Origin of the sequence: Amycolatopsis roodepoortensis (assembly GCF_024628825.1) — a bacterium.
Classification (GTDB): domain Bacteria; phylum Actinomycetota; class Actinomycetes; order Mycobacteriales; family Pseudonocardiaceae; genus Amycolatopsis; species Amycolatopsis roodepoortensis.
This window is the reverse complement of record NZ_CP102415.1, coordinates 2,663,449-2,778,791: the sequence shown is the minus strand read 5'-3', so window position 1 is coordinate 2,778,791 and position 115,343 is coordinate 2,663,449. Positions and strand designations below refer to the sequence as shown.

Annotated in this window: 101 protein-coding genes and 2 tRNA genes (1 of these 103 running past the window's edge); 66 read left to right on the top strand and 37 right to left on the bottom strand. The window is 69.7% G+C overall.

All coding sequences use genetic code 11. From position 1 onward, the window contains the following. Positions 1-51: 51 nt before the first annotated feature. Positions 52-408, bottom strand: coding sequence for a GntR family transcriptional regulator (locus NQK81_RS12945; protein WP_257488372.1), 357 nt, complete (start codon positions 406-408; stop codon positions 52-54). An 87-nt stretch (positions 409-495) separates the two neighbouring features. Between NQK81_RS12945 and NQK81_RS12940 the strand changes: the two genes are divergently transcribed. The 9 genes from NQK81_RS12940 to mobF all read left to right on the top strand — a co-directional run bounded on the left by NQK81_RS12940 (position 496) and on the right by mobF (position 12,525). Next, positions 496-864 (top strand): helix-turn-helix domain-containing protein, encoded by a 369-nt coding sequence (locus NQK81_RS12940; protein ID WP_257488371.1) that lies wholly within the window; start codon positions 496-498, stop codon positions 862-864. Continuing rightward, a complete protein-coding gene (locus NQK81_RS12935; protein ID WP_257488370.1) occupies positions 864-2,951 on the top strand; it encodes a type IV secretory system conjugative DNA transfer family protein in 2,088 nt (695 codons plus the stop codon). Before NQK81_RS12940 ends, NQK81_RS12935 begins: the two co-directional genes overlap by 1 nt. Beyond that, positions 2,948-3,232 carry a hypothetical protein gene (locus NQK81_RS12930; protein WP_257488369.1) on the top strand — a complete coding sequence of 95 codons (285 nt, stop codon included), beginning with the start codon at positions 2,948-2,950 and terminating at the stop codon, positions 3,230-3,232. The genes NQK81_RS12935 and NQK81_RS12930 overlap by 4 nt, the downstream gene beginning before the upstream one ends. Next, positions 3,229-3,597, top strand: coding sequence for an SsgA family sporulation/cell division regulator (locus NQK81_RS12925; RefSeq protein ID WP_257488368.1), 369 nt, complete (start codon positions 3,229-3,231; stop codon positions 3,595-3,597). Before NQK81_RS12930 ends, NQK81_RS12925 begins: the two co-directional genes overlap by 4 nt. Continuing rightward, positions 3,597-3,803: a hypothetical protein gene (locus NQK81_RS12920; protein ID WP_257488367.1), complete on the top strand. Its 207-nt coding sequence runs from the start codon at positions 3,597-3,599 to the stop codon at positions 3,801-3,803. The genes NQK81_RS12925 and NQK81_RS12920 overlap by 1 nt, the downstream gene beginning before the upstream one ends. Continuing rightward, complete coding sequence (locus NQK81_RS12915) at positions 3,800-4,531, top strand: DUF4913 domain-containing protein (protein WP_257488366.1); 732 nt, start codon at positions 3,800-3,802, stop codon at positions 4,529-4,531. Before NQK81_RS12920 ends, NQK81_RS12915 begins: the two co-directional genes overlap by 4 nt. After that, a complete protein-coding gene (locus tag NQK81_RS12910; protein WP_257488365.1) occupies positions 4,528-6,897 on the top strand; it encodes a hypothetical protein in 2,370 nt (789 codons plus the stop codon). Before NQK81_RS12915 ends, NQK81_RS12910 begins: the two co-directional genes overlap by 4 nt. Continuing rightward, positions 6,894-7,847 carry a hypothetical protein gene (locus NQK81_RS12905; protein ID WP_257488364.1) on the top strand — a complete coding sequence of 318 codons (954 nt, stop codon included), beginning with the start codon at positions 6,894-6,896 and terminating at the stop codon, positions 7,845-7,847. Before NQK81_RS12910 ends, NQK81_RS12905 begins: the two co-directional genes overlap by 4 nt. 220 nt (positions 7,848-8,067) lie before the next feature. Further along, on the top strand, positions 8,068-12,525 hold the full coding sequence (gene mobF / locus NQK81_RS12900) for a MobF family relaxase (protein ID WP_257488363.1): 4,458 nt from the start codon (positions 8,068-8,070) through the stop codon (positions 12,523-12,525). 5 nt (positions 12,526-12,530) lie between these two features. On the opposite strand, the gene NQK81_RS12895 is transcribed toward mobF, so the two are convergent. Beyond that, entirely contained in the window at positions 12,531-12,947 is a 417-nt protein-coding gene (locus tag NQK81_RS12895; RefSeq protein ID WP_257488362.1) for a hypothetical protein, read from the bottom strand. A 388-nt stretch (positions 12,948-13,335) separates the two neighbouring features. On the opposite strand from NQK81_RS12895, the gene NQK81_RS12890 reads away from it, so the two are divergent. The 8 genes from NQK81_RS12890 (at position 13,336) to NQK81_RS12855 (ending at position 18,979) form a co-directional block, all read left to right on the top strand. After that, positions 13,336-13,599, top strand: coding sequence for a hypothetical protein (locus NQK81_RS12890; RefSeq protein WP_257488361.1), 264 nt, complete (start codon positions 13,336-13,338; stop codon positions 13,597-13,599). 62 nt (positions 13,600-13,661) lie between these two features. Next, complete coding sequence (locus NQK81_RS12885; RefSeq protein WP_257488360.1) at positions 13,662-13,886, top strand: hypothetical protein; 225 nt, start codon at positions 13,662-13,664, stop codon at positions 13,884-13,886. An 8-nt stretch (positions 13,887-13,894) separates the two neighbouring features. After that, a complete protein-coding gene (locus NQK81_RS12880; protein ID WP_257488359.1) occupies positions 13,895-14,296 on the top strand; it encodes a hypothetical protein in 402 nt (133 codons plus the stop codon). A gap of 47 nt (positions 14,297-14,343) precedes the next feature. Continuing rightward, positions 14,344-14,730, top strand: coding sequence for a hypothetical protein (locus NQK81_RS12875; protein ID WP_257488358.1), 387 nt, complete (start codon positions 14,344-14,346; stop codon positions 14,728-14,730). Between the two features lie 38 nt (positions 14,731-14,768). After that, entirely contained in the window at positions 14,769-15,005 is a 237-nt protein-coding gene (locus NQK81_RS12870; RefSeq protein WP_257488357.1) for a hypothetical protein, read from the top strand. Beyond that, entirely contained in the window at positions 15,002-15,643 is a 642-nt protein-coding gene (locus NQK81_RS12865; protein ID WP_257488356.1) for a hypothetical protein, read from the top strand. The genes NQK81_RS12870 and NQK81_RS12865 overlap by 4 nt, the downstream gene beginning before the upstream one ends. 95 nt (positions 15,644-15,738) lie before the next feature. Further along, entirely contained in the window at positions 15,739-16,725 is a 987-nt protein-coding gene (locus NQK81_RS12860) for a DNA cytosine methyltransferase (RefSeq protein WP_257488355.1), read from the top strand. 256 nt (positions 16,726-16,981) lie between these two features. Beyond that, entirely contained in the window at positions 16,982-18,979 is a 1,998-nt protein-coding gene (locus NQK81_RS12855) for a hypothetical protein (RefSeq protein ID WP_257488354.1), read from the top strand. Positions 18,980-19,054: 75 nt separating this feature from the next. On the opposite strand, the gene NQK81_RS12850 is transcribed toward NQK81_RS12855, so the two are convergent. Continuing rightward, positions 19,055-19,204 carry a hypothetical protein gene (locus NQK81_RS12850; RefSeq protein WP_257488353.1) on the bottom strand — a complete coding sequence of 50 codons (150 nt, stop codon included), beginning with the start codon at positions 19,202-19,204 and terminating at the stop codon, positions 19,055-19,057. A gap of 95 nt (positions 19,205-19,299) precedes the next feature. On the opposite strand from NQK81_RS12850, the gene NQK81_RS12845 reads away from it, so the two are divergent. Then, entirely contained in the window at positions 19,300-19,563 is a 264-nt protein-coding gene (locus NQK81_RS12845; RefSeq protein ID WP_257488352.1) for a hypothetical protein, read from the top strand. Here the strand turns inward: NQK81_RS12845 and NQK81_RS12840 are convergent, their stop codons facing one another. Then, positions 19,564-19,737: an eL34 family ribosomal protein gene (locus tag NQK81_RS12840; RefSeq protein WP_257488351.1), complete on the bottom strand. Its 174-nt coding sequence runs from the start codon at positions 19,735-19,737 to the stop codon at positions 19,564-19,566. Positions 19,738-19,847: 110 nt separating this feature from the next. After that, positions 19,848-20,144: a hypothetical protein gene (locus NQK81_RS12835; protein WP_257488350.1), complete on the bottom strand. Its 297-nt coding sequence runs from the start codon at positions 20,142-20,144 to the stop codon at positions 19,848-19,850. A gap of 110 nt (positions 20,145-20,254) precedes the next feature. Here NQK81_RS12835 and NQK81_RS12830 point away from each other — a divergent pair, with 110 nt between their 5' ends. The 3 genes from NQK81_RS12830 (at position 20,255) to NQK81_RS12820 (ending at position 22,777) form a co-directional block, all read left to right on the top strand. Further along, positions 20,255-20,803, top strand: a complete 549-nt coding sequence (locus NQK81_RS12830; RefSeq protein ID WP_257488349.1) for a hypothetical protein — start codon at positions 20,255-20,257, stop codon at positions 20,801-20,803. A gap of 316 nt (positions 20,804-21,119) precedes the next feature. Continuing rightward, complete coding sequence (locus NQK81_RS12825) at positions 21,120-21,326, top strand: excisionase family DNA-binding protein (RefSeq protein WP_257488348.1); 207 nt, start codon at positions 21,120-21,122, stop codon at positions 21,324-21,326. A 2-nt stretch (positions 21,327-21,328) separates the two neighbouring features. Then, the gene (locus NQK81_RS12820) at positions 21,329-22,777 is read left to right on the top strand and encodes a tyrosine-type recombinase/integrase (protein WP_257488347.1); all 1,449 of its coding nucleotides are present in this window, start codon (positions 21,329-21,331) and stop codon (positions 22,775-22,777) included. Positions 22,778-22,876: 99 nt separating this feature from the next. On the opposite strand, the gene NQK81_RS12815 is transcribed toward NQK81_RS12820, so the two are convergent. Next, positions 22,877-22,950: transfer RNA gene (locus NQK81_RS12815), tRNA-Pro, on the bottom strand. A gap of 84 nt (positions 22,951-23,034) precedes the next feature. On the opposite strand from NQK81_RS12815, the gene NQK81_RS12810 reads away from it, so the two are divergent. Further along, a tRNA-Gly gene (locus NQK81_RS12810) sits at positions 23,035-23,108 on the top strand. 218 nt (positions 23,109-23,326) lie between these two features. On the opposite strand, the gene NQK81_RS12805 is transcribed toward NQK81_RS12810, so the two are convergent. Further along, positions 23,327-28,006 (bottom strand): HAMP domain-containing protein, encoded by a 4,680-nt coding sequence (locus tag NQK81_RS12805; RefSeq protein WP_371878864.1) that lies wholly within the window; start codon positions 28,004-28,006, stop codon positions 23,327-23,329. Between the two features lie 130 nt (positions 28,007-28,136). Between NQK81_RS12805 and NQK81_RS12800 the strand changes: the two genes are divergently transcribed. Beyond that, on the top strand, positions 28,137-29,714 hold the full coding sequence (locus NQK81_RS12800; RefSeq protein WP_257488345.1) for a SpoIIE family protein phosphatase: 1,578 nt from the start codon (positions 28,137-28,139) through the stop codon (positions 29,712-29,714). On the opposite strand, the gene NQK81_RS12795 is transcribed toward NQK81_RS12800, so the two are convergent. Continuing rightward, a complete protein-coding gene (locus tag NQK81_RS12795) occupies positions 29,697-30,704 on the bottom strand; it encodes a DNA topoisomerase IB (RefSeq protein WP_257488344.1) in 1,008 nt (335 codons plus the stop codon). The two genes, NQK81_RS12800 and NQK81_RS12795, sit on opposite strands and share 18 nt — an antisense overlap. A gap of 98 nt (positions 30,705-30,802) precedes the next feature. On the opposite strand from NQK81_RS12795, the gene NQK81_RS12790 reads away from it, so the two are divergent. Both NQK81_RS12790 and NQK81_RS12785 read left to right on the top strand, forming a co-directional pair. Further along, positions 30,803-31,345: a type 1 glutamine amidotransferase domain-containing protein gene (locus NQK81_RS12790; protein WP_257488343.1), complete on the top strand. Its 543-nt coding sequence runs from the start codon at positions 30,803-30,805 to the stop codon at positions 31,343-31,345. Positions 31,346-31,403: 58 nt separating this feature from the next. Continuing rightward, the gene (locus tag NQK81_RS12785; protein WP_192745884.1) at positions 31,404-31,580 is read left to right on the top strand and encodes a hypothetical protein; all 177 of its coding nucleotides are present in this window, start codon (positions 31,404-31,406) and stop codon (positions 31,578-31,580) included. Here the strand turns inward: NQK81_RS12785 and NQK81_RS12780 are convergent. Then, positions 31,573-31,962, bottom strand: coding sequence for a hypothetical protein (locus NQK81_RS12780; RefSeq protein WP_257488342.1), 390 nt, complete (start codon positions 31,960-31,962; stop codon positions 31,573-31,575). The two genes, NQK81_RS12785 and NQK81_RS12780, sit on opposite strands and share 8 nt — an antisense overlap. Before the next feature lie 49 nt (positions 31,963-32,011). Beyond that, positions 32,012-33,331, bottom strand: a complete 1,320-nt coding sequence (locus NQK81_RS12775) for a serine/threonine-protein kinase (protein WP_257488341.1) — start codon at positions 33,329-33,331, stop codon at positions 32,012-32,014. A gap of 144 nt (positions 33,332-33,475) precedes the next feature. On the opposite strand from NQK81_RS12775, the gene NQK81_RS12770 reads away from it, so the two are divergent. Together NQK81_RS12770 and NQK81_RS12765 are read left to right on the top strand one after the other, a co-directional pair. Continuing rightward, positions 33,476-34,573, top strand: coding sequence for a WD40/YVTN/BNR-like repeat-containing protein (locus NQK81_RS12770; protein WP_257488340.1), 1,098 nt, complete (start codon positions 33,476-33,478; stop codon positions 34,571-34,573). Positions 34,574-34,712: 139 nt separating this feature from the next. Beyond that, positions 34,713-35,543, top strand: a complete 831-nt coding sequence (locus NQK81_RS12765) for an SAM-dependent methyltransferase (RefSeq protein WP_257488339.1) — start codon at positions 34,713-34,715, stop codon at positions 35,541-35,543. Positions 35,544-35,762: 219 nt separating this feature from the next. Here NQK81_RS12765 and NQK81_RS12760 read toward each other — a convergent pair whose 3' ends face one another. The 3 genes from NQK81_RS12760 to NQK81_RS12750 form a co-directional block, all read right to left on the bottom strand. Continuing rightward, the gene (locus NQK81_RS12760) at positions 35,763-37,646 is read right to left on the bottom strand and encodes a M48 family metallopeptidase (protein WP_257488338.1); all 1,884 of its coding nucleotides are present in this window, start codon (positions 37,644-37,646) and stop codon (positions 35,763-35,765) included. Positions 37,647-37,816: 170 nt separating this feature from the next. Continuing rightward, complete coding sequence (locus tag NQK81_RS12755; RefSeq protein WP_306856038.1) at positions 37,817-38,650, bottom strand: aldo/keto reductase; 834 nt, start codon at positions 38,648-38,650, stop codon at positions 37,817-37,819. Positions 38,651-38,678: 28 nt separating this feature from the next. Next, on the bottom strand, positions 38,679-39,860 hold the full coding sequence (locus NQK81_RS12750) for an MFS transporter (protein ID WP_257488336.1): 1,182 nt from the start codon (positions 39,858-39,860) through the stop codon (positions 38,679-38,681). 143 nt (positions 39,861-40,003) lie between these two features. Here NQK81_RS12750 and NQK81_RS12745 point away from each other — a divergent pair, with 143 nt between their 5' ends. From NQK81_RS12745 to NQK81_RS12730, 4 genes are read left to right on the top strand one after another with little or no spacing between them, the layout of a single operon-like run. Beyond that, entirely contained in the window at positions 40,004-40,456 is a 453-nt protein-coding gene (locus NQK81_RS12745; protein ID WP_257488335.1) for a MarR family winged helix-turn-helix transcriptional regulator, read from the top strand. Positions 40,457-40,505: 49 nt separating this feature from the next. Continuing rightward, entirely contained in the window at positions 40,506-41,963 is a 1,458-nt protein-coding gene (locus NQK81_RS12740; protein ID WP_257488334.1) for an amidohydrolase, read from the top strand. A gap of 39 nt (positions 41,964-42,002) precedes the next feature. Continuing rightward, entirely contained in the window at positions 42,003-42,407 is a 405-nt protein-coding gene (locus tag NQK81_RS12735) for a hypothetical protein (protein WP_126729782.1), read from the top strand. 43 nt (positions 42,408-42,450) lie between these two features. Continuing rightward, positions 42,451-42,915 (top strand): DUF2127 domain-containing protein, encoded by a 465-nt coding sequence (locus tag NQK81_RS12730; protein WP_257488333.1) that lies wholly within the window; start codon positions 42,451-42,453, stop codon positions 42,913-42,915. Between the two features lie 9 nt (positions 42,916-42,924). On the opposite strand, the gene NQK81_RS12725 is transcribed toward NQK81_RS12730, so the two are convergent. The 7 genes from NQK81_RS12725 to NQK81_RS12695 all read right to left on the bottom strand — a co-directional run bounded on the left by NQK81_RS12725 (position 42,925) and on the right by NQK81_RS12695 (position 53,553). Beyond that, positions 42,925-43,623, bottom strand: a complete 699-nt coding sequence (locus tag NQK81_RS12725; protein WP_257488332.1) for a PP2C family protein-serine/threonine phosphatase — start codon at positions 43,621-43,623, stop codon at positions 42,925-42,927. Positions 43,624-43,846: 223 nt separating this feature from the next. Further along, positions 43,847-44,668, bottom strand: coding sequence for a hypothetical protein (locus NQK81_RS12720; protein WP_257488331.1), 822 nt, complete (start codon positions 44,666-44,668; stop codon positions 43,847-43,849). A gap of 43 nt (positions 44,669-44,711) precedes the next feature. Continuing rightward, entirely contained in the window at positions 44,712-46,562 is a 1,851-nt protein-coding gene (locus tag NQK81_RS12715) for a glycosyltransferase family 39 protein (protein ID WP_257488330.1), read from the bottom strand. 4 nt (positions 46,563-46,566) lie between these two features. Then, a complete protein-coding gene (locus NQK81_RS12710) occupies positions 46,567-47,814 on the bottom strand; it encodes a bifunctional glycosyltransferase family 2/GtrA family protein (protein WP_257488329.1) in 1,248 nt (415 codons plus the stop codon). Positions 47,815-47,888: 74 nt separating this feature from the next. Continuing rightward, positions 47,889-49,736 (bottom strand): ArnT family glycosyltransferase, encoded by a 1,848-nt coding sequence (locus NQK81_RS12705; RefSeq protein ID WP_257488328.1) that lies wholly within the window; start codon positions 49,734-49,736, stop codon positions 47,889-47,891. 4 nt (positions 49,737-49,740) lie between these two features. Next, positions 49,741-51,273 (bottom strand): sensor histidine kinase, encoded by a 1,533-nt coding sequence (locus tag NQK81_RS12700; RefSeq protein ID WP_257488327.1) that lies wholly within the window; start codon positions 51,271-51,273, stop codon positions 49,741-49,743. Between the two features lie 267 nt (positions 51,274-51,540). After that, positions 51,541-53,553 carry a fatty acid desaturase gene (locus tag NQK81_RS12695; protein WP_257488326.1) on the bottom strand — a complete coding sequence of 671 codons (2,013 nt, stop codon included), beginning with the start codon at positions 53,551-53,553 and terminating at the stop codon, positions 51,541-51,543. A 464-nt stretch (positions 53,554-54,017) separates the two neighbouring features. Here NQK81_RS12695 and tig point away from each other — a divergent pair, with 464 nt between their 5' ends. From tig to NQK81_RS12665, 6 genes are all read left to right on the top strand, one after another. Then, the gene (gene tig / locus NQK81_RS12690) at positions 54,018-55,388 is read left to right on the top strand and encodes a trigger factor (RefSeq protein WP_125676316.1); all 1,371 of its coding nucleotides are present in this window, start codon (positions 54,018-54,020) and stop codon (positions 55,386-55,388) included. Between the two features lie 172 nt (positions 55,389-55,560). Next, positions 55,561-56,163, top strand: coding sequence for a ClpP family protease (locus NQK81_RS12685; protein ID WP_016332353.1), 603 nt, complete (start codon positions 55,561-55,563; stop codon positions 56,161-56,163). A 27-nt stretch (positions 56,164-56,190) separates the two neighbouring features. Beyond that, positions 56,191-56,862 (top strand): ATP-dependent Clp protease proteolytic subunit, encoded by a 672-nt coding sequence (locus NQK81_RS12680; RefSeq protein ID WP_005158392.1) that lies wholly within the window; start codon positions 56,191-56,193, stop codon positions 56,860-56,862. A gap of 218 nt (positions 56,863-57,080) precedes the next feature. Next, positions 57,081-58,376 (top strand): ATP-dependent Clp protease ATP-binding subunit ClpX, encoded by a 1,296-nt coding sequence (gene clpX, locus NQK81_RS12675; RefSeq protein ID WP_257488325.1) that lies wholly within the window; start codon positions 57,081-57,083, stop codon positions 58,374-58,376. 104 nt (positions 58,377-58,480) lie between these two features. Continuing rightward, positions 58,481-58,861, top strand: coding sequence for a hypothetical protein (locus tag NQK81_RS12670; RefSeq protein ID WP_257488324.1), 381 nt, complete (start codon positions 58,481-58,483; stop codon positions 58,859-58,861). 75 nt (positions 58,862-58,936) lie between these two features. Further along, positions 58,937-59,857 (top strand): anti-sigma factor RsbA family regulatory protein, encoded by a 921-nt coding sequence (locus NQK81_RS12665; RefSeq protein ID WP_257488323.1) that lies wholly within the window; start codon positions 58,937-58,939, stop codon positions 59,855-59,857. A gap of 2 nt (positions 59,858-59,859) precedes the next feature. On the opposite strand, the gene NQK81_RS12660 is transcribed toward NQK81_RS12665, so the two are convergent. Both NQK81_RS12660 and NQK81_RS12655 read right to left on the bottom strand, forming a co-directional pair. Then, the gene (locus NQK81_RS12660; RefSeq protein ID WP_126729764.1) at positions 59,860-60,801 is read right to left on the bottom strand and encodes an alpha/beta hydrolase-fold protein; all 942 of its coding nucleotides are present in this window, start codon (positions 60,799-60,801) and stop codon (positions 59,860-59,862) included. A gap of 126 nt (positions 60,802-60,927) precedes the next feature. Beyond that, positions 60,928-61,626 (bottom strand): TetR/AcrR family transcriptional regulator, encoded by a 699-nt coding sequence (locus NQK81_RS12655; protein ID WP_257488322.1) that lies wholly within the window; start codon positions 61,624-61,626, stop codon positions 60,928-60,930. Positions 61,627-61,698: 72 nt separating this feature from the next. Between NQK81_RS12655 and NQK81_RS12650 the strand changes: the two genes are divergently transcribed. Next, positions 61,699-63,132, top strand: coding sequence for a carotenoid oxygenase family protein (locus NQK81_RS12650; protein WP_257488321.1), 1,434 nt, complete (start codon positions 61,699-61,701; stop codon positions 63,130-63,132). Positions 63,133-63,476: 344 nt separating this feature from the next. Here the strand turns inward: NQK81_RS12650 and fdhD are convergent, their stop codons facing one another. Further along, positions 63,477-64,310 (bottom strand): formate dehydrogenase accessory sulfurtransferase FdhD, encoded by an 834-nt coding sequence (gene fdhD / locus NQK81_RS12645; RefSeq protein ID WP_257488320.1) that lies wholly within the window; start codon positions 64,308-64,310, stop codon positions 63,477-63,479. A 101-nt stretch (positions 64,311-64,411) separates the two neighbouring features. On the opposite strand from fdhD, the gene NQK81_RS12640 reads away from it, so the two are divergent. From NQK81_RS12640 to NQK81_RS12625, 4 genes are read left to right on the top strand one after another with little or no spacing between them, the layout of a single operon-like run. Next, positions 64,412-65,773: an L-lactate MFS transporter gene (locus NQK81_RS12640; protein ID WP_257488319.1), complete on the top strand. Its 1,362-nt coding sequence runs from the start codon at positions 64,412-64,414 to the stop codon at positions 65,771-65,773. After that, positions 65,770-65,898 (top strand): MFS transporter small subunit, encoded by a 129-nt coding sequence (locus tag NQK81_RS12635; protein ID WP_255355414.1) that lies wholly within the window; start codon positions 65,770-65,772, stop codon positions 65,896-65,898. The genes NQK81_RS12640 and NQK81_RS12635 overlap by 4 nt, the downstream gene beginning before the upstream one ends. A 13-nt stretch (positions 65,899-65,911) precedes the next feature. Then, positions 65,912-66,655, top strand: coding sequence for an SDR family NAD(P)-dependent oxidoreductase (locus tag NQK81_RS12630; RefSeq protein ID WP_257488318.1), 744 nt, complete (start codon positions 65,912-65,914; stop codon positions 66,653-66,655). A gap of 48 nt (positions 66,656-66,703) precedes the next feature. Further along, on the top strand, positions 66,704-68,104 hold the full coding sequence (locus NQK81_RS12625) for an LCP family protein (protein ID WP_257488317.1): 1,401 nt from the start codon (positions 66,704-66,706) through the stop codon (positions 68,102-68,104). 3 nt (positions 68,105-68,107) lie between these two features. Here the strand turns inward: NQK81_RS12625 and NQK81_RS12620 are convergent, their stop codons facing one another. From NQK81_RS12620 to NQK81_RS12605, 4 genes are all read right to left on the bottom strand, one after another. Next, on the bottom strand, positions 68,108-68,992 hold the full coding sequence (locus NQK81_RS12620; protein ID WP_257488316.1) for a hypothetical protein: 885 nt from the start codon (positions 68,990-68,992) through the stop codon (positions 68,108-68,110). A gap of 80 nt (positions 68,993-69,072) precedes the next feature. Further along, a complete protein-coding gene (locus NQK81_RS12615) occupies positions 69,073-71,385 on the bottom strand; it encodes an FdhF/YdeP family oxidoreductase (RefSeq protein WP_257488315.1) in 2,313 nt (770 codons plus the stop codon). Positions 71,386-71,429: 44 nt separating this feature from the next. Continuing rightward, positions 71,430-71,753 carry a hypothetical protein gene (locus NQK81_RS12610; RefSeq protein WP_257488314.1) on the bottom strand — a complete coding sequence of 108 codons (324 nt, stop codon included), beginning with the start codon at positions 71,751-71,753 and terminating at the stop codon, positions 71,430-71,432. Positions 71,754-71,783: 30 nt separating this feature from the next. Then, positions 71,784-72,761 (bottom strand): hypothetical protein, encoded by a 978-nt coding sequence (locus NQK81_RS12605; RefSeq protein WP_257488313.1) that lies wholly within the window; start codon positions 72,759-72,761, stop codon positions 71,784-71,786. Positions 72,762-72,868: 107 nt separating this feature from the next. Here NQK81_RS12605 and NQK81_RS12600 point away from each other — a divergent pair, with 107 nt between their 5' ends. Next, on the top strand, positions 72,869-75,502 hold the full coding sequence (locus NQK81_RS12600) for a valine--tRNA ligase (protein ID WP_257488312.1): 2,634 nt from the start codon (positions 72,869-72,871) through the stop codon (positions 75,500-75,502). 51 nt (positions 75,503-75,553) lie between these two features. On the opposite strand, the gene NQK81_RS12595 is transcribed toward NQK81_RS12600, so the two are convergent. Together NQK81_RS12595 and NQK81_RS12590 are read right to left on the bottom strand one after the other, a co-directional pair. Continuing rightward, on the bottom strand, positions 75,554-76,429 hold the full coding sequence (locus NQK81_RS12595) for an SGNH/GDSL hydrolase family protein (RefSeq protein WP_257488311.1): 876 nt from the start codon (positions 76,427-76,429) through the stop codon (positions 75,554-75,556). A 107-nt stretch (positions 76,430-76,536) separates the two neighbouring features. After that, entirely contained in the window at positions 76,537-77,166 is a 630-nt protein-coding gene (locus NQK81_RS12590) for a class I SAM-dependent methyltransferase (RefSeq protein WP_257488310.1), read from the bottom strand. A gap of 69 nt (positions 77,167-77,235) precedes the next feature. Between NQK81_RS12590 and folC the strand changes: the two genes are divergently transcribed. Both folC and NQK81_RS12580 read left to right on the top strand, forming a co-directional pair. Then, positions 77,236-78,912, top strand: a complete 1,677-nt coding sequence (folC, locus tag NQK81_RS12585; protein WP_126729740.1) for a bifunctional tetrahydrofolate synthase/dihydrofolate synthase — start codon at positions 77,236-77,238, stop codon at positions 78,910-78,912. Continuing rightward, on the top strand, positions 78,909-79,307 hold the full coding sequence (locus NQK81_RS12580) for a DUF4233 domain-containing protein (protein ID WP_125694671.1): 399 nt from the start codon (positions 78,909-78,911) through the stop codon (positions 79,305-79,307). Before folC ends, NQK81_RS12580 begins: the two co-directional genes overlap by 4 nt. 206 nt (positions 79,308-79,513) lie before the next feature. Here NQK81_RS12580 and NQK81_RS12575 read toward each other — a convergent pair whose 3' ends face one another. Beyond that, entirely contained in the window at positions 79,514-81,898 is a 2,385-nt protein-coding gene (locus NQK81_RS12575; protein WP_257488309.1) for a penicillin acylase family protein, read from the bottom strand. Positions 81,899-82,056: 158 nt separating this feature from the next. Between NQK81_RS12575 and NQK81_RS12570 the strand changes: the two genes are divergently transcribed. Further along, a complete protein-coding gene (locus NQK81_RS12570; RefSeq protein WP_257488308.1) occupies positions 82,057-83,607 on the top strand; it encodes an alkaline phosphatase D family protein in 1,551 nt (516 codons plus the stop codon). Here NQK81_RS12570 and NQK81_RS12565 read toward each other — a convergent pair. Beyond that, entirely contained in the window at positions 83,561-84,454 is an 894-nt protein-coding gene (locus NQK81_RS12565; protein WP_257488307.1) for an NAD(P)-dependent oxidoreductase, read from the bottom strand. The two genes, NQK81_RS12570 and NQK81_RS12565, sit on opposite strands and share 47 nt — an antisense overlap. A gap of 112 nt (positions 84,455-84,566) precedes the next feature. On the opposite strand from NQK81_RS12565, the gene NQK81_RS12560 reads away from it, so the two are divergent. From NQK81_RS12560 to NQK81_RS12545, 4 genes are all read left to right on the top strand, one after another. After that, a complete protein-coding gene (locus NQK81_RS12560) occupies positions 84,567-84,914 on the top strand; it encodes a winged helix-turn-helix transcriptional regulator (protein WP_257488306.1) in 348 nt (115 codons plus the stop codon). Between the two features lie 64 nt (positions 84,915-84,978). Then, positions 84,979-85,389 carry a nucleoside-diphosphate kinase gene (gene ndk / locus NQK81_RS12555; protein ID WP_005158515.1) on the top strand — a complete coding sequence of 137 codons (411 nt, stop codon included), beginning with the start codon at positions 84,979-84,981 and terminating at the stop codon, positions 85,387-85,389. A gap of 55 nt (positions 85,390-85,444) precedes the next feature. Next, positions 85,445-86,188, top strand: a complete 744-nt coding sequence (locus NQK81_RS12550; RefSeq protein ID WP_257488305.1) for a maleylpyruvate isomerase family mycothiol-dependent enzyme — start codon at positions 85,445-85,447, stop codon at positions 86,186-86,188. Positions 86,189-86,315: 127 nt separating this feature from the next. After that, on the top strand, positions 86,316-89,660 hold the full coding sequence (locus tag NQK81_RS12545) for a phosphodiester glycosidase family protein (protein WP_257489747.1): 3,345 nt from the start codon (positions 86,316-86,318) through the stop codon (positions 89,658-89,660). Between the two features lie 251 nt (positions 89,661-89,911). On the opposite strand, the gene NQK81_RS12540 is transcribed toward NQK81_RS12545, so the two are convergent. Then, on the bottom strand, positions 89,912-90,922 hold the full coding sequence (locus tag NQK81_RS12540; protein WP_257488304.1) for a M14 family zinc carboxypeptidase: 1,011 nt from the start codon (positions 90,920-90,922) through the stop codon (positions 89,912-89,914). 118 nt (positions 90,923-91,040) lie between these two features. Here NQK81_RS12540 and NQK81_RS12535 point away from each other — a divergent pair, with 118 nt between their 5' ends. Genes NQK81_RS12535 through NQK81_RS12525 form a run of 3 tightly spaced genes read left to right on the top strand, consistent with a single transcriptional unit; the run spans position 91,041 to position 93,612 of the window. After that, on the top strand, positions 91,041-91,955 hold the full coding sequence (locus tag NQK81_RS12535) for an ABC transporter ATP-binding protein (RefSeq protein ID WP_046199923.1): 915 nt from the start codon (positions 91,041-91,043) through the stop codon (positions 91,953-91,955). After that, complete coding sequence (locus NQK81_RS12530) at positions 91,955-92,770, top strand: ABC transporter permease (RefSeq protein ID WP_257488303.1); 816 nt, start codon at positions 91,955-91,957, stop codon at positions 92,768-92,770. The genes NQK81_RS12535 and NQK81_RS12530 overlap by 1 nt, the downstream gene beginning before the upstream one ends. Next, complete coding sequence (locus NQK81_RS12525; RefSeq protein WP_257488302.1) at positions 92,770-93,612, top strand: ABC transporter permease; 843 nt, start codon at positions 92,770-92,772, stop codon at positions 93,610-93,612. Before NQK81_RS12530 ends, NQK81_RS12525 begins: the two co-directional genes overlap by 1 nt. Positions 93,613-93,616: 4 nt before the next feature. Here the strand turns inward: NQK81_RS12525 and NQK81_RS12520 are convergent, their stop codons facing one another. Continuing rightward, entirely contained in the window at positions 93,617-95,047 is a 1,431-nt protein-coding gene (locus NQK81_RS12520) for a S8 family peptidase (protein WP_257488301.1), read from the bottom strand. 525 nt (positions 95,048-95,572) lie between these two features. Between NQK81_RS12520 and NQK81_RS12515 the strand changes: the two genes are divergently transcribed. From NQK81_RS12515 to proB, 5 genes are all read left to right on the top strand, one after another. Then, a complete protein-coding gene (locus NQK81_RS12515; RefSeq protein ID WP_257488300.1) occupies positions 95,573-98,662 on the top strand; it encodes a translation initiation factor IF-2 N-terminal domain-containing protein in 3,090 nt (1,029 codons plus the stop codon). 166 nt (positions 98,663-98,828) lie between these two features. Continuing rightward, the gene (gene rplU / locus NQK81_RS12510) at positions 98,829-99,143 is read left to right on the top strand and encodes a 50S ribosomal protein L21 (RefSeq protein ID WP_005158538.1); all 315 of its coding nucleotides are present in this window, start codon (positions 98,829-98,831) and stop codon (positions 99,141-99,143) included. Between the two features lie 38 nt (positions 99,144-99,181). Continuing rightward, positions 99,182-99,439 carry a 50S ribosomal protein L27 gene (gene rpmA / locus NQK81_RS12505; RefSeq protein WP_007034782.1) on the top strand — a complete coding sequence of 86 codons (258 nt, stop codon included), beginning with the start codon at positions 99,182-99,184 and terminating at the stop codon, positions 99,437-99,439. Positions 99,440-99,550: 111 nt separating this feature from the next. After that, positions 99,551-101,014 (top strand): GTPase ObgE, encoded by a 1,464-nt coding sequence (obgE, locus tag NQK81_RS12500; protein ID WP_257488299.1) that lies wholly within the window; start codon positions 99,551-99,553, stop codon positions 101,012-101,014. Further along, positions 101,011-102,120, top strand: coding sequence for a glutamate 5-kinase (gene proB, locus NQK81_RS12495; protein ID WP_257488298.1), 1,110 nt, complete (start codon positions 101,011-101,013; stop codon positions 102,118-102,120). The genes obgE and proB overlap by 4 nt, the downstream gene beginning before the upstream one ends. Before the next feature lie 199 nt (positions 102,121-102,319). Here the strand turns inward: proB and NQK81_RS12490 are convergent, their stop codons facing one another. Further along, positions 102,320-102,955, bottom strand: a complete 636-nt coding sequence (locus NQK81_RS12490) for a TetR/AcrR family transcriptional regulator (protein WP_257488297.1) — start codon at positions 102,953-102,955, stop codon at positions 102,320-102,322. Positions 102,956-103,047: 92 nt separating this feature from the next. Between NQK81_RS12490 and NQK81_RS12485 the strand changes: the two genes are divergently transcribed. After that, on the top strand, positions 103,048-104,322 hold the full coding sequence (locus tag NQK81_RS12485; RefSeq protein ID WP_257488296.1) for an FAD-dependent oxidoreductase: 1,275 nt from the start codon (positions 103,048-103,050) through the stop codon (positions 104,320-104,322). Here NQK81_RS12485 and argS read toward each other — a convergent pair. The 3 genes from argS to NQK81_RS12470 form a co-directional block, all read right to left on the bottom strand. Continuing rightward, positions 104,317-106,041, bottom strand: a complete 1,725-nt coding sequence (gene argS / locus NQK81_RS12480) for an arginine--tRNA ligase (RefSeq protein WP_257488295.1) — start codon at positions 106,039-106,041, stop codon at positions 104,317-104,319. The two genes, NQK81_RS12485 and argS, sit on opposite strands and share 6 nt — an antisense overlap. Before the next feature lie 72 nt (positions 106,042-106,113). After that, positions 106,114-107,400 carry an MFS transporter gene (locus NQK81_RS12475; protein ID WP_257488294.1) on the bottom strand — a complete coding sequence of 429 codons (1,287 nt, stop codon included), beginning with the start codon at positions 107,398-107,400 and terminating at the stop codon, positions 106,114-106,116. Positions 107,401-107,491: 91 nt separating this feature from the next. Beyond that, entirely contained in the window at positions 107,492-109,597 is a 2,106-nt protein-coding gene (locus NQK81_RS12470; RefSeq protein WP_257488293.1) for a RecQ family ATP-dependent DNA helicase, read from the bottom strand. A 185-nt stretch (positions 109,598-109,782) separates the two neighbouring features. Between NQK81_RS12470 and nadD the strand changes: the two genes are divergently transcribed. From nadD to NQK81_RS12435, 7 genes are all read left to right on the top strand, one after another. Further along, entirely contained in the window at positions 109,783-110,358 is a 576-nt protein-coding gene (gene nadD, locus NQK81_RS12465; protein WP_034316286.1) for a nicotinate-nucleotide adenylyltransferase, read from the top strand. Between the two features lie 55 nt (positions 110,359-110,413). Then, the gene (rsfS, locus tag NQK81_RS12460) at positions 110,414-110,818 is read left to right on the top strand and encodes a ribosome silencing factor (protein WP_016332398.1); all 405 of its coding nucleotides are present in this window, start codon (positions 110,414-110,416) and stop codon (positions 110,816-110,818) included. After that, positions 110,815-111,429 carry a histidine phosphatase family protein gene (locus NQK81_RS12455; protein ID WP_126729709.1) on the top strand — a complete coding sequence of 205 codons (615 nt, stop codon included), beginning with the start codon at positions 110,815-110,817 and terminating at the stop codon, positions 111,427-111,429. The genes rsfS and NQK81_RS12455 overlap by 4 nt, the downstream gene beginning before the upstream one ends. A gap of 2 nt (positions 111,430-111,431) precedes the next feature. Next, positions 111,432-112,157: a diglucosylglycerate octanoyltransferase gene (gene octT / locus NQK81_RS12450; RefSeq protein WP_126729707.1), complete on the top strand. Its 726-nt coding sequence runs from the start codon at positions 111,432-111,434 to the stop codon at positions 112,155-112,157. Between the two features lie 10 nt (positions 112,158-112,167). After that, positions 112,168-113,013: a DegV family protein gene (locus NQK81_RS12445; protein ID WP_192745832.1), complete on the top strand. Its 846-nt coding sequence runs from the start codon at positions 112,168-112,170 to the stop codon at positions 113,011-113,013. 145 nt (positions 113,014-113,158) lie between these two features. Further along, the gene (locus NQK81_RS12440) at positions 113,159-113,881 is read left to right on the top strand and encodes a ComEA family DNA-binding protein (RefSeq protein ID WP_257488292.1); all 723 of its coding nucleotides are present in this window, start codon (positions 113,159-113,161) and stop codon (positions 113,879-113,881) included. Beyond that, on the top strand, positions 113,878-115,343 hold the 5' portion of the coding sequence (locus NQK81_RS12435; RefSeq protein WP_257488291.1) for a ComEC/Rec2 family competence protein. Its footprint extends 940 nt past the window's final position; only the first 1,466 of its 2,406 coding nucleotides appear in the window; its start codon is at positions 113,878-113,880; its stop codon lies beyond the right edge, outside the window. Before NQK81_RS12440 ends, NQK81_RS12435 begins: the two co-directional genes overlap by 4 nt.

Genomic DNA, 115,343 nt, shown 5'->3' with positions numbered 1-115,343 from the left:
GCTTGGGGCGACGCGGGTGACTCATGCGGTGCCAGCGAGATGAGTTCACGACTAGTCGACCCGAGCTTCGAGCCGCGCGAGGCGTTCCTTAACTCCCGCAAGCTCAGCGCGGAGTGCTTCGACCTGGTCGGCGATTCCCTCCGAAAGCGGAAGACTCGCGGGAGCGTCGTCTGCGCGTTCGCTGACGAACGACCCTTTTCCTTGGCGCGAGACGATGAAGCCGCCCACTCGCAACAACTCCAGGGACCGCTTAATCGTCTCGATGCCGACCTCGTATTGCTCTGCGAGGGCGCGCATGCTCGGCAGCTGATCGCCGGGCTTCAGATCGCCCAGTTGGATCTGGTCGCGGACCAGGGTTGCGATCCGGAGGTAAGCCGGGCGGGGGTCGCTGAGGTCATAGCCGTCCATGGCCCCGAGTCTACGGATAAAGCCAGCATAGCCGTCTTTGCTGGTACATCAGCCTTGCCTGTGCCAGCTAAGACGGCTAAGCTGGCTATGTTCTCAAGTTTCGCGGTACTCGCCGCGATTTCCGTGCAACAGAAGGAAACCCCGACCGGTGTTGGAGCACCGGCCGGGGCGCGCATCGAAACGTTGGGAGAAACGATGCAGGTGGAGCGTACTCGGATGTATCGGGTCCAAGCAGTCGCGCAGGCGTGTGACGTCTCGGCAGCAACGATCTACAGGGCAGTTGAGTCCGGCGCGCTACGCGCTAAGCGGATGGGCACCGGCAAAGGTGCGATCAGGATTTCAGGCGAAGCGATCGAGGAGTACCTCGCTGCCTGCGAGTCGGCCGCTGCGACGCGCGTTGTTCACCAGGACGACGACGCGAATGGGTTCGAGTTCGCGGCTGGGGGTGCGGCCTGATGCGCACGTTCGGGGCTCTTCTGACGGCGGTCGTGTTGATCGCGCTGGGCAATTTGTTGAGTGATTGGCATGTGAAGGCCGCTGTGGTGTGGCCGTGGTTCGTCGTCGCGGGTGTCGCGGCCGGCGTGTTCGGTCTGGCGGAGCTGGTGCGCGGGAACCCGGCACGGCTGGTGACGGTCGCGGCCGGGCTGACCGGTTTGTCGCTGTGGTTCGCGGGCTGGGTTCCCGAGGTGACGCCGGGCTACGACGTGTGGCCGTGGGGTCTGCTGCTGGGCGGGCCGGTGCTGGCGGTCGCGGCGTTCCTGGGTCTGCGGGGCCGGAACGGTTCGGCGGGGTTGATCGGGAAGTGGTCGCGTCGTTCGCGCCGGAATGGTGGTGTGGCGTCGCGGTGGCAGATCTGGCGGGTGGCGTCGAAGTCGGCGATGCGGCGGAAGGCGAAGGTGCTGAAGCCGGGTTTGAAGCGGGCGATGTGGTGGACCCGCCGCCAGGTGCCGGTGACCGAGTACGCCACGGCGGTGGCGCGGGTGGGGTTCCAGCGGATCTGGTCGCCGGTGGAGGACGTGACGTTGCGGCTGGGTGGGCCGCGGTCGGGGAAGACGGGGGAGCTGGCGTGCCGGATCCTCGACGCCCCCGGCGCGGTGATCGCCACCTCCACGCGGACGGACTTGATCGAGCTGACCGCGCAGCTGCGCGAGCAGCAGCACGGCCCGGTGTTCGTGTTCAACCCGTCGGGGTTGGGGAAGCTGGACTCGACGATCACGTTCGACCCACTGTCCGGGTGCGCGAACCCGGTGACCGCGACTCACCGCGCGAGCGATTTGCTGCCCGACGGGGGTAGTGACGAGCGGGAGCACTGGGTGTCGCAGGCCCGCCGCGCGCTGGCGGCCCTGATGCACGCCGCCGCCCTGGGCGAGCTGGACATGGTCGATGTGCAGTCGTGGGTCGCGGACCCGGACGGTTCGGCCGATGAGGTGCTGCGCTTGTTGCGCCGTTCGCCGGAACCGGCGTTCGAGACCACCGCCCGGCAGTTCCTGACCACGAACGACCGCACGAGGTCGTCGATCACGACCACGATCATGCCCGCTCTCGGGTGGCTGACCGACCCGACCGCGCGGGCCGCGGCCACCGGTGGCGCGTTCGACGTCGCCGAGCTGCTCGACCAGCGCGGCACCGTCTACATGCTCGGCGCCGAGGAGGGCCACACGGCGCCGCTGGTGGCGGCGCTGACCGCGCACATCGCCCGCGAGGCCCGCCGCATTGCCTCCGAATCCCCGGGCGGCAGGTTGGACCCAGCGTTGACGATGGTGCTGGACGAGGCGGCGCTGATCTGCCCGGTTCCTTTGGACAACTGGACTTCGGACATGGGTGGCCGCAATATCACCATCCACATCGGCGCCCAGTCCCGCGCGCAGCTGCGGAAGCGGTGGGGCGACACCGGGTGCTCGGCGATCCTGACGAACTCCTCGACGCTGCTGGTGCTGGCCAACCAGAAGGACCCGGACGACCTCCAGGCGTATTCGCTGCTGACCTGCGACCGGCAGGAGATGGTCGCCACCGAGGACAACGACGGCCGAGTGACCGGGCGGACGCCGCAGCGGGTGCCGGTGCTGTCGCCGGGGCAGATCTCCCAGCTTCCGGAGCTGCACGCGGTGATTATCCGGCGGGGTATGCCCGCCGCGATCGGGACACTCCAGATGGCGTGGAAGCGCCGCGACGTCAAGGCGATCGAGCGGCGCTGGCGCCACGCCGAGCTGATGATCCGCTGGGCCGACCGGCGCGAGTTGTGGCTGACCAAGGCCGGGGCGTTCGTCGACATGCTCGCCGACCGCGTCGAGCCGTGGGTCGCCCGTGCCCAGGACTGGGCCGCCGAGCGCCGTGCTGCCCGCGTCGAGGCGGTCGTGCCGCCGCAGGCCGCACACGAGGCCGGGGCCGTTCGGGTCGAGGCCGTGCGCCTGGACAACGAACCCGCCGCCGGCGACCGCACCGTCGATCCGCTCGCGGCGCTGGACGCCGAACTCGACGCCCACATCGCCGGGACGAGCGAGTTCCCGGGCGCCGATGAGCGCGGGGAGGGCCGGACGCGATGAACCCGAACCAGCCCTTCATGCCGGTCGACACGTTCCGGATCACGACCGTCATCGGCCAGCTGACCCGCGAGTTCGTCGAGCACTCCGGAGAGCAGACCCGCTTGGTGGCGGTGCTGGTGGAGATCACCGTGTGGCGCACCGTGCACGGCCAGACGGCGGGGCAGATCACCCGGTTCCTCGACGCCCACGTCGCCCCCGGCGTGCGCGAGGACTTCGTGGCCTGGGTGGTCTCCGAGACCGGCCGTCGCCTCGCACCGGTCCCGGGTGGGGGTGCGCGATGAAGGTGCACATGCCCGCCCTGGTCGACTCGACCCGGCTGCGCGTGGCCGTCGGGTACCGCGCCGACGAGCCGTTCGCGGTGACGCTGACGTTCCCGACCGAACCGGAGGCCCGGTGGGTCCTCGGACGGGAACTGCTGGACCTCGCCCTCAACACCGGTACCGCAGGGCTCGGTGACGCGCGACTCACCGCCCGCGGTGACCTGCTCGTGCTCGCCCTGTCCACACCGGACGGTGAGGGAACGGCGATCTTCCGCCGCGACGACCTCGCGACCTTCCTCTCCCTGACCTACCGCATGGTTCCGGCCGGTACCGAGGAAATCGACTGGTCGGCCGCCGCCAAGGTGTTCCCGGAGGTGACGTTCTGATGAGCGCCCCCACCGCGCCGCGCGTGTGGCTCGCCGCCGGCGTCGCCGACAAGCCCGCCCCGGCCGATCACCCGGTGGTCCGCGACGACCTGATGCACCTGTGGTTCCCCGGCGACGACGGGCTGTGGCACACCGCCGACGGCCGCCACCACGCCGCCTGGACCGAACTCCATGCCCGGTTCGACCTCGTGGAGGTCCCCCGATGAGCACGAACGAGAAGAAGGAGCCCGAGTTCGCGACCACGGCCGCCGTGGCTGGTCTGGCTCGTGAGGTTGAGGGCCTGCGCATGACGCTGGAGGCGGTGACGCCGCTGCCGGAGCAGGTGCAGACCTTGCACGAGCTGGTGGAGCCGTTGCCGGAGCAGGTGACGAAGCTGGCGAAGGTCGTCAAGGGCCTGGTAAAGCAGCTCAACGACGAGGAACCGGGGACGAAGACCCGGCCGTTGTCGTGGCTCGATCTGGCCGACGGCGAGGACGCCGACGGCGCCGACGAGGCGCAGACGGTCCTGACGGAGTTGTCGTTGTGGCTGACGCGGGTGTATCTGCGCTACCACGGCGCCGAGCTCCCGGAGTGCTGGTGGTGGCACCCCGACGTGGTCGAGGAACTCGTCAGCCTGATGCGGTCGTGGCTGGCCGCCTACGTCGACCGGGACGCCACCGTGGCCCGCGCCGCAGACTGGCACGACCGGTACCGGCCCGGTGTGGTGAAGCGGGTCAAGGCGGCGACGGCGAACTGTTCGCTGGAGAACCACCAGGACGGCGGCACCCTGTTCCTGCCCGGGCCGCGTGTCCCGTCCGGCACGGCGCTCGCGCCGATCGCCGCATGGTGGGGCACGGCCCGCACCGAGACCGCGCCGGAACCGGACGCCGACGTCATCGCCGACACTCGTGCGGCCGAGGCCGCGCGCCGCCGCGCCGGGGGTGCTCGGCGATGACCGAGTGGATGGATCAACTGACCCAGGCCGCGACCCGGCTGGCGGCGGAACGGCACCGCGATATCGCGTTCCTGCGCTCCACCGCCGCCGCCGGGGCCACCGACCCGGTGGTGCGGGCACGGTTGGAACGCGAAGCCGCCGAGGCCACCGCTCTCGCCGACGGCTACGCCGCCCGGGCCGCCGAGCTGGCCGTCGGCAACGAGCCGTGGGAAGAGGTGGAGATCGAGCAGCAGGTCGAGCAAGCTCGTGTGGCCGCGACGTATGACGTGCTCGACGGCCCTGGCGAGACCACGGAGCAGTTGCGGCAGCGGGAGATCGCCGACGCGACGATGCTCTCGTACCTGACTTGGCAGCAGGAAGGCGTTCCGCCGCAAGAGATCGCGCAGCGGCTGGAGCGGGTCTCGCCGATCGGCGCGAAGGCCGTCAGCGACTACGAGCAGCTTCTCGCCATCGGCTACGAGCCCGACGAGGCGCGGGCGATCGCCGCCGACACCGCCGCCCAGGACCCCATCCCCGCCGACGGCGCCGCCGAGGACGAGGCCGAAGTGGAGCTGTTCGAGCCGGACGTGCCCGACCCTGTCGCCGCCGAGGTCGAGCAGCTGGCGTTCGACCACAACGACCGGGTCGGGCGGGACGCGGCGGCGTTGTTCGAGAAGGCCCGCCGGGACGGGCGCAGCGAGGACGACGCCTCCGACGAGGTGCTGGGCACCTTCCCCGTCGAGGACGTCCCGGTCGCCGACACCGCGCTCGGTCACTACCTGGAATACCGCCGGGACGGGTTGGAACCGACCACCGCCGCCGAGCTTGCCGCCCTGGTCGCCGCCGACGAGCTGACCCCTTTCGAGTTCGGACGCGAGCCCACGGTGGACGACACCGACACCGACACCGACACCGACGCCGCCGGCGTCGACGATCCGGACGTGGTGGTGATCGACCCGGACGAGCTGATGCCCGCCGGGGAAGCGATGCGGAACTACTTCGTCGCCGAGGACGCGGTGGGCCGCTTCGCGCAGCTGCGCTCCGAGGGCTGGGACGACGACACTGCCGCGGCCCGCGCGGTCGAGGCCAGCCTCGACGAGACCGGACTCGCCGCCGCAGCGATCACCGGCTACCGCCGCCAGCTCGACACCGGCCAGGACCACGAGACGGCCCGCTTCACGGCGGTGAGCGACGCGGCCACCGCATTCACCTCACGTATCAGCGCCGAACAGGCCGAGCAGGTCCGCGCCGCGCTCACCCAGCCCGCTGACGCCACCGAGCACGCGGCGGTCCACGACACCGAAGAAGAGTCCACTGTGGACGACAACGAGCTGACGAACTCGGCCCAGGACGCCGGTTCGCGCGAGGACTACGACGACATTTTCTCCGAAGAGGCGTACGCCGAACGCGACACCACCGGCGCCGCTGGCACCGCCGACGAGGACGTCGAGTCGACGGACGCCGACACGGGCTTCTGGGCCGAGGTCGCGCAGCGCCGGGAAGCGCTCATCGCCGACGGCGTCGAGATGAACGAGGCCGCGGACCGGGCATGGCTGGACGTGTGCGGGGAACGCGGCATCGATCCCGCCTCGACGGTGTCGACTGCCCAGCCCGACGAGAGTCGCCTCGACCCCGCCGTAGGCGAGCGCGACGTCGACGACGCCGGGATCGCGTACATGGACCCGACCTCTCCTCTGCCCGAACGCGCCCCGGAGGCGGGTAGCTGGATCGCCCGCAACCTGACTTACCACGAGCAGGACGAGGCCGACGCGCGCGCCGAAGACCGGGAGGAGATGGAGCGCGCACGGGATGTGGTGCGGAGCCTGCCGGACGGGTCGATCACGGACGACGACCTCGCGCGGGTGGGAGTCACGGCCGAGCAGTACGACCGGCTCATGATCGAGGAGTGGAGCCCCGAGGCCGATCGCGCCCCGGAACCGGGCAGCTGGATTGACCGCAACTTCCCGGCCCAGGCCGCCGAATCTCCCGACGTCCCGATGTATGAACGGGACGCGGGCGACCGGTTGCAGGACTGGATCGAGGAACGCGAAGACGAGCTTGAGGCCGACGAGCGCGACGCCACCGAGCAGGTGCTGGACGACATTGACGACGTGCTCGCCGAGGAACGCGGCTACGCCCTGATTGAGAAGGAACGAGCCAGGCGCGAGAACGCGGCAAGCGATGCCGACACCGCCGAGAACGCCGAGCCGCCGTTGGCGGACCGGATCGCGGAATGCGAGCGAGCCGTCGAGGCGGTCGCAAACTTCGTGCCGCACCACGAGACCAGTGACGAGGACAGCGAGCGCGCCGAGCGGTGTGCCCGCTGGAACGCCGAGGACGCCGCCGCCGAGCAGGCGGTCGAGAAGACCGAGGGGTGGGGCCAGTGAGCGGGTCGGGAGGCAAGTGGGCGACGGCGGGGTTCTGGCTGCCTGGTTTGGTGGTGGCGATCTGTGCCGCGGTCGCGACCGCGCACGGCCTGTTCGAGGTCGTGGTGGCGTCGGGTGTGCTGGCGAGTATCGCGTGGACGTACCCGGTGATCACCGACGGTCTGGCGATCGTGGCGTACGTGGCGACCTCGCGGTTGTCCGGGGCGGGCCGCCGGTACGCGTGGGCAGTGGTGATCCTCGCGGCCGGGCTGTCCGGGTTGGCGCAGGCGATCTACTTCGTCGGAGGCTTCACCGCGCCCGTCCCGCCGGGGCCGAACGGTGAGCCGGGAGCGGCGGGGAATCCGCCGCCGGAGTTGCTGCGGTTCTGGGTGGGGGCGTGGCCGGCGATCGCGGCGGCGATCGTGGCGCACCTGCTGTTCATGCTCAGCGAGCTTCGCGCCATCCGGAAGGCGTCCAGCGCATCGGACGCGAGAACCGTTCCGGGCCCGGAGGCAGTCGCCGCGATCTTCCCCGGCGACTCGCAGCCGACGGCCGTCCAGGGGCGGCCCGTCCAGTCCGCCCGTCCGGAGCGCTCCGACGTCCAGTCGCCGTCTGTCCAATCCGGGCTTGTCCAGCCGAAGCCGTTGGACGCGCCTGCGTCGCCGGAGCGGTTTGAACGTCCAGTCCCGGAAGAGTCTTCCGTTCAGCCGGAGGCGTCCGTCGCGCGCGGCGCGGAGGAGCCGAAGCCGGAGCGTCCAGCCGTGACGCCGTCGTCGCCGAAGCGGGACCGCGCCTTGCACGAGGCCCGCAAGTACCAGGCGCTCCACGGCCACCTCCCGACCGTTGATCAGCTCTCCGAAACGGCCGAGGTGTCCCGAGGTACCGCCGGAACCGTCCTGAAGGAACTCCGGGAACAGCCCCACCACCTTCACGTCATCACGAATCTCAGCGCCACCAAGGCCAACTCATGATCAGCCACTCACCCAGCAGCACACAGCACCTCAGTAAGCCATCAACTCAGTCCAAGACACCCATCAGCCACTCACCCAGCAAGTACTCACCAACCAAGAAATCAGATGCACACCTATGCATCACGATCTGTCGGCCCGGTGCGCCCTGGCGGGCGCCCGGGAACACCACCACCGTTGTTGATCTTCAAAGCCCGTGTGTTGATCTTGAAAGGTGGCCGGGATGCTGACGTTGTCGAACGGATACTCGGTCTCCTACCTCACCGAGGAGGTTGCGAAAGGCCGCGAGAACTACTACACCGACGCCGTGGCGGAGGGCGAGCCGCCGGGGCGCTGGTACGGCGGCGGGGCGGAGAAGCTCGGCCTGACGGGGCTGGTCGACGAGCAGGACATGCAGGCGGTCTACGAGCAGTTCGTCGACCCGCGCGACGAGGCGTTCAAGGATCCAGCCCGGTGGGCGGAGGCGTCCACTCTCGGCCACACCGGCCGGAACTATCCAACGGCGGACGAGTTGTACGCGGCCGCGTTGGACAAGGAACCGGGCGCGACGGGTGAACGCCGCGAGGAATTGCGGCTGGAGGCGAACAAGGCCGCGCGGAAGAACGTGGCCTTTTTGGACGCCACGTTCAGCGTCCAGAAGTCGGTGACAGTGCTGCACACCGCGTTCGAGGCACAGCAGGTCCGGGCTGAACGGACGGCTGGACGACTGGACGACGCGCTCGCCGCCGCCATGGCGGCGGGCGCGTCCCCGGCCGAACTCGCCGAGATCGGCCGCCAGCGCGACGACGCCCGCACGGCGGCGGAGTCGTGGCGGGCGCACCGCGACGCGGTGGAGGACGCGATCTGGGCGGGGAACCGCGCGGCGCTGGACTACCTGTCCGAGCACGCCGGGTACTCGCGGGTCGGGCACCACGGCGGGGCCGCGGGCCGGTTCATCGACGCTCACGACTTCGTGGTCGCCAGCTTCTTTCAGCACGACTCGCGTAACCACGATCCGCAGCTGCACATCCACAACGCGATCCTCAACCGCGTCGAAGGCGCCGATGGGCAGTGGCGCACGCTGGACGGCCGCGCGCTGTACGCGCACCGGGGCGCCGCGGCGGCGGTGGGGGAGCGCACCACCGAGGAACACCTCGCGAAGGCGCTCGGGGTCCGGTTCGCCGCCCGCCCGGACGGGAAGTCCCGCGAGGTCGTCGGGATCGATCAGCAGGTGATGGACCTGTTCAGCTCGCGCCGCCGCGCGATCACGAAGAAGACCGCCAGCCTGGTCGAGGCGTTCGAGGCGCGGTTCGGGCGGGAGCCGAACTCGCTGGAGCTGGACCGCTTGCAGAGGCAGGCCACGTTCGCCACCCGGAAGGCGAAGTCGCACGACGGCGAGACCACCGAGGAACGCCTGGAACGTTGGGACCGCGAGCTGCGCGCCGAGGTCGCCGACGGTCTCGCCGGCGTCGCCCGCGACGTCCTCACCCTCGACCACGGCCCACGTGAAGCCGCCCAGTGGTCACCGGACGACGTGCTCAAGACCGCGCTGGCGGACGTGCAGTCCACCAAGTCCGGATGGACCGCCCCGGACCTGACCCGCGCGATCTCCGACGCGCTGCCGGATCACCTGGGCGACCTCGACGGCGCCCAGATCGCGCGGCTGCTGGACACCCTCACCGCTGAGGGCGTGAAGCTCGCGACCCCGCTCGCCACCGACCGCCCCGGCGTCGCCGTCCTGCCGGACGCGCTGAAGCTCGCGAACGGCGAATCCGCCTACGAGGCCCCGGGCCGCCGTCTCTACGCGACCCCGGAGCACGTGCACACCGAACGCGCGCTCGCCGCCGCCACCGCGCGCGGCGGCGCCCCGGCGCTGGACGTGTCCGACGTGGACGCCTTCATGTCCGCGCTTGCGGATCACGGAATGGTGCTCGGGGCGGACCAGGCCGCCGCGGTGCGCGGCGTGCTGACCTCCGGCGCTGCGGTCGAGTCGCTGGTCGGCCCGGCCGGGACCGGGAAGTCCTTTGTGGTCGGCGCGCTGGCGAAAGCGTGGCAGGACAACGCTTTGTGGGGCGGGCAGACTCGCCGCGTGGTCGGGTTGGCGTCCAGCCAGGTCGCCACCGACGTCCTCGCCGGCGAAGGACTCACCGCGCGCAACATCGCGCAGTGGCTGGGCGTGCAGGAGAAGCTCGCCGAGGGCTCGACCCACCCCGAACACGTCGAATGGAAGCTCAACCCCGGCGACATGGTCGTGGTCGACGAGTCCGCGATGGCCAACACCGCCGACCTCGCCCGCATCCACCGCCACGTCGAGCAGGCGGGGGCGAAGCTGCTGCTGACCGGTGACCACCGGCAGCTCGCCGCCGTTGGCGCCGGAGGCGGCATGGACCTGATGGCCACCGCCGGAGCCGCGTACGAGCTGACCGAGGTCCGCCGGTTCCAGGCCGAGTGGGAACGGTCGGCGTCGCTGCGGCTGCGCGACGGCGACGAGACCGTGCTGAGCGACTACCACAAGCACGGCCGGATCCTCGACGGCGGAACCCGCGAGCAAGCCGAGGCCACCGCCGGAAAGGCGTGGCTCGCCGACACCCTGGCGGGGAAGCACTCGATCCTGATCGTGGACACCAACGAGCAGGCCGCGCACCTGTCGGCCGAGCTCCGCAACGAACTCGTCCGGCTTGGCAAAGTCCAGGAAGCCGGTGTGCCGCTGGGGATGCAGGGCACCTACGCCGGCGTCGGGGACCTGGTCCAGGCCCGCCGCAACGGCTGGCACCTCACCGGGTTCGACGGCAACCCGGAGGCGCCGATCAACCGCAAGCAGTACCGCGTCCTCGACACCCGCGAGGACGGCGGACTGATCGTCGCCCGCGTCCTCGGACGCGAGGACGGCGTCGGCGAAGTGCTGGGGGAGCGGATCACGCTGCCCGGCGCCTACGTGTCCGAGCATGTGGCGCTCGGCTACGCCTCGACCGTCCACAGTGCCCAGGGTCTGACGGTCGACACCTCCCACGCAGTCGTCACCGAAGCGACCGGGCAGGAAGCCCTCTATGTCGGGCTCACCCGAGGTCGTGAGGGCAACACCGCGCACGTGACGACGCTGGCCGTCCCGGCCGACGCGACCGAAGGTGCGGCGTTGCAGGCGGTGAAACGGTCCCCGGCCGCGGTGCTGGCCGCCGCGTTCGACGGCACCGGCCCGCAACGCTCCGCACTCGCCGAGGCCACCGAAGCGGCGGCGGACAACGACGCCATCCGCACCCCTGCCGAACTCCTCGCCGACGCCACCGAGCTCGCCACCGCCGGTCGCACCCAGCGGTGGCTCGACGAGCTCGTCGAGGAAGGGAAGCTGACGGAGAACCAGCGGGCGCGGATCGCCGCCGAGGACGGCGGACCCACGCTCGCGCGGCTGCTGCGCCGCGCCGAACTCGCCGGGCACGACCCGCGCGAAGTCCTCGACCACGCCGTCACCACCCGGACCCTGTCCGGATCACGGCAGCTGACGAACGTGATCCACCACCGGATCACCGACACCGTCACCCTCGACCCCGTCGGCGACTCCTACGCCGACTGGCTGCCCAAGGTCGACGACCCCCAATGGGCAACCTATCTGCGCACGCTGGCCGACACCGCCGACCAGCGGCGTCGGCTGCTGGGTGACGAGCAGGCGAAGAAGCCCGAGCAGTGGGCGATCGAGGCGTTCGGACCCGTGCCTGAGACTGCGGATGAGCGGGACGCGTGGGTCGAGAAGGTCGGCATGGTCGCGGCACACCGCGAGCTGACCGGTCACGACGACCCGTCAACCGCCGTCGGAGCCGCGCCGAAGTCCGGGCAGATCGAGGCGTACGCGTCGTGGCGCTCGGCCTGGCGCGTCCTCGGGCGTCCGGAGTCCGGGCGGGACGAGCTGGAGATGTCCGACGGGCAGCTGCTGGTCCGGATGCGGGCGTGGGAGCGGGAGAAGGCGTGGGGGCCGGAGTTCGTCGGCCAGGAACTCGCCGGAACCCACCAGGCCCTCGACGCCCGCCGCCGGGACGCGGCCATGCGCCGCGCCGAAGCCGACGCTGCGGCCGACGAAGAAGAGCGGGAACGGATGCTCCAGGAAGCGGCCGAGGCCGACGCGCTCGCCGACACCCTCGCCGCCCGCGCGGCCGAGCTGGAAGGCGCCGACGAGGCGCGGGCGCTGTGGTACGCCCACACCGCCGAAACCCGCGCCGCGGCCGACCGCGCCAGCGCGGAAATCTCCGCCCGCAACCTCGACACCACCCCCGCGCCCCTGGTCACGGCCGACGAGTGGCTCGACGTCCACCACGAGCACATGGCCGCCGAGGACGTCCACCGCGAGGTCACCGCCGACCACGACCTCACCGACGTCGCCCAGCAGCGCGCCACCGACGTCGACACCGTCACCACTCCCGATGACGTCGAGGACGTGGTCGCAGAGATCGAGGTGGCCGACGTCCGCGAGGTCGCCGCGGTCGAAGACCCGGTCGCCGAGTCCGACGAGGTCCGGGTGCCCTCTGCCGAGGAGACCGCCGGAGCCGTCGAGCAGGCACAGCGCGCGCTGAAGGAGATCGCCGCCCGCCAAGCCGCCGAGGAACGGCACGCCGAAGAGGAAGCCCAGGCGGCGGAGCTGTACCGCCGCAACACCAGCGACGCCGCCGACGCGGCCGAGCTGGCCGACGCCGACGGCGCGGTGTACGTGGGATGAGCAGGTCAGCCCTGAGAGTGGGCGGGGACGTCGAGCGGCGGAACACCGCTACGGCGCCACGCCCACTCCAGGGTGGCCACGACCGCCGGGAGCCAGCCAGGGCGGCTTTCGAGATGCTGAGGGACTGGCCGGCGCCACAGCAGCCGCTCGGCAGCCTGGGTCTCGGCTTCGATGGTTTCCTCGTGTGCCAGCCCGAAACGCCGGGTGACTGGCGCGTCGGCGAGCCGGGGTTTCTGGTTGACACGGCGCACGGTGGCGCAGGCGAGCCAACGGCAGGTTTGCGCGACACCGAAGTACGCCCAGTTGGTCGGCTCGGCGTCGAGCGCGCGTTCGGCGGTGAGCCACAGGCGCGCGAACTCCACCACCGGCACCCGCACGTTGCCGCGGGGGATCCGGTCGAAGTCGCGTCCGGTCAGCTCCATGGAATCCATGGTGACACGCGCCCCCGACAGAAACCGTCCACCGACCGGGGCAATCCGCCGACGCACGGTCACCGCCACCGATAACCGCCCTCTGCGGCGGAACAAGGTCCGCGCAAGCGCGGCCTGTGTTTTTGAGCTTCGCAGCCCGGCTTAGCACGGCCCCAACCTCACGGTAAAGGGGCGCATTCCAAAAACTTTTCGAGCGCGAAAAGCGTGCGCTCAAAAACTTTTCGGCCTGACCCCTTGACCGCGAGCCTCTGGGGCCGCGCGGTGCGCCGAAAAGGGGCAGCGGCAGAGCCGACGCCCCGCCCTACGGGCAGCGAAGAAAGACCGGACCAGCAAGCACAACACAGGTTTCAGCACCCGTCCGCCAGAAGGGAAACCCGCAATGGATCTCACTACCGCGATCGACATGGTTCTCGCCCACGCGCGCGAAGAGGACCCCGAACAGGAACTGACCGACCGCGAAATCCTCGCCGAAGTCCGCGCCTTCGACCACGCCGAAATCGACAGCTGGATCGAGGACGAGGTCATGGAGCCCGGCGAACGCGAGGCCGCCTACCGCGCCGTGCTCGATGCCTCCGACGACGAGATCACCGCCAGCCGCACCGTCACCCGCACCGACACCGACGAGGACTCCGACTGCCTCTGAGCCCCGCCCGGATGCGGGGCCACCCCGGCCCCGCATCCCCCCACCACAGACAGGAGAAGGTCGTGGCAGCACAGGGGAAGAAGAAGACCAAAGACGAACTCGACGCCGAAGCGCTCGGGATGACCGTGGAGAAACTCCACGAACTCAAAAGCCAGGTCGGAGCCGCGAAGGGGCGCGGGAAGCGCCCGGCCGGGACCGCCGGCGCCGACACCAAACTCGCCAGCTGGGGCCAGGTCGAAGGCCAGGAAGAACTGTTCGCCTGCGAGCCGAACCAGGCCGCGTCATGAGCGCCAGCGTGGCCGAAACCGTTGCGGTGAAAGCAGCCCGCGACGACTGGGACCAGGTCCTGTCCGGCCGTGGGCACGCGATGACGTGGCGGCTCGGGCCGAACGCCCGCCGCCGAGGGCACGCCTACTTCTGGGAAGGCACCTGCACACACTGCGGAGCCGAGATCAGCGTCTCCGACGGAGCCACCTCCTGCGGCGGCGTCCGCGACGCCCGCCACGTCCCGTGCAGCGGACCGGGAACCGCCGTCCTCACCGAGATCGAAACCGCCCGCATCGACGACCTGATCACCGACGCCGTGACCGAGTACCGCGCCGCGCTCGAAGTCCACATGGGCTGCACACATTGGAGCTTCTACGTCCTCGCCGGAATCGCCACCTGCCTCGACTGCGGCCACCAATGGCACATCTGACGAACCCCACCATCCCGCCGAGCGCCGACCACAAAGGACTGAACGCCATGACCGAAACCCTGAACCAGGCAGCACTCTTCGCAGCCCTGTCCGTGCACATCAACGCCCACCCCGACCTTGCCGAGCTGGCCAGCGTCTCGAATTCGACGCTTCAGATTTCCGGTACCGAAGGGGTCACAGCGGCAATCGCGTGGGCGCACACCCTCGGCGGAGACAGCACGGTCACCCTGGGAGCCCACCCGCACGGGGACGTCGGGGTCAAGATCACCGGCACGATGGCTGGTCACCGCGTCACGGTCTTCACAGTCGAAGACGACCGGCTCCACGAGCTGCTCCCGCCTGATGTGGGACAGCCCTACTTCCAGCGCAAATGCACCCTCAGCCTGGCCGACCTCGAAACCCACTTGGACACCGCCGCGCCCGTCGAGTCCTGAGACCCCGTTTACCCCGGCCACGAAAGAGAGATCATCCGATGAGGATTCGCGTCGAGGGCACCGAAACCGAGATCGCCGCCGCAGTCGAACGCATCGCCACCGTGCTGGAGATCCAAGAGGCCAGCCGGTTCTACGCCAACCGCGGGGCCACCACGTTGGGCCGCGTGTACCTGACCGTCGCCACCCCGCCGGCCACCCCCGCCGTCCGGGCCGATGCCGAACGCACCGACCAGCAGCGTCAGCTGCCGGGCACGAGCCGGAAGGATCTCCGATGAGTACGTCCGCCTACCGCGAGGCCGCCTACGCCCCCGGAGTCTGGGCTCACCAGCTTGACTCCACCTCACCGTCCGTGCCGGTCGCCGTCATCGCGGACGAGATCACGGCGTTGACCTGTCGCACCGGCGTGCCGATGACCGCCTACGTGCGCACCACCGGCACCGCCGCGTGGCAGATCGTGCTGGTCCGCGACCCCAGCGTCACCCACGGAACCCCTGAACCACGCGAATGCGAACGCGCCGCGAAGAACCTCGCCGCCACCGGCCGGTGGCAGAGCAGAGGGCAGCTGGCCCGCGCGTCGGCCCTGGTCGCGATCGGACTCCGTGAGGGCTACGCCCCAGGCAACCAGCTCCACACCCTGGCCGAGTTCGAAACCCTGCACTTCCGCCACCTTCCCGTGTGGGTCGGCGGACCGGCTGAACTCATCTCCGCCCGCCCGCTGCCCGACGGCGGCGCGCGCACCTACCGCGAACCTGGCGTGCTGACCTTCACCGACCCGGAGAACCTGCCCGCGTTCGCCGCGATCGCCCACGACCTCGGCCAGCACCGGTTCGTCGTCCACGACTGGCTCGCCGGATGGACCGTCGCCTACAGCCGCACCGGCCAAGGCGCCTACCTCGACGCCGGCGAGGCATGACGGATGACACGCCAGGTGTACCCATCGACTGGAAACAGGATTCCGATGATCCATGATGGGCCGACGACACAGCGACAGCATGAGGGGACGCGCCGATGACCTCGACCGCGAGCGGGTTGGTGGTCGAAGGGTTCGCCGGCCCTGGAGGCTGGTCGGAAGGGCTGCGCCTGGCAGGCTTCCGCGGCGACTCTCTCGGGATCGAGCTGGATCCCGACGCCGCCGAAACCGCCACGGCAGCAGGTCACCGCCGGCTGATCGCCGATGTCGCCGCAGTGGATCTCGACCAGTTCGACGATGTCGACGGTGTCGTCCAGTCGCCGCCGTGCCCGCCGTGGTCCGCATCCGGAACGGGGCGTGGTCGGATCGATCAGGTCGAGGTCGCGGACAGGATGGCGGCCTTCGCGCAGGGCCGTGTTCCGGACAAGGTGGCGTGGGCGGACCCGCGGTCGCCGTTGACCGCCGAACCGCTCCGCTATGTCGCCAGGCTTCGTCCGCGGTGGGTGGCGCTGGAGCAGGTTCCCGCGGTCCTTCCGCTGTGGCAGCACGCCGCCGCGCTGCTGCGCGAACTCGGCTACCGCACATGGACCGGAGTCGTGGCCGCCGAACAGTACGGGGTCGCGCAGACTCGCCGGCGGGCGGTGCTGACCGCCCGCCTCGACGAGGGCGCGCTCGCACCCGGACCGCACAGCGTGAAGCCGGTGTCGATGGCCGACGTACTCGGCTGGGACGGCGCGGTGCTGGTCTCGAACTACGGCACCGGCGGCGACCCGAAACGCCGCGGCCGTCGACCGATGACCGGACCCGCTTTCACCATGACCGGCCGATGTGGACGGAACAAATGGGAATGGCCAGACGGGACCCGTCGGAACATGACGGTGGCCGAAGCCGGGCTACTGCAAGGCTTCCGCGCAGACTACCCATGGTCCGGCGGCTCGACCTCCCGGCAACTCCAGGTCGGCAACGCCGTCCCGCCGCCCTTGGCCGCCGCCGTTCTGAAGCCCCTGCTGCTCGCCGGCTCGAAGCCCTCCGAGACCTTCCCGGCAAACCCTGTGATGGGGGTCTCAGCGGCGGTGCTAAGCTGATCGACGACCGACCTGCTCGGGCTGTTGACGAACGGGAACCTGAAGGTCGACGTACGACTCGGAGTTCACGGAGTTTCCGCTCCACGGATTGCCGTCCTCGTGCCCGGCTGGTTCTCCTCTTCGCGGACAGACCTCGTGGTAGCTCAGTCGCCAGATAGGACCCACGCCACGCGTTGGAAGGGCCGCTGGGACGAGTCCTCTTCGGATCCGCCCACTGTCTGGGTGCCGTATCCAATCCAAAAAAGAGGACGTAATCATGGCTGACAGCCCCACCACGACGTACAACATCGGCGGCGAGGACATGCCGTTCCCCGACCTTGCCGACGGCCGGGCGATCAAGAACTCCGCCACCCGGTTCGAGAACGCATGGGGACTCCCCAACAAAGCCGCGTTCTGCCTGGCGACGGCGATGGTCGATCCGGCCCTGGACCGCAACCAGGTCGACGTGAAGCAGCCCTTCGGGCATCTCCAGGCGATCCAGACGCCGGACGGCAAGTTCCTGCTGGCGCACCGCACCACCGTGTGGACCCCGACGATCTCCGGTGACGGTGGCAACGGCCGGAGCCGCTACGAGATCCAGACCTACAACGGCGGCACGTATCGCCCCTGGCCGATCGGTCGGCACCACAAGCCCGCGATCATCGACTACCACCCCGCGTCGCTGAGCGACATGCTCGAAGCCGTCAAGCTCAGCGCGGCGACCATCCGGTCCCAGGACCTGATCACGCAGATCCGACGCAGCCCCCGCGGTGTGTGGAACCCGCCCGTCGTGGTCATCGCGCGGGCGTACGTGACCAACGACGACGGCTCCGTCGAGGAACGTTGGTTCCTTCACACGATCGACGGCAGCACCCGCGCCGAGGCGTGCCACGAGCTGACCGACACCGCCCCGGAGGCTCCGCTGCTCGGCAGCCTCGCCCCGCTCAACCACCTTCGGGACTCCTACGAGCGGATCACGAAGCGCTTCCACAGCGCCCCGATGGCGCGGAACACGCTCCACGCAGCCCGCGCCGCGACGATGCCGGCCCTCGTGGTCGTCGCGGTCGTGGAAGGCGACATGGTCACGCCGATCAAGCACGGGTTCCCGACCGTCATCAACGACTACGTCGAGTCCGTCCACGTGCAGCCCCGGCCCTTCACCGACGTCGCGCAGGCCAACGTCATCGGTGAACGGTTCGTGCTCAACCTCCGGGACGACGACCGCCTGGACGCCGACATGGCCGACTCGATCCTCGGGCGCACGCCCGAGATCGAAGGGAAGCCGTCCGTCCGCGCCGCGACCCTCGTGCACGCCGTCTGCGACGCCGACAACGAGCAGGTGGTTCGGGACTTCGTGATCACCGACGTGGGTAAGTACCTCACGAAGGTCAAGCGCGCCAAGCTCATCGGGCCTCTCGTCGTGCGGCAGTTCGACGAGGTCGCCCCGTCGGCCGAGCGTGCGCTGATGCGCGCTTTCACGCCGGAACTGCTGATCCAGACGGAGTGGGACATCAGCGGCGCGAAGAGCGCAGTCCTGCGCAGGAAGGGCATCGCCGAGGTCAACGCCGGCCGTTTCGACAGTCCGGTGCTCGCCGAGCTGATGGCCCGCGGTGGCCCGGCCCTCTGCGCCGCCGGTCTCCTCCTCGGCGACCAGGAGTCCACGGTCAGGGCCATCAGCTCGCTTCGCGGTAGCGTCGAGAAGGTCATCGAGGGACTCGCCAAGACCGTCGGTGGGGTCAACGTGCTCGCCGACGCGGTCGCCTGGGCCGATGGGGAGCAGACCTACCGGCCCAGGGTGTTCGACGTCGAGGGCGGGCTGAAGAAGAACGCCGATGGTGACGTGGTGCACTACACCGCCGTCTGGCACGACGGCAACATGGGCATCCGTGCGCTCGCCTTCACCGGCGGGAAGATCCAGTCGTCCTCGGACACTGCCGATGGCGAGGAGGAGACCCCGAGGAGCCCCGACGAGGCGTACCTCGCGAAGGAGCTGAAGCTGATCGAGGAACTCGGGCTGTCCACGACGCTCTTGCGGGACATGTTCGCCCTCAAGGACGAGCAGGGCCGCCCGGTCATGGCGCGGCTCGGTATGCGCAACGCCGAGGTCTACGAGACCTTCCCGAAGCAGCTGACCAAGCTCTACAACAAGTACGGCAAGGACGACGACCCCTTCGCGACCTTCCCCGAGGACGAGCTGCCGCTCGACGAGGATCCTGACGAGGACCAGGACGACGAGGACGAAGAGGAGTACGACCTCGACGAGGAGAACGTGTGATCCGGCACTGAGCGCGTCACTCGGGTTACGGTGTCCGCTGGGCAGAGTTCGAAGCTCGGCCCGGCGGACACGTGATCACTCGGAGAAATGCTCCACGATCAGGCTGACCAGCGGGATGACCGTGATCAGCAGCTTGATGTAGTGCAGGTGAAGCTGTTCGACCGTGCGCCGGCCAGGGCCGTTACCCCTGGTCCGGCGCTTCTTTCTTTTTCGTTGTTCGGGCAAGGACGCTTCTCCACGAGGAGACGCCTTCGCTCGGAAGGCGTGGGGGCGTCCCGGCGTAACCGGCTCACGTCGGGACAGGGGCTCGCTATCGGCTTGTGGCCAGCACTATCGCCAAGAACCAGGCATTGAAGGCGGGACTGAAGGACGCGCACGCGCCGGAATCGCCGCATCTGGGCGTGGCCTACGTGCGGGAAGACCACCCGAACCGGCCGCCGGAGGTGCCTTTGCAACCGGTCGAGCCGGTGCCGTGGCTGCTGGACGCGTTCCAGGTCGTCCACCTGGTCCAGGACGTCGAGGCCGGTTTCTACAGGTGGACAGTGGTCGACGAGATCTCCGTCGACAGCGCGCCGGCGAGCTGACTAGCCCTTCGCGGGCACGACCGTCGCGGCCTGCGTGGTGTGCTCGGTCCAGTAGTCGGCGGCGGCCTTCTTCATTTTGGCCAGGCAATCGGGACACAAGACTCCGCCCGGTCCCGACGGCTTTTTCCCGCACTTGAAGCAGGTCACGGTGGTCGAGTCGTTGTCGTCAGTCATGCCCGGATCGTAGGTCGGGCTACCGACAACCTCGACCCAGCGACCCACGCCCCGAGATCAGCACCACACGCCGCCCTTCGGCCCGCGAGCCAGCCGTCGGGACAAGAAGGTCAGGTGTCCCGAGGCCGGAGAGCCTCCGCGATGACCCACTGCTGGTGCCGTGTACCGCCCTGGTCAAGGTCGCCGATCGTGAAGACCACCCAGCCAACCCAATGCCCCGTCGTGGTCGCCCGCCACATGCCGAGAATCCCCGGGACCGTGGTCGTGAGGTCGAGGCCGTCCGTGACGACCGGCTCGCACTCGCCGACCTGGTAGACCCTGCTCAAGTCCACCCACACGGGACGGCCCGGTCGCACCATGTGCAGGTACCGAGGCCCCGGCGGCGCGGTGTCTCCAGTATCGAGCATGTGTTCGATTATGCATCGAACGCCGCAGGTCGCAGCCTCAAGGTGCTACCGGCCGCAGTGAACAGCGCGGAAGGCCCCACACGGTGCTTCTTCGAGCGTAGTCTCCTCTCGTGGAAGAGTTCCCGGATCCGGCTGGTCCGCCTTACCGCTATGAGTACCCTCTACCCGAACAGGCCAAGGCCGAGCATCGGCGGGCCGAGCAGCACTTCGGGCGGAAGCTCGACTTCTGGAGGAGCGTTCAGACGGCTCCTGCCCAGATATGTGTGTTACTCGCCGGAGTGTGGGCGGCCACTGAGGACGATTACCTGTCGGGGTCGGCGTTGGTCATCTTGCTTGTCGTCTGCGGCGTGCTGCAGCTTGCCCTGGGATACCGGGTCATGGTGTTGTCCAGCGCGAAGGACAAGCACTCGAATCTGCTGAAGGCCTACGGTGTTCTGGCCCCTGGCACCGAAAGAGCGGTGCTGGCCGCGGAGTCCAAGGACTTCGACAGGATGCACGAGGTCCTCGGCAAACCGCTTTCCCCCGAAGACGCACCACCTCAGCCGACACCGCGAAAACCTGACCAGACTCTCTACAGCGAGACGCCCGTGCACGGGAATCCGTACGGCGGGGTGATCCGGCTCAGCTCGCCTCGGCCGCGCCGTGAACTCGATCAATAAAGAGCGGCATCTGCGCCATCGGCTCAACCGAACCGCGACTCGACAAGCCCGGTCACATTTTCGACGCTGCTCCACGGCACCCTCCAACTCCACGCCAGCAGACAACAGGGGCTGTGAACATGGCATCAACATCGTCGTGCGGTCGCGGCAAGTCTCTTCCTGCCTGCGTCACCTGCAAATTGTGAAACAGGAGAGAATGCTGCGAAATAAGCGATAAATTGAACTGAATATTCCTCCGCTAAATCCAGGTGATTTGAAGTACGGTTGGTTTCATAGGGACCATGGCCACCGTGAACAGGTCACGAAAGGGAGGAAAGTGAGCTCACCTGAAAACGCGAAAGTGCCTCGGGAAATGCTGACCGTCGAGCAGGCGGCCGACCGACTCTCCGTCAGTCGTACAACCATGTTCGCGCTGCTCAGGAACGAAGTCGTACCAAGCGTGCTCGTCGGGCGTTACCGACGTATCCCGGCTGCCGAGTTGGCCACCTACGTCGAGAGCCTTTCTGCTCCGGAAGGTGACTGATCATGCCGCGCAAGAAGCGACTGGAGGGCACACGTGCACCCAATGGTGCCAGCAGCATCTACCTGGGAAAGGATGGAAAATGGCATGGTCGCGTCACCATGGGTGTGCTCGATAACGGAAAGCCGGACCGGCGACACGTCGAGCGGGCGACTGAGGCTGAGGTAGTCAGCAAGGTCCGCGAACTGGAGCGCCTACGCGACAGCGGCAAGGCGCCCAAAGCGGGGTCGCAGACCTGGACAGTCGAAAAGTGGCTGACCCATTGGGTCGAGACGATCGCGGCGCCATCCGTTCGCGAGAACACGCTGGCTGGCTATCGGACAGCGGTCTACAAACACCTCATTCCCGGGCTCGGTGCACATCGGCTCCGCAAGCTGGAGCCTGAACACCTCGAAAAGCTGTACGTGAAGTTGGCCGACCGCGGCGCGAAGCCCGGAACGGTGCACCAGGTGCACCGCACAGCGAAGACGGCGTTCAATGTCGCCCTGGAGCGCGGTCGGCTGGACACGAATCCGGCGAAGCTGGCGAAGTCGCCCCGCCTCGACGAGGACGAGATCGTCCCGCTGACCGCGGTTGAGGCGAAGCGGGTCCTGGCCGCAGCCCGCGGCCGGCGTAATGGAGCGCGGTTCGTGATCGCCCTCGCGCTCGGCCTTCGCCGGGGCGAGGCGCTCGGCCTGAAGTGGTCACGGATCGACCTTGACGCCGGTCTGCTGCGGACACCCCGCCAGCTTCAACGGCACAAGTGGAAGCACGGATGCGATGATCCTCACCGATGCGGCGAACGGCTCCATAAGGTCAAGCCCTGCCCCGACGCGTGCACCAGACACGCGAAGTGTCCGCCGGCGTGTCCGGAAGACTGCGCGCGGCACGCGAGTTCGTGTCCGAAGCGTCACGGCGGAGGTCTCCGCGAAGTCGACGTGAAATCGAAGGCCGGACGCCGCACGGTCGGCATCCCCAAACCGCTCCTGGAGCTGCTGCGCGCGCATAGGGCCGCACAGGACGAGGAGCGGGAGTTCGCCGGCACCGAGTGGCAGGAGGGCGGCTGGGTGTTCGCTCAGCCGACCGGCCGCCCGCTCGATCCTCGCGCCGACCACGACGAGTGGAAGGCATTGCTGGCCGAGGCGGAGGTGCGCGATGCCCGGCTGCACGACGCGCGGCATACCGCAGCCACCATGCTGCTAGTCCTCAAAGTCCCGCTGCCCGCGATCATGGAGATCATGGGCTGGGGAGACGCAGCAGTGGCAAAACGCTACGTGCACGTGCCTGACGAGGTCGTCTCCGAGATCGCCGGACAAGTTGGGGACTTCCTGTGGGGCGACACGGCAAGGCCGCAGAGCTCGCCACCGTCCACCGACGCTTCACTAATCAATCAGCTTCAGCGCCTGCTCGACGCCGCCAAGGCGTCAGATACCCCCGACGACGAGGATCCGCCCCCGCTTCGAGTGGTGAGCTGAACGCGTATAACGCCTTGTACTGAGACGGAAACTGAGACGGCGGGGTTGGCTCATTTGAGCTGGTCCCGCCGTTTTCGCTGGTGACTGTGTCGACCGAAGTCGGGATGACAGGATTTGAACCTGCGACCCTCCGCTCCCAAAGCGGATGCGCTACCAAGCTGCGCCACATCCCGTGACTTCCCCGATCTCCCGGGGGGTGTGCGCACAGCCTAGCGGGTCACGCTAAGCTGTTTTCGCACCCGGTACTCCGGGGGCACGCGGGTGTAGCTCAATGGTAGAGCCCTAGTCTTCCAAACTAGCTACGCGGGTTCGATTCCCGTCACCCGCTCCACAGCTCCACATTCGAACCCGCAGGCCCCTGGCCTGCGGGTTCTTTCGCGTCCGGGGGAAGCATCGGCGGGCTCGCGTGTCCGGACGGACGACACGCGTGTCGTCCGCAGCATCACGCGTGTCGTCCGATCGGTCACGTGAGGCATCGGTCCAGGTGGTCGTGAGTGGCGTTTCGGGTTCTAACCCGAAACGCCACCACGACCAACTCAGCCCAACGCCTCAATCCGACTCGGCGGGGGCCACGGCCTGCGAGAGGCCGCTGGACGCGGCATCCGCCTCCAGGTGCGCGGCGATCAGGTCCAGCAGCTTGTCCGTGTCGACGGGCTTGGTCACGTAGTCGTCCGCGCCCGAAGCGAGCGTTCGCGCCTTGTCCTCCGCGGTCGCCTTCGCCGTGACGGCGATCACGGGCAGGTCTTCGTGCGCGGCCTCCGCGCGGATGGCGGTGATCGTGGCGTTGCCGTCCAGTTCCGGCATCATCACGTCCATCAGGACGAGCGCGGTGTCCTCGTGCCGTTCCAGCGCCCGGATGCCGGCGACGCCGGTCTCGGCGTAGATGACCTCCAGGCCGTTGCGTTCCAGCACGGCGGCCAGCGCGAAGACGTTCCGGAGGTCGTCGTCGACGATCAGGATCTTCTCACCGTGGAACCGCTGTGCCGGCGCGGAGGGGGCCACCTGCGGCACCGCCATGATCAGCGGGACCCCGCCGGCCGCGGCGGTGGTCGGGACGACCAGGTTCGACGCGCTCACCGGCAGGTACAGGGTGAACGTGCTGCCCTTGCCGGGTTCGCTGCGGACGCGCAGTTCGCCGCCGAGCAGTTCCGTGAGCTGCTGGCTGATCGACAGGCCCAGCCCGGTGCCGCCGTACTTGCGGCTGGTGGTTCCGTCGGCTTGGCGGAACGCGTCGAAGATGATCGCGAGCTTGTCCGGCGCGATGCCGATCCCGGTGTCCTCGACGGCGAACGCGAGCACGCCGGGGGCGTTGCGGAGCGAGTCGGCTTCGACCTCGCCCGGATCGGCCATCCGGATGTGCAGGCGCACGCCGCCCTCGTCGGTGAACTTCGCCGCGTTGGACAGCAGGTTCCGCAGCACCTGCTGTACGCGGTGTTCGTCGGTGTGGATCGACGAAGGCACCGGCGGGTCGATCAGGACGGCGAACTCCAGGCCCTTGTCCGAGGTGAGCGGACGGCAGATCGATTCGACGTACTCGACCAGTTCGGGCAGCGTGACGTCGGACATCTGCAGGTCCAGGTGACCGGCCTCGACCTTGGCCATGTCGAGGATGTCGTTGATCAGCTGCTGCAGGTCGCTGCCCGCCGAGTAGATCGTCCGCGCGAACTGGACCTGTTTCTCCGACAGGTTCCCGTCCGGGTTCTCCGAGAGCAGTTTCGCGAGGATCAGCGCGCTGTTGAGCGGGGTCCGCAGCTCGTGCGACATGTTCGCCATGAACTCGGACTTGTACTGCGACGCCATGGTCAGCTGCCCGGCACGCTCTTCGAGCTCCTGCCGCGCCTGTTCGATCTCGCTGTTCTTGACCTCGATGTCGCGGTTCTGCTGCGCGAGCAGTGCCGCCTTCTCCGCGAGATCCGTGTTGGACCGGCGCAGTTCCCGTTGCTGTGCCTGCAACTGCTCCGACCGGGCGCGCAGTTCCTGTGCCAGGCGCTGGGATTCGGTCAGCAGTGCCTCGGTGCGGGAGTTCGACTGGATGGTGCTGACGTTGACCGCGATGGTCTCCTTCAGCTGCTCCAGCAGGTCGATGTGGACGGTGCTGAAGGCGTTGATGGTCGCCAGTTCCAGCACGCCGAGCACCTCGCCCTGGAACAGGACCGGCAGCACGATCACGTTCACCGGAGCGGCCGAACCCAGCCCGGACGAGATGAGCGCGTACTCCGGCGGGGCTTCGTGGACCAGTATCGTGCGGCGGTCGACGGCGGCCTGTCCGATGAGCGATTCGCCGGGGGAGAACCGCAGCCCGGTCTGGGATTTCGCCAGCCCGTAGGTCGCGATGCTCTCCAGGACCACCTCTTCCTGTTCGTCTTCACGGGCGAGGAAGAACGCGCCCTGCTGCGCGGACACGAGCGGGGTCAGCTCGGACAGGATCAGCGACGCCACCGAAGCGAGGTCCCGGTGACCCTGCATCAGCGCGGACAGCCGCGCGAGGTTGGTCTTGAGCCAGTCCTGCTCACGGTTCGCGCGGGTGGTCTCCTTCAGGTTCGCGATCATCTGGTTGATGTTGTCCTTGAGCTCGGCCACCTCCCCGGACGCGTCGACGGTGATGTGCCGGGTGAGATCGCCGGCGGTCACCGCGGTCGCCACCTGCGCGATCGCCCGCACCTGGGTGGTCAGGTTCCCGGCCAGCTGGTTCACGCTTTCGGTCAGCCGCGACCACGTGCCCGCGACACCGGGCACCTCCGCCTGGCCGCCGAGCGTGCCGTCCGTGCCGACCTCGCGGGCGACACGGGTGACTTCGGAGGCGAAGGCCGAGAGCTGGTCGACCATCGTGTTGATGGTGGTCTTGAGTTCGAGGATCTCGCCGCGCGCGTCGATGTCGATCTTCTTCGACAGATCGCCCTGCGCCACCGCGGTGGTCACCGTCGCGATGCTGCGGACCTGGCCGGTCAGGTTGTCGGCCATGACGTTCACGTTGTCCGTCAACGCCTTCCACGTGCCCGCCACGTTCGGCACGCGGGCCTGGCCGCCGAGGATGCCTTCCGTACCCACCTCGCGGGCGACCCGGGTGACCTCGTCGGCGAACGCGCGCAGCGTCTCGACCATGCTGTTGATCGTCTCGGCGAGGACCGCGACCTCGCCCTGCGCGTCGATCGAGATCTTCTTCGACAGGTCGCCGTTCGCCACCGCCGTCGTCACCGTCGCGATGCTGCGCACCTGGTCGGTGAGGTTGGTGGCCATGACGTTGACGTTGTCCGTGAGGTCCTTCCAGGTCCCGGCGACGCCGCGCACCTGCGCCTGGCCGCCGAGCTTGCCCTCGGTGCCGACCTCGCGGGACACCCGCGTGACTTCGTCGGCGAAGGCCGACAGCTGGTCGACCATGATGTTGACGGTGTTCTTGAGCTCCAGGATCTCGCCGCGCGCGTCGACGATGATCTTCTGCGTCAGGTCGCCCTTCGCCACCGCCGTGGTCACCTGGGCGATGTTCCGGACCTGGTCGGTCAGGTTCTTCGCCATGAAGTTGACGTTGTCGGTGAGGTCCTTCCAGGTCCCGGCGACGCCGGGCACCTGCGCCTGGCCGCCGAGCCGCCCGTCGCTGCCGACCTCACGGGCGACGCGGGTGACCTCGTCCGCGAACGCCGACAGCTGATCCACCATGGTGTTCAGCGTGTTCTTGAGTTCGAGGATCTCGCCCTTGGCGTCGACGGCGATCTTCTGCGAGAGATCGCCCTTCGCCACCGCCGTCGCCACCTGGGCGATGTTCCGGACCTGCGCGGTGAGGTTGTTCGCCATGAAGTTGACCGACCCGGTGAGGTCGCGCCACGTCCCGGCGACCCCCGGTACCTGCGCCTGGCCGCCGAGCTGACCTTCCGTGCCGACCTCGCGCGCCACCCGCGTGACCTCGTCGGCGAACGACGAGAGCTGGTCGACCATCGTGTTGACGGTCGTCTTGAGCTCCAGGATCTCGCCGCGCGCGTCGACCGTGATCTTCTGCGTCAGGTCGCCCTTCGCCACCGCGGTGGTGACCTGGGCGATGTTGCGGACCTGGTCGGTCAGGTTGTCGGCCATCTGGTTCACCGAATCGGTGAGCCCGCGCCAGGTGCCCGCGACGCCCGGCACGGTCGCCTGGCCGCCCAGACGGCCTTCGCTGCCGACCTCACGCGCCACCCGCGTGACCTCGTCCGCAAACGAGGACAGCTGATCCACCATGGTGTTCAGCGTGTTCTTGAGCTCGAGGATCTCGCCCTTGGCGTCGACGTTGATCTTCTGCGAGAGATCGCCCTGGGCGACCGCGGTCGCCACCTGGGCGATGTTGCGGACCTGGTCGGTCAGGTTGTCCGCCATCAGGTTCACCGAGTCGGTGAGGTCGCGCCACGTGCCCGCGGCGCCGGGGACCTGCGCCTGGCCGCCGAGCCGGCCTTCGCTACCCACCTCGCGGGAAACCCGGGTCACTTCGTCGGCGAACGACGAGAGCTGGTCGACCATGATGTTGACGGTGTTCTTGAGCTCCAGGATCTCGCCGCGCGCGTCGACGTTGATCTTCTGGGTCAGATCGCCCCGCGCCACCGCGGTGGTCACCTGGGCGATGTTGCGCACCTGGTCGGTCAAGTTGCTGGCCATGACGTTGACGTTGTCGGTGAGATCACGCCAGGTGCCCGCCACGCCCGGGACCTCGGCCTGGCCGCCGAGCCGTCCTTCGGTGGCGATCTCGCGGGCCACTCTGGTGACCTCGGTCGCGAACCGCGAAAGCTGTTTGATCAGGCCGTTGACCGTCTTCGCGACTTCGGCGAACTGACCCTGCAGCGGCCGCCCGCCGACTTCTAGGGGCATCGGCTCGGACAGATCGCCCTCGGCGACCGCCCCGAGGACGCGGTTGAGCTCGGCCGTGGGCCTGCTCACGTCCTCGATCAGGCCGTTCACGACGTCGACCGCGGTGGCCCAGCCGCCAGGGCCGATCTCGGCCGCCACCCGCTCGGTCAGCCTGCCTTCCTTGCCGACCGCTTCGCGGACGCGCAGGAGTTCGGTCACCAGTCGCTGGTTCCGCTCGGCGATGTCGTTGAAGGCGCCCGCGAGCTGGGCCGCGAGCCCGTCGCCGTGCGCCACGAGCCGCCGGCGGAAGTTGCCGTCCCCGAGGTCACGAGCCGCCGCGAGCAGGCGTTCCAGGGTCGCTTCGTCCACCTGGCCGCCACCACCTTCCACGGGGATCCGGTCCCTTTGGGAGTGCTGTGTCATCTGTGTCGACCCTCTCCACCACGCATGCCAAGCCATGGTCGTCGCATCAGCGTGCCATGATTCGACCTACACTTCGAGCCAGTCCGCCCGCTCACACTGCGCTACCCGCAAGGCAGGAGGAGGTCCGGGAATGGTGTCACGGCCCGCCCCGGCCTCGACGTCGCTCCCCTCGGAGTCGTCGCCCCCGGCGAGCGAGGGAGCCCTGCCCGAATCCGGGCGGTTCTGGCGTGAGCTGCTCGAAGACGTCCGTGACGCGGTGCTCGTGCAGGACGTCGGCGGCGCGTTGCGCTGGTCGAATCCCGCCGCCCGCGAGCTGTTCGGCGGCGGACGCCCGGTGCTCACCGCGGAAGGCCCCGACGTCGGGCATGTCGAGCACACCGGCCGCCGGTTCCCCGCGCGGATCCGGACGTTGCCCGGCGGCTGGCACGCGTGGACGGTGACCTCCGCGGTCGCGGCCGACGGCCCGCGCGTGGACGGTTTCCTCGCCGCTTCGGCGCCCCGGCTCGCCTCCGCGCGGGGCAGGCACGGGACGGCGAAGGTGATCGCCGAGGTCGCCGCGGCCGAACTCGCGGACTGTGTCTTCGTGCTGCTGCCGACCACTCGCGGCCGGTGGGAGTGGTGGAGCTGCGATCACCGCACCACCCACGGGCACGGCCGGATCAGGCGCGTCCCCGCCCAGCTGGCGCCGGTGCTCGCCGGCACCTTCGCCTCCACGGACGAACTCGAAGCCAAGGCGGTCCCGGAGGAGGAGATCGCGGCCCTGCCCGCGATCGTCGCGGAACGGCTCGCCGTCCATTCGTCGGTGACCGTGGTCTCGCTGGGCTTCGACGGCGGCTCCGGGGTCACCGGCGCGGTGGTGCTCGGCAGGCGCGGCGCGCCCGCGTTCGGCGAGGACCACCCGCGAGCGGTGACCGAGTTCGCCCGCGCCGCCGGGACGGCACTGGCGAACGCGCACCGCTACGCCCGCCAGGAAGAGGCCACCCGCGGCCTGGAGACCACGCTGCGCCCGACGCCGCCCCCGGACGTCCACGGCGCCAAGTTCGACGTCTGGTACGAGCCGTCGGGCGGACTGCTCGACGTCGGCGGCGACTTCTACGACGTCCTGCCGCGTGAAGGCGGCGGCGCGATGTTCGTCCTCGGCGACGTCTGCGGCAAGGGGGCCGAGGCGGCCGCGCTCACCGGCCGCGTCCGGCAGACCCTCGCCGCGCTCGACCTCGTCGAGCACGACAACACGACGTTGCTGAGCCTGCTGAACTCCCTGCTCATCACCGGCGGCAGCGGCCGGTTCGCCACGCTGGTGCTCGGTTCGGTGCTGGCCGGCGAAGACGATCTGGGCGTCACCCTGGCCTCCGGCGGGCATCCGGCGCCGCTGGTGGTGCGCCGCCGCGGCGGCGTCGACGAGATCACCCTGCCCGGCACGCTGGTCGGGATCTCCCCGCAGGCCCGGTTCGCCGAGACCGCCATCCGGCTGGCCGAGGGCGACGTCTGCCTGCTCTACACCGACGGGATCACCGAAGCGCGGCATCACGAGCGGCCGTCGGACCTGTTCGGGGACGAACGGCTGCGTGACCTGCTGGCAGGCTGCCAGGGGATGTCCGGCCGCGAGGTCGTCGCCCGGGTTCGTTCCGCGGTGCGGGAATGGCTCGGCAGCGGGACGCACGACGACATCGCCGTCCTCGCCATCGAAGCCTCACGCCCCGTTCAGTAGCCGCACCACCGCCCGCTCCACGATGTCGCGTGCCTCGTCGGGACTGCCGGCCTTCGCGGCTCGCCGTACCGCGCGGGCGACGGTCCGGTCCCGCCGGTACGCCTCGACCACCCGAGGGTCCACATAGGACCGTCGCGCCACGGCGGGTGTGTTGCCGAGCCCCTCGGCGACTTCCGTCATCACGGTCTTCTCGACCCGCTTCAATCCTCGTTCGCTGGAAGGCTTTTCGGTGTCCGCGAAGGCCGAAGCGGCCAGGACGGTGGCGTTCCAGGTGCGCAGATCCTTGGCGGTGAAACCGTCGCCGACGATTTCCCGGAGCCGGTCGTTGATGTCGTCCGCTTTCACCTCGTGCCAGCCGTCACCGTCGCGGTAGGCGAGCAGGCGCACGGCGCCGCCCCGCACCCGCCGCAGGGAGCGGACCAGCCGCACCAGGGACTCGTCCCGCAGCCGGACCTTCCGCTGGATGCCGTGCTTCGCGGGGTAGTCGCACACCAGGCATTCGCCGCGGAGCTCGACGTGCTCGCACAGCAACGTCGCCACCCCGTGGGTGCCGTGCTCGTCGGCGTAGCTCTCGCCACCGGTGCGGAAGACCCCGAGGTCGATCATCCGCAGGGCGCCGGCGAGCACGCGTTCCCGCTTCAGGCCGCGAGAGTCGAGATCCTCCTGGACCGTCTCGCGCAGCTTGGGCAGCTTCCGCGCCAGTGCGAGGACGCGATCGTGTTTCTCCTCGTCCCGGGCCCGTCGCCATTCGGGGTGGTAGAGGTACTGCTTCCGTCCGGCGTCGTCGATCCCGACCGCCTGGATGTGGGCGTTCTCGTGCGGGGAGATCCACACGCGCCGCCACGCGGGCGGTATCGCGAGCGCGTTGATCCGCTCGATCGTCTCCCCGTCCTTCAGCGGCTCGCCGTCCGGGGTCAGATAGCCGAAGCCACGACCTCTGCGCCGCCTCCGGATACCGGGGGACGCCAGGTCCGCTCGCCGAAGTCGCATGCGGGCAGATACCCGCCGCGGCGGGAGTTCATGCCCATGGTTCGGCGGTCGCGGTCCGGGGTAGTCCGAAAGCGACTACGACCTCAGGAGGGAACCCGATGGCGACATCGCTGAACGGACGCCGCGTGGCCATCCTCGCCGCGGACGGCGTGGAACAGGTCGAGCTGGTCGAGCCGCGCAGGGCGGTCACCGACGCCGGGGCGACGGCCGAAGTCGTCTCGCTGGAGCCCGGCGAGATCCAGGCCATGAACGGCGACATCGACAAGGCCGAGAAGTTCACCGTCGACCGGGTCGTCAAGGACGTCACGGTCGCCGACTTCGACGCGCTCGTGCTGCCCGGCGGCACGATGAACCCGGACAACCTGCGCGCGGACGAGGACGCCGTCCGCTTCGTGCGCGACTTCGTGAACAGCGGCAAACCCGTCGGCGTGATCTGCCACGGGCCGTGGACGCTGGTCGAGGCCGACGTCGTCCGCGGCCGCACGCTCACGTCGTATCCCAGCATTCGCACCGACATCCGCAACGCCGGCGGAACCGTCGTCGACCAGGAGGTCGTCACCGACGGCAACCTGACCTCGAGCCGCAATCCGGACGACCTGCCCGCGTTCTGCGCCGAGATCGTCACCCGATTCGCCGGTTAAACGAGTGGCGCGCGTCACAGAACTGGGGGATCGTGGTGGTGGGGAAGGAGGTGCCGCGATGACCGTGCATGCCAGACGCTACGGCCGCTGGTGCCGTGAGCATTTCGAGACCGAGCACGAGCCGGAACGGACGCGGCCCGCGGAGACCACGGCCGCCCCGGAGGTCACCGACGCCCAGGCCGAACAGGCTCAGGCGGGTGACGCCCCGGAGGGGAGACCGGGCTCGCTCAACTGACGGAGCGTCGGTACCAGACCCGCTTCGGGCCGGGGAGGCCGATCCGCGAGACCAGGTCGGTCACCACGCCGCCGATGATCAGCCACAGCAACGCGGCGAGACCGTCGTTGAACAAGGTGCGGAGTTTGAGGCCGTCCGGGGTGAACAGGTTCCGCAGGCCGAGTGAGACGGCGCGCGACCACTGGTCGATCAGCTGCGCGAACCCGTTCCCCGGGTTGGCTTCGCCGAACACCAGCAGGATGTGCACGATCAGCACCAGCGCGGAGATCCAGGACACCGCGTGGACGACGGCGTTGACGACCCGCACGACGCGGATCCTGCCGGGTGTCCGTTCGACGATCTCTTCTTCCTGCGGCTCTCGCGGGTCGTTGATGTAGGTCATCGCCGTCTCCCATCATCGTCCACAGTGGACACCCGTACCGTGCGGTCGCTCAGCCGGGTGGACCGGGCCTGCTGCTCTTCGTCGTCGGCGGGCCGGGCTTGGTCTTGCTCGGCTTGCCCGAGGTGCTCTGCCGGTCGCTTGCGGCGGTCGTGTCCCTCGGCGCGGAGGTGGCCTCGGTGCTCCGGGCGCCTGTCGGATCCGCGCCGGAAGCCGGGACCGCTTCGGTCACCACGACGGTGCCGTTGCTCGCCTTCGGGCCGCGGGTGGGCACCTCGACGGCCTCCGAAACCTGCGGTCCCGGGCCTGCCACCGGTCCCGAAGTGCTGGTCACCGCCGGGGGAAGCATCCCTTCCGGCCGCGCCGGCGCGGGCGTACCCGTCTGGTTGAGGGCCAGCATGACACCGAGGGTGATCGCGGCGGCGGGCGCGCTGACGGCGGCGACCACCGCCGCCCGCTTACGGGTGGCGGGCGCGAGACGGACCACCTTCGTCCCGGTGGAATCCTCCAGCAGGATCCGGGAGATGGCCGCGGCCGTCGGACGCTGCGCCGGTTTCCGCGCGGTCATCCCGCGCAACAAGGTCGTCATGGTCACCGACAGCCCGCCGGGGATCCGCGGCGGCCGGTGCAGCCTGCCGACCGCGGCCTCGACCGGCGTCCCGGTGTACTCCCGCTCGCCGGACAGGCATTCGAGCAGGACGAGGCCGAGGGAATAGATGTCGGCGGGCGGGCCGACGTTCTCGCCGCGGACCTGTTCGGGCGCCATGTACGCCGCCGTGCCGACGACGCCGCCGGTCTCGGTCACCCTGGTCGCGTCGAAGGCGTGCGCCACGCCGAAGTCGCCGATCAGCGGGCCGTCGCCGTCGATCAGGATGTTCGCCGGTTTCAGGTCACGGTGGGTGATGCCGTGCGCGTGGACGTGGGCGAGCGCGTCGGTCAGCCGGGCGGCCAGCTCGACGACCTCGTCCTGGGGAAGCGGGCCGGACCGCAGGCGCTGGGCCAGGTTCGGGCCCTCGACCAGGCGCATCGTGAGATAGGTGTAGCCGTCGTCGGAGCCCGCGTCGTACAGCGGGACGAGGCCGGGGTGACGGACCGCGCTGAGGGTCTGGATCTCCTGCTCCCGGCGGCGCTCGTCCCTGGCCATCGTGTCCGCGTGGAACAGTTTCAGCGCGACTTCGCGTCCTTCGCGCAGGTCCCAGGCGCGGAACACGCGTGCGGTCGCGCCGCGGCCGAGCAGCTCGCGGACCTCGTACCGGCCGGCGAGCCTGCGCGGCAGATGGTCCGGGTCGTGGACGTTCAGGCTGAACCGGCGCTGTGTGGTCCCGGGGTCTTCTTCCTCATCACCACCAGCACGCGCACCCGCGTCGTCCATCGGTGCTACCTCCGTCTCACCGGCCGAACGCCGTATACCCGGTCCGGCCCCGGGCGAAACAAGGTTTGCGAGAGTACCGGAGATGATCTGGGGGTTCACCCCGAACGGCGGGCAACCAGGGCGGGGGCCGGACGTCCCGTGGTCATGAAGCCGAACCGGTGGGCCGCGCTCGCCGCCACCGCACTGACCGCCCTGGCCGTCTTCACCCCGCCCGCCGCCGCCGACGCTCGGGTGCCCGAGGGTTTCGCCCCCGCGTCGACCAGCTGGACCGGGCCGCGGCACGGATTCGTCCTCGGGTTCTCGCCGTGCGGGAAACCCGGATGGTGCGCTTCGCTGCTGGCGACCACCGACGGCGGGAAGCGGTGGCGCCGCGTCGGTGAACCGCCGATCTCCTTGCCGGACAACCACAATCAGGTCAAACTCACGGTGATCGACGGGCGCGACGCGTTCCTCTCCGACGGCACCCGGCTGCTCGCCAGCCACGACGGCGGCGGCAAATGGTCCGAGGTGCGCCTCGCCGGGGTCCGGGAACCCTTCTATATTTCGAAGATCGCCGAATCGGGGCCGCGGGTGTTCGCGATGGTCACCGGATTCGGCACCCCGTCGACGACGACGCTGTACGCCGGGATCGCCGGCACGCGGCTGCTCCTGCCGGTCCCGGGATTCACCGTCACCGGCTCCTCGACCTACGGCGACATCGCGACCAGCGGCGGGATCCAGGTCTCGATGGGGGCGGACCACCGCGTCCAGAAGTATTGGACGTCGTCGGACGGCTTGACCTTCGCGGCCGCGCCGCCGCCCTGCCCGGCGGACACTTCGGCTTCGCTGAGCGGCGTCCGGCGAGGACAGGTGCTGGCGCTGTGCAGCGGGGGACCGGGGACGCCGCAACCGGGCGCGACCGTCCGGCGGCTGTGGCGCGCGCCGAAGCTCGGCGGGCATTTCACCGGGTCGGCGCAGGCGCCCACGCTCGGGATCGACCAGAGCTTCAGCGCGGCGTCGCCCACGGCGGCGACCGTCGCGGCGGAAGGCGGCGGCACCGGATTCCTGCACAGCACCGCCGACGGCGGATCGACCTGGACGACGACCGTGCTCAGCGGCCGCGGCGTCTGCCTCAACGATCTGGACTTCCCGGACGAACGGGTCGGCGTGGTCGTGGACGGCCTGCCCGACGCGGAGGGCGGGTCCGCCGTGTACCGCACCACCGACGGCGGAGTCACCTGGCGCGAGCTCGTCTTCGGGTGATCGGCGCAGGTAGGCAAGGCCCTTGGGGAGGTTCACGGGACAGCACGCCATGTCGTAATCTGTGTACGGTCCGTCGATGTCGAGGGAGCCGTGGGCGCGTTCGCGCGGCCCGTGCGCGGCTGAAGGGTGGAACGTGTCCATGACTTCGGACGAGGTCCGGTCCGTGCCGAGGCGCCCGCTCCCCCTCGACTACAGCAAGCCCAACCTCGCCCGGATGAAGGACGTCCTTCTCGGCGGGCACGACCACTACGAGGTCGACAGGCGGGCGGTGGAGGATCTGCTCGCCATCGCCCCCGACGCCGCGTCGATGGCCAAGGAGTTCCGCTCTTGGGCGAACCGGGTGGTCCGGTTCCTCGCCGGCGCCCGCGGGATCGACCAGTTCCTCGACCTGGGCTCCGGATTGCCCACCTCGGAGAACACGCATCAGGCGGCGCAGCGGTACAACCCGGACGCGCTGGTCGTCTACGTCGACCACGACCCGGTGGTCCAGGCGCACGGGCTGGCGCTGCTGGAGGACCTGCTCGTCCACGTCAGCGGCGCCGATCTGACCGATCCGGAGCAGACCCTCGCCGATCCGGTGGTCGCCGAGCACATCGAATTCGACCGCCCGGTCGCGGTGATCCTGAACTCGGTGCTGCACCACATCGAAGACTTCGACGAGGCGCGGTCCGTCGTCCGGGCGTACGTCGACGCGATCGCGCCCGGCTCGTACGTGCTGATCACCCACGACTTCACCCCTGGCGAGGGCGCACGCGGCGCGCTCGCCAGGAAGCTCGACGACCTCATGGCGAGCACCGGGCACCGCACCGTGCATCGCGGCCGCGAGGAGATCGAGTCGCTGTTCGACGGGCTGGAGGTCTTGGAGCCCGGCGTCGTTCACCTGCACGAGTGGTGGCCCGAGGGGCCGCGGCTCGCTCCGCTGTCCGAGCTGAACCACCTGAGCCTCGGCGGGGTGGGGATCAAGCCTTAAGGGGCGGGGCTGCCGGAGCGGCATGTCGCGAAAGCCACTTTCGGGACGTCAGGCGTCGAGAAAGTGGCTTTCGCGACGTGCGCGGAGGGCCGTCCCCGGGCGACGGTCGGCGCGGGCTCGCCTCTGGCGGCTGTGTTGCGAAAGCCACTTTCGCAACGTTGAAGGTTGCGAAAGTGGCTTTCGCAACCCTTGTGGAGGCACCCGACACAAAAGCGCGCGTCAAGCCCTCAGCGAGGCGAACAACGCCGTCAGTTCGTCGTGCGCGGTCCCGAAGTCCTCGGTGTTGCCGGTGAAGGCCAGTTCCAGCGTCTCGCCGTCGGACAGCTCCAGCATCAGGTACGCGGTGAGCTTGCGGCGGGGGAAGCCGCCCGCGACGATGTCCGAGAACGGGATCCGCCGGGCGCCCGGTTCGGCGCGCAGATCGTCGAGGCCGCGCTCGCGCAGCTTCCGGATCCGCTTGCGGTCCGACACACCGCGCGCCCCGATCAGCCCGGCGAGGCCACGGCGGATCAGCACCGAACGCGCCATCGGCAGCAACACCACTTCGGTGTCGCAGACGATCAAGTCGTAGAGCTTCCGCTTGGCCTTGAGCGCGGTGAACATCCCGAGCATCCGTGCCTCGGCGGGATCCGGCTCCGGCTGGGGCTCCTGCTTGCAGAAGTACCCGGCGGGCACGCTCAGCAACTGCAGGTTGTGGACCAGTTCGTCGACCGCGCGCGGGCTCCGCACCGCCGGGCCGACCAGTTCGGCGACGTCGAACGGCTCGCCGTCGCCGAGGCACAGTTCCCAGCCGCCGCCCCAGTTCAGGCGGTGCGCGGCGACGCCGTTGTCGATCATCGCGGCGGTGACGGTGTCGGCGAACAGTTCGGTGAGCAGTGCGAGGCCCTCCTCGCGGGACGGCGCCCGCAGGGGTTTGGCGAGCGCGTCGGCGTCCCCGTCGCGCAGCACCCGCACGACCTCGCCGATCGTGCCGCGCGGCGCCAGCCTGCTTTCGATCCCGGCCGAGGTCAGCAGCCTCGCGCCCTCCGCCACCGACGCCCGGCCCGCGCGTTTGACGACCTCGTCCCAGTCCGCGCGCGGTCCGACGTCACGGACCAGCACGTTCAGCTCCGCCTCGGGCACGTCGACCTTCGGCGCGCCAAGGAGCGACCAGCCCGGCCGGGCGTCCGGCTTCACCGGGTTGTCCGGCACGCCCGCCAGCGCGGCGATCCGCCGCTTCGTGGGCGGATGGCTGTCGTACTTCGACAGCTCCTCGCCGTCGATGATGTCGTCGGCGTACTCGGCCACCCAGTCCCGCTGGACGGGGTGATTGAGGTACGACCGGAACCCCAGCAGCACGGCGGGAGTGCGCCGGGCCGCCGCGCCGAGCGAGAGATAGCGCTCGGAGTAGTCCTTCCACAGCGGGCTCAGCGTCGCGACCTTCCGCAGCGCCGCGGCCGCCGTCCGGCTGCCCGCCGCGAGCACGGACGCCTCGTCGGCCTGCAGTTCCTGCCGCCGGTTCGCCGACCGCGCGATTAGGAGGTACAGCTTCGAGTACGCGGAGAGCAGGGCCCTGGCGGGGCCGCCGTCCAGCCTGTCGACGGTGAAGGCGAGCGTCTGGGTGCCGCGGTAGGTCAGCGCGAGCAGCCGGGTGTGGCCGCCGCTGTAGTGGCCGAGTTCGTGCGCGAGGACCGCGCGCAGTTCGCTCACGCTCAGCGCGGCCATCAGCGGCAGCCCGATCAGCATCGTGCGGCGGCCCGGCCGCAGGCCGAGGAACCGGGCGTCCTCGGTGACCGCGGCGTTGATCTCGCCGATCAGCACGATCTCGTCCGGCGGCCGCGTCTTCACCTGGGCGGCGAGGTCGTCGATCATCCGCCACAGCGCGGGATGCGCTTCGCGGTCCAGCCGCGGTCCCTCGATCGGGGGACGCCGCGCCCGCAGCGCGCTCACCAGCCCGAAGCCGAGCGCGATCATGATCGCGAGCCCGCCGAGCATGACGTAGGTACCGATCTTGCCCTGGATCCGCAGGCCCGCCAGCACACTGGCGACACCCACCGCGACGACCACCACTGGGAACGCCACGAGCAGAAGTGTCGCGAGGACGGCGCGTCCTCGGGCCTGCATCGTCCGGTTACCTCTTTTCGCACAAGTGCCGTCTGTGCGGCCGAATAGTAACCGGCTACGCAGCGGGCTCGGGCGAGAACAAAGCGCTACGCCCGCGACCTGCGACAGCCCGAAGCCTCGTGAGTGGTCAGGACGGTTCTAACCGTCCTAACCACTCACGAGGGTGATGACTAGGCGACGTTGAAGGTGTCGGGATCCGGTCCGGTCCGCTCGCCTCGGTCCAGCACGGACAGCGCGGCGATGTCCTCCTCCGACAGCGTGAACCCGAAGACGTCGAGGTTCTCCTTGATCCGCGACGGCGTCACGGACTTCGGGATGACGACGTTGCCGAGCTGCAGGTGCCACCGCAGGACGATCTGCGCCGGCGTGCGGCCGTGCTTGGCGGCCAGCGCGGTGATCGCGTCCTCGCCGAGCAGGGTGCCGCCCTTGGCCAGCGGGCTCCACGCCTCGGTCGCGATGCCGTGCTTCGCGTCGAATTCGCGCACCGCGGCCTGCTGGAGGTACGGGTGCACCTCGACCTGGTTGACCGCCGGGGTCACCGAGCCGGCGTCGAGAAGCCGTTCGAGATGCGCGGGCTGGAAGTTGGACACGCCGATCGCGCGCACCCGGCCGTCGGCGTAGAGCTTCTCGAAGGCCTTCCACGTGTCGCGGTAGAGATCGCGCTCCGGCGTCGGCCAGTGGATGAGGTACAGGTCCAGCTTTTCGAGGCCCAGCTTAGCCATACTGACGTCGAACGCCTTCAGCGTGGCGTCGTAGCCCTGTTCGCTGTTCCACAGTTTGGTGGTGATGAACAGCTCGTCGCGGGGGATCCCGGCTTCGGCGAGCGCCTTGCCGACGCCCGCTTCGTTGCCGTAGACGGCGGCGGTGTCGATGCTGCGGTAGCCCGCGTCCAGCGCGGCCTTGACCGCGGCGGTGGTCTCCTCGTCCGGCACCTGGAAGACGCCGAACCCGAGCTGCGGCATCTCCACCCCGTTGTTGAGCTTGACGGTGGGAATGTCGGTCACTTGCGTTCCTTTCATGGGTACTGACGGGTCAGGCGGCGGGGGCCAGTTCGGCGCGACGAGCCTTTCGCCGCCCGTGGTCGAGCATGCCCGAGATGACCGCGACCAGCAGTCCGGCGAGCGCGAGCGCGGCGCCGATCCAGTTGGGCGCGGTGTAGCCCAGGCCGGCGTCGATGGCCTTGCCGCCGAGCCACGCGCCCCCGGCGTTGCCGAGGTTGAACGCGGCGATGTTGGCCGCCGAAGCCAGCGCGGGCGCGCCTTCGGCCTTGTTCATGACGCGGGCCTGCAGCGGCGCGACGGTCGCGAAACCGGCGGCGCCGAAGACCGCGATGGTGATCGCGGCGGGAAGCTGGGCGTGCGCGGTGAAGACGAACACGACCAGCACGGCCGCGAGCACGGCGAGGATGACGTACAGGCTGGGCATCAGCGACCGGTCGGCCGCCTTGCCGCCGAGCAGGTTGCCGACGAACAGGCCGCCGCCGAACAGCACGAGCAGCCAGGTCACCGCGCCGGGGGAGAAGCCGGCGACCTCGGTCATCATCGGGGCGATGTAGGTGAAGGACGCGAACACCCCGGCGAAGCCGAGCGCGGTCATCGCCAGCGCGAGCCACACCTGCGGACGCCGGAACACGGCCAGTTCGCTGCGCAGCCCTGCGCTCTTCGTCGTCGCCTGCACGGGGACCAGCGCGAGGATCCCGATCAGGCCGATCACGCCGAGCGCGCTGACCGCCCAGAACGTCGAACGCCAGCCCAGTGCCTGGCCGAGCGCGGTCCCGGCGGGAACGCCGAGGACGTTGGCGACGGTCAGGCCGGTGAACATCATCGCGATGGCGCCCGCCTGCTTGTTCGGCGCGACCAGCGAGGCGGCGACGACCGCCCCGACACCGAAGAACGCGCCGTGTGAGAGCGCGGCGACCACGCGGCCGGTCATCAGCAGGCCGTAGGTGGGGGCCAGCGCCGAAACGACGTTGCCGGCGATGAACAGGACCATCAGGCCGACCAGGACCGTCTTGCGCGGCACTCGCGACGCGAGCGCGGTCAGCAGCGGGGCGCCGACCACGACGCCCAGCGCGTATCCGGAGATCAGCAGTCCGGCGGAGGGGATCGAGACGCCGAAGTCGCCCGCGACCTCGGGCAGCAGGCCCATGATCACGAACTCGGTGGTGCCGATACCGAAGGCACTGATCGCCAGTGCGAGCAGAGCGGCAGGCATTGGAGGCTCACTTCTTCCCGTAGAGTGGTGTTGTCTGGCGTTGGCAACTACGGGCGTCTGAAATAGTTGCACGCGCCGTATATTGCACACGCTTGATGATGCATGACGCAACGAAGCTCGGGCAACCGGGGAAGAGGTGAACCGTGTCACTGGCCGACGACGCCGTGGAGGCACGCGCGCAGGGCTGGCGGACCCTGGCCGCACTGCACGCGCGGATCGAGGACGCGCTGGAGCGGGCGCTGGCGCAGCAGCACTCGCTGTCCGTCAGCGAGTACACCGTGCTGGACGTGCTCGCCCGGCAGGACGGTTTCCACCTGCGGATGAACCAGCTGTCGAACGCCGTCGTGCTCAGCCAGTCGGCGACGACCCGGCTGGTGTCGCGGCTGGAGGACCGGGGGCTGCTGCAGCGGTACCTGTGCCCGGACGACCGGCGGGGGATCTACACGGAGGTCACGCCTGCCGGGCAGGAGCTGCTCGCGGCCGCCCGGCCGACGCACGACGCCGTCCTGACCGAGGCTTTGGCCGCGGCCGAGGAACTCCCCGAACTCGCGCCTTTGGTCGCCGCGCTCGGAAAGCTCACCTTCGCCCGCTCCTGACCCTCGCAAGTAGGTGACTACTCGCGAGCCGGGCTGGCAAGGTGAGGGCGTGGACGATCTTCTGTTGCGCCGGGTCCGGGTCGGCTTGGCGGGTTCTTTGTCGGACGTGCGGATCGAGGGTGGCCGGATCGCGGCCATCGCGGGCCCGGGGCAGGCGGGCGAGGCGTCGGAGATCCTGGACGGGCACGGCGGCACCCTGCTGCCCGGCCTGGTCGACGCGCACGTGCACACCGCCCAGTGGTCGGCCGCGCGCCGCCGGATCCCGCTGGGGGAGGCGACTTCCGCCGCGCACACGGTCGAGCTCGTGCTGGCGCACCTGCTGGCGAATCCCGCGCCGCCCGGCGAGCTCGTGCTCGGCGCCGGGTTCCGTGACGGACTCTGGCCCGACGCCCCGCACAAGGATCTGCTGCAGAAGGCGCTGCCCGGGCATCCGGTCGCGCTGTTCAGCGCCGACCTCCACACGCTGTGGCTCAGTCCCGCCGCGCTCAAGCTCATCGGCCGCGAGCATCCGACCGGGGTGCTGCTGGAGAACGACTGCATGAGCGCGACGGCCGAACTCCCGATCGCGCCCGAGGACGTCGTCGACGGCTGGGTGGCCGACGCCCTCGACGCGGCGGCCGCCCGCGGCGTCACCAGGATCGCCGACTACGAATACGCCGACACGGTCACCGACTGGCGGCGACGGCAGGCGCGGAGACCCCTGCCGGTCCGGGTCTCCTGCGTGATCGCGAAGTACCTGCTCGACACGGCCATCGAGCGCGGCCACCGTTCCGGAGACGTACTGGAGGACAGCGGCGGGCTGCTCACGGTCGGGCCGTTCAAGCTGTTCGTCGACGGTTCGCTGAACACGCGCACCGCGTACTGCGTGGGGCACTACGCCGGAACCGAGTCCCACGGGCTGCTCGAACTGCCGCCCGAGGAGCTGGAACCGTTGATGCGCAAGGCATCCGCGAACGGCCTTTCGCCCGCGGTGCACGCGATCGGCGACCACGCCAACAAGATCGCGCTCGACGCCTTCGCGAGGGTCGGCTGCGCGGGCCGCATCGAGCACGCGCAACTGCTGTGCGCCGAGGACGTCGCGCGGTTCGCCGAGCTGGGTGTCGTGGCGAGTGTGCAGCCCGCCCATCAGCCGGACGACCGCGACGTCGCCGACCGGCATTGGCACGGCTGGACCGACCGCGCCTTCCCGTACGGCGCTCTGCATCGCTCCGGGGTGACGCTGGAGTTCGGTTCGGACGCGCCGGTCGCGCCGCTGGACCCGTGGGACGCGATCGCGTCGGCGGTCAGCCGCACCGACGACGAGCGCCCGCCGTGGCATCCCGAGCAGGCCATGCCGCTGGAGGCCGCGCTCGCCGCGTCGTCCGGTGGCCGGACGTCGGTGGCCGTCGGGGACGTCGCGGATCTGGTCGTCACCGCCGTGGACCCGGTGCGGCTGTCCCCGGCCGGGCTGCGCGACATCCCCGTCACCGCCACGATCATGGACGGCCGTGTCACCTACGCGTCCTGAGTCTTTCCTTGCGGTGGCGCAACGCCTTAATGGAAGGGCATGGATCACCGTCTGCTCGACCGGCTCCGGGACCTCCACCGCTCCTTGAGCACCGACATCGGCTTCGTCACCCGGATGGTCGAGGAGGACGCGCCGCGGGCCGACGTCCTCCGTGATCTCGGGGAACGGCTCACCGACCTCGGCACCGCACTGCTCGCCCGTTCGGACCACGTCGACGCCGACGTGCTCGCGAAGCTGCCCGACGACGGCTGGCTGCCCGAAGCGGGCGAGCATCACCGGGCGCTGCTCGTGGCCCACCACGTCGGCGAGCGGCCGCTGCGCTGCGGGCGGATCTATCTCGCCGTCTGCGGCGCGCCGTGCTTTCCCTTCTACGGTAGGGACCGCTCCCGGCGGACCGCCCGGCACGAGCGGTGCCCGACCTGCCGGGACCGCCTGTTCCGGTGACGGCGGCTGCGAGCGGCGGCGGGGTGCGGCAGGGTCGGATGACATGAGCACCGGGAAGCTGTTCCGGATCGCCATCGCCCTGAAGGGGCTCGACGGCGCCTTGCAACTGCTGGGCGGGCTGGTCCTGCTGATCGTGCCGGCGTCGCTCATCTCCGGTTTCGCGCACGCCGTGGTCACCCGCGACCTGCTCGGCGACCCCGAAGGGACGCTGGCCCGGCACCTCGAACTGGCCGCCGGTCACTTCGCCGAAGGCCGGACGTTCGCCGTGGTGTACCTCGTGGCGCACGGGATCGTCAAACTCGGCCTGGTCTGGGCGCTGGCGAAGAAGGTGTTGCGGGCGTACCCCGTCGCCGCCGTGGTGCTCTCGGCGTTCGTGGTCTACGAGATCCTCCGCGCGATCCACACGCACTCGCTCGCGCTTCCGTTCTTCGCCGCCCTCGACGTGGTGATCGTCGTGCTGGTCCTGCGCGAGTACCGGCAGCTCAAACGGGATCGCGTCGCGGCCTGACCGCCCGGTTCAGGCCGCGACGCGAAACTCTTCCGTGGTGACGTCCGCGCCGGGCGGATCCACCACGAGCGCGGTGGCGTTGTCGGAGCCACCGAGCGAGATCGCCGTCCGCACCAGCTCGGTGGCCGCCCTGTCCGGCATCCCGAGGATGTCGAGCATGGTCGGCCCGCTGAGCGTCTTGTGCACACCGTCGCTGGTGAGCAAGAGCCCGCCGGTCGTGACGGTGGCCGTGCCGATCTCGTGCGCACCGGCCGTGCGGACGCTGGTGGTGACGACGTGTTCCATCCGCGGTGTCACGGGTTGTCCGTGGTCGCGGAAGTACTGCGCGAGCGTATGGTCCTTCGTCACCTGCCGCACGGTGTAACCGTCCCAAGCGTACGCCCGTGCGTCCCCGACCCACGCGATGCCATACCCCTCGGCGGTCCGCACGGCCACGACGAGGACGCAGTCACCGGCCTCGCCGAGAGCGAGCACTGCCCGCTGAGCAGCGAGAACGGCCCCGGTCGCCCCCTGCTCGACCGGTGTCCTGGACGCCGCCGAGGCGGCCGTCCGCGCCGCGCGTGCCGCGTTCGGGTGATCTCCGACTCCATCGGCCAGGGCGAACACGATCCCCCGGCCGTCCGGGGCCGCGTACGCCGCGACGGCGTCCGCGTTGTGTTCGCGCGGACCCTGCGCGCTCGCCGTGTGCCAGTGCGGAAGCTCCCTCATGGTCTTCTCCTCACCCCTGGGTGATTCCCTGCTTCCAGGGTGCGCCTTGATCCTGTGGGCGACCTGAGGGTTCGGTGTCATGCGCCTGTCGGTCCGCTCTCGTGCCCGGAGGCGTAACTCACGTGATCAGAGACGTAACTCGCGTGCTCGGAGGCGTCACACGCGAGTTACGCCTCCGATCACGCGAGTTACGCCTTCAAGCACGCGAGTTACGCCTTGGCGGTCAGCGCAGGCGCGTGATCAGCGTCCGCAGCCAGCTCTCCGCCATCGCCGGTTCCTTCCGCAGATACCGCACCAGCAGGTCCCGCCCGGCCTTCGAACGCCCCGCCTCGACGATCGCGACCGCCTCGGCCAGCCCCCGCAGCCGCTTGTCCGAATGCTCCGGCGCGCGGCCGTTCTCGTCCGACCAGCGCGGCCGCGGGAACGACGCCGTGAGCTTGGGCTGCGTGTTGCCGAAGTAGAGCCAGACCGGCTCGTCGAGCGAGATGTTCCGGACGCCGTTCGCGGGCAGGTCGGCGGGCCAGCCGAACTGCTGCTGCCAGCGGAACGCCGTCGGGCTCGTGTCCTCGCGGATGGTGATCCCGAGGAACCGGATTCGGCCGCGGATGATGCTCCAGGCCTCGCGTTCGTCCTCGATCCAGCGCCGCAGAAATCCGTAGAGCTCGGTGAACGTCTGTCCTGTGTAGACGAGGTCGACGAACACCTTCGGCCGCCCGCGGGCCAGGTCGTGCGGGCTCAGCCCCATCGAAGCGAGATAGCCGCGCAGAGTGTCCACATCGGACTCCTGCAGTCCGCTGTAGACCCCTGCGAACGACAGCGGCAGCTGATGGATCCTTTCCCGCCAAGGGGTTCCGCTCAGCAGATCGTGCACGCTGTCGGCGGAGCGCCCGACGAAGTACAGATCGGCGTCACCGGCGCGGGCGATCACCTTCGCGGCGCATTCGATCAGCTCGTCCAGGAACCACAGCGACGGTTTTCCGGCGCGTTCCAGTAGCGTCCCGAGCTGGTCGGGGCGCACGAGATCCCAGCGGTACGGCCGATTCACGCCGTCCAGGATTCCCGTGCGCCCCACCATTGTCGACGGATTTTCAGGAGAGCAGGTTGTACACCGTCTGCTCGCCGACCGTGGTGGCGCTGAAGTTCTCGGCGACCCATTCGGAGATCTCGTTCGAGCCGCCACCCGGACCACCGCCGCGGCCGCCTTCGACGTAGTAGGTGATTTCGCCGTTGGCCACGTACTGCTGGAATTCCGCCAGCGTCGGGGCGGGATCCCCGCCGCTCCAGCCGCCGATGCCGATCACCGACTTCCCGCTCGCGAGTTCCAGGTTCGCCGCGGACTGCGAACTCGTCGTCGCGGCGGCCCATTTCGTCGTGGTCGCGGCGAGCGCGGCCCCGAGCTCCGCGGACGAGCCTTCCTCCATTCCCATGCCCATTCCCCGTTCGCCGCCGGTCGACGGGCCGGAGATCGGGATGGAACCGGAGTGCGCCTGCGAAGCGGTCACGATGCCGTACGCGGTGGTGCCGAGCCCGACGGTCAGGACGGCGGCGGTCGCGACGACGGCGACGAGTTTGCGCGCCGGAGGGACACCCACCAGCACGACGGTCGCGGTCAGCAGGCCGAGCCCGGCGATGATCCAGCGCAACGCGGGCAGCCAATCCGCGTCGCGGTCCAGCAGGATGTACGCCCAGACGGCGCTGGCCGCGATCATCAACGACAGGAACACCCGAGGCGCGAGATGCGCCCGGCCGCGCCACAACGAGGTCCCGGAGATCGCCACCACGGCGGCGATCGACGGCGCCAGCGCGACGGCGTAGTACGGGTGCACGATGCCGCTCATGAAGCTGAACACCAGCGCGGTGACGAGCATCCAGCCGCCCCACACGATCAGCGCGGCCCGCGTCCGGTCGGTCCCGGCGGCCCGCCGGGTGAACCACAGCCCCGCGACCAGCCCGATCAGCGCCGCGGGCAGCAGCCACGACACCTCGCCGCCGAAGCTCGCGCCGAACATCCGGGTCAGGCCGCTCTCCCCGCCGAAACCGACGTTCCCGCCGCCGGAGCCGACAGTGCCGCCGGGGCCGCCGACCATCACGCCGCCGCCCCGGCCGAAGATCCGGCCGAGTCCGTTGTAGCCCAAGGCCAGTTCGAGCAGGCTGTCGCCGTCCGAACCCCCGATGTACGGACGCGAGTCCGTCGGCCAGAGATCGACCAGCGCGATGAACCAGCCCGCCGAGACGACCACGGCGACCACCGCGCCTGCCAGGTGGAGCAACCGTTTCCCGAGCGACGCCGGCGCCGCGACCAGGTAGGCGAGCCCGAACGCGGGCAGCACCAGGAATGCCTGCATCATCTTGGTCAGGAAGCCGAACCCGATGGCGACGCCGGCGAAGGCCAGCCAGCGCGGGCTCGCCTTTTCGATCGCGCGGATCGTGCAGTATCCGCCGGCGATCAGCAGCAGCGTCAGGAACGCGTCGGGGTTGTTGAACCTGAACATGAGCGCGGCGACCGGGGTGACGGCGAACGCCGCACCGGCGAACAGACCGGCGACGGGGCCGGAGGTCCGTTTCACCGTCAGGTACAGCAGGCCGACCGACGCGACTCCCATCAGCGCCTGCGGCGCCAGCACGGTGAAACTGGAGAAGCCGAAGAGCCGGGCGAACGCCGTCGTCACCCAGAGCGCGGCGGGCGGTTTGTCGACGGTGAGCACGTTCCCGGCGTCGAGCGAGCCGAACAGCCAAGCCTTCCAGTCCTGCGTGCCGGACTGCACCGCCGCGGCGTAGAACGAGTTGCCGTAGCCGGAGGCGGTCAGATTCCAGAGATACAGCAGCGCGGTGGCGGCGAGCAGCCCGAAGACCGCGGGCCGGACCCACCGGCCGGATGGTTTCGTGGCGCTTTCCCCGGCGTGGCCGGGTTCAACCCGGGAAGCGAGTGCGGTGGTCATGGGGTCAGCTCTCCATCTCGGTGGCGGGGCGGCGGCGGAACACCCAGCCGCGCAGCAGCAGGAAGCGCAGGACGGTGGCCGCGAGGTTCGCGAGCACGAGCGCGGTGATCTCGAGCGGCAGGCCGGGAGCCGTCATCGTGTGCAGCAGCGCCAGCGCGCCACTGGTGAGCGCGAGCCCGAGGCCGAACACGATGAGACCCTGGAACTGGTGCAGCCCGGCGCCTTCCCGGCCGCGGATGCCGAACGTCAGCCGCCGGTTGAGCGCGGTGTTGCCGATCGCGGTCACCAGCAGCGCGACGAGATTCGCCGCCTGCGCGCCGGTGAACGTCCGCAGCAGCAGGAAGAGCACGAGGTAGGCGATGGTGCTGGCGACGCCGACGGCGGCGAACCGCACCAGCTGCCGCACCAGGCTCGGCGCCACACCCGGCGCCTGTACCTGGATCGGCGCGCGGCCGAGTTGTTCGCGCAGGCCGCTGATCGGGATCCGCCCCGTCATCGTCGCCTTGGCCAGCCGCGCGATCCCTTTGAGATCGGCGGTCGCGGTGGCGATGATGTTCACCGACGAGTCCGGGTCGTCCACCCAGTCGACGGGGACCTCGTGGATCCGCAGCCCGGCCTTCTGCGCCAGGACGAGCAGTTCGGTGTCGAAGAACCAGCCGGTGTCCTGGATGTGGGGGAGCAGCCGCTCGGCGACGTCGGCGCGGATGGCCTTGAAGCCGCACTGCGCGTCGCTGAACCTCGCCGCCAGCGTGCCGCGCAGGATCAGGTTGTAGCAGCGGGAGATGAACTCCCGTTTCGGCCCGCGCACCACCCGTGCGCCGCGGGCGAGCCTGCTGCCGATGGCGAGGTCGGAGTGACCGGACAGCAGCGGCGCGACGAGCGGTCCGAGCGCGGCCAGATCGGTCGAGAGGTCGACGTCCATGTACGCGAGCACCGGAGCGTCCGAAGTGGACCAGACCGAGCGCAGCGCGCGGCCGCGGCCCTTTTCGCCGAGGTGGCGGACTTCGACGTCGTCGAATTCGCGGCTCAGCCGTTCGGCGACCCGCAGGGTGCCGTCCGTGCTGGCGTTGTCGGCGACGGTGATCCGGAACGGGTATGGGAACTGCTCCACGAGGTGCGCGCGCAATCGCCGGACGCACGGTTCGAGGTCGGTTTCCTCGTTGTAGACAGGGATGACGACGTCAAGCACCGGGGAGCCGTCCGGGGCGATGGCCGGGCGGCGGCCGAGGTCGGAGAGGATCGCGGTTGTCATGGTGTCAATCTCGGTCGTCGCGCTGAGGTCGCCTTGTGTCCGAGCTGTGCTGTCGCTGTGTCCTGTCACGGGATTCACCGGCTCAGGTCGTAGACGGTGACACCGTCCACAGTGGTCGGTGTGAAGGTGTCCGCGACCCAGGCGGCGATCCGCTCGGCGGCGTCGCTGCCGCTTTCCCCGCGCATCATCATTCCTTCGCCGAGGAAGTAGTGGATCCGTCCATTTCGGACGTATTCCTGGAACCGTTCCAGCGTGGGGGCCGGATCCGTGCCGTTGAACCCGCCGACGGCCATCACCGGGGCCCCGCTGCCGAGCTGATACCCCGCCGCGTTGTTGGAGCCCACGGTCGCCGCCGCCCAGGTGTATCCGGCACTGTCCTGCCGGATCAGGGCGGCGAGTTCGTCTCCGGGCAGGCTCGTCCCGAGCAGTCCGCCGCCGCCCATCCGCATGCCCCGGCCCAGATCGGGCCCGGCGGAGGGAAGCGCGCCGGAGTGCGGGGTGACGGCCGTCGCGACCGTGTACGCGCCGGTGCCCGCGAGCACGGTGACCAGTGTGCCTGCCGCGAGCAGACGCCTTGCCGCGCCGGGCAATCGCGAGGCGAAGAACACCAGGAACGCGCACAGCAGACCGGCCACGAGGATCGCGATCGACAACCCGGGAAGCCAGTCGGATCGCCGGGACAGCAGGAGGTACGCCGTCAACGCGGTCAAGCCGACCCCCGCGCTCAAGGTGCCCGCGGCGGCCGGATTCCCTCGTGCGCGCCACAACCGGGTGCCCGCGATCCCGATGAGCGCGGCGATCGCCGGGGCGAGCGCGATCGTGTAGTAGGCGTGGATGATCCCGCTCATGTAGCTGAACACCAGGGCGGTCACCAGGAACCAGCCACCCCAGACGATCAGCGCCGCCCGCCCGCGATCGGTGCGCGGGGCGCGGCGGGTGAACCACAGCCCGGCGGCCAGCGCGACGACGGCGGCCGGAAGCAGCCACGCGATCCCGCCCGCCATCTCATTGCCGAACAACCGATCCCAGCCTGTGCCGCCCCAGCCGCCGTTGGGGTTTCCGCCGACACTGCCGACTTCGTCGCCGGTGATGCGCCCGAGGCCGTTGTAGCCGAAAGCCAGTTCCCACAGGCTGTTCTCCTGTGAGCCGCCGATGTACGGCCGGTCGGCGGCCGGCCACAGCGCGACGACGGCGAGGTACCAGCCGGCTGACAAGAGGGTCGCGCCCAATGCTCCGATCAGGTGCAGCAGGCGGCGGCCCACCGACGCCGGCGCGGCGATCAGGTAGGCGAGCCCGAACGCGGGCAGCACCAGGAACGCCTGCAGCATCTTGGCTAGGAAACCGAATCCGACGGCGACCCCGGCCAAGGCCAGCCAGCGCGGGCTCGCGTTCTCCAGCGCGCGGACGACGCAGTAGGCGCCCGCGGTCAGGAGTAGGACGAGCAGCGCATCGGGATTGTTGAACCGGAACATCAGCGCGGCGGCCGGGGTGAGCGCGAGGACGGTGCCCGCCAGCAATCCCGCGGCCGGACCGGAAGTCCGGCGCACCGCGGCGAACAGCAACGCCACCGAACCGACGCCCATCAACGCCTGCGGCACGAGGACACTCCACGCGTCGACGCCGAACAAGCGCGCGGAAAGGCTCATCACCCACAACGCGGCCGGTGTCTTGTCGACCGTGATCGCGTTCGCGGCGTCGCTGGATCCGAAGAACAACGCCTTCCAGCTCAGCGACCCGGCCTGTGCGGCCGCGGAGTAGAAAGCGTTGGCCCAGCCGGATTCCCCGAGATTCCAGAGATACAGGACGGCGGTCGCGAGCAGCAGCGCGGCCACGGACGGCCGGACCCAGCGCGGATCGGCCGGTCGGTCCCGGGCGGAGGGGGCGGTTCGATCGGCTTCGTCGCGGGAGGCGAGGAGGGTCATGGGCTCAGCGTCGGGGGCCGACCTGGGGTGTGGTTGTGCCGAAGCTGTGCACCCGCTGTGAGGATCCGATCACCGGCAGATGGACGGCGAACTCGGTGTGTCCCGGACGGCTGTGCACCTCGATCGTGCCGTGGTGCGCCACGACGATGGCCGACGCGATCGCCATCCCGAGCCCGGTGCTGCCCGCCGTCCGGGACCGGGAGGAGTCGCCGCGAGCGAACCGCTCGAACACGCTCGGCAGGAGTTCGGGGGCGATACCGGGGCCGTCGTCGGTGACGGTGAGCACCGCGGCCCCGCCGTGCGAGCGGGTCAGCGCGGTGATCACCGTGGTGCCCGGCGGGGTATGCGTGCGCGCGTTGGACAGCAGGTTCGCCAAAACCTGATGCAGGCGCTGGACGTCACCGTGGACGAGCACGGGAACCGGTGGGAGCCGCAGTTCCCAGCGGTGCTCCGGGCCGGCGACATGCGCGTCGCCGACCGCGTCCGCGGCCAGGCGGGTCAGATCGACCTCGCCCGTTTCGAGCGGGCGGCCCGCGTCGAGTCTCGCCAGGAGCAGAAGGTCCTCGACCAGGGTCGTCATCCGCGCGGCCTCGGACTGGATCCGCGCCATCGAATGGGCGATCTCCGGCGGCGCCAGCGCGCTGCCGCGGCCCGCGAGTTCGGCGTACCCGCGGATGGCCGCGAGCGGGGTGCGGAGCTCGTGGCTCGCGTCGGCGACGAACCGGCGGACCCGGGTCTCGCTGGCGTGCCGGGCTTCGAGCGCCCGTGCGATATGCCCGAGCATGAGGTTCAGCGCCGAACCGACCTGGCCGACCTCGGTCCGCGGATCGGTGTCGATCTCGGGCACCCGCACCGAAAGCGCGACCTGGCCGCGATCGAGCCGCATCGCCGACACCCGGCCCGCGGTCGCCGCGACCCGGTCGAGCGGCCGCAGCGTGCGCCGGACCGCGAACGCGCCGAGGAACCCGGCGCCGGTGACCCCCGCCGCCGCGACCCCGAAGAGGATCCACCGGACGGTGGTCAAGGTGTCCTGCACCGGCCGGAGCGGAAGCCCGGTGACGACCACGCCGCCGGGAATCGAGACGGCCTGCACGCGGTAGTCGCCCAGCCCGCCGATCGTCAGCGTCATCGGCGGCCGGTCCGCCGGGATCGAGAACAGGCCGGACTCCTGCTCGGCCGACAGCCCTTGCGGAAGTCCTTGCACGGTGAGGACTCCCGCGTAGAGCACGCGGTCGCCGGACACGCGCACGCTCAGCGTCCCGGAGGCCTGGCCGGGCGCGTTGAGCGGATTGGGACCGAGACCGTCCTCCGGCGGCCGGCTCGCGAAGTCGTGCGCGCGGGCCGACGCGGCGGAGAGCTGGTCGTCGATCTGGCGGGTGAGGAACGACCGCAGGGCTATCTCGCCGGAGACGCCGATCACCAGGCAGACGAAGGTGAGCAGCAGCACCATCGAGCCGGTCAGCTTGGCGCGCAGGGAAAGCCGCCCGGGCCGGAACCACCGGCGCGGGCCGGTGGTCGGGACCGGACCGGGTGCCATGACCCGAGCGTGCGCCGCGGTCGTATGCGCGCGTTGTGTCCCGCCTGTGAGCCCGCTGTGTGCCTGGGCGGCGGGAGGCCTTCACTGCCTCGGGCGTGCATTCCTTGTCGCGAAAGCCACTTTCGGGACATCAGAAGTCCCGAAAGTGGCTTTCGCGACACGCCTTTGGTCGGTCGGAAGTACATGAAGGGGTCCTTCACAGCGCTAGGCGCAATGAAGGACCCCTTCATGTACTAGGGAAGGTGAAGGTCGAAGTCGCGGGACGGGTCAGCGGTCGTAGTCCACGGCCAGTTCGGGGGAGGTCGCCACCGCCCGGCAGGTCAGGATCCGCCCCGCCGCGACCTCGTCGTCCCCGAGCGCGTAGTGCACGTCCATCCGCGCGCTGCCCCGCACCACGGTCGCCCGGCAGGTGCCGCAGGCCCCGCCGACGCACGCGTACGGCGCGTCGACGCCGCGCCGGAGCGCGGCGCTGAGCACGGTTTCGCCCACCGTCGCGGGGATTTCGGCGGTCTTCCCGCCCGCGGTCACCGTCAGCGTCGAGCCCGGCCGCCGCGAGGGGCGGACGGGCAGCGCGCCCTGGAACAGTTCGAAGTGGACGTTCTCCTCGGGGACGTCGCGGTCCGCGAGCGTCCGGCGGGCCATGTCGACGAGGTCGCGCGGGCCGCACAGGAACCACTCGTCCACCTTCGCCGGGTGCAGCCGCGACTGCAGCAACGCGCGGAGACGGGTGCCGTCCAGACGGCCGCGCTGGTAGCGCTCGTGCGAGATGGCGAGCGCCTCCCCGACGATGTCGAACGGCCTCTCGAGCCGTTGCGTGCGCAGATCCGGGTCGCGTTCGTCGGTGCGGTAGTGCACCACGTGCAGCCGTCCGCCCAGCCTCGCGGCGAGGGCGGCGAGTTCGCCGGCGAACATCGTGCTGGCACCGGAGGTGTTGATGTAGAGGAGGGTCGCCTTGCTGTTCGGCTCGTCCTGCAAGGTCGCGGTGAGGATCGAGAGGATCGGCGTGATCCCGCTGCCCGCGGCGAGCGCGACGTACCGGCCGGCGCGGCTCCGCGCCGGGGTGAGCGTGAACTCCCCGTCCGGCGGCAGGACGTCCAGCGCGTCACCCGCCGCGAGTTCCGTGGTGGCGAACGTCGAGAACGCGCCGCCGAGCTGATGCTTGATCGCGATCCGCAGCACACCGGAGTCCGGCGTCGAGCAGATCGAGTAGGCGCGCCGCACCTCTTCCCCGTCGACCTCCGCGCGGATGACGAGATGCTGGCCGGGGGTGAACCGGAAGGTCTCCCGCAGCCGTTCCGGGACGTCGAACGTCACGGTGACGGCGCCCTCGCACAGCGGCCGGACCTCGGCGACCCGCAGCGAGTGGAACCGGCTCGGCTGCCGGGGCTGGGGCGCGGGCGGTTCTTCGTCGAACGAATCGGTGAGCTGACGCCATTCGCGGTACTCCGACGACGTCAGCTCGCGGCCCCACGGGGTGGCGATCGGGACGTCCCTGGCGAGGTAGGCGTCGCGGTTGTCCCGCCACGTGCGCAGGTAGCGGTAGAACGGGATCGCGGGGTGGAGGTGGTGCACCAGGTGGTAGTTCTGGCACAGCATGATCGGCGTCATCAGCCATTCGAGCCCGACGCGGACGCGCGTGGCGCCGAACCGGTTCTGCCGCTGCGCGCCGAGGTCGTGATGCGGCAGCCAGTCGAACCACCAGGCCAGCACGGCCAGCCCGACGCGCTGCGGGATCAGGTAGACCATCAGCAGTTCCCAGCCGTGGCCGCTCACCGTCAGCCAGGCGAACGCGGCGAGGCTCAGCGTGACGGCGGCCGCGGTCTCGGCCCGCTCCGACGGCGGCCGCGTGCGCTGCCGTGCCACGTAGAAGCGGGCGTACCAGAAGTCGATGGTCAGCCAGCGCAGCGGCAGTTGCCACCAGGGGCCGTGCGCGGTCCAGGCGTCGGGATCGGTGTGGGCGTCTTCGTTGGTGTTGCGGTGGTGCTCCAGATGGATGTAGCGCACCAGGGGGAAGGAGCCGTAGACCGCCACGAACGGCATCGCGAGCCTGCCGAGCAGTTCGTTGACCCAGGTGAGCTGTCCGGCCGCGTGGTGCGTCGACTCGTGCAGCACGGTGAACATGGTGAAGGTGACGAGCGCGTGCAGGGGAATGGTCACCCAGAGCGGCGCGGCATCGTTGACGACCAGCCAGGTGGCACCCGTCCAGACCATGGCGCCGCCGACGAACAGCAGCACCGTCGGCACCGAGACCACCGGCAGCGGGAGACGCGGGTTGGGCACACCGCGTCTCGGTCTTCTCTCGGACGATTCCCCCGTGTCCCCGGACCGGGTTACGGCGACGGTCATCGATCGTTCCCCTCGGTCGATGCTACCGGGACAAGCTGTCACACCGTAGACAATTAGTATTGGTTTGTAAACTTCATCCGATCGCCGAAACGCCTCGTCACGGCGCCCGATGGTGAATCGTGGCACGCATCCGTGTCCAGGAAAGGGCCGGTTCGTAACAGAGAAGAACCGAAAACTGGTCCGATCGGGTGGTCGGCCGGTGGTTGCTGCGACGTCCTTCGAAACCCGTGAGCGGCGGATGAGGACGGGGTGGTGGCGGCGGTGGTGGCCCCGGGACCGGACCGGTGAGCGACACGGCCTAGACTCGGACGGCCCGGTCTGCAAGGTGACCAGGGCACATCCGCCGTCGACGACATGCGGATGCTCAAACACATCGTTTACCGCTCGAGGAGAATACGTTGAAGAGCACCGTCGAGCAGCTCAGCCCGACGCGAGTCAAGATCAATGTCGAGGTGCCGTTCGACGAGCTCAAGCCGAACTTCGACCGCGCCTACCGCAAGATCGCCCAGCAGGTGCGCATTCCCGGCTTCCGCCCGGGCAAGGCGCCGGCTCGCGTGCTGGAAAGCCGGATCGGGCGAGCCCCGGTGCTCGACGAGGTCGTCAACGAGGTCATTCCGGCCAAGTACATGGAGGCCGTGCGCGCGGGCGAGGTCCGCACGCTGGGCCAGCCCGAGTTCGAGGTGACCAAGCTGGAGGACCGTGAGGTCCTCGAGTTCACCGCCGAAGTCGACATCCGCCCGGAGATCTCGCTGCCCGACCTCGAGGGCTTCTCGGTCAGCGTCGACGACGTCGAACTGACCGACGCCGAGGTCGACGAGCAGCTCGACGAGCTGCGCGCCCGGTTCGGCACGCTCACCGGTGTCGACCGCCCGGCCGAGAACGGCGACTTCGTCTCGATCGACCTCGCGGCCACCGTCGACGGCCAGGAGGTCGAGGAGGCCTCGACCACCGGCCTGTCCTACGAGATCGGCTCCGGCCAGCTCGTCGACGGCATCGACGAGGCGATCATCGGCGCGAACGCCGGCGAGACCAAGACCTTCACCACGAAGCTGGTCGCCGGCGAGCACACCGGCAAGGACGCCGACGTCACCGTCACCGTGCAGACCATCAAGCAGCGCGAGCTGCCCGAGGCGGACGACGAGTTCGCCCAGATGGCGAGCGAGTTCGACACGATCGACGAGCTGAAGGCCGACCTTCGCGAGCGCCTCGGCCGCGTCAAGAAGATGCAGCAGGGCGTCCAGGCCCGCGACAAGGTCCTCGAGGAACTGCTCGAGCGCACCGAGGTCGCGATCCCGGAGAAGGTCCTCGAGGCCGAGATCGAGAACCGCAAGCACGACGCGATCCACCCCTTCGACCACGACGAGGCGCAGTTCGCGAAGGCGCTCGAGGCCGAAGGCCGCACGATCGAGGAGTTCGACACCGAGGTCCGCGAGGAGTCGGAGAAGGCGGTCCGCACGCAGCTGCTGCTGGACAGCATCGCCGACGCCGAGCAGACGTCGGTCAACGACGGCGAGCTCACCGAGCGCATCATCTACCAGGCGCAGCGCTTCGGCGTCAGCCCGGACGAGTACGTCCAGCGGGCGCAGCAGTCCGGTCAGCTGACCGCGATCTACGCCGACGTCCGTCGCGGCAAGGCGCTGGCCTCGGTGGTCCGCAAGACCACCGTGACCGACGCCTCCGGCGCCACGGTCGACCTCGAAGAGCTCTTCGGCCCCGCAGCCGAGGAGACGCAGGTCACCGAGGAACCCGCGAAGACTGCGGCCGAGTAGGGAATATCCGGTCCGCTCGAAACGGACCGTAAAGCTGTAAGCGAACTTGGGCGGTGTCAGGCATTCTGCACCGCCCAAGTTCGTTAGGGTCGGTTGCAAGATCCTCAAGCATCTGGACATACGCGGCGGCGAACGTTCCACCCGCCGCCGTCGGCGAAAAGGCAGGCATGACGTGACGCAGCACACGCCCCAGGCGCGGACCGGTACCGCAGGGCTCAACCTCACCGACTCGGTCTTCGAGCGGTTGCTCCAGGAGCGCATCGTCGTCCTCGGCTCCGAGGTCAACGACGAGGTCGCCAACCGGATCACCGCCCAGTTGTTGCTGCTCGACGCAGACGACTCCGAGTCGGACATCCGCTTCTACATCAACTCGCCCGGTGGCTCGGTCACCGCGGGTTTCGCGATCTACGACACCATGCAGCTGATCCGCCCGGACGTCGCGACCTACGCGATGGGCCTCGCCGCGTCGATGGGGCAGTTCCTGCTCTCGTCCGGCACGCCCGGCAAGCGGTACGCGCTGCAGCACGCGCGCATCCTCATGCACCAGCCCTCGGCGGGTGTCGGCGGCACGGCCTCCGACATCGCCATCCAGGCCGAGGTGTTCGGCAAGTGGAAGCAGGAGCTGGCCCGGATCACCGCCGAGCAGACCGGCCAGACGGTCGAGCAGATCGTCAAGGACGGCGACCGCGACCGCTGGTTCACCGCGCAGGAGGCGAAGGACTACGGCTTCGTGGACCAGGTCCTCACTCGTGAGAACCCGCTTCCCAACAGCTGATCCGCGCCTCGCACACAGGAGAATCCAATGAGCAACTTCCAGCTTCCGAACGGGTCGCAGGCGCCCGGGATGCAGTCGCGGCTCCAGCTGCCGCAATCGCGGTACGTCCTGCCCTCGTACGTCGAGCGCACGAGCTACGGCATCAAGGAATCGAACCCGTACAACAAGCTGTACGAAGAGCGTCAGATCATGCTCGGCGTGCAGATCGACGACGCGTCGGCGAACGACGTCATGGTCCAGCTGCTGCACCTCGAGCACGAGGACCCGGACCGCGACATCATGATCCTGATCAACTCGCCCGGTGGTTCCTTCACCGCGCTGATGGCGATCTACGACACGATGCAGTACGTCCGCCCCGACATCGTCACGATGTGCATCGGCCAGGCCGCTTCGGCCGCCGCGGTGCTGCTGGCCGCGGGCACCCCCGGCAAGCGGTTCACCCTGCCGAACTCGCGCGTGCTGATCCACCAGCCCGCCACCGAGGGCACCTACGGGCAGGTCTCGGACCTGGAGATCCAGGCCAACGAGATCCAGCGGGTGCGGCGCCAGATGGAGGTCATCCTGGCGAAGCACACGAACAAGGACGCCGACGAGGTCAAGAAGGACATCGAGCGCGACAAGATCCTGACGGCCGACGAGGCCAAGGCGTACGGGATCGTCGACGAGGTGCTCGAGTACCGCAAGGCTTCGAGCAGCTGATCGTGGGAGGGGACCGGTGCGTGTCGGGAGACGACACGCACCGGATCCCTGGTCTATGGTCAGCTTCTGGCGTGCTCAGATGTGACGTTGGTTCTCCCGCCGACGGCATCGGGCGGGTACCGTCAGTGGCAGTGTGTGAGGCTCCGAGCGGTCATCCGTGACCGGGGCGGTAAGACAGTCAGGCGCGTATCGCGCCGGAGGGGACGAGGTCAACGGCCATGGCACGGATCGGTGACGGCGGCGACCTGCTGAAATGTTCTTTCTGCGGCAAGAGCCAGAAGCAGGTGAAGAAGCTCATTGCCGGCCCCGGGGTCTACATCTGCGATGAGTGCATCGATCTCTGCAACGAGATCATCGAAGAGGAACTGGCCGAGGCCGGTGAGGTCAAGCTCGACGAGCTGCCCAAACCCGCCGAGATCCACGAGTTCCTCGAGCAGTACATCATCGGCCAGGACGACGCGAAGCGATCGCTGGCCGTGGCGGTGTACAACCACTACAAGCGTGTGCAGTCCGACGACAAGGCCGGGCCGAAGGATTCCAAGGACGAGACCGTCGAGCTGGCGAAGTCCAACATCCTGATGCTCGGGCCGACGGGCTGCGGCAAGACCTACCTGGCCCAGACCCTGGCGAAGATGCTGAACGTCCCGTTCGCGATCGCGGACGCCACGGCGCTCACCGAAGCCGGGTACGTGGGCGAGGACGTCGAGAACATCCTGCTCAAGCTGATCCAGGCGGCGGACTACGACGTCAAGCGCGCCGAGACGGGCATCATCTACATCGACGAGGTCGACAAGATCGCCCGGAAGTCGGAGAACCCGTCGATCACCCGCGACGTGTCCGGCGAAGGCGTGCAGCAGGCGCTGCTGAAGATCCTCGAGGGCACCACCGCGTCGGTGCCGCCGCAGGGCGGCCGCAAGCACCCGCACCAGGAGTTCATCCAGATCGACACGACGAACGTGCTGTTCATCGTGGCCGGCGCGTTCGCCGGGCTGGAGAAGATCATCAACGAGCGGGTCGGCAAGCGCGGCCTCGGTTTCGGCGCGGAGATCCGCACCAAGGCCGAGATCGACGAGAGCGACATCTTCTCCGACACCATGCCGGAGGACCTGATCAAGTTCGGGCTGATCCCGGAGTTCATCGGCCGTCTCCCGGTCGTCGCGACGGTGACCCACCTCGACAAGGAGTCGCTGGTCAGCATCCTGACCACGCCGCGCAACGCGCTGGTGAAGCAGTACAAGAAGCTCTTCGAGATGGACAACGTCGAGCTGGAGTTCACCAAGACCGCGCTCGAGGCCATCGCCGACCAGGCCGTGCTCCGCGGCACCGGCGCCCGCGGCCTGCGCGCGATCATGGAAGAGGTCCTGCAGCCGGTCATGTACGACATCCCCAGCCGCGACGACGTCGCGAAGGTCGTCATCACCGAGCAGACCGTCCGCGAGAACGTGAACCCGACGATCGTGGCACGTCAGCCGTCACGCCGTCGCAGCAGCGAACGCGGCGAGAAGTCCGCCTAGCGAACGCACTTCTGCCATCGATGCCCCGGCCGGATCCCTCCGGCCGGGGCATCGGTTTCTCCGGCCCGGTCCGGCCGGTGACCGGACCGGGATAGGATGAGAAGGTGCCGCTGACTCCCACGAAGGACGAGAACGAGGCTCCCGAGCTGGCAGCCGCGAGTCCACGCGAGGTCAGGGGACTCGTCGAGCTCACCGAACGCATCGTCGTCGGGGCCTACCGCGGGCATCCGTGGATCCCGCGCGCGCTGACGATCGCGCTGGGCGTGCTGGTGGGCACCTGCCTGGTGGCCGGGGTCGTCCGCCTGTCGCCACTGCCGCTGATCCCGCTGCCGTTCTTCGCCGTTTCGGCGTACGCGCTCATCCGGATCAAGGGGGCGCGGAGCGCGGAGGCGAACCAGTCGCTCGTCGGCTGGACCGGGTTGTTCACCGGTGCGACGCTCGCCGGATTCTGGTTGATCTCGATGGCGGGACGCTGGCTCGGCTGATCGCCCCGCACACTTTTCCGGATTTCCCTCCGTTAGCAGGGTTTCAGAATCCCCTGGACGGGGTAAGACGAGTCCGTGACAGTCACCGCTGGGTCCTTCTCCCACGTGGGCCTGCTCTACTCCGGTGACACCGAGTACCTGGACGGTACGATTCCGTACATCCTGGAGGGGTTGAAGCACGACGAGCCCGTGGCGGTGGCCGTGCCGGGCCGGAATCTGGCCCTGATCGAAGCGGCGTTGGGGGAGTCCGCCGCCGAGGTCGAGCTCATCGACATGAGCGAAGCCGGCCGGAATCCGGGCCGCATCCTCCCCGGTGTACTGCTCGCGTTCGCGGACAACCGGCCGGGGCCGGTCCGGATCATCGGCGAGCCGATCTGGGCGGGCCGTTCGGCCGTCGAGTACCCGGCGTGCGCGCAGCACGAGGCACTGATCAACTTCGCCTTCGGCGACCGCGACCTCAGCATCCTGTGCCCGTACGACCGCACCCGGCTCGAAGACGACGTCCTCGCCGACGCGGAGCGGACCCACCCCACCCTTTCCGGCGCCGACGGGGATCGCCCGAGCCCGGGCTACGCGCCCGACGCGGTCGTCGAGAAGTACAACCTGCCGCTGCCCGAACCGCGGTCGGCCGACGCGTTCCGCTTCGACCTCGGCACGCTCGCCGCCGTGCGCCGGTTCGCGCAGGTCCGGGCCGAAGAGAGCGGGCTCGCCAGGGAACGGGTGGAGGATCTCGTGCTCGCCGTGGCGGAACTGTCCGCCAACAGCGTGCTGCACGGTTCCGGGCACGGTGTCGTGCGGGTCTGGCGCGAAGAGGGCCACGTGCTCTGCGAGGTCGTCGACGAAGGCACCTTGAGTGATCCGCTGGCGGGCCGCCGTCCCGCATCGCCGGGACAGCTGGGCGGACGCGGCCTGGTACTGGTGAACCAGGTCGCCGATCTGGTCCGGCAGTACCTCAGACCGGGTTCGACCGTGACCAGGATCTACTTCCGCGTCTGAGCTCAGGCGTGCTTCGGGACGTGCTTGCCGAGGAACGCGATCAGGCTCGGCACGACCGTGCGGTTGAACGTGTCGCCGTGCTTGCCGCGCGCGGTGTGCGCGACCGTTGGCCGCGCTTCGGAGATGAACTTCCGCACGCCGCCGATGAACGGGTCTTCGGTCCCGCACCAGATACCGGTCGGCACGCTCTTGGTGACATGGATGTGGCGCAACGGATCCAGCGAACCCCAGTCGGCGGCGTCGCGGAACGCGCGCCGTTTGCTCATCTCGGCCCACGACGTGATCAGCGCGGGCGCGAGCGCCGCGACCGCGGCGGGCGGACGACGGCGTTCCAGACGGCGCCGGGTGTACAGCAGCGCGCCGAAGCCGCCCATCGAAAGCCCCGTGGCGGCGAACGGCTGCCCGTCCCGGCCGCCGAGGCCGCGGGCGGCCAGCCAGCGGGGGACCTCTTCGAGCAGCATCGCCATCGGGTTGTCCCCGGGCTGGTTCTCGTGCCAGTAGTGGTCACCGCCGTCGACGGCGACGAACCCGAACGGCGGCACCGCCTTGCGGGCGACCTCGCTGCCGAGCTGCTTGAGCAGCCCGGTGGGGGCCGCGTGGCGCGCGGTGCCGTGGAGGCCGTGCAGCATCAGCGACATCGGCAGGCCCTTGGGCGGGGCCTTGGTCGGCAGCATGAGCACGAGATCGACCTCGCGGCCGCGGGCTTCGGAGTAGACGCGTTCGACGCGGGGGCTGCCCAGCTGCGTGGCAGGCGTCGGCGACGCGACACCGAGCGCCCGCTGGAGCGCTTCGCTGAACGGCAGGGCTCCGGTGGCCGTTCCGGCGGCGAGCCCGGCGACTCCGAGACCGGAGGCGCCCGCGATCAGCACGGACCGACGGCTCAGCCACCGGCGGGCGCCGTCCACCCCCGGCAGCGTCGTGTGCCCCTGGTCGTCCTCGTTCACCGATCCCCGTTCCCGCTCCCCATTCCCCCGCGGTTTCTTTCCGGCCGAGGGTTTCCACCAGGTCAGACGCGCGTTTCCGCTCGAAGGTTGCACGATTCACCGACCTGTGACCGGGGTATCGCCGGATCAGGTGCCGATGTTTCCCTCTTTCGCGCGCCACGCCTCGATCGAGACCCGCGCGGACCGCGTCGCCGCCTCGTAAGTGTCGCCGAGACCCACGCCGATCGCGGTGGCCAGGGGAATCAGGATGTGGTCCACACCATTCTCGCCGTCGCCGAAATGCCCGGCGACCTCCAGCGTGATGTAGCCGTGCACGGCGCTCCAGAGCTGGGCGGCGACCTCGAATTCGGGGGTGGGGCGGAACCGTCCTGCGTCGATCACCCGTTTCGCGGCGCGGACGAGATAGCCGAAGGCCTCGATGCCCTCTTCGCTGGCGTTCTGGCGGGTCTCCTCCTTGGTCATGTCGCCCAGCGCCGCCTTCTGCCCACTGGGCTGGCTCTGGCCGAAGGTCACCGCGTAGAGCTGCGGGTTGTCCACCACGGTCCGCCGGTAGGCCAGCGCCAGGGCGAGGATGTCGGCGACCGGGTCGTCGGTCTCCTCGACTTCGCCCAGATTCGCCGACAGCCGCCGGAAGCCTTCGCGCGCGACCTCGTTCACCAAGGCGCCCATCCCGCCGAAGTGGGTGTACACGGCCATGGTCGACGCACCGATCTCGGCCGCCAGCTTGCGGGCCTGGAGCGCCTCCGGGCCGCCGTCCGAGAGCAGCCGGATCGCCGCCTCGATCAGCTTGGCCTTGACCTCGGCGGCGGAGGGTTTCGATGCCATGCTTGCCAGTATCCCATAACCCTGTTATAAATGAATGCATAACATCGTTATTCCGCCGGTAGGGGGCCAGTGATGGGCAACAAGTTCCTCGAGGGCAACTTCGCCCCGGTCAGCCGTGAGCACACGATCACCGAACTGAGCGTCACCGGGCACATCCCGGAGTACCTGGACGGCCGCTACCTCCGGAACGGGCCGAACCCGCTGTCCGAAGTGGACCCGGCGACCTACCACTGGTTCATGGGCGACGGCATGGTGCACGGCGTCCGGCTGCGGGACGGCCGCGCCGAGTGGTACCGCAACCGCTGGGTGCGCAACCCGCGGCTGTCCGCGGAGCTGGGCGAACGCTGGGAAGGCGGGGTGGCCGCCGGCCTGGGTGCCAACACGAACGTGATCGGCCACGCGGGCAAAACGCTCGCGCTGATCGAGGGCGGCGCCACCAGCTTCGAGCTGACCGACGAACTCGACACCCTCGGCGCCTGCGACTTCGACGGCACCCTTCCCGGCGGCTACACCGCCCACCCGAAGCGCGATCCGGAGACCGGCGAGCTGCACGCCGTGTCGTACTTCTTCGGCTCGGGCAACAAGGTCCAGTACTCGGTGATCGACGTCAATGGCCGGGCGCGCCGCACGGTCGACGTCGAGGTCGCCGGTTCGCCGATGATGCACGACTTCTCCCTGACCGAGAAGCACGTCGTGTTCTACGACCTCCCGGTCGCCTTCGACAGCGACCAGGCCGTCGCGGCCTCCGTCCCGTCGGTCCTGCGCACGCCCGCGCGGCTCGTGATGTCCGCGCTGGTGGGCAAGGTGAAGGTGCCGGATCCCTTCGGGGCGAAGCTGCGTCAGCGGATCTCGGGCAACGCGGGCCTGCCGTACCGCTGGAACCCGAAGTACCCGGCGCGGATCGGGGTCATGCCGCGCGACGGCGGCAACGGCGACGTCCGCTGGTTCGAGATCGAGCCGTGCTACGTCTTCCACCCGATGAACGCCTACGACGACGGCGACGACATCGTGCTGGACGTCGTCCGGCACCCGAAGATGTTCGACACCGAACTGCTCGGGCCCGCCGAGGGACCGCCGGCCCTGGACCGCTGGACGATCGACCTGAGTGCCGGCAAGGTCGTCGAGGAACGCCTCGACGACCAGGGGCAGGAGTTCCCGCGCGTCGACGAGCGTCTGGTGGGGCGGCGGCACCGCTTCGGCTACTCGGTGTCCACAAAGGACGGCTCGGCGTCCTCGGGGTCACTGCTCAAACACGACCTGTGGAACCGTTCGGTCTCTTCGCGGGAATTCGGCGCGGGCAGCCAGGTGGGGGAATTCGTCTTCGTGCCGTCCTCTGTGGACGCGGGGGAGGACGAAGGTGTGCTGATGGGCTTCGTCTACGACGCCGCGACGCAGAAGAGCGATCTGACCATTTTGGACGCGGGGACGCTGGAGACCGTCGGGGCCGTGCACCTGCCGGACCGGGTGCCGAACGGCTTCCACGGCAACTGGGTGGCCGCCGAGTAGAGGGCTCTCGTGAGTGGCGACGACGGTTCTAGCCAGGTTGTGGAGGTGGTGTCGCGAAAGCCACTTTCGGGACATCAGACGTCGCGAAAGTGGCTTTCGCGACACGGTCGCCGGCGCGGCGCCGGACCGGGCCACGGCCGACGTTGCGAAAGCCACTTTCGCAACCTTCAACGTTGCGAAAGTGGCTTTCGCAACTCCTCGGCCAAGCCCAGCACTCAGCAGGACACGAAACCCCGGCACCGAGTGGGCCGGGTCTCGTTTGGATGACACGACCACGGCCGCGAGTCGTCCGTCCGATCACGCGTGTCGTCCGTACGAACACACGGCTGGTCCCAAAGCGTCCTTCAGCCCCCGAGGCCGAGCACCCGCTGTTCCCCGCTGTAGAGGTTCATGCTGTCGCCGCGCAGGAAACCGATGAGGGTCATGCCGTTCTCGTCGGCCAGTTCCGCGGCCAGCGACGACGGCGCGGAGACCGCCGCCAGCAGGCCGATCCCGGCCATGGCGGCCTTCTGCACCAGCTCGAACGAGGCGCGGCCGGACACCAGCAGCCCGACGTCCGCCGCGGGGATCCTGCCCTCTTGTAGCGCCCAGCCGAGCACCTTGTCGACGGCGTTGTGCCTGCCGACGTCCTCGCGGACGACGGCGAGGTTCCCGTCACCGTCGAACAGGGCGGCCGCGTGCAGCCCGCCCGTGCTGGAGAACACCTTCTGGTGCGCGCGAAGCGTGTCCGGCAGCTTCGAAAGCACGTCGGTGCTCACCGCGAACTCGGACTTCTCCGGCGAAAACCGGCTTTTCAGCTTCACCGCGTCGAGCGCGGCCTTCCCGCAGACGCCGCACGAGGACGTGGTGTAGAAGTTCCGCTCGACACCGGTCTCCGGCGGGGCCACCCCTTCGGCCAGCGCGATGTCGAGGACGTTGTAGGTGTTGCGGCCCTGGTCGTCGACGCCGTCGCAGTACCGCGCGACCGCGACGTCCTCACGCGAGGTGAGCACACCCTCCGACAGCAGGAACCCGTGCGCCAGCTCGACGTCGTTGCCGGGTGTCCGCATGGTGACCGCGAGTGCCTTGCCGCCGACACGGATCTCCAGCGGTTCTTCGGCCGCGAGCACGTCGGGCCGCCGCACGTCCTTGGTCGCGGAGATCTTCCGCACCGGACGCCGCACTGTCACCCTGCCCACTTGTCCACCCTTCTGACCGGTAATTCGACACTCGGATACTGCAACGTCGGGAATTAAGTAATACATTCCCAGTGCACATCCTCAGAGTACGGAGGCGCCGGATGGCTGTCGGCTTCCTGGACCGTTCCCGCATCGTCGCATCGCCGGGCTGGAGCCGCTGGCTGGTGCCGCCCGCCGCGCTCGCCGTCCACCTGTCGATCGGGCAGGCGTACGCGTGGAGCGTCTTCAAACCGCCGCTGGAGAAGACCCTCGGGCTCAGCGGCACGGAGAGCGCGCTGCCGTTCCAGCTCGGCATCGTGATGCTCGGGCTGTCGGCGGCGTTCGGCGGGACGCTGGTCGAACGCAACGGGCCGCGCTGGGCGATGTTCGTCTCGATGGTCTGTTTCAGCTCGGGTTTCCTGCTGTCCGCGCTCGGCGTGGCGACGTCGCAGTACTGGCTTGTCGTCCTCGGCTGGGGCGGGATCGGCGGCATCGGGCTCGGGATCGGCTACATCTCGCCGGTGTCGACGCTGATCAAATGGTTCCCGGACCGGCCGGGGATGGCCACCGGGATCGCCATCATGGGCTTCGGCGGCGGTGCGCTGATCGCCTCCCCGTGGTCCTCGCAGATGCTGGGCGCGGCACCGTGGTCCATCGGGACCGTCGCGACGGCCTTCCTCGTGCACGGCCTGGTCTACGCGGTCTTCATGACCCTCGGCATCCTGCTGGTCCGCGTTCCCGCCGACGGCTGGAAGCCGGCGGGCTGGGAACCCAAGACCGACCACGGCAACGCGATGATCACCACCGCGAACGTGTCGGCGCGCAACGCCATCAGGACGCCGCAGTTCTGGCTGCTCTGGGTGGTCCTGTGCTTCAACGTGACCGCGGGCATCGGCATCCTGGAGAAGGCGTCGCCGATGATCGCGGACTTCTTCCGCGAGACCTCGACCCCGGTCGGCACCGCCGCCGCGGCCGGGTTCGTCGCGTTGCTCTCGCTGACCAACATGCTCGGCCGGTTCGTCTGGTCGTCCACTTCGGACCTGGTGGGGCGCAAGAACATCTACCGGCTGTACCTCGGCGTCGGCGCCCTGCTGTACCTGGTGATCGCGCTGACCACCAACGCCTCGAAGCTCGTGTTCGTCCTGTGCGCCATGCTGATCCTGTCGTTCTACGGCGGCGGTTTCGCGACCGTGCCGGCGTATTTGAAGGACCTCTTCGGCACCTACCAGGTGGGCGCTATCCACGGCAGGCTGCTGACCGCGTGGTCGATGGCCGGTGTGCTCGGGCCGCTCATCGTCAACGCCATCGCCGACAGCCAGAAGGCGGCGGGCAAGGTCGGCCCCGACCTCTACTCGACGTCGCTGATCATCATGATCGGCCTGCTGGTGGTCGGCTTCGTCGCCAACGAACTGGTGCGTCCCGTCAATCCGAAGTACCACGAGCCGGCGCCGTCCGGTGAGCCCGCGAGGAGTGAGGCCCGATGACCGAACAGGCTCCCGAACGCCGCCGCACCGGGCTGATGGTCTTCGCGTGGCTGTGGGTCGCGCTCCCGTTCGCCTACGGTGTCTACGAACTGTTCCGCAAGGTGGTCCAGCTTTTCGGCGGCTGAGTAAGGTCGGCTCGTGGGAGTTCTGGTCACCGGGGCGTCGCGCGGCATCGGCCGTGCGATCGCCCGCGCCTTCGCGGAAAAGGGCGACCGTGTCGCCGTCCACTACGCCTCGAAGCGGGAGGACGCCGAGCGGACCCTCGGCGAACTGCCCGGTTCCGGGCACGGCCTGGTCCAGGGCGACCTCTCGGATCCCGAGGTGGCGCGGCGGGTCGCCGACGAGGCCGAGGCGCTGGTGGGCGGGGTCGACGTCCTGGTGAACAACGCCGCCTTCGCGCCGTCCGCGTCGTCGGCCCATCCCGTCGCCGAAGTGTCCTATGAGGACTGGCAGCGGGCCTGGCGGCGGATGCTCGACGTCAACGTGCTCGGCACCGCGAACGTGACCTACTGCGTGGCCCGGCACATGATCGAGCGCGGCGCGCCCGGCCGCGTGGTCAACATCGGCTCGCGGGGCGCCTTCAAGGGCGAGCCCGAGTTCCCCGCGTACGGCGCGAGCAAGGCCGCGGTGCACTCGCTCGGGCAATCGCTCTCGGTCGCCCTTGGCCCGCACGGGATCGCCGTGACCACCGTCGCACCCGGCTTCACCGCCACGGACCGGGTCGCGGCGAAGGTCGAAGGCGCGCGCGGCGAGAGCCCGTTCGGCCGGGTCGGCACGCCGGAGGAGGTCGCGGCCGCGGTGCTCTACCTCGCTTCCGCCGACGCCGCGTGGGCATCCGGCGCGATCCTCGACCTGAACGGCGCCTCGTATCTGCGGATGTGAACTGGATCACGAATGCAGCGTTGAAGGCTTTCCGCGCGTCTATGGAACGTGCACAAGCTGGGGAAGGTCCTGGTCGCCGCGCTGGCGGTGGCGGTGTTCGGCGGGACCGCGTACGGATACACGACGCTGGAGTCGCTCGAAGGCGTCACGCGTGAAGACGTGATCGAGGCGCCGGACCCGGGAGAGCAGCCCGCCGACGGCTCGCTGGACATCCTCCTGGTCGGCCGCGACGCGCGGACCGACAACCAGGACCGGCCGCTTCCGCCGGAGATTCTGCGCGAGCTGCGTGCCGGGGCGAACGGCGACGACCTGACCGACACGCTCATCGTGCTCCGCATCCCCAACGGGCAGCAGGCCGTGAAGGCGTTCTCGATCCCGCGGGACTCATGGGTCGCGCAGCCGGGCTCGAAGGACAAGAGCAAGATCAACGAGATCTTCGGCCGGACCAAGTTCGCCTCGGCGAACGAGCAGCGCGCGGCGGGCAAGACCGACAAGGCCGAGATCAACAAGCAGGCGATCACCGCCGCGCGGAAGGCGACCCTGAAGGCGGTCGAGGAGCTCAGCGGCGTCAAGATCGATCACTTCGCCGAGGTCAACCTGCTGAGCTTCTACGAGATCAGCAAGGCCGTCGGCGGGGTCGAGGTCTGCCTGAACAAGGCCACCAAGGACCGCGATTCGGGCGCGGACTTCCCGGCCGGGCGGCAGACGATCCAGGGGGCCGACGCGCTCGCCTTCGTCCGCCAGCGCAAGAACCTGCCCCGCAGCGACCTCGACCGCGTCCGCCGTCAGCAGGTGTTCCTCGCGGGGCTGGCGCAGAAGGTGCTGTCCGGCGGGACCCTCGCCAACCCGGCGCGCGTGTCCGACCTGATCGACGCGGTGAAGCGTTCGGTGGTGCTCGACGGTTCGTGGGACCTGCTCGACTTCGTCCGGCAGATGCGCGGGGTGTCCGGCGGCGGTATCGCGTTCGAGACGATCCCGGTGGTCAACCCCGACTACCGCTACGACCCCCGGCATCCGACCTGGACCGCCGTGCAGGTGGATCCCGTCCAGGTGCGCGCCTTCGCCGCTTCGCTGATCGGCGCGCAGCCCGCGACCCCGCAGGCTCCGGCCGGCCCCAAGGTCGACGTCGTCAACGCGAGCGGCAAGGACGGTCTCGCCGCCCGCGTCTCGGATCTCTTGGCGGAGAAGGGTTACGGCAAGGGCGACACGAAGGCCGAGGCCGGGCGGCGGACGTCGGTCGTCCGGTACAGCGACGCGGCCGGACCCGCGGCGGAGATCGCGAAGCTGCTCGGCGGACTGGACGTCCAGAAAGCAGATTCGGTCGCCGCGGGCCAGGTCGAGGTCGTTCTCGGTCAGGTCTACAAAGGACCGGGCGTGTCCGCGGGCGGGGGAGCGCCCGCCCAGGGCGATCAGCCGATCACCCCGGACACCGCGGGCTGCATCGACTGATGCTCAGCCCGGCGGGACCTTGCCGTTCTTGGCCACCGGAAGGCCGAGCTGGGTCGGCTCGGTGATGACGACCTCCTCACTGGGAAGCCGCGCCAGCACCGGGTTCAGGTGGGTCAGTTTCAGCGTGACCGGCCCGACGACGCTGGGCGCGGTGCCGACGTCCGCCTTCGCCAGATCCAGCCACTGGACGGTGCCGAGCACCTCCGGCGGGATCTCGTCACCGCGTTTGGCCACCGGGACGCACAACTGCCGCGCGTTGCCGACCTTGACGTCCGTCTTCGGCCGGCCGGCCAGTACCGGGTTGAGATGGCCCAGAGTCAGCGGGAACGGGATGGTGGGGATACCGAGGACGCGCAGGGCGTAGCACTCGAGGTCGATGTGCCGCACGAACGACAGGATCTCCGGCGGCGGCAGCGTCCCGTTCTTCGCGACGGGGACGCACAACTGCTCCGGCGACAACATCGTGACGTGTGCGTCCTGGATGCCGAGCTTCTGTACGACGGGGTTCAGCTGGCTCAGCGTCAGCGGGAAGTCGGCCGCGCGGCCTTCGATCCGGTAGCAGGACAGATCCACCCAGCGGACGTAGTCGAGGATTCCCGGCGGCGGGATCGCGCCGTTCTTCGCGACCGGTACGCAAAGCTGCTGGCGTTCGCCCAGCTTGACCGTCTCCGACGGCAATTTCGCGAGGACGGGGTTGAGGTGCGTGAGGGTGAGCTCCACCGGCGGCGGTTTGTAGCCCTCGGTCCGGTAACAGGACAGGTCGAGCTGGGAGACGAAGGGCAGCGGCGGCGGTGCGCCCGGAGCGGCGGTGGCCGCGCCGGGCAGTACCGCGACGAGCAGGAGCGAGGCCAGGGCGGCGAAGCAACGCAGAGCCGATCTTCGTGACATGGCAAGGCCTTTCCGCGAAGTGGGTCGGTCACTTCACGGTGGACCCGGCCCGTCCCGCCCGACACCGCCGACCGGGCGGCCTAAGGTGCGGTCACCGGCTCCAACCGCACCACGATCGCCTTCGACACCGGCGTGTTCGACTTGTCGGCCACCGAATCCAGCGGCACCAACGCGTTCGCCTCGGGGAAATACGCCGCAGCGCAGCCCTTCGCCGTCGGATAGGAGACCACGCGGAACCGCGGGGCCCGGCGGTCGCCGTCCCGCCATTCCGAGACCAGGTCGACCATCGCGCCGTCGGTGAGCCCGAGCGAAACCAGGTCCTCGGGGTTCACCAGCACCACGCGCCGCGCGTCCTCGATCCCGCGGTAACGGTCGGAAAGACCGTAGATGGTGGTGTTGTACTGGTCGTGGCTGCGCATCGTCTGCAGCAGCAGCCTGCCTTCGGGCACCTCGGGATACTCGAGCTCGGAGACGGTGAAGTTCGCCTTGCCGTTGGCGGTCCCGTTGAACTGCCGCGAATCACGCGGCGCGTGCGGCAGGACGAACCCGTCCGGCTCGCGCACCCGGGCGTTGTAGTCGTGGCAGCCAGGGACGACGCGGGCGATCCGGTCGCGGATGAGGTCGTAGTCGGCGTGGAAGTCCCGCCACGGCACGGCGTGCCCGGCGCCGAGCAGGGCCTCCGCGAGATGGCAGATGATGGCGACCTCGGACAGCAGGTGCTCACTGGCAGGCGCCAGCCTGCCGCGCGAGGTGTGCACCTGCGACATCGAGTCCTCGACGGTGACGAACTGCTCGCCGCCCGCCTGGACGTCGCGTTCCGTGCGGCCGAGGGTGGGCAGGATCAGCGCGGTCTTGCCGGGGACGACGTGGGAGCGGTTGAGCTTCGTCGACACGTGCGCGGTCAGCGAACAGGACTTGAGCGCCTTCTCGGTCAGCTCCGTGTCCGGGGTGGCGGAAGCGAAGTTGCCGCCGACGGCGAAGAAGACCTTGCCCTCGCCGTCCCGCATCGCGCGGATCGCGGCGACGGTGTCGTGCCCGTGGTCGCGCGGGACCTTGATGCCGAACTCGGCGTCGAGACTGTCCATAAAGGACTCCGGCATCTTCTCCCAGATGCCCATCGTCCGGTCGCCCTGGACGTTGGAATGCCCGCGCACCGGGCACAGGCCCGCGCCCGGTTCGCCGATCATGCCGCGCACCAGCGCCAGGTTCGCGATCTCGGAGATCGTCTGCACGGCGTGCTTGTGCTGGGTCAGGCCCATCGCCCAGCAGTAGATGGTCCGCTTCGACGTCGCGATCATCCGCGCGAGCCGCTCGATCTGCTCTCGCGGCAGGCCGGTCGCGGCGCCGACCTCGGTCCAGTCGATCTCGCGCAGATGCTTCGCGTAGTCCTCGAACCCCTCGGTGGACGACTCGACGAACGCGCGGTCGACGATCGTGCCGGGAGTCTCCTGCTCCCATTTCAGCAGCAGATGACCGATCGCCTGGAACAGCGCGAGGTCGCCGCCGAGCCGGATCTGCGCGAACTCGTCGGCCAGCGGGGTGCCCTTGCCGACCACACCGCGGACGTTCTGCGGGTTCTTGAACCGCATCAGACCGGCTTCGGGCAGCGGGTTGACCGCCATGATCTTCGCGCCGTTGCCCTTGGCCTCCTCCAGCGCGGACAGCATCCGCGGGTGGTTGGTGCCCGGGTTCTGGCCGACCACCACGATCAGATCCGCCTTGTGGATGTCGGCGAGCGACACCGACCCCTTGCCGATGCCGGTCGTGGCCGCGAGCGCAGCGCCGGAGGACTCGTGGCACATGTTGGAGCAGTCGGGAAGGTTGTTGGTGCCGAAGGAGCGCACGAGCAGCTGGTAGAGGAACGCGGCCTCGTTGCTGGTGCGGCCGGAGGTGTAGAAGATCGCCTCGTTCGGGTCACTCAGTGCCCGCAGTTCGTCCGCGACCAGCGTGAACGCGTCGTCCCAGGAGATCGGCTCGTAGTGCGAAGCCCCTTCGCGCAGCACGAACGGCTCGGTGATGCGGCCCTGCTGGCCGAGCCAGTAGTCCGTCTTGTCCGCCAGCTCGTGGATGGAGTGCGCGGCGAAGAACTCGCGGCCGACGCGACGCTTCGTCGCCTCCTCGGCGACGGCCTTCGCGCCGTTCTCGCAGAACTCCGCGAGCTTGCGGTGCTCACCGTCGACCTCGCGCGGCTCCGGCCAGGCGCACCCGGGGCAGTCGAAGCCGTCGCGCTGGTTCAGCAGGCGCAGCGTCTTCACCGTGCGCGCGGCGCCCATCTGTTCCATGCCGCGCATCAGGGAGACGGCGACCCCGGGGATCCCGGCCGCCCAGCTCTTCGGTTTCCCGACTTCGAGCTGTGTCTCGTCAACGTCGTTCGCGGGTGCTTCGCGGGTCATGACCCCATCGTGCGCCTTGCCGCTCCGGCGCGCGACCGAGGGGGTCAGGCGTCGGTGACGATCCGGGCGATCTGCTTTTCGTCGAGCGGGAACCAGGGCGTCTCGTTGACGCCGCGTTCCTGCACCGCGTTCACCGTCACCGCGGCCACGACCAGCACGATCAGGGCGACGATCGCGGCGACGCCGGGCCAGCGGCTCGACCCCGGCGCGTGGTAGCCGCCACCGGAGGCCGCCGCCCTGCGCTGCCTGCGGCGCTTCTTCTTGAGCTCCTTCTTCGCGCCGAGCCAGGCATCCAGTTCGGCGTGCTTCTGCCAGTTCGGGTCGACCAGGTCCGGGTGGGTCTCGATCCGCCGGTCCTCTTCGTCCATCTCTGTCCTCTTCCCCAGGGTTTCGGCCGGCTAACCGCAGTTGCCTGTCGACGGCAGGGGTTTCGTCGGGTCGTAGGTGTCCACTTCGTCGACCGCGAGCGCTCCGTCGACGGGTTTGCTCTTGTCAGAGTACTGGGGCGCGAGGATGCCGGCCTTGAGCGCGTCACACGCCATGCGCGAGTGGTAGCCCGCTCCTTCGCCGAAGCTGAGCCCGGCGTCGGCCTCGGCGAACGGCGGCGCCTTGCGGATCACGTAGTCCTGTTCGTCGCGGACGAACGGGACGATGTCCGACGGCGACCGGGCCTCGCCCGGATGCGCGTCGAAGGCGTACGCGGTCGTGTAACTCGCGTGAACGACCAGTTCGCCCTTTTCGCCGGCTTTCGATGTCAGGAAGCCGGTCATGCGCGGGCTCACCTGGAGCAGGCGGTGCGGGCCGATGAGAGTCAGGTACTTGCCTTTTTCGACCTTGAGCCGGCTGGTGAGCACCGGTTCGAGCCGGACGCGTTCGTTCGGGGTGAGCAGGCGGAGCAGTTCCGAGCCGTCCGCGTTCTGCAGTGCCCGGGAACCCAGCCTGGCCGCAGCGATGGCCTCCGTCACGGTCCGGTACGCCGCGTCGACCTCCTCGGCGGTGAAGCCGCCGACGGCATTCCCCGGCGGCACGACGATCCCCGCGATGCCTTCGCGCCAGTACGCGGCGGGGGTGCGGTCGTAAGGCCGGTTCAGGTCGACACCGCCGGACACCGGCGCGGCCTTCGGTGGCTGCCCGAAGCCGGGGACGTCGTTGACGCCGCGTCCCTGTACCCGGTGCACGACGACCGCCGCGACCACGAGCGCGATCAGCGCCAGGACGAGGACGGGACCGCCGGACACCCGGAAACCGCGGCGCGACGCCTGCTTCCGCCGCTTCTTGAGGTCTTTCTTCGCGCCGAGCCAGGCGTCCACTTCCGCGTGCTCGCGCCAGTCCGGATCCATCAGATCCGGATGCGTCTCCAACCGCCGGTCTTCCAAGAGCCCGCCCCTCCCCAGTGCGTCACGACAACCCCTCATCGCCTGGGAACGCCGGGCGTTACGGCCGGTGAGGAACTCGATGGAGAGGGTTCGTAGACTTGTCAACTGTGACCGAGAACGCCCAGCCGCAGCAGACCGACCTTCCGGGTACCTGGAACCCGGCCGACGAAGAAGCCTCGCTCTACCAGCGTTGGGTAGACGCCGGCTACTTCACGGCCGACCCCACGTCGGACAAGCCGCCGTTCACGGTAGTCATCCCGCCCCCGAACGTGACCGGTTCGCTGCACATCGGGCACGCGTTCGAGCACACCCTGATCGACGCCATCACCCGCTACCACCGCATGCTCGGCGACGAGACGCTGTACCTGCCGGGCATGGACCACGCGAGCATCGCGGTCCACGCGCTGGTCGAGAAGCAGCTCCGCGCCGAGGGCACCAGCCGCCGCGAGCTCGGCCGCGAGGCCTTCGTGGAGCGCGTCTGGCAGTGGAAGAACGAGCACGGCGGCAAGATCCTCGCCCAGATGAAGCGCCTCGGCGAGGGCGTCGACTGGACCCGTGAGCGGTTCACCATGGACGACGGCCTGTCCAAGGCCGTCAACACGATCTTCAAGAAGCTCTACGACGACGGTCTGATCTACCGCGCCGAACGGCTGGTCAACTGGTCGCCGGAGCTGCGGTCGGTGCTGTCCGACGCCGAGGTGAAGCACGAAGAGGTCGAGGGCGAGCTCGTCTCGATGCGCTACGGCGACGGCGAGAACGCGATCGTCGTGGCCACCACCCGGATGGAGACGATGCTCGGCGACACCGCCGTCGCGGTCCACCCGGACGACGAGCGCTACACGCACCTCATCGGTACCGAGGTCGAGCTTCCGCTGACCGGGCGCAAGATCCCGATCGTCGCGGACAAGCACGTCGACCCGGAGTTCGGCACCGGTGCGGTCAAGGTGACGCCCGCCCACGACCCGAACGACTTCGAGATCGGCCAGCGGCACGACCTGCCGATGATCACGATCATGGACGAGCAGGGCCGGATCGACGGCACCGGCACCGAGTTCGACGGCATGGACCGCTTCGAGGCCCGTGTCGCGGTGCGGGAGAAGCTGCGCGAGCAGGGTCGCATCGTCGCGGAGAAGCGTCCGTACCTGCACAGCGTCGGGCACTCCGAGCGGTCCAAGGAGCCGATCGAGCCGCGGCTTTCGCTGCAGTGGTTCGTCAAGGTCGGCCCGCTCGCGAAGGCCGCCGGAGACGCGGTGCGCGACGGCCGCGTGAACGTCCACCCGGCGGAGATGGAGAAGCGCTACTTCGACTGGGTCGACAACCTGCACGACTGGTGCATCTCGCGTCAGCTGTGGTGGGGCCACCGCATCCCGGTCTGGTACGGCCCGAACGACGAGGTCGTCTGTGTCGGACCGGACGAGGAGCCGCCTTCGGGCGAGGGCTGGACCCAGGACCCGGACGTCCTCGACACCTGGTTCTCGTCGGGCCTGTGGCCGTTCTCCACCCTCGGCTGGCCGGAGAAGACCCCGGACCTGAACAAGTTCTATCCGACGTCGGTGCTGGTCACCGGCTACGACATCCTGTTCTTCTGGGTCGTGCGGATGATGATGTTCGGCCTCTACGCCACCGGTGAGGCGCCGTTCAAGACCATCGCGCTGCACGGCATGGTCCGCGACCAGTTCGGCAAGAAGATGTCGAAGACCGCGGGCAACGGCGTCGACCCCATCGAGTGGATGGACTCCTACGGCACCGACGCGCTGCGGTTCACCCTCACGCGGGGAGCGAACCCGGGCACCGACGTGCCGATCGGCGAAGAGTGGGTCGCGGGCTCCCGGAACTTCACCACGAAGCTCTGGAACGCCACCAAGTTCGCGATGATGAACGGCGCGGACGCGAACGCCCCGCTGCCCCCGGCCGCCGAGCTCACCGAGGCCGACCGCTGGATCCTCGGCAGGCTCGGCAACGTCGTCGACGAGGTCACCGGTTACCTGGCGGACTACCAGTTCGCGAAGGCCACCGACACGCTCTACCAGTTCACCTGGACCGAGCTGTGCGACTGGTACCTGGAGCTGTCGAAGGTCCAGGTCTTCCAGGGTGACGAGGCCCGCGTGACGGCGACGCGCGCGGTGCTGGGGCACGTGTTCGACACGGTGCTGAAGCTGCTGCACCCGTTCATCCCGTTCATCACCGAGAAGCTGTGGACGGCGCTGACCGGCCGTGAGTCGCTGGTGGTCGCCCCGTGGCCGGTGGCCGACGCCTCGTACGCCGACCCCGTGGCGGACAAGCGGATCGCGGACGTGCAGAAGCTGGTCACCGAGGTCCGCCGGTTCCGCGCGGACCAGGGCCTCAAGCCCAGCCAGAAGGTGGCCGCGCGGCTGTCCGGCGACGGGTTCGCCGAGATCACCGGGCACGACGAGCCGATCCGTTCGCTGGTCCGGCTCACCCAGCCCGAGGACGGCTTCGCGCCGAGCGCGTCGCTCGAGGTCGGCCTGTCGGCCGGTGTGGTGACCGTCGAGCTGGACCTGTCCGGCACGATCGACGTCGCCGCCGAGCGCAAGCGCCTGCAGAAGGACCTCGGCGCGGCGGAGAAGGAACTGGCGCAGGCCGAGGCCAAGCTCGGCAACCAGGCCTTCATCGACAAGGCGCCGGAGCCGGTGATCGGCAAGATCCGGGCACGCAAGGAGACCGCGGTCGCCGACATCGAGCGCATCAACGCCCGGTTGGCGACGCTGCCCGCCTCCTGATCTCGTGAGTGGTAAGGACGGTTCTAACCGTCCTTACCACTCACGAGGCTTTCAGCGGAGGTGACGGAGGACCACCCCGGCCACGCCCGCCATCCCGGTGCGATACGGGTGGTACGCCGCGGCGGCGAGCAGTTTCGTGTGCTGTCCGTTGATCCAGGCGGCGCCGTTCTTCGCGCAGGCGTCGTGCCCGGCCGACGGACCGAAGGTGTCCACGAAGGTCGATTTGCCATCGGCGGCGACGGCCTTCTCGATCGCCGAGTTCAACGCCTTCTCGACATCGTTGAGCCATGCGTAGTCGCCCTCGGCGAACGGCAGGATCTTCGGGCAGTAGCCGCGTTCCGGCGCGATCCGCGGGTAGCCGACGACGAGCACGTCGGCGCGCGGCGAGCGGGCGTGGATCCCGGCCAGCACCTTCTCGACGTTCTTGCCGGTGTCGGCGATCTTGGCCTTGATGGTGTCGACGCCGCCGACGGTGAACCGGTCCTGGCACGGGTTCCCGGTGGGGTCGCTCGCGCGCAGTGACGGGCAGGTGCCGACCAGCGTGCCGAAGACGCCGTAGTCGTTGCCGCCGATCCCGACCGTGACCAGGTCGGTGTTCGCGCGCAGGGCGCTGAACTGGGGCGGGTTGCTGCCGAGGGTGACGCTCTGCCGTTGCGTCATGTTGGTGGTGTCGGCGCCGCCGCAGCTGATGTCGGTGAAGGAACGGACCCGCAGCGCCGCGGCGAGGATCGACGGATAGTTCTGCGTCGACTTGCCGCAGAAGAGCGGGTCGAGGCGGGGGAGCGGGATGAGCGGCCCGGAGGTGTAGGAATCACCCAGCGCGACGTAATTCCGGTAGGACCGCGTGGCGGCGGTGGCCGCCGTGGCGGAGGCGATCAGCAGGACGACGGTCGAGACGGCCGCGAACAGGACACGTCTGTAGCGCATGAGGACCCCGATCTCCGGACTGGATGGCCTCTCAAAAATGAACCGGATCCGCTCCCGTCGGCGCCGCCGATCGGGTGGTCGGGCGCCGGTTTCACCCGCTTGGGGTGTCACATGGGGTGATCGTCTTCCGGTCGCCGGTAGACGAGGAGATAGCGGAAGAAGAGCAGGTTCCGGACCTTGCTCCCCGGCAGCAGGCGGTCCGCGTCGCGCCGGATCCGGTTCATCGGCGGGTAGGTCTCCACGATCGGCGCCGTCGGCAGCGGATCGACCCCGCCGTTGAGCCGCTCGCCCGCGTACACGACCACCCTGGCCAGCGCGTTGACCGGTGACGCGACGAGCGCTCGCGCGTAGTCGGCGAACGTGCTGGGCCTGCCGAGGCCGAGCACGGCCAGCACACCGCCCGGGACCAGCGCGTCACGCAGCTTCGTGACCGTGTCGAACGGCACATGGTGGAGCGACGCGAGACAGGAGATGAAGTCGTACGCCTCCTCCGGCAGCTTCTCGGCGACCACGTCGGCCTGCCGGTACGAGATCGTGCCCGGCCCCGGCGAACCGGCGGCGCGGGCGAGCTCGATCATCGGGCCGGACCGGTCGATCGCCTCGACGTGCATCCCGGTCGCCGCGAGCCGCCGCGCGAACCGCCCGCCGCCGCAGCCCACGTCCAGCGCCACGCCGGGGCCGGGAGGCAGCTGGTCGAGCAGGAGCGGGTGGTAGTGGTCGTTGTGGTTGAACCCCATGCGTCGAGAGTGCCAGGAAAGCCGCACGTAGACTCGGTCCGACAGGTAGCAAGGCTAAGAGGAGAGTTCGTGCCGCGAGGTGACGGCCGGGATTCCGAAGATTTCAGGGAATCCCCGGACCTGGCAGATCTGGACAGTTTCGCCGGTGTCGACGAATTGGGGGCCCGCGCCCACGATCCGTCCGACGACACCGACCCGGATCTGGACGCACCCGACGCCGCGTACCAGGCGGGCGGCGGTTCACGGGGCGGTATCGGCGGGATCGGGCAGCTGGGGGACAACCTCGCGCTCGGCCCCGTGCCGGACCTCGTCGCCCCCGAGGACGTGGAGCTGCACGAACTGGACGACCAGGGCGACGAGTTCGCCCCGGCCGACCCGAACGGGCAGCAGGCGCGCCGCGAACTGCTCGCCGTCGAGGCCGAGCTGAACCAGCGCTGGCCCGAGACCAAGATCGAGCCGTCCCTCGCCCGGATCGCGGCCCTGGTCAACCTCATGGGTGAACCGCACCGCGGCTACCCGGTGCTGCACGTCGCCGGGACCAACGGCAAGGGCTCGACCACCCGGATGATCGACGCGCTGCTGACCCGGATGGGCCTGCGCGTCGGCCGGTACACGAGCCCGCACCTGCAGCTGGTCACCGAACGGATCGCGCTCGACGGCGCCCCCATTTCCGCCGCCGCGTACGTCGATCTGTATCGCGACGTCGCGCCGTACGTGACCATGGTGGACAACGCGGGCGGGCCCGACGCGGTGCCGATGAGCAAGTTCGAGGTGCTCACCGGGATGGCGTTCGCGGCCTTCGCCGACGCGCCCGTCGAAGCCGCGGTCATCGAGACCGGGCTCGGCGGCTCCTGGGACGCCACCAACGTCGTGGACGGTGAAGTCGCCGTCATCACCCCGATCGGCGTCGACCACGTCGAGTACTTCGGCGGCTCTCCGGCCAAGGCCGCGGTGGAGAAGGCCGGGATCATCAAGCCCGGCAGCGTCGCGGTCATCGCCGAGCAAGAGCCCGAAGTGCAGAAGATCCTGCTGGAACGCGCCGTCGAGGTCGACGCGAGCGTCGCCCGCGCCGGCAGCGAGTTCGGCGTGCTGGAGCGCGAGGTCGCCGTCGGCGGGCAGATGCTGAAGCTGCAGGGCCTCGGCGGGGTGTACGACGAGATCTTCCTGCCGCTGCACGGTGCGCACCAGGCCGCCAACGCCGCGCTCGCGCTGGCCGCCGTCGAAGCGTTCTTCGGGGCGGGCAAGGACAAGCAACTGGTCATCGAGGCCGTCCGCGAGGCCTTCGCCGAGGTCGAAACCCCGGGAAGGCTGGAGCGCGTGCGCGCCGCACCGACCGTGCTGCTCGACGCCGCCCACAACCCGCACGGCGCCAAGGCGCTCGCGACCACCGTCGCCGAGGAGTTCGCCTTCCGCCGTCTCGTCGCCGTGGTCGGCGTGATGGCGGAGAAGGACGCCCGCGGCATCCTGGACGCGCTCGAACCGGTGGTGTCCGAGATCGTCGTCACCAAGAACTCGTCTCCGCGCGCGATGCCGCTCGACGAGCTCAACGACATCGCCATCTCGATCTTCGGTGAAGACCGGGTCGTGGCCGAGCCCAGCCTGGACGCCGCGATCGAGACCGCCATCGGCCTCGTCGAGCAGAGCGACGACCCCGAAGAGCCGCTGGCGGGCGGCGGTGTGCTGGTCACCGGCTCGGTCGTCACCGCGGGTGAGGCGAGGACCCTGTTCGGTAAGGAGCCGGCGTGACCGACGAAACCCCGAAGCCGCCCGCCAAGGACCCGATGAAGTCCTTCCGCGGTGTGATGGCGGGCTCGCTGATCATGGAGGGCATCACCGTCGCGCTCGCGCTGCCGGTGGTGGCGAAACTCGGCGGCGGTGTCGGCTCGTTCACCGGCTGGTCGGTGATCGTCATCGCGGTCGCGCTGATCGTGCTGTGCGGTTTCCTGAAGAAGCCCTGGGCGGTGCCCGCGGTGCTGGTGTTGCAGGTCGCGCTGATCGCCTTCTTCGTCGCGCTGCCCGCCGTCGCGATCCTCGGGGTGATCTTCCTCGGGATCTGGTTGTGGCTCCTGTGGCTGCGCCGCGATGTGGCGCGGCGGATGGCGGCCGGGACACTGCCCAGCCAGCAACAGCAACCTCAGTAGGTTCTCCGGGCTTCCCAGGGCAACGGCGTAACTCGCGTGATCAACGGCGTATCTCACGTGATCAGAGGCGTAACTCACGTGTCTGGAGACCGCACTCGGGTGTGCGGGGTCCGATCACGCGAGTTACGCCTCCAAGCACGCGAGTTACGTCTCCAAGCACGCGAGTTACGTCTCCGATCACGCGAGTTCCGCGCGTGATCACGTGCCTAGCGCAGCCTCACCACCCGTAGCTCCGGTGACCTCGCGATGTCCGCGGCGCAGAACCGGCCTCGCACCCAGCCGCCCCGCGAGTACAGCCGCGTTTGGTCGGCGAAATGCGGTGACGTGACGTCGGTCGACTGCGAGTAGGTCATGATCGTCGAGACGTCCGGGCAGGCGGCCTTGCCACTGAACCCGACCACCTGCACGTAGCTGGAGCCGTGCCCGACCTCGTGATTGCCCTTGGCCGGGTCCCACTGTGCGGTGATCACGTTGAGCACGCCCAAGTCGCCCGGCCCGCCGTGGATCGGGATCCTCTGCCCGGCCCTGGTCACCGTCTGATGGTCGCCGAGCCTGCCGTCGACCGGGATGCCGTTGGCGCGGAATTCCGCGAGCGTGTCACCGAAGGCCTTTCGCACGTCGGGGTTCCCGGTCGCGAGGGTGTTCGGCGTGGTGACCGGCCGGTTCGGGTCGAACGGGACCTGCCAGATGCCCCGCAGCCCGCCGATCCGGTCCACGAACCGCTCGAAGAACAGCGCGCCGCGGCTGTCGAGCCGGAACGTGCGGTCCCAGGAGGCCAGTGTCGCGCAGGCGTTGCCGACGGGCACCGGCCCCGACGAGGACGGAGCCTGGCCGCCGGGGAAGGCCGCGCACATCTTCGCCGTGTCGGCGGCCGCGAGCTCGGCCGTGCGGCTTCGGTCGCGGTACAGCATGTCCTTCATCGACGACGGCGTGAATCCCTTGCCCGCCAAGCCCTCTTCGGTGGCGATCAGCGCTTCCCGCGTCCGGTCCGACCGCTGGGTGCCGGTCGAGCCGACGATCCGGGGGAGTGGCGCGATCGGTGCGCGGGCGTTGGAAAGCCAGGCGCTGTCGTTGGCGTTGAGTTCGTAGTCGCGTCGCTGCTGCAGTGGCAGCCGGGACGGCGCGAACAGGCCGGGCTCCAGGGAACCCGGGTCGGAACCCCAGTCGCACGACGACTTCGAACCGTCCAAAATGGAGAGTCCGGTGCCGGGGAAGAGTGCCCGGCCCAGCGCGGTCCCGCAGTCGGCCGCCCGCTCGTCGGTGACGTGCGGGACGACCTGGATGTCGCTGTACAGCGCGTTCCCGGCCCTGTCCGTGGCGATGGTGTTGACCCACGGGACGCCTTGGGTGCGCGCGAGCGCGTTGGCGACGTCCGTGGTGCCGCGTGCCCCGGCTAGTTCGAACCAGGTGTTGAGGCCGCGCAGGTTGCCGGCGTTCCCGTCTCGCAGCGCGTGCGCCGACTTCGCCGTCCACGGCGTGGGCACGCCGAACGCCGAACCGAGGACCTGGCCGTACCGTGTCCCGTAGAAGGTGCGGGCGACCTGCCGTCGCTCCCCGCCCGGTTCGCGGACCTCGACCTTCACCTCCTGCGCGGTCATCTTCTCCGGTTTCCCGCCGACCAGGTACGTCGTCGGGTCGCCGGGTGCCAGCGGTACTTCGAAGAGGCCGAACGTGATCGCCGTCGACACCGTATGCGTCCAGGCGACGTCGGCGTTGTGGCCGATCTGCGGGATCGGGAGCCCCAGCAGGCTTCCGCCCGCGACGTCGAACCGGCCGGGAATGGTCAGCTGCGACTGCCAGAACCGGCGCCCGCCCTGCCACGGATAGTGCGGGTTCCCGAGCAGTAGGCCGCCGCCGGACTTCGTCCCGTCCCCGCCGACGGCGATGCCGTTGCTGCCGAGTTCGCCGGTCTTCATGGTCTTCCGGAGCCCGTCGGCGATTTTCGGCGCCGACTCCGGCCCCGCGGCGGGGACGTCCTTTGTGGACGGAGGCTGGGTCCGGATGAGGTCGGAGGCGAGCAAGCCCTGCCCGGCGACCGACGTGACGGCGTAAAAGTGCCGGTAGAAATCGAGTTCGGTGATGGGCCGGACCCAGTCCGCGCCGCGGCAGACCGGATCGGTGATGCCCTGGATGCCGGTCTGTTTCAGGTACGCGTTGTAACCCGCGACGTAGCCGGCCGCCAGCTCCCGCACCTCTGTCCGCGGGCCGTGAGGCGCGGGCCGGGCGAGCAGCCGCTCGACCACGCCCGAGTCGTTGATCCGCTGGAAGTGCAGATCGCTGTCGAGGTTGTTCTCCGCCTCGCTCATCGCCGGATTGCCCTGGCCGCCCGCGCCGAGGTGCGCGGACCGCCGCGCGGACACCGTCAGATAGGTGTTCGCGAGTTCGCAGATGTTGTCCTTGGCCGCGGCGAACCCGTAGCCGTAGCCGAGCCCGTCGAAGTCCTTCGCCGCGATATGCGGGATGCCGTACTCGGTGTACCGGATCACCGCCCGTGACCGGCCGAGCTCGTCCGCCGACGAGACCCCCGTCGTAACACTCGACACCGCCAAGGCCGCCGTGAGCAGCACGAGACCGCGCTGGAATCTTCGCATCGTTCCCCCATCCGGATCGACCATCCCCGTGATCGAAAGTACCGGCGCCGACACGGGGAGGCATCGACCGAACGGTTGAGCCGGCTACCGCCCGTTCGTTCATCACCAGGTCAACCGCCGTTGGCCCACCGGCCGTGACCACGGGATAGAACCGCGCCATGACCGCAACCCACCACAACCGCCGCACGCTGCTCAAAGCCGGCCTCACCGGAGCCGGAGCCGTCGCGGGCGGCTTGCTCTTGCCAGGGGCCGCGAACGCCGTCCCGCTCCTCCGCCGCGACCGCCCGGTGCTCACCCACGGTGTCCAGTCCGGCGACGTCACCACCGGTTCCGGCATCGTCTGGTCGCGCGCCGACCGGCCGTCGCGGCTGATCGTGGAGGTTTCCCGGGATCCGTCGTTCAGGCACACGCGCGTCGTGCGTGGCCCGGTGATGAGCCCGGAGACCGGCGGCACCGGCAAGGTCCGCGTGGCCGGTCTCATGCCGGGGACCGAGGTCCACTACCGCGTCACCGCCGAAGACCTCGACGGCCGCACCCGCAGCGAGGCCGTCACCGGCCGCTTCGCCACCGCCCCGGTCGGCCGCTCGGACGTCCGGCTGCTGTGGTCCGGCGACGTCGCCGGGCAGAACTGGGGCATCAACCCCGAACGCGGCGGCATGACCATCTACCGCGCGATGGCCGACCGCCGTCCCGATCTGTTCCTCCATTGTGGAGACACGGTCTACGCCGACGGGCCGCTCACCGAGACCGTCGCGCTGCCCGGCGGGCGCGTGTGGCGCAACATCGTCACCCCGGAGAAGGCGAAGGTCGCCGAGACGCTCGACGAGTACCGCGGCCAGTTCGCCTACAACCTGCTCGACGAAAACCTCAAGCGCTTCACCGCGAACGTGCCCGCCTACGTCCAGTGGGACGACCATGAGGTCGTGAACAACTGGTACCCGGGTGAGATCCTCAACGACCGCCCCGAATACACCGAAAAGCGCGTCGACGTGCTCGCCGCCCGCGCGTTCCAGGCGTTCCACGAATGGCACCCGATCGACCGCCGCCAGGCCGTCGACGGCCGCGTGTACCGCAACTTCCGGCACGGTTCCCGCGCCGAGATCTTCGTGCTGGACATGCGGACCTACAAGGACGCCAACACCTCGGACCAGACCAAACCGGGCCACGTCCTCGGCGACCGTCAGGCCCGCTGGCTCGTCGACGCGCTCGACCGCAGCACGGCCACCTGGAAGATCGTCCAGGCCGACCTCCCGATCGGGCTCACCGTCCCGGACGGCAAGGCCATCGAGGGTGTCGCCAACGGCCTGCCCGGCGCGCCCGGCGGCCGCGAGACCGAACTCGCCTGGGTGCTGCGGGAGATCTCGCGGCGCCGGGTGCGCAACGTCGTCTGGCTGACCGCCGACGTGCACTACACCGCGGCGCACCACTACTCGCCGGATCGCGCGTCGTTCACCGATTTCGACCCGTTCTGGGAGTTCGTCTCCGGCCCGCTCAACGCCGGCGCGTTCGGCCCGAACACCCTCGACCCGACCTTCGGGCCGGAAGCGGTGTTCGTGCACGCCCCGCCCGCCGCGAACACCTCGCCCGCCGACGGTTTCCAGCACTTCGGCGAGGTGAACATCGACGGACGGAGCGGCGTGCTCACGGTCGACCTGAGGGACGCTACGGGAGCTTCGCTGTGGTCGAAGACCCTGAGGCCCCAACGCTGAGCAGTTCGGTCAGCACCGAGATGCTGCGATCGCCGTACCCGGCCTCGACGGCCCGCCGGACGAGGTCGTGCATCGGCAGCTGCCACGCGACGTCGACGCCTTCCTCGGCCAGCCCGAGGTCGGCGGCGGCGCCGGCGTGGAAGATGTCCACCGAGGACGCGGGATCCGAGTAGTCGCCGCTGTCGATTTCCTTGGTGAACACCGGAAGCACCGAGATGATCATCTCGAACCACTTGGTGGCGTAGGGCAGGAGCGTCTCGGCCGCGAGCCCGCGCGACCGCAGCGCGGCGGCACCCTGGAAGAACCCGACCAGCGCGGGCAACAGGGTGCCGCCGACGGCCGTTTCGTACAGCGCCGCCAGATCGGTGTCCTCGCCGAGGTGGACGGTGTCGCCGCCGAGCACCCGCAACGTGTCCAGGTGCTCGTCGAAAACGGTCTTGTCGCCGCCGTAGTACAGCAGCGTGTCCGGCGCTCCCACGGCCGACGGCACGTTCTTGATCGCCCCGTCGAGGTATCGCGCGCCGTGCTCTTTCGCCCATTCGGCCATCCGGCGCGCCTCCGCCGGTGAGCCGCTGTTCAAGGTCACCAAAGCGCGTCCGGTCAGGGAAGCGGGTTCCAAGGCCGCGCGCGTGCTTTCGTAGGTGGTCAGGCACGTGATGGTCAACGGGCTCGCCCGCACCGCGTCCCCGGCCGTCGCGGCCAGGATCGCTCCCCGCGCGACCAGCGGCTCGGCCTTCGAAGCCGTCCTGTTCCACACGGTGGTCGGATGCCCGGCCGCCAGGAAGGCGTCCGCCAGGGCCGAACCCATCGAACCGAGGCCCACGACGGTCACCGGCGTCTTCGGCATTTTTCGCTCCAGTCCAAGGAAATCTTCGGGATGACTCCATGCTGGGCGGTCGCGTACATTCGATCAAGTACCTACTATTTCGCCAGGTACTGACATAAAGGTATGTGAAGCGATGACCAAGAACCGCACGTTCACCTGCGGCCTCGACGCCGCGATAGCCGTCGTGGGCGGCAAATGGAAAGGGCTCATCCTGTTCGCGCTCCAGGACGGGCCGCTGCGTTTCGGGGAGCTGCGGCGCGCGGTGCCCGGGATCAGCGAGCGGGTGCTGATCCTGCAACTGCGCGAGATGGAGACCACCGGACTGCTGCATCGCGAGGTGTACCACCAGGTTCCGCCGAAGGTGGAGTATTCGCTGACGGAGTTCGGGGATTCCCTCAACACCGCGATGGCCGCGCTCGGGGAGTGGGGCGAGGAGCACCTCGAACGGATCGAGGCCATTCCCTGGTCCGAAGTGAAGTGAGCGGCGAAGCACCCAGTAGGCTCCGGGCGAATAGCACGAATCCCACCCAAGGAGTAATACCGCCGTGACTGAACGCACGCTGGTCCTCGTCAAGCCCGATGGCGTCGCGCGCGGCCTCGTCGGCGAGGTCATCGCTCGCATCGAGCGCAAGGGCCTGAAGCTCGCCGCCCTCGAACTGCGCACCGTCGAGCGCTCGGTCGCCGAGGAGCACTACGCCGAGCACAAGGAGCGCCCGTTCTTCGGCGACCTCCTCGAGTTCATCACCTCGGGCCCGCTGGTCGCGATCGCCGTCGAGGGCCCGCGCGCCATCGCCGCGTTCCGTCAGCTCGCCGGCGGCACCGACCCGGTCGAGAAGGCCACCCCGGGCACCCTGCGCGGCGACTTCGCGCTGGAGACCCAGTACAACCTGGTGCACGGTTCGGACTCGCCGGAGTCGGCCGAGCGCGAGCTCAAGCTCTGGTTCCCCGAGGTCTGACAGAATCGTGGACGGCGCGGGAGCGCCGCGCCGTCCACGAACCTGGGGAGCCACGATGACACCGGACGAGTACCTGGAGCGCTTGCGGGAGCTCACCACCGGTTTCGCCCGGGTCGCGAGCACCGGGGACCACGCCGCGCCCGTGCCGTGCTGCGGCGAGTGGCGCCTGCGTGACCTGGTCGTCCACCTCGGCAACGTCCACCGCTGGGCGGCCGGGATCGTGCGCACCGGCGAGCCCGCCCCGCAGGATCTCGACGCCGAACCGGGCGGGGATCTCGCCCCCTGGTACCGCGAAAGCGCGGACGAGCTCATCGAGGCGCTGAGCGAGGCAGCTCCCCACGACGGCGCCTGGAACTTCACCGCCGCCGCCAAGACCAAGTCCTTCTGGTTCCGCCGCCAGGTCCACGAGACCGCGGTGCACCTGCTCGACGCGCACCGCGCGGCAGGGACCGAATACACCCTGGACCCGGCCCTCGCCGCCGACGGCGTGGACGAGGTCCTTCTCGGCATGCTGCCGAAGGTGAAGCGCTGGCACACCCCGCCGGCGGTCACCGTTCCGTTGCTGCTGAAGACATCCGACACCGGACACGCCTGGTTGATCACACCGCCGGGTGAGACCGACGTCCCCGGCTCGCGGCAGGCGGATTCCGCCGAAGCGGCCGGCGCCGTCGTCGAAGGGCCCGCGGAGGAGCTGGATCTGCTGCTGTGGCAACGGATCGAGCTCGCCGCCTCGGGTATCAAGATCACCGGTGACGTCGAGGCGGCCGAGACCTTCCTCGCCGGGCCCATGACGCCCTGACCTTCGCGCCCTACGCCGTTCGGTTCACGTTCACCTCGGGGTCTTCTCCTGGCGGCTCGCGTCCGCTGTGCTGAGCGATGCTGCCTATCACTCGATCGTGGGGTAATTCGTGAGAAATTCACGCCTGTTGCTGCTCGCTGCCCTGCTGCCCGGATTGTTCGTCGCCCCACCGGCGCACGCCGATCCCTTGGCCGCTCCGCTCGGTCCGGCGCCCGTCGAAGCCGCCCCCGCGGCGTCCTCGGCGAAGGAGGGCCCGTCCGCGTACGCCGTGGCGGCGCCCGACGACGGTCTCGTCACCACCAGCGCGACTTCGCGCGTGGCGCCGGGCCTGAGCCTGACCGAGTTCGACCGGTACGACCCGGCGGGCTGGATCCGCGGCGACACCCTCGCCGTCGACCTCACCAGCAAGACGCTCAAGCCGACCTACCTCAGCCCTGGCACGGTTTCCGCGCGGACACCGCTTTCGCAGCAGGTGTCCAGGGCCGGCGCGGTCGCCGGCGTGAACGGGGACTTCTTCGACATCAACGCCAGCGGAGCGCCGATCGGCGTCGGCATCGACGCCGGGAACCTCCAGACGGCGCCCGCGCGCGGCCACAACCTGACCGCGTCGATCACCGAAGAAGGCAAGGCGCGGCTCGCGGAGGTCTTCCTCGACGCGTCGGTCACCCTGCCCGACGGCCGGGTCGTGCCCGCGTCGAACTTCAACAGCCCCGTGCTGAGCGGTGACGCGATCGGCGTCTACACGCCGCTGTGGGGCGCGTCCTCGCGGCGGACCTCGGTCGCGGGCGCGCGGCGTGTCGTCGAGATCGAGGTCTCAGACGGCGTCGTCACACAGGTGCGGCCGCAGCCCGCGGACGGCCCGATCGCGGCCGGCGCGACGGTCCTGCTCGCCCGTGACGGTGGCGTGGACACGTTGTCCGGCTTGAAGCCCGGCGACCGGGTGGGTGTCACGTACGCGCCGAAGAGTGACGCGGGCAAGCTGTCCGTCTCGATCGGCGGCAACAAGGTCCTGCTGCGGGACGGCGCGGTGCAGCCGGTCGACAACGTCGCGATGCACCCGCGGACCGCGGTCGGGTTCTCGGCCGACGGCACGAAGATGTGGCTGGCGACGGTCGACGGCCGCCAGGCCGACAGCCGCGGCATGACGGAACTGGAACTCGCCCGGCACATGAAGTCGCTCGGCGCGGACGACGCCCTCAACCTCGACGGTGGCGGCTCGTCGACCATGCTCGCCCGTGAAGAGGGCGAGAAGTCGCCGCTGGTCCGCAACTCGCCGTCGGACGGCGGGGAACGCTTGGTGCCCAACGGGATCGGTGTCGCGACCACGCCGGGAAGCGGGCGCCTGACCGGATTCGCGCCCCGTCCAGTGCAGGACACCGCCGACGCGACGCGCGTGCTTTCCGGGCTGACGCGGAAACTCGCCGCCGGGGGTCACGACGAGACCGGCGCCGCCGTCGACTCCCACGTCCAGTGGCTCAGCACGAATCCGTTGCGCGGCACCGTGACCGGCGGCGTGTTCACCGCGCACGCCGACCGGCTCCGGCCGGACGCGCCCGCGAACGTCGACGTCCTGGCGAAGCGCGGCGGTGTCATGGGCAAGGCCACGCTGAACGTCCTCGGTTCGCCGGTCAGTCTGGGCACGAGCACCGAACAGGTCGCCCTGTCCGGCGAAGGCGCGAAGAGCACGTTCAAGGTGTTCGGCTACGACGCCGACGGTTACGGCACGTGGATCGAGCCCGACGACGTCAAACTCGATTACGACCCCACGGTGGTGAAGATCGAACCGTCCGGTGACGGGTTCGCGGTCACGGCGCTCAAGGCGTCGGGCGCTTCGGCGATCACCGCCACCGCTGGCGGGAAGGTGACGCATCTGGCGGCTTCCGTCGGCACGGAATCCCGCGTGGCGTCCCCACTGGACGGCCCGGCGGGCTGGTCCGCCAGCGTCTTCCCGGCCGTCGTCGGCGCCGCGCTTTCCGAGGCACCCGGCCGGGACGGTGGACGCGGTCTCGCGCTGGACTACCGGCTGAACGGGACCAACGCCACGCGTGCGGCCTACGTGAACTCGGCGGCACCGATCGCGCTGCCGCCCGGCACCCAGCGTGTCGGCCTGTGGGTCAACGGCGACGCGAAGGGCGCTTGGCTTCGAGCGGAACTCCGCGACGCCGCCAATGTCCCGTCCGTCGTGGATCTTTCGCTGAGCGTCGACTGGACGGGCTGGCGCTACGTGCGCGCGGCCATCCCCGCCGGGCTCCCCGACGGGCAGCGGCTGACGAAGTTCTATGCCGTCGAGAACGTCCCGGCCCAGCAGTACGAAGGACGGCTGGTCTTCGACGACCTCACTTTCGAGGTCGCGCCCGCGGCCGCCGTCCCCGCCGACCCGGCTCCGCGCGACCCGGCGTTGATCACCGACGGCGCCGCGACCGGCGGCCTGCGGATCGCCGTGGTCAGCGATGCGCAGTTCACCGCGGACCAGCCGGACGGGCCGCTGGTCGCCCAGGCTCGTCGCGCGCTGCGCGAGGCGGTGGCGGCGAAACCGGATCTCGTGCTGATCAACGGTGACTTCGTCGACCGCGGTACGGCGGCCGATTTCGTGCTGGCTCGCTCGATCATCGATGAGGAACTCGTCGGCAAGGCGCCGTGGTACTACGTGCCGGGCAACCACGAAGCCGACGGCGGGCACGGGCTCGCGGAGTTCCAGGCGGCGTTCGGGGAGACCCATCGCGTCGCCGATATCGCCGGGATCCGGCTGGTGCTGATGGATTCCTCGCGCGGTTCGCTGCGCGCGGGCGGGTTCGACCAGATCCGGATGCTGCGCGAGGCGCTCGACGGCGCGAAGGCGGACAGGCGGATCCGCGGCGTGGTCGTCGCGATGCATCATCCGGTGAAGGACCCCAGCCCGACCGGGAATTCGCAGCTGGCCGACCGCAAGGAGGCCGCCATGCTGACCGGCTGGCTGACCGCCTTCGAACGCGAGTCTGGCAAGCAGGCGGCCGCGATCGCCTCGCACGCGGGCGTTTTCAATCTCTCGCGGGTCGATGGCGTGCCGTATCTGGTGAACGGGAACTCAGGGAAGTCGCCCGCGGCGGCGCCGGGTGACGGCGGGTTCGTCGGCTGGACGATGGTCCGGTTCGAGCCGGGGGACAAGGCGCAGCCGGTGCGGTTCGAGACGCGGCCGAACGTCGACGCGCTGACGCTGTCCGGGCCCTCGTCGCTGGCACGCGGGGAGAAGGCGGACGTCCGGGCCGTGGTGACGCAGGGAGCGCGTCAGGTGCCGGTGTCGTACCCGGTCAGCGCGGACTGGAAGGGCGGCTGGGGCACGCACATCGCCGGCGGATTCCTGCCCGCGATGCCGTGGGACGTCGCTTCGTTCGACCCGGCGACCGGGGTGCTGACCGCGCTGCGGCCGGGGACGGCGAACCTTTCGGTCACCGTCAACGGGGTGACGCGGAGTCTTTCGGTCACCATCCGCTGAACGACCTCGTGAGTGGTAAGGACGGTTAGAACCGTCCTTACCACTCACAAGAGGCCGCTGTCGCTGCCGGGCACGGCCGGAGGGTTGCGAAAGCCACTTTCGCAACCCTCAACGTTGCGAAAGTGGCTTTCGCAACCTTCGGCCGCGGCCGAGCTCATGACCGCCCGGCGCCCCTGTCACGAAAGCCACTTTCGCGACGTCTGATGTCCCGAAAGTGGCTTTCGCGACGCCACCCGAGCGCGCCCACGAGGTCAGGCGGCTTCGTGCTCCTCTTCGACCGACCCCGGCAGCGCCGGACCCCGCGGCGGGATCGCTTCGGCGTCGGCCGGATCCACCTTCCGCACCGAACCGTCGGCAGCGGACTGCGCGATCGCGAGCATCGACGCCAGCGCGTCCTGGATCTGCTGCTGTTCCCGCTCCGGGATGAGGCTCAGCTCGATCAGCACGCTGCCGTTGCCGAGCAGCCCGTACCCGTTGCGCGCGATGCCCTGGTAGTCACCGCCGGGATACTGCGAGACATAGCCGCCGTTGCCGTCGATCGACCGCTGCACCACGACCGCGATCTGCTTCGCGAAGTCCACATCGGACGGTTTGACGCCCGGATGCGTCGGCCACATCGTCGAGGCCGTGATCTCCTTACCGTTCGCGTCCCGGTAACGGCCCTGCATGTGGTAGTCGACCATGATGTCCGGCTTGAACGACGCGTTCCGCCGCTGGATCAGGCCCGCCTCGGTGGCCGGGTTGTCCTTCGGCGCCACTGCCGGGTCGTGGTAGCGGTTGATGTCGTACCCCTTGCCCTTCTCACCGTATTCGGGAGTGGCGTCCGGGTCGTAGTTGTAGCGCCAGTCGCGCTCGTGCCCGTCCGGGTTGGCGCGCACGACGATGTCGACGGTCACCTTCGCGAGCAGCTTCTGCGCCCACGGGCTGTGCCCGACCCCGACCTTGCGCAGGAACTCGAGCGCGGCGGGGGTGCCGAGCGGCTCGTCGCCATGCTGCTGGGTGACGTACTGGATCCGCGTCTTGCCGTGGCCGACCCTGGCCGCCCACACCGGACGGCCTTCATTGCTGCGGCCGATCTTGTCCACCCGGATCTTGCCGTGGCTGAGCGCCGCCAGCTTGTGCAGTTCGAAGGCCAGCTTGGCGGTGGACGGCCGCGGGTCCACAGTGGCCGCACCGGTCTCCGCCGCTTGGGCGGCAGGCGCCACCAGGAGCCCGGCGCTGACAAAAACGGACAACAGGGCGATTCTGGGCTTGAGACTCATGGACGGTGAGTATCGACGAGCGGGCAACGGCCGACAAGGGGCCGGATAAACCGGTCGAATTTTGTCGGTGGCAGGTCCTAGGGTGCCTACCGTGGGTGACTCAGAGCACGAACCGGCGATGGTGCAGGCGAAGGCGTTGGTCAAGCGGTTCGGCGATTTCGAGGCCGTCCGCGGGATCGACGTCGAGGTCCGCCCGGGGGAGGCGTTCGGCTTCCTCGGGCCCAACGGCGCGGGCAAGTCCTCCACCATGCGCATGATCGCGAGCGTCTCCCCACGCACCGACGGCGACCTGCGGGTCCTCGGCATGGATCCGGACGTCGAGGGGCCGAAGATCCGCGCCCGGCTCGGGGTGGTGCCGCAGCAGGACAACCTGGACACCGAGCTCACCGTCCGGCAGAACCTGCAGATCTACGGCCGCTACTTCGGGCTTTCCCGGTCGCACGTGCGGAGCAAGGCCGAGGAGCTGATGGAGTTCGCCCAGCTCACCGACCGGGCGAACGCGGAGGTCGATTCGCTCTCCGGCGGGATGAAGCGGCGGCTGACCATCGCGCGGTCCCTGGTCAACGACCCGGAGCTGCTCCTGCTCGACGAGCCGACCACGGGGCTCGATCCGCAGGCCCGTCACCTGTTGTGGGACAGGCTGTTCCGGCTCAAGGCCGGTGGGACCACGCTCATCATCACCACGCACTACATGGACGAGGCGGAACAGCTCTGCGACAGGCTGGTCGTGATGGACAACGGCCGGATCGCCGCCGAAGGCTCGCCCGCGGATCTGATCAGCCGGTACTCCACCCGAGAGGTCGTGGAGCTGCGCTTCCCGAACGGCGAGCAGGAGGCGGCCGCGAAGCGGATCGAGGGCCTCGCCGAACGCGTCGAGGTCCTGCCGGACCGCGTCCTGCTCTACACGATGACCGGCGAGGCCACCCTCGAACAAGCGCACGCGCGCGGCCTGCGACCTCTGTCGAGCCTGGTCCGCCGCAGTTCGCTGGAGGACGTCTTCCTCCGCCTCACCGGCCGGACGCTGGTGGACTGATGACCACTGCGCAGACGAAGGCGTCGACGGGCCGCGTGGTCTCGCGCTGGGCGGGAGCCTGGCTGCGGGTCGAGGGCCATTGGATGTGGTACCGCCGGTACTGGGTGTCCACTTTGTACTCGACGGGCCTGCAGCCGGTGCTCTTCCTTGCCGCGATGGGGCTCGGGTTCGGTTCGCAGGTCCAGGCCGGTGCGGCCACGGGCGGGTTCTCGTACCTGGAGTACGTCGCTCCCGCGCTGCTCGTGGCGGGTGCCGCGCAGCTGGCGGTGGGGGAGTCGAGTTACCCGGTGCTGTCCGGGTTCAAATGGCAGCAGGATTACATCGCCGTCACCGCCACGCCGATCACGCCGGGTCAGGTGCTTGGCAGCCAGATCATGTGGGTGAGCCTGCGGCTGACCCTGGCGGGCGTGATCTACGCCGTCATCGCGGCGCTCTTCGGATCCTGGACGAGTTTCGGCGTGCCGGCCGTCATCCTGATCGGGACGCTCACCGGGATCGCGTGCGGCACCCCGGTGATGGCGCTCGCCGCGACCACCTACGACGAGGGCACCCGGTTCGGCCTGGTGTTCCGGTTCGTCCTGATCCCGATGACGTTGTTCTCCGGCACGTTCTTCCCGATCACCGAGCTGCCCGCCCCGCTGATGTGGATCGCCTGGATCTCCCCGCTGTGGCACGGCAACGAGGCGGCGAGGGCGGTCAGCCTCGGCACCGTCGGCCCGCTCGCCACGCTGGGCCACCTCGCCTTCCTGGTCGTGCTGGCCGGGGTGGGCTGGGCGCTGGCGCACAAGTACTTCTACCGACGGCTGGTGGTCTGATGGCGGTCCTCACCGAAGCGCTGCGACGTGGAAAGCCGCGCCGCGGGGTGCTGCTGCGCATCCTGCCGTCCGCGCTGTACAGCGGCCGGTCGACGGCGGTGCTGGAGCGCACCTTCCTGACGTACTCGCACGCCTGGATGCTGTTCGTGTCCGGCGTCTTCGAGCCGCTGTTCTACCTGATGGCCTTCCAGCTCGGCTTCGGCAAGCTCGTGGGCGAGGTCGTCGGTCCCGGCGGGCAGGCGATGAGTTACGTCGCCTTCGTCGCGCCCGGCCTGCTCGCGGCGTCGGCGATGAACGGCGCGATCCTCGACTCGACGTACAACCTGTTCTTCAAGCTGAAGTACGCCAAGCTGTACGACGCCATGCTCGCCACCCCGATCGGGCCGCTGGACATCGCGCTCGGCGAGGTCGGCTGGTCGGTGCTGCGCGGCGGGATCTACTCGGCGACCTTCCTCGGCGTGATGACCGTGATGGGGCTGCCCGGCTCGTGGTGGGCCCTGCTGATGATCCCGGCGGCGCTGCTGATCGCGATGGCGTTCTCGGCCATCGGCATCGTGCTGGTGACCTTCCTGCGGTCGGTGTCGCAGTTCGACTACATCAACCTCGTGCTGATGCCGCTGTTCCTGTTCTCCACGACGTTCTACCCGCTTTCGGTATACCCGGCAGGGATCCAGTGGATCGTGCAGGTCTTCCCGCTGTACCACGGCATCGAGCTGATGCGCGGGCTCTCGGCGGGCGTCCTGTCGTGGGGCATGGTCGGCAACGTCACGTACCTGGTGGTGCTGGCGGCGGTCGGGATCTACGCGTCCTCGAAGCGGTTCGGCAAGCTGCTTCTGCGCTGACCGGTCAGCGGGCCGGGTTCGCGCCCGTGCGCCGCGGCGCCACCGCGGCCAGCGCGTCGACCAGGCCATGTCCGTAGAAGCCGTTGAACCCCGCGTACCCGGTGCAGTACGCGTCCTGCGAGCCGTCACCGGTCAGGTCGTAGTCGGCGGGGCACGCGATCGGGGTGGCCTGGGCGTCCAGCGTCCGCCTCAGCTGGCGGGCGCTGTAGCCGGGGTGCTTCGAAGCGAGCAACGCGGCGACACCGGCGACGTGCGGCGCCGCCATCGACGTCCCGCACAGCGGCGCGTATCCGCCGGGGACGGTCGAGAGCACGCATCGCCCGGCCTCGCCGCCGGGAGCGGTCACGTCGATCACGCCCAGTCCGTACGAGCTGTAGCCGGCCTTGACCCGCTCCTCGCTCACGGACGACACGGCGACGACGTCGCGCAGGCCCGCGGGCAGCGCCTGGCAACCTTCGGAGCCGGACTTGGCGCCCGAGCGCGGCGACGGCACCAGCTCGGCGGCCTCGTTGGTCGCCGCCGCGACGGTGAGGGTGCCCGCCGAGGTCGCGTACTCGACGGCGCGGGCCATGACCTCGTTCACCACGCCCCGTTCGTCGTTGTGGGCGCACGAAAGCGACCACGGGTCGACGAAGTAGCTGCTGTTCGTCACCGTCATGCCCTGTGAGGCGGCCCACATCAGCCCGCAGACGGCGGCTTCGGGGTCGGCGTACCCACGATCGTCGATCACCTTCACCGAGGCGATCCGGACCCCGGGCGCCACCCCGGTGACGCCTTTGCCGTCGTCGGCCGCGGCGATGATCCCCGCGACATGGGTGCCGTGCACCGAGGTCGTCGCGGCCCAGTTGCGGTCGGGCACGCCGGTCAGGCAGCCCGCGGACTTCTCGGGGTCGAGGGCGCTCGCCAGTTCGGGATGAGCGGGGTCGACACCGGAGTCGAGCACGCCGACGACGACGTCCCGGCTGCCCGGTTCGATCGCGTGGGCCTTGTCGGCACCGATCGCGCGCATGTCCCATTGCTCGCCGGTGCGGTCGGCGGAGGGGACCTTCGCCGGATCCGTCGGCTGGACTTCGGCGCGAGCGGGCGCGGACCTGGCCGGTGACGTGCCGTTGGCCCGCTGTACCGCCAGCCGTTCCGCCTGCGCGCTGAACGCGGCGGCGGGCCGGACCAGTTCGGCGAAGGCGGGGTCGGCCGAGGTCGCCACGGCCACCGCGATCTGCGGATAGTAGGTCGTCGTGCTGCCACAGCCGTCCGAGATGGCGGTCTTGGCCTCGGCCTCGGAGGTGCCCTTCTCGAAGGCGACGACGTAACGCAGGGCCTTTCCCTGGGGATGACACGAGGGCTCCGCCTCGGCCGTCGTCACGGCGGCGATCGAACCGCAGAGCACCATGAAGGCGCACACGGCCGCTCGCAGGGACCGCCCCAGCAGGGACACCGGACCTCCCACCGGAGAACATCGGACGACGAGGGCGCCGAGGCCTACGCTTCAGTACCCCCGAGCGGCACGCTAGCCACCCTCGGCCGGGTCGACAAGCTCTTCCGCGAAGTTCGCTCGGCCGGTGGCCGCGGCGCGCCCGGGAGCCAGCTCTGTGGCACCGAGTACACCGGAGTGGGGCCGGTGTGTGGGATACTCGCGGTGGCCGCTGGCCGACGGGCCCACGTGAGAGGTGGCGCTCGCGGTCTCGTGGCCCGGTGGTGTGCTGCACATCCTCCACACGCGTCGCCGCTGCATGCGGCTCGACGACGTGGCGGGCGGCCCGATGTCGCGAACGTGGCCAGCGCTCCGCCGAGCAGACCTTCAGCCGTACGCGGCGCCCGGACAACCCCGGCGCCGTCGCGGTGCCGGGCAAGGATTCCCGCTGCTGGTGACCACCACGGCGGAACGAACAGAAAGGGGCCCCTGCGCGGCCGCGTCGAGCCGGTGTGAGCCAGCCGACGCGCCCGGGGGCGGAGGAGATATATGTCGAACGCGGACACACCCGCCGTCACCGGCGGGAATACCGCCACACCCATCGCAAGCCAGCTGGGCGAACTGCCTCCCCGGATCCGGGTGCACGCGCTGGCGAAGCTGCTGGGATCCAACAGCCGTGAACTGATGGCCAAGCTCGGTGAGCTCGGCGAAACCGTCCGGAGCGCGCAGTCCAGCGTCACCCGTGAGGTGGCGCACAAGCTCGCCGAAGCCCTCGCCGGAGGCGACGAGCCCGAGACCGCCGAGGCCGCTCCTGCCGCCGAAGCACCCGTCGCCGAGACCCCGGCGGCTCCCGAGCCGAAGCCCGAAGCCGAGCCGGAGCCCGCTCCGCAGGCGGAGGCCCCTTCGCGGCGTGTTCCGCCCGCGCTCGCCGCCCCGGTGACGCCGGAGCCGCCGCAGGCGACGACCAGGCCCGCGAAGGCCTCTGTGCACGTCCCGGTGTTCGCCGCGCCGTCGCCGGTGTTCCTGCCGCCGGAGCCCGTCGCGGCGAAGCCCGCCCGCAAGCCGGAGCCCGCCTTCACCCCGACCGAGGAAGCCGCCTCCGACGAGGACGAGACGCAGACCGAGCAGGCCGAAGGCCACGGCACCGACGAGGACGGTGACGACGCCAACAGCCGTCGCCGCCGTCGTCGTGGACGCCGTGGTCGCGGCCGGGGCAAGGGCGGCGACGAGGGCTCGGCCGACTCCGAGAACGAAGACGAGCAGCCCGAAGAGTCGCGAGCCCCTCGCAATCGTCAGCAGCGCGCGAAGGACAAGGACGCCGAGACCGAAGAGGCCGCGGCAGAGTCCGCCGAAGAGGCGTCCGCCGAGGCCGATTCGGACAACGAAGGCGATTCGGACGGCGGCAGCAAGCGCCGCCGTCGCCGCCGCCGTCGTAAGGGCGGGGACGACGACAACGCCGAGGCCACCAGCGACGACCCGCCCAACACGGTCGTCCACGTGCGCCAGGCCAAGGCCGCCGAGACCGAGCGCCCCGCGCGGGACGAGGTCCGCAGCGTGCGCGGCTCGACCCGGCTCGAGGCCAAGCGCCAGCGCCGGCGGGACGGCCGCGAGGCCGGTCGTCGCCGTGCGCCGATCCTGTCCGAGGCCGAGTTCCTCGCGCGCCGCGAGTCGGTCGAGCGCACCATGGTCGTCGCCGAGAAGGGCGACTCCACGCAGATCGGTGTGCTCGAGGACGGCGTCCTGTGCGAGCACTTCGTGACCTCGTCCGGCACCGGCTCCATCGTCGGCAACGTGTACCTCGGCCGCGTGCAGAACGTGCTGCCGTCGATGGAGGCCGCCTTCATCGACATCGGCCGCGGCCGCAACGCCGTGCTCTACGCCGGTGAGGTCGACTGGGACGCCGCCGGTCTCGAGGGCAAGGCCCGCAAGATCGAGCAGGCGCTCTCCACCGGCGACTCCGTGCTGGTGCAGGTCACCAAGGACCCGGTCGGGCACAAGGGCGCCCGGCTGACCACGCAGATCTCGCTGCCGGGCCGCTTCCTGGTCTACGTGCCCGCCGGCGGCGCCACCGGCATCTCCCGGAAGCTCCCGGAGAACGAGCGCCGCCGCCTGAAGGACATCCTCAAGCGCATCGTCCCCGAGGACGCCGGTGTGATCATCCGCACCGCGTCCGAGGGCATCAGCGAGGAGGAGCTGGACCGCGACGTCCGCCGCCTCAAGGCGCAGTGGGACGTCATCAAGGAGAAGGCCGAAGCCGGCAACGGCGGCAAGAAGAACAGCGCCCCGGTCATGCTCTACGAAGAGCCGGACCTGCTGGTCAAGGTCGTGCGCGACCTGTTCACCGAGGACTTCGCCAAGCTGGAGATCCAGGGCGACAAGGCCTGGGACACCATCTACAACTACGTCCAGCACGTGGCGCCGGACCTGGCGGATCGCGTCAAGCGGTACACGGGCACCGGTTCGGCCTTCGCCGACCACCGGATCGACGAACAGATCACCAAGGCGCTGGACCGCAAGGTCTGGCTGCCCTCGGGCGGTTACCTCGTCATCGACCGCACCGAAGCGATGACGGTCATCGACGTCAACACCGGCAAGTTCACCGGATCGGGTGGCAACCTCGAAGAGACGGTGACCAGGAACAACCTGGAGTCGGCGGAGGAGATCGTCCGCCAGCTCCGGCTCCGGGACATCGGCGGCATCATCGTCATCGACTTCATCGACATGGTGCTCGAATCCAACCGCGAGCTCGTGCTGCGACGGCTGACCGAATGCCTCGGCCGCGACCGCACGCGTCACCAGGTCGCCGAGGTCACCTCGCTCGGCCTGGTGCAGATGACCCGCAAGAAGATCGGCACCGGGCTGCTCGAGGCGTTCTCGACGCCGTGTGAGCACTGCAAGGGCCGTGGCGTGGTCGTCTCGACCGAGCCGCAGCGCACCGGTGGCGGCGGAAACGGGCACAACCACGGTGGTGGCGGTGGCGGTGGCGGCAAGGAGCAGGGCTCCCGCCGGTCCCGCGGCCGGGGCAAGGGCGAGGACCAGGGCCAGAACGAGCCCGCCGTGGCCAAGACCGAGGCACCGCCGGCGCCGGCCCAGCGCGAGTCGGTGGTGTCGGCGGTCCAGGCCGTGGCCAACGCCACCTTGGCGGCCAAGGGCGAGCACTCGCACGAGGCCACCGAGAACGCTGAGAACGCCGAGGGCGGCGCGCTCAACGGCCACGCCCCTCAGGCGGCCGAGCAGCCCGCTGAACCGGTCTCGGAGCCCGTTGCCGACGCGACCGTCGAACAGGCGGCCGAGGCGGCCGCTGAGCCGGTTCCGGAGGCGGTCGCCGAGGCGCCCGCGACCGAACTCGCCGGTGAGCCGGTGACGACTTCGGACGACGAGGCACCGGCCGTGCGCGAGGAAGAGATCGCCGTGGTCGCGGAATCGGGCCCCGAACCCGAAGCACCCGAGGTTCCGGTGACTGCTGAGACTGTTGTGACGGAAGAGGTTTCCGCGCCCGAGGCCCCGGCGGCCCAGGACGAGACCGAACCCGAGGTGGACGTCCCGGCCCCGGCCGTGCGCTCCACCACCCGCCGTCGTCCGCGACGGGCGGCCTCGCGGCCGGCCGGTCCGCCGGTCAAGGCGTCGGAAAAGAGCTAGTGAACACCTAGGGGCACCCCGGTGTGATCGCACCGGGGAGCCCCACGTAACCTGTAGAACGGCCCGCCACCTAGAGCGGGCACCTTGCGCAGCATCCGGACCACCGAAACTTGGGTGGGCCGATCACGCAAGCCCCCACCCGTTGTCGAGTAAGCAGGAGACTTCCGTGTCGGCGTACGCGATCGTCAAGACTGGCGGCAAGCAGTACAAGGTGGCCGTCGGCGACGTCGTCGAGGTCGAGAAGCTCGAAGGCGAGCCGGGAACCGAGCACACCTTCCCCGCAGTCCTTTTCGTGGACGGTGGCGACGTCACCACGGACGCCGACGCGCTGGCGAAGGTCTCGGTCACCGGCAAGGTCGTCGAGCAGACCAAGGGTCCGAAGATCCGGATCCACAAGTTCAAGAACAAGACCGGCTACCACAAGCGCCAGGGTCACCGGCAGAAGCTGACCCGCGTCGAGGTCACCGGCATCTCCAAGTAGGACTTTCTCCGGATCTTCGTCAGAAAGAGGATTGAGCCATGGCTCACAAGAAGGGTGCGTCCAGCTCCCGCAACGGTCGCGATTCGAACGCGCAGCGACTGGGCGTCAAGCGCTACGGCGGCCAGGAAGTCAACGCGGGCGAGATCCTGATCCGCCAGCGTGGCACCAAGTTCCACCCCGGTGTGAACGTCGGCCGTGGCGGCGACGACACGCTGTTCGCGCTGGCCGCCGGTGCGGTCCAGTTCGGCGAGAAGCGTGGCCGCAAGACGGTCAACATCGTGCCGACCGAAGCCTGAGTTCCGGCTTCGAGTTAGAACCTCTGACGAGGGGTGGGGCCGGAATATCCGGGCCCACCCCTCGTTTGTTTTGTGTATCCCCTTTTTTTCGCGAGTGAATAGAGGCAAGTCATGGCGTCCCGGTTCGTGGACCGAGCGGTGATCCATCTGGCCGCCGGTGACGGTGGGAACGGCTGCGCCTCGGTGCACCGCGAGAAGTTCAAGCCCCTCGGCGGCCCGGACGGCGGCAACGGCGGAAACGGCGGCGACGTGCTGCTGGTCGTCGACGGAGGCGTCCACACGCTGCTCGACTTCCACTTCCGCCCGCACGCCCGCGCCGGCAACGGCAAGATGGGCCAGGGTGGCAACCGCGCCGGTGCGGCGGGAGAGACGCTGGAGATGCGCGTCCCGTCCGGCACCGTCGTGATGACCGAGGACGGCGAGATCCTGGCCGACCTGGTCGGCCACGGCACCACCTTCGTCGCCGCGCAGGGCGGCCGCGGCGGCCTCGGCAACGCCGCGCTGGCCTCCAAGGCCCGCCGGGCACCCGGATTCGCGCTGCTGGGCGAGCCGGGGGAGACCCGCGACCTCGTCCTGGAGCTGCGCTCGGTCGCCGACGTCGGTCTCCTCGGCTTCCCGTCGGCCGGCAAGTCGTCGCTGATCTCGGTGCTATCCGCGGCCAAGCCGAAGATCGCCGACTACCCGTTCACCACGCTGGTGCCGAACCTGGGCGTGATCACCGCCGGTTCGACCGTGTTCACCATGGCGGACGTCCCGGGGCTGATCCCCGGCGCGAGCGAGGGCAAGGGCCTCGGCCTCGACTTCCTGCGCCACATCGAGCGCTGCGCGGTGCTGGTGCACGTCGTCGACTGCGCCACCTTCGAGCCAGGACGCGACCCGCTGTCCGACATCGACGCCCTCGAAGAAGAGCTCGCCCGCTACACCCCGAGCCTCGGCGGCGACCTCGCCGACCGGCCGCGCGTGGTGGTGCTGAACAAGATCGACATCCCGGACGCCGCCGAACTCGCCGAGTTCGTGCGCCCGGAGCTGGAAGCCCGCGGGCTCAGCGTGTTCGAGATCTCCACGGCGTCGCGGCAGGGCCTGAAGGAACTGACCTACGCGCTCGCCGCCGTCGTCGAGAAGTACCGCGCCGACCAGCCCGCCCCCGAGCCGGCCAAGGTCGTGCTCCGGCCGATGGCCGTCGACGACGCGGGCTTCACCGTCGAGCACGACCCGGAGGAGGAAGGCGCGTTCATCATCCGCGGCTCCCGCCCGGAACGGTGGATCCGCCAGACCAACTTCGGCAACGACGAAGCCGTGGGTTACCTCGCGGACCGGCTCAACCGGCTGGGCGTCGAGGAAGTACTCGCACGCAAGGGCGCCGTACCCGGCAGCCCCGTCACCATCGGCGACGTGCAGTTCGAGTGGGAGCCGTCGACCCCGGCCGGGGTCGCGGTGCACCTGTCGGGCCGGGGCACGGACGTGCGGCTGGAGAACACCAGCCGGATCGGTGCCGCCGAGCGCAAGGAAGCCCGCCGGATCCGTCGTGACGGTCCGGACGGCATCGAAGACGAAGACGAGATGGACGACGAGTGAGTTCAACCCGGGTGGCGATCGCCGACGCGAAGCGGGTGGTCGTCAAGGTCGGTTCCTCCGCGCTGACCACCGCCGGCGACGGTCTCGACGTGACCAGGCTGGACGCGCTGGTGGACGCGATCGCCGGCCGGGTCTCCCGCGGCACGCAGATCGTGCTGGTTTCCTCGGGTGCGATCGGCGCGGGACTTGCGCCGCTCTCGCTCGGCAAACGGCCGCGTGACCTCGCCACCCAGCAGGCCGCGGCCAGTGTCGGCCAGCTCGCGCTGGCGCACGCCTACGCCGAGTCGTTCGGCCGGTTCTCCCTGACGGTGGGCCAGGTTCTGCTGACGTCGGACGACGTCGTGCGCCGCGCGCACTACCGCAACGCGCAGAACACGTTCACCCGGCTGCTGGCCCTCGGCGCGGTGCCGGTGGTCAACGAGAACGACACCGTGGCCACCGAAGAGATCCGCTTCGGCGACAACGACCGGCTGGCCGCGCTGGTGGCCCACCTCATCGGCGCCGACGCGCTCATCCTGTTGTCCGATGTGGACGGTCTGTACGACGGGGATCCCCGCGACGGCGCGACCCGCAAGATCGCGGAGGTCGCCGGGGAGTCCGATGTGGACGGGATCACCGTCGGCATGTCGAGCTCCGGGCTGGGCACCGGCGGGATGGTCTCGAAGCTCGCCGCCGCCCGCACCGCCGCCGGCGCCGGGATCCCGGTCCTGCTCGCCGCCGCTTCCGAGGCCGCGCGCGCCCTGACCACCGCCGAGGTCGGCACGGCCTTCGCCGCCGCCGACTCCCGGCTGTCGGCCCGCCGGTTCTGGCTGGGCTATGCCGCGGGCGCGTCCGGGAAACTGCACCTCGACGACGGCGCGGTCGCGGCCGTCGTCCGCCGCCGCCGCTCGCTGCTGGCCGCCGGGATCACCGGCGTCGACGGTGACTTCCAGGCGGGCGACGTCGTCGACCTGGTCGATCTCCGGCAGCGGACCGTGGCGCGCGGGGTCGTGGCCTTCGACGCGGGCGAGCTTCCCGACCTCATCGGTCGCTCCAGTCACGACCTCCCGGCCGAACAACGCCGTGAGGTCGTCCACGCGGACGACCTCGTCCCGCTGCGCCGCTAGCGCACCAGGCCCGGGGCAGGACGTTCCGCGGACCTGGGCGTCGTCTCCGCGATCGCCGTCCCGGTTCGATAGGCCGCCGCATCAGGCCCTCGGCGCCGCGCCAGTCGCGCACATGCCGAACGTCGGCCGCCGGTCTTCCTCTTGCCCTCCCTGGTCCGGCGATGGCCCGAAGGGTCCAAGCGGTAGCGGGGGACCTTTGCTACCGCTTCCCCGGATCGGCGAGGTGGCCGACGAGACGCGCCAACTGTTCGCCGTAGGCCTCGGCGAACTCGGCCGAGGCGGGATCCTGGCCGGAGACGGCGCGTACGACGCGAGGCAGCGCCAGCGCGGCACTGGACGCGGCCATGAAGATCACCAGCAGGAATGCGGGGTCGAGGTCGGCGGGGAAGTCGCCCGCGGCCTGCCGGGCCCGCACGTACTCCACCTGCCGCTGGAGGAATCCGCGCTGGCCCTCGACGCCGACCGCGTCGGGTGCGCCGTCGGTCAGGTTCTCCCAGAGGAACAGCTTGGCGAGGTCGTGGTCCCGGGCTCCCGACTGGACGAAGAACCGGACGACCTCCGCGAACGGCTTCTCGTGGTCGGCGACCGCGGCGTAGTCGTCGTACATCGTCGCGGTCAGCGCGTTGTACAGCCCTTCCTTGCCGCCGAAGTAGTACGAGATCAGCTGCTTGTTCACGCCCGCCTTCGCGGCGATCTCGCTGACGCGTGCCGCGGCGTACCCCTTCGCGCCGAACTCGGCCTTCGCCGCTTCCAGGAGCTGCGCCTTCGTGCGCTCGGGATCGCGCTGGCGTTCGACGGGGGCGCGGCGAGGGCTGCGCGGGACGGCTTCGGACATGCGGTTCAGCTTAGCCGCTGACTCTTTCAAACATGTAGTTGACTGTATCATCCGTATGGTTGATAGTTGTCGGCGAAGCGAAGGAGAGACCCATGACCACGAGAATCGCGATCATCGGCGGCGGCACGGGCGGGCTCTGCCTGGCGCAAGGTCTGCGCAAGGCGGGAATCGACGTGTCCGTTCACGAACGCAGCCGCACCCGGACCGAACGTCTGCAGGGCTATCGAGTGCACATCAATCCGCACGGCTCGGCCGCGCTGCACGAATGCCTGCCGCCCGAGCTCTGGCGACGCTTCCTGGAGACCGCGGGCAGCGCGAGCGGGCCGTTCAGCTTCGTCACCGAGCAACTGCAGGACCTGATGGTGATCGACAGCGAGCTCACGTCGAGCCCGGATCCCGCGTCCGATCACCACTCGGTCAGCCGGATCAGCCTCCATCAGGTGCTGTCCGACGGGCTCGACGGAGTTCTGCACCACGGCAAGGAGTTCGTCGGCTACCGCCGTGAAGGCGAGGTGGTCGTCTGCGAGTTCGCCGACGGCAGCACCGTCGAGGCCGACTTGGTCATCGGCGCCGACGGGGCCAATTCCCGGGTGCGCAAGCAGTTCCTTCCCGAAGCCGAGCGGGTGGACACCGGGATCGTCGCGATCGCGGGCAAACATCCGCTGACCGAACAGGCCCGCAAGCGTTTGCCCGCCCGGCTCACCTACGGTCCGAGCCTGGTGATGCCGCGCACCGGGGCGGGCTTGTTCAGCGCGCCGCACGAGCTGAGCGGGGTCTCGTCGGTCAACGACGAGACCGCCGAATACGACCCCGTCCTGTTCGACAACACCTCGAGCTACATCATGTGGGCGTTCGCGGCGGACGACCGGCGCTACCCGGACAACCTGTCCTCATTGGACGGTGCCGCGCTGCGAGCCCTGGTGCTGGACTTGATCGACGGCTGGGCCCCCGCGTTCAAGGAACTGGTCGCCGGCTCGCCCGAGGGGTCGGTGTCCCGGCTGCCGATCTTCACGTCGAAGCCCGTCGCTCCCTGGCCGACGAGCAATATCACCCTGCTCGGTGACGCGATCCACAGCATGACCCCGTTTCGCGGTATCGGCGCGAACACCGCGCTCCGGGACGCGCAACTGTTGTGCCGCAACCTCGTCGAAGCACGGAAAACCGGCGCGGTGCGCTCCGCGGTCGCCGACTATGAGCAGCGGATGCGGGACTACGGTTTCGCGGCGGTGCGCGACTCGGAACGCAGTGCCCGCCAGTTCGTGTCGGAGAACCGCGCGGGCCGCACGATGGCGCGAGGGATGTTCCGCTTCTTCCAGGCGGTCCCTCCGTTGAAGCGCAAGGTCTTCAGCGACCACGGTGACTCATAGCCGGGCAGGGGTGGAGATGCCGAGCAGAGACAAACCCAGCGTCAGCGTCTTCGAGGTGAGCTCGGCCAGCAGCAGACGGGATTCGCGGACGCCGGGACCTTCCGCGCCCAGCACCGGGCAAAGTTCGTAGAACCGCGAGAACACGACCGCGGTTTCGTACAGGTAGGTGCACAACTTGTGGGGTAGATGCCCGGCGGTCGCCGCGCCGACCGCCTCGGGGAAGCGGACCAGTGCGAGTGCCAGCGCCCGTTCCGCGGGATGGCCGAGCAGAATCCGCGCTCCGGTGAGGTCCTGGTCCGCATTGGCCAGCACGGAACGGATCCGCGCGTTGGCGTACTGCAGGTAGACCGACGTGTTCCCGTTCTTGGCGAGCATCCGGTCCCAGGAAAAGACGTAGTCACGCTCGCGATCCCCGGAAAGGTCGGCGTACTTGAGCGCGCCGATCCCGATCGCCTCGGCGACCTCTTCCCTCACGTCGGGGGAGAGGTCGCCCCGGCCGTCGATCACTTCGGCGGCGTGGGAGACCGCCTCGGCGAGCAGGTCGGAAAGGCGGACCGACTCGCCTGCCCGGGTCTTCATGGCACGGCCGTCTTCACCGAGCACCGAGCCGAACGCGACGTGCTCGGCCCGATGCTCCTCGCGGAGCCAACCGGCGGCCCGGCAAACGGCGAACACCATCGCGAAGTGCTGCGCTTGCGGCGCACCGACGACGTAGAGCAGGTCGGTCACCCCACGTTGTTCCGTCCAATACCGCAGGGTCGCGAGATCGGTGGCCGCGTAGCCGTACCCACCGTCCCGCTTCCGAACGATGAGCGGCAGCGGATCACCTTCCCGGTTACGGAAACCATCGGGAAAGACGCAGACCGCGCCATCGCTGATCTCGGTCATCCCGGCGGCGGTCAGATCGTCCACGACCGCGGCGAGAAAGGAGTTGTAGAAGCTCTCGCCGTAGATGTCCTGACCGGTCAGGTCGATGCCGAGGAGTTCGTAGACCTGCGTGAAATGCCGAGTCGACTCGTCGACCAGCCGCCGCCACAGCGACAAGGTCTCATCGTCACCGCTTTGCAAGAGCACCACACGGTTCCGCGACCGGGTCGCGAAGTCGTCGTCACTTTCGAACTTCGTCCGGGCGGCCCGGTAGAAGCCGTTGAGATCGCCGATCGTGTACGGATCCGAGGGACGCTCGTCGAGCAGATGCTCGATCAGCATGCCGAACGGTGTACCCCAGTCGCCGAGGTGGTTGTGCGGGATGACCTCATGTCCGGCGAACCGCGCCAATCGCGTGATCGCGTCACCGATGACAGTCGACCGGAGGTGTCCGGCGTGCATTTCCTTCGCCACGTTCGGGCTGCTGTAGTCGATGGCGATCCGCCGCGGTCGCGGCGTCACCGCGACACCCAGGCGTGGGTCACCGTTGAGCGCCGTCGTCCGTTCTTCCAGCCAGGACGAGCGCAGCGTGAAGTTCAGGAAGCCCGGCCCCGCGACCTCCGGTGGTTCGGCGAGGTCGGCGACGTCGAGCCGCGCCGCGATCGCGGCGGCGATCTCCCTCGGCGGCTTGCCGAGCCGCTTGCCCAGGCTCATCGCGAGATCGCACTGGTAGTCGACGCCGTCTTGCGCGGAGACCCGCACCAGCGCGGAGGGAGGCTCGATATCGGTGACGTGGCGAAGGGCTTCCACCACGCGTCGCGCCAGTTCCTCGCTTACATCGCCGAACAACACGGTGTCCCTCCTTCGCGCTCGTCGTAGGAGCGCGAGGGTAGCCACCTCGCCACGTCATCCGCGACGGAGTTTTCAGCGCAGGTCGCTGCCCTTCGTCTCCGGCAGGGTGCGGATGACGAAGAACGCGATCACCGCGCCGGCGGCTACGTACCCGAAGAACAGCGTCGACAATCCCGCGTCGGACAGTGCGGTGAGCACCAGGGGAGCGGTCCCGCCGAACAACGCGACGGTCAGGTTGTACCAGGCGCCGATGCCCAGCCCGCGCAGTTCGGTGGGGAACAGCTCGCTCATGATCGCGGGCGCGATCGACGTCATCGCTGTGTACAGGCAGAGCCCGACGCAGAACACGATCATCAGCCCCGGCAGCCCCGGCCTGACCAAAGTGGACAGTGGGACGATGAGGATCGCGGTCGCCGCCGCCCAGACGAGCAGCTGTGGTTTGCGTCCGAAGCGGTCCGACAAGGCGCCCATCGGGTATTGGAGCGCGACGAACAACGCCGTCGCGATCGACAACGCGAGGAACACGTCGACGTCGTCGGCCTTGCGGGTCTTGACCGCGAAGGAGGTCAGGGCGCTGAAGAACGTGTAGTAGCAAAGGGTCGACAGCATCGAGAAGCCCACGAGCTGCACGACGGCCCGCGGGTGCTCGCGGAGGGTGGTGCGCAGCGGACGTTCGACCCGGCGCGCCGTCGACTTCTTCTCCTCGAAGATCTCGGTCTCGGCGAGACTGCGCCGGAGCCACAGGCCGACGATGCCGAGAACACCGCCGAGCAGGAACGGGATCCGCCAGCCGTACGCGGTCAGGTCCGCCTTGGACATCGTCCGCGCGAGCACGAACCCGAGGATCGAGGCGAGCAGGACGGCGGAACCGGTCGAGATGTAGAAGAAGGCGGAGTACCGGCCGCGACGGGCGGGCGGGGCGATCTCACCGAGGTAGGCCGAAGCGTTGGACACCTCGCCACCGAGCGACAGTCCCTGTGCCACCCTGGCCAGCAGCAACAGGATCGGGGCAAACCAGCCGACCTGGTCGAACGTCGGCAGGAGGCCGATGGCCACCGATCCGCCCGCCATCAGCACGATGGTCAGGATCATCGCCGGCTTCCGGCCCCTGACGTCGGCGAACCGGCCGAGCAGCATCCCGCCGAGCGGGCGGAAGAAGAACGCCAGCGCGTACGTGGCGAAGGTGTTGATCAACGCCAGGGCTTCGTTGCCCTTCGGGAAGAACTCGCTGGCGAAGTAGATGCTGAACGTCGCGTAGATGGTCCAGTCGAACCATTCCAGCGCGTTGCCGACACTGGCGGCGAACAACTTCTTCACCGGGAGCCGATGTCCCAGCCGTTCCGTCGTTGAGTCCGCCATCGGCACCTCCGTACTCGCGCGTGGACGGAACCTTGCCAGAAAGTCCTCGCGCGGGAAAGAACCTGTCGAATGTCGGGATCGGGCTCTTCGGTTACGAGGTGCTGGCGAGAGCGAACGGCAGCACCGCACGGGCTCCGGCCTGGCGGAGCAGCCGTGCGGACAGCGTCATCGTCCACCCGGTGTCGATGAGGTCGTCGACCAGCAGGATCGGGCCGTCGGCCGCGGCCACTCGCGCCGACAGGTCTTCGGGGAGGCTGAGGCGTTTCCACAGATCGGCCAGCCGTTGCGCGCTGTTCGCCTGACGCGGCGGTGGCCCCGCCGAGGCGATGGCGCCCAGGTACTCCAGGCGTCCGATCGAGGCCAGCTTCGTCGCCAGGCTGTGGACCAGCTGAGGTCGCGTGGCGGAAGGTACTTCCACCACCGCCACGGGGCGTTCCGTCCACTGCCAGCCCTTGAGTACCTCGATACAGGCCTGGAAGACCGGTTCGGGGAGTTCGGTGTCCGCCGCGGCCGGGCCGACGAGTTCGCGCAGCCGCGTGCCCCAGCCGACGTCGGTCACCCGGCCGACGACCTGGCCGGTCTCGGCCTGCTCGCCCGCCGGCAGCCGCCCGGAGAGCGGGACGTCCAACCCGGCCATCCCGGTCGGCCACATCTTCCGCGGCGCGACCTCGACCCCCGGACGGCGCAGCCGTTGCCGGGTGGCGTCGACGACGTCGTCGGAAATCGTGGTGTCCCAATGCCTTCCGGTGCAGTTGTCACACCGCCCGCAGGGAGTGGCTTCGGGATCGTCGAGCTGCTTGCGCAGGAACTCCATCCGGCAGCCGGTGGTCTCCAGGTAAGCCAGCATGGCGTTCTGTTCGTTGGTCCGCGCCGCGCTGACTCGTGCGTAGCGCTCCTTGTCGTAGCGCCACTCTTCGCCGGTGCCCTCCCAGCCGCCCTTCACCCGGCGAACGGCGCCGTCGACGTCCAGCACCTTCAGGACCATCTCCAACCGGGACCGGGAAAGCTCGACGAACGGTTCGAGCGCCGGTGTCGACAGTGGACGGTCCGCGTACGCCAGGGCGTTCAACACCTGCGTCACCCGAAGCTCGTCCGGGAAGGCCAGTGAGCCGAAGTACGCCCAGATGTCCTTGTCCTCGTGGCCCGGCAACAGGATCACTTCGGCGCGGTCGACGCCACGCCCGGCACGGCCGACCTGCTGGTAGTAGGCGATCGGGGAGGACGGTGCACCGAGATGGACCACGAAGCCCAGGTCCGGCTTGTCGAAGCCCATGCCCAGTGCCGAAGTGGCCACCAGCGCCTTGACGTTGTTGTTCAGCAGGTCGTCTTCGGCCGCTTGCCGGTCCGCCGGGTCGGTCTTCCCGGTGTAGGCGGCGACCGGGTAGCCGCGCTCGGTCAGCAACCCCGCGACGTCGTGCGCTGCGGCGACGGTGAGTGTGTAGATGATGCCGGAACCCGGCAGCTCCGCCAGGTGCTCGGCCAGCCAGGCGAGCCGGGCCTGCGACGTCGGCAGCTTGGCCACCGACAGATGGAGACTTTCGCGGTCCAAGCTGCCGCGCAGGACGAGGGTGTCGCCCCCGTTGCCGATGCCGAGCTGCTCGGCGACGTCGGTGGCCACGCGGTCGTTCGCGGTCGCGGTGGTGGCGAGCACCGGGACACCGTCGGGCAGATCCTTCAACAGGGTCCGCAGCCGCCGGTAGTCCGGGCGGAAGTCGTGGCCCCAGTCCGAGATGCAGTGCGCCTCGTCGACCACGAGCAGGCCGGCGGTCGCGGTCAGCTTCGGCAGGACGGTGTCGCGGAAATCGGGGTTGTTGAGCCGCTCCGGGCTGACCAGGAGGACGTCGACCTCGCCCGCCGCGATCGCCGCCTGGACCTGATCCCACTCCTGTGGGTTCGCGGAGTTCATCGTCGCCGCGTGGATACCGGCCCTCGCCGCCGCGGAGATCTGGTTGCGCATCAACGCGAGCAGCGGCGAGATGATCACCGTCGGGCCGTTGCCCCGCTCTCGCAGCAACGCGGTGGCCAGGAAGTACACCGCGGACTTCCCCCAGCCGGTGCGCTGCACGACGAGGGCGCGACGGCGGTGGGCGACCAGCGCCTCGATGGCCGTCCACTGGTCGTCACGCAGGCGGGCGCCCTCGCCCGCCAACGACTGGAGGAGGGTCTCGGCGCGATCCCGGAGAGTCGATGTGTCCACGTCCCCACCTCTACCCCATGCCACCGACGAAGTCGCGATCGGCATGTCGTGAACGGACCGTTCATCCATGGAACGGACTGTAATGTGATCCAGATCACCACCGGTCGGTGGGTTCGGCGACCCGAGCGTGGAGCCTCGTGCGCTGTATAGGCTCACGACCCATGTCACCACGCAGGATCGGGGTCATGGGCGGCACGTTCGACCCCATTCACCACGGGCACCTCGTCGCGGCCAGTGAGGTCCAGGCGCGATTCGCGCTCGACGAGGTCATCTTCGTGCCCACCGGTCAGCCGTGGCAGAAGTCCGACAGGGTGGTCACCCGTGCCGAGGACCGCTATCTGATGACTGTGATCGCGACGGCGTCCAACCCCGTCTTCTCGGTCAGCCGCGTCGACATCGACCGCGTCGGGCAGACCTACACCGTCGACACCCTGCGCGACCTGCGTGCCGAGTACCCGGACGACCAGCTGTTCTTCATCACCGGCGCGGACGCGCTCGAACAGATCCTCACCTGGCGCAACGCCGACGAGCTGTTCGACCTCGCCCATTTCATCGGCGTCACCAGGCCCGGCTACCGCCTCAATTCGCAGCATCTGCCGAGCGGGAAGGTGAGCCTGGTCGAGGTGACCGCGATGGCGATCTCGTCCACCGCGTGCCGCGAACGCGTCGAAGGCGGGGAGCCCGTCTGGTACCTCGTCCCCGACGGTGTGGTGCGCTACATCGCCAAAAAGGACCTCTATCGGAAAGACCGGGGTGCCTGACCGGGTACCCTCGTCGGGCGAACCCGCGAGTAAAGCCATCTGTTTGAGGAGAACTGTGACAGCCACGTCCGAGGCACGAGAGCTGGCCGTAGCGGCCGCCCATGCGGCGGCGGACAAGAAGGCGAGCGACGTGGTCGTGCTGGACGTGTCCGACCAGCTGGTCATCACCGACGCCTTCGTCATCGCGTCCGCGCCCAACGAGCGCCAGGTCGGCGCCATCGTCGACAACGTCGAGGAGCAGCTCCGGCTCGGCGGGCACAAGCCCGTCCGCCGTGAAGGTGCCCGTGAGGGCCGCTGGGTCCTGCTGGACTACGTCGACGTCGTCATCCACGTCCAGCACCAGGAGGAACGCTCCTTCTACGGTCTCGAGCGGCTCTGGAAGGACTGCCCGCGGATCGAGGTCGCCGGTCTGGAGACACCCGCCGAGGAGGACCCCGCCGACGCGCAAGGCGCCTCGTGAGCCCGCGGCGGCTGGTGCTCTGGCGCCACGGCGAGACCGACTACAACGCGGCAGGCCGGATGCAGGGGCATCTGGACTCCGCGTTGACACCGGTCGGCTGGAACCAGGCCAGGTTCGCCGTGCCCGCGCTCGCCCGGTTCTCGCCGGATCTGGTGATCGCCTCGGATCTGCGCCGCGCCACCGACACGGCCACCGTGCTCACCGAGGCCATCGGCGTCCCGCTGCGGATCGACAAGCGCCTCCGGGAAACCCATCTGGGTGAATGGCAGGGCTTCACCGGCCAGCAGGTCGACGAGGCGTACCCAGGGGAACGCGCGCGCTGGCGCGTCGACGCGACCTGGGCACCGCCCGGCGGCGAGTCGCGGGTCGACGTCGCCGAACGCGCGATGGAGGTCGTCGCGGACCTGGACCGGCCCAATTCCGACGCCGGCGACGCGGTACTGCTGGCCACGCACGGCGGCCTGATCATCGCGCTGACCGCGAAACTGCTCGGCCTGCCGGTCCCGTCCTGGCCTTCGCTGGGCGGGATCGCGAACTGTCACTGGGTCGAACTGACCAGGCGGGACGGCAACTGGCGGCTGGCCGCCTACAACGCGGGCATCACCGGCTGACCATGGCCCCGCGCCTGCTGGTGTTCGGCGATTCCCTCAGCTTCCACGGCCCGGACGGCCCGCACGCCGCCGACGACGCGCGTCTGTGGCCCAACATCGCCGCCGAAGCGCTCGGTGGCGCCGCGGACCTCGTCGCCGGGTTCGGCTGGACCGCCCGCGACGCCTGGTGGTCGTTGATCGGTGATCCGCGGGTCTGGGCCGATCTGCATCACGTCGACGCCGTCGTGCTGGCCGTCGGCAGCATGGACACCCTGCCCTCGCCGCTGCCCACCTACCTGCGCACCGGTCTCCGCTATCTGCGGCCCGACCCGCTGCGGCGCGTGGTGCGCAAGGCGTATCTGACCGCTCAACCGCGGCTCGCGATCGCCCTCCGGGGGCGCCCGGTGGTCCTGCCGTCGAAGCTCACCGTCCAGTATCTCGACACCGCAGTGGGGGCTTTGCGCACGCTGCGACCGGAGCTGCCGATCTTCGGCATGCTGCCCTCCGTGCATCGATCCGACTCGTACGGCCGCGTCCACACCGCCCGCGCCGGTGCCGCCGCCGCCCTCGCCGACTGGGGCCGTCGCGCGGACGTCCCGCTGCTGGATCTCGAAGCCGTCGTCGGCGACCACGTGCTGAGCGGGCGGGGCAATCCGGACGGAATGCACTGGGGGTGGGAGGGACATGCCGCCGTCGGCGCGGAAATGGCCCGCCTGATGGCCCCGGTGCTCCGCCCCGCGGCAACGTAGGCTGACTGCCGTGTCGGTCGCCGTAGTCACGGATTCCACCGCCCACCTGCCGGAAGGCTTCGCCGAACGGAACGGGATCCGGGTGGTCCCGCTGCACGTCCTCGTGGACGGCGTCGTTTTCCTCGACGGCCTCGAAATGGGCCCCGCCGCCCTGGCCGAGGCGCTCGGCAAACGCAGACTCGTGACGACGTCCCGGCCGACGCCCGCCGAATTCGTCAAGGAGTTCCGGGCCGCGCTGGCCGAGGGTGCGGACGCCGTCGTGTCGGTGCATCTGTCCCGGGAGTTGTCCGGCACCTGGGAGGCCGCGGTGCTCGCGGCCCAGGAGGTCGGGCCGGACAAGGTGCGCGTGGTCGATTCGCGCAGCACCGCGATGGGACTCGGCTTCGCCGCCCTGCGCGCGGCGAGCGCCGCCGCTGACGGGGCGGAACCCGCCGAGGTGGAGGCCGCCGCGGTCGACGCGGTGAGCCGCTCGGAGACCTTGTTCGCCGTCGAAACCCTCGAATACCTGCGCCGCGGCGGGCGGATCGGCCCGGCGGCCGCCCTGCTCGGCACGGCGCTCGCGGTGAAACCCGTGCTCCACATGTCCGAAGGGCGGATCCAGCCGTTGGAGAAGGTGCGGACGATGAATCGCGCGGTGGCGCGCCTGGTCGAACTCGCCGTGAAAGCGGCCGAAGGCGGGCTCGCCGACATCGCCGTCCACCACCTGGCTTCCCCCGAGCGCGCCGTCGAACTGGCCAACCGGCTCGAGGAATCCATCAACTGCCCGGACGGGTGCGTGGTCTCGGAGATCGGCGCCGTCATCGGGGCCCACACCGGCCCCGGTGTGCTCGGTGTCGTGATCCAGCGAGCCGGTTAGAAAACCGGCAAGCCTCCCACGCCTCCCCGACGGAAACCGGTGAACAGGGCGCGGCCGCGGCCGGGTTGTCCACAACACCCCACTTGTCCACAGCCTCGGGATTCACCACTGCCGCCCGCCACTCCCGCTCCGTAGCGTCGTTCACGTGTTCGACCAAACCGCCCGTCCATCGGGACCCTCCGTCAACGCCAGGCTGGCGTGGCTGGCAGCGCAGCTGTCGTCGCCCACCCAGGGCCCGCCCGCGGGCAGGCTCGCCCGCCGCTGGGTGCCCGCCCGGTTCACGGCGGACGGGATCCCGGTGAACCGGCGGTGGTTCGTCGTGGCGGCCGTGCTGATCGCGGTGGCCGTGATCGTGACCGGCGCGATCGCCTTGTTCGGACACCGGCCGGGGGCGGAGACCCCGCCGCCCCTGCCGTCGGCGAAGGCCGCCGGAGACGTCCCCGCCGCGGCGGGCAAGGCGCCTCTGGTGATCAGCGTCGTCGGCCGGGTCCTCAAACCCGGCCTGGTCACGGTCCCTCCGGGCGCACGGGTCGCCGATGCCCTCACGGCGGCCGGTGGGGCACAGCCCGGAACGGATCTGACCGGAGTGAATCTGGCCCGGCGGCTCACCGACGGCGAGCAGGTGGCCGTCGGCGTCCCCGTTCCCGCCGCGGCGGGAACGGCGGCACCGCCGGGGAAGCTCGACCTGAATTCGGCCACGGCCGAGCAACTCGACACCCTGCCCGGGGTCGGCGAAGTGATGGCGAAACGCATCGTCGACTGGCGGTCCGGGCACGGCGGGTTCACCAGCGTCGAGCAACTCCGTGACATAGAAGGGATCGGCGAAAGCAAGTTCAAGAAGGTCCGGGAATTGGTGTCCGTCGGATGAACCCGTCCGCCGATCCGTCCGAAGTGGACACCGCGTCGTGGCGAGGGCAGGACGTGCGGCTGATACCGGCCGCGATGACTGCCTGGCTCGGCACTCTTTCCGGGTTGTTGGGCGGCTGGTGGATCACGATGCTCTGCGGTGCGGCCGCCGTGGTGCTCGCGATCGCCGCCGGTGTCCGCGCCCGCCGGACGGCGTCCCGGTGGGTGGCGGGCCTGGGTGCCCTGGCCGTCCTCGGCGTGCTCACCGCCGGTCCGGTGGCGCTACGGATCCGGGCCGCCGAGCATGACGACCTCCGTGCTGCCGCCGCACGGGGGAGTGACGTCACCACGAGGGTGGTGGTCACCGAGCGGCCACGTCCGGTCCGCGGTGCCGGATACGCCGATCGCCGGGCAGGCACCCGCCTGGTGGTCATCGCCGCGACGGTGGACACCGCGGTGACGGGTGATCGGGTGGTGGATTCGGCCGGCCGGATCCTCCTGCTGGCTCCCGCCGAGGGGTGGACCGGCCTGTTGCCCGGGCAGCAGGTCACCGCCTCGGGGCGGCTCGCGCCGTCGAAGGGGGCCGAACTGACGGTCGCGGTCCTCTCGGTGCGAGGCCCGCCGTCGGCCCTCGGGCCGGAGCCTTGGTGGCAGCGAGCCGCGGAATCGCTGCGCGCCGGGCTCCGGGAGCTGTGCGCCGTCCTCCCGGAGGAGCAGGCCGGTCTCGTGCCCGGGCTGGTCGTGGGGGACACGAGCACACTGTCCCCGAGGGTCGAACGCGAGTTCACGGACTCCGGCATGTCCCACCTGATGGCCGTGAGCGGTGGGAACGTGGCGATCGTCTGCGGCTCGATCCTCCTCCTGCTGAGGGTGCTCCGGGTCGGGCCGCGGACTTCCGCCGCCGCGGCCGCCGCGGGGCTCGCCGGGTTCGTGGTCCTCGCCGGGCCCGCGCCCAGCGTGCTTCGCGCCGGGGTGATGGGGGCGGTCGGGCTGCTGGCGCTGGCACTGGGGCGCCGGGGTTCGGCGCTGCCCGCGCTGGCGTTCGCGGTGGCGGGGCTCGTCGTGGCCGACCCCGCGATGGCCGCCGACTTCGGGTTCGCGCTTTCGGTATTGGCCACGGCCGGGCTGGTACTGCTGGCGCCGAGGTGGGCGGATTGGCTGGTCGGACGCGGTGTTCCGGCAGGCTACGCCGAGGGGCTGACCATCCCGCTGGCCGCGTTCGTGGTGACGACGCCGGTCATCGCGGGTATGGCGGGATCGGTCAGTCTCGTCTCGGTGGTGACCAACGTGCTCGCCGCGCCGGTGGTCGCCCCGGCCACCGTGTTCGGCGTGCTCGCCACCGTCGTCGGCCCGTGGTGGCCGTCGGCGGGAACTCTGCTGGTCCGCCTGACCGAACCCGAGGCGAGCTGGCTCATCACCGTGGCCCGCCACGGCGCCCGTGCGCCGGGAGCGGTCCTGGACTGGCCGGATGGCTGGTGGGGCGG

Excerpts from the sequence above, each read along its gene's own strand:
- NQK81_RS12945 (WP_257488372.1), bottom strand. The coding sequence starts at position 408 with ATGGACGGCTATGACCTCAGCGACCCCCGCCCGGCTTACCTCCGGATC.
- NQK81_RS12940 (WP_257488371.1), top strand. The coding sequence starts at position 496 with ATGTTCTCAAGTTTCGCGGTACTCGCCGCGATTTCCGTGCAACAGAAG.
- NQK81_RS12935 (WP_257488370.1), top strand. The coding sequence starts at position 864 with ATGCGCACGTTCGGGGCTCTTCTGACGGCGGTCGTGTTGATCGCGCTG.
- NQK81_RS12930 (WP_257488369.1), top strand. The coding sequence starts at position 2,948 with ATGAACCCGAACCAGCCCTTCATGCCGGTCGACACGTTCCGGATCACG.
- NQK81_RS12925 (WP_257488368.1), top strand. The coding sequence starts at position 3,229 with ATGAAGGTGCACATGCCCGCCCTGGTCGACTCGACCCGGCTGCGCGTG.
- NQK81_RS12920 (WP_257488367.1), top strand. The coding sequence starts at position 3,597 with ATGAGCGCCCCCACCGCGCCGCGCGTGTGGCTCGCCGCCGGCGTCGCC.
- NQK81_RS12915 (WP_257488366.1), top strand. The coding sequence starts at position 3,800 with ATGAGCACGAACGAGAAGAAGGAGCCCGAGTTCGCGACCACGGCCGCC.
- NQK81_RS12910 (WP_257488365.1), top strand. The coding sequence starts at position 4,528 with ATGACCGAGTGGATGGATCAACTGACCCAGGCCGCGACCCGGCTGGCG.
- mobF (WP_257488363.1), top strand. The coding sequence starts at position 8,068 with ATGCTGACGTTGTCGAACGGATACTCGGTCTCCTACCTCACCGAGGAG.
- NQK81_RS12895 (WP_257488362.1), bottom strand. The coding sequence starts at position 12,947 with ATGGAGCTGACCGGACGCGACTTCGACCGGATCCCCCGCGGCAACGTG.
- NQK81_RS12890 (WP_257488361.1), top strand. The coding sequence starts at position 13,336 with ATGGATCTCACTACCGCGATCGACATGGTTCTCGCCCACGCGCGCGAA.
- NQK81_RS12875 (WP_257488358.1), top strand. The coding sequence starts at position 14,344 with ATGACCGAAACCCTGAACCAGGCAGCACTCTTCGCAGCCCTGTCCGTG.
- NQK81_RS12870 (WP_257488357.1), top strand. The coding sequence starts at position 14,769 with ATGAGGATTCGCGTCGAGGGCACCGAAACCGAGATCGCCGCCGCAGTC.
- NQK81_RS12865 (WP_257488356.1), top strand. The coding sequence starts at position 15,002 with ATGAGTACGTCCGCCTACCGCGAGGCCGCCTACGCCCCCGGAGTCTGG.
- NQK81_RS12860 (WP_257488355.1), top strand. The coding sequence starts at position 15,739 with ATGACCTCGACCGCGAGCGGGTTGGTGGTCGAAGGGTTCGCCGGCCCT.
- NQK81_RS12855 (WP_257488354.1), top strand. The coding sequence starts at position 16,982 with ATGGCTGACAGCCCCACCACGACGTACAACATCGGCGGCGAGGACATG.
- NQK81_RS12840 (WP_257488351.1), bottom strand. The coding sequence starts at position 19,737 with ATGACTGACGACAACGACTCGACCACCGTGACCTGCTTCAAGTGCGGG.
- NQK81_RS12835 (WP_257488350.1), bottom strand. The coding sequence starts at position 20,144 with ATGCTCGATACTGGAGACACCGCGCCGCCGGGGCCTCGGTACCTGCAC.
- NQK81_RS12820 (WP_257488347.1), top strand. The coding sequence starts at position 21,329 with ATGCCGCGCAAGAAGCGACTGGAGGGCACACGTGCACCCAATGGTGCC.
- NQK81_RS12805 (WP_371878864.1), bottom strand. The coding sequence starts at position 28,006 with ATGACACAGCACTCCCAAAGGGACCGGATCCCCGTGGAAGGTGGTGGC.
- NQK81_RS12800 (WP_257488345.1), top strand. The coding sequence starts at position 28,137 with ATGGTGTCACGGCCCGCCCCGGCCTCGACGTCGCTCCCCTCGGAGTCG.
- NQK81_RS12795 (WP_257488344.1), bottom strand. The coding sequence starts at position 30,704 with ATGCGACTTCGGCGAGCGGACCTGGCGTCCCCCGGTATCCGGAGGCGG.
- NQK81_RS12790 (WP_257488343.1), top strand. The coding sequence starts at position 30,803 with ATGGCGACATCGCTGAACGGACGCCGCGTGGCCATCCTCGCCGCGGAC.
- NQK81_RS12785 (WP_192745884.1), top strand. The coding sequence starts at position 31,404 with ATGACCGTGCATGCCAGACGCTACGGCCGCTGGTGCCGTGAGCATTTC.
- NQK81_RS12780 (WP_257488342.1), bottom strand. The coding sequence starts at position 31,962 with ATGACCTACATCAACGACCCGCGAGAGCCGCAGGAAGAAGAGATCGTC.
- NQK81_RS12775 (WP_257488341.1), bottom strand. The coding sequence starts at position 33,331 with ATGGACGACGCGGGTGCGCGTGCTGGTGGTGATGAGGAAGAAGACCCC.
- NQK81_RS12770 (WP_257488340.1), top strand. The coding sequence starts at position 33,476 with ATGAAGCCGAACCGGTGGGCCGCGCTCGCCGCCACCGCACTGACCGCC.
- NQK81_RS12765 (WP_257488339.1), top strand. The coding sequence starts at position 34,713 with ATGACTTCGGACGAGGTCCGGTCCGTGCCGAGGCGCCCGCTCCCCCTC.
- NQK81_RS12760 (WP_257488338.1), bottom strand. The coding sequence starts at position 37,646 with ATGCAGGCCCGAGGACGCGCCGTCCTCGCGACACTTCTGCTCGTGGCG.
- NQK81_RS12750 (WP_257488336.1), bottom strand. The coding sequence starts at position 39,860 with ATGCCTGCCGCTCTGCTCGCACTGGCGATCAGTGCCTTCGGTATCGGC.
- NQK81_RS12735 (WP_126729782.1), top strand. The coding sequence starts at position 42,003 with ATGGATCACCGTCTGCTCGACCGGCTCCGGGACCTCCACCGCTCCTTG.
- NQK81_RS12730 (WP_257488333.1), top strand. The coding sequence starts at position 42,451 with ATGAGCACCGGGAAGCTGTTCCGGATCGCCATCGCCCTGAAGGGGCTC.
- NQK81_RS12725 (WP_257488332.1), bottom strand. The coding sequence starts at position 43,623 with ATGAGGGAGCTTCCGCACTGGCACACGGCGAGCGCGCAGGGTCCGCGC.
- NQK81_RS12715 (WP_257488330.1), bottom strand. The coding sequence starts at position 46,562 with ATGACCACCGCACTCGCTTCCCGGGTTGAACCCGGCCACGCCGGGGAA.
- NQK81_RS12710 (WP_257488329.1), bottom strand. The coding sequence starts at position 47,814 with ATGACAACCGCGATCCTCTCCGACCTCGGCCGCCGCCCGGCCATCGCC.
- NQK81_RS12705 (WP_257488328.1), bottom strand. The coding sequence starts at position 49,736 with ATGACCCTCCTCGCCTCCCGCGACGAAGCCGATCGAACCGCCCCCTCC.
- NQK81_RS12700 (WP_257488327.1), bottom strand. The coding sequence starts at position 51,273 with ATGGCACCCGGTCCGGTCCCGACCACCGGCCCGCGCCGGTGGTTCCGG.
- NQK81_RS12680 (WP_005158392.1), top strand. The coding sequence starts at position 56,191 with ATGAGCAACTTCCAGCTTCCGAACGGGTCGCAGGCGCCCGGGATGCAG.
- clpX (WP_257488325.1), top strand. The coding sequence starts at position 57,081 with ATGGCACGGATCGGTGACGGCGGCGACCTGCTGAAATGTTCTTTCTGC.
- NQK81_RS12655 (WP_257488322.1), bottom strand. The coding sequence starts at position 61,626 with ATGGCATCGAAACCCTCCGCCGCCGAGGTCAAGGCCAAGCTGATCGAG.
- NQK81_RS12650 (WP_257488321.1), top strand. The coding sequence starts at position 61,699 with ATGGGCAACAAGTTCCTCGAGGGCAACTTCGCCCCGGTCAGCCGTGAG.
- NQK81_RS12640 (WP_257488319.1), top strand. The coding sequence starts at position 64,412 with ATGGCTGTCGGCTTCCTGGACCGTTCCCGCATCGTCGCATCGCCGGGC.
- NQK81_RS12635 (WP_255355414.1), top strand. The coding sequence starts at position 65,770 with ATGACCGAACAGGCTCCCGAACGCCGCCGCACCGGGCTGATGGTCTTC.
- NQK81_RS12620 (WP_257488316.1), bottom strand. The coding sequence starts at position 68,992 with ATGTCACGAAGATCGGCTCTGCGTTGCTTCGCCGCCCTGGCCTCGCTC.
- NQK81_RS12615 (WP_257488315.1), bottom strand. The coding sequence starts at position 71,385 with ATGACCCGCGAAGCACCCGCGAACGACGTTGACGAGACACAGCTCGAA.
- NQK81_RS12610 (WP_257488314.1), bottom strand. The coding sequence starts at position 71,753 with ATGGACGAAGAGGACCGGCGGATCGAGACCCACCCGGACCTGGTCGAC.
- NQK81_RS12595 (WP_257488311.1), bottom strand. The coding sequence starts at position 76,429 with ATGCGCTACAGACGTGTCCTGTTCGCGGCCGTCTCGACCGTCGTCCTG.
- NQK81_RS12590 (WP_257488310.1), bottom strand. The coding sequence starts at position 77,166 with ATGGGGTTCAACCACAACGACCACTACCACCCGCTCCTGCTCGACCAG.
- NQK81_RS12575 (WP_257488309.1), bottom strand. The coding sequence starts at position 81,898 with ATGCGAAGATTCCAGCGCGGTCTCGTGCTGCTCACGGCGGCCTTGGCG.
- NQK81_RS12570 (WP_257488308.1), top strand. The coding sequence starts at position 82,057 with ATGACCGCAACCCACCACAACCGCCGCACGCTGCTCAAAGCCGGCCTC.
- NQK81_RS12565 (WP_257488307.1), bottom strand. The coding sequence starts at position 84,454 with ATGCCGAAGACGCCGGTGACCGTCGTGGGCCTCGGTTCGATGGGTTCG.
- NQK81_RS12560 (WP_257488306.1), top strand. The coding sequence starts at position 84,567 with ATGACCAAGAACCGCACGTTCACCTGCGGCCTCGACGCCGCGATAGCC.
- NQK81_RS12550 (WP_257488305.1), top strand. The coding sequence starts at position 85,445 with ATGACACCGGACGAGTACCTGGAGCGCTTGCGGGAGCTCACCACCGGT.
- NQK81_RS12540 (WP_257488304.1), bottom strand. The coding sequence starts at position 90,922 with ATGAGTCTCAAGCCCAGAATCGCCCTGTTGTCCGTTTTTGTCAGCGCC.
- NQK81_RS12535 (WP_046199923.1), top strand. The coding sequence starts at position 91,041 with ATGGTGCAGGCGAAGGCGTTGGTCAAGCGGTTCGGCGATTTCGAGGCC.
- NQK81_RS12530 (WP_257488303.1), top strand. The coding sequence starts at position 91,955 with ATGACCACTGCGCAGACGAAGGCGTCGACGGGCCGCGTGGTCTCGCGC.
- NQK81_RS12525 (WP_257488302.1), top strand. The coding sequence starts at position 92,770 with ATGGCGGTCCTCACCGAAGCGCTGCGACGTGGAAAGCCGCGCCGCGGG.
- NQK81_RS12515 (WP_257488300.1), top strand. The coding sequence starts at position 95,573 with ATGTCGAACGCGGACACACCCGCCGTCACCGGCGGGAATACCGCCACA.
- rpmA (WP_007034782.1), top strand. The coding sequence starts at position 99,182 with ATGGCTCACAAGAAGGGTGCGTCCAGCTCCCGCAACGGTCGCGATTCG.
- obgE (WP_257488299.1), top strand. The coding sequence starts at position 99,551 with ATGGCGTCCCGGTTCGTGGACCGAGCGGTGATCCATCTGGCCGCCGGT.
- NQK81_RS12490 (WP_257488297.1), bottom strand. The coding sequence starts at position 102,955 with ATGTCCGAAGCCGTCCCGCGCAGCCCTCGCCGCGCCCCCGTCGAACGC.
- NQK81_RS12485 (WP_257488296.1), top strand. The coding sequence starts at position 103,048 with ATGACCACGAGAATCGCGATCATCGGCGGCGGCACGGGCGGGCTCTGC.
- NQK81_RS12475 (WP_257488294.1), bottom strand. The coding sequence starts at position 107,400 with ATGGCGGACTCAACGACGGAACGGCTGGGACATCGGCTCCCGGTGAAG.
- nadD (WP_034316286.1), top strand. The coding sequence starts at position 109,783 with ATGGGCGGCACGTTCGACCCCATTCACCACGGGCACCTCGTCGCGGCC.
- octT (WP_126729707.1), top strand. The coding sequence starts at position 111,432 with ATGGCCCCGCGCCTGCTGGTGTTCGGCGATTCCCTCAGCTTCCACGGC.